Source organism: Pseudomonas sp. CFII64, assembly GCF_000416235.1.
Taxonomy (GTDB): Bacteria; Pseudomonadota; Gammaproteobacteria; order Pseudomonadales; family Pseudomonadaceae; genus Aquipseudomonas.
This window is the reverse complement of the sequence record NZ_ATLO01000039.1, coordinates 1-113,417: the sequence shown is the minus strand read 5'-3', so window position 1 is coordinate 113,417 and position 113,417 is coordinate 1. Positions and strand designations below refer to the sequence as shown.

General features: G+C 58.2%; 110 protein-coding genes, 1 tRNA gene and 4 pseudogenes (1 of these 115 running past the window's edge). 55 read left to right on the top strand and 60 right to left on the bottom strand.

Features of this window, described 5'->3' with window-relative positions; translation table 11 throughout:
* The 8 genes from hscA to trmJ all read right to left on the bottom strand — a co-directional run.
* On the bottom strand, positions 1–714 hold the 5' end (the start) of the coding sequence (gene hscA, locus CFII64_RS17745) for a Fe-S protein assembly chaperone HscA (protein ID WP_020292195.1). 1,149 nt of this gene lie to the left of the window's left edge; the window shows 714 of its 1,863 coding nt (coding positions 1–714); its start codon is at positions 712–714; its stop codon lies off the left edge, out of view.
* Between the two features lie 46 nt (positions 715–760).
* The gene (hscB, locus tag CFII64_RS17740; protein ID WP_020292194.1) at positions 761–1,282 is read right to left on the bottom strand and encodes a co-chaperone HscB; all 522 of its coding nucleotides are present in this window, start codon (positions 1,280–1,282) and stop codon (positions 761–763) included.
* Between the two features lie 8 nt (positions 1,283–1,290).
* Positions 1,291–1,614, bottom strand: coding sequence for an iron-sulfur cluster assembly protein IscA (gene iscA, locus CFII64_RS17735; RefSeq protein ID WP_020292193.1), 324 nt, complete (start codon positions 1,612–1,614; stop codon positions 1,291–1,293).
* Positions 1,615–1,674: 60 nt separating this feature from the next.
* Positions 1,675–2,061: a Fe-S cluster assembly scaffold IscU gene (gene iscU, locus CFII64_RS17730; protein WP_020292192.1), complete on the bottom strand. Its 387-nt coding sequence runs from the start codon at positions 2,059–2,061 to the stop codon at positions 1,675–1,677.
* 85 nt (positions 2,062–2,146) lie between these two features.
* The gene (locus CFII64_RS17725) at positions 2,147–3,361 is read right to left on the bottom strand and encodes an IscS subfamily cysteine desulfurase (RefSeq protein WP_020292191.1); all 1,215 of its coding nucleotides are present in this window, start codon (positions 3,359–3,361) and stop codon (positions 2,147–2,149) included.
* Positions 3,362–3,405: 44 nt separating this feature from the next.
* Positions 3,406–3,897, bottom strand: coding sequence for a Fe-S cluster assembly transcriptional regulator IscR (iscR, locus tag CFII64_RS17720; protein WP_020292190.1), 492 nt, complete (start codon positions 3,895–3,897; stop codon positions 3,406–3,408).
* A 156-nt stretch (positions 3,898–4,053) separates the two neighbouring features.
* On the bottom strand, positions 4,054–4,830 hold the full coding sequence (gene cysE, locus CFII64_RS17715) for a serine O-acetyltransferase (protein WP_020292189.1): 777 nt from the start codon (positions 4,828–4,830) through the stop codon (positions 4,054–4,056).
* Complete coding sequence (gene trmJ, locus CFII64_RS17710; RefSeq protein WP_020292188.1) at positions 4,830–5,603, bottom strand: tRNA (cytosine(32)/uridine(32)-2'-O)-methyltransferase TrmJ; 774 nt, start codon at positions 5,601–5,603, stop codon at positions 4,830–4,832. The genes cysE and trmJ overlap by 1 nt, the downstream gene beginning before the upstream one ends.
* Before the next feature lie 166 nt (positions 5,604–5,769).
* Between trmJ and suhB the strand changes: the two genes are divergently transcribed.
* Positions 5,770–6,585 carry an inositol-phosphate phosphatase gene (gene suhB / locus CFII64_RS17705; protein ID WP_020292187.1) on the top strand — a complete coding sequence of 272 codons (816 nt, stop codon included), beginning with the start codon at positions 5,770–5,772 and terminating at the stop codon, positions 6,583–6,585.
* Between the two features lie 54 nt (positions 6,586–6,639).
* Here suhB and CFII64_RS17700 read toward each other — a convergent pair whose 3' ends face one another.
* The 6 genes from CFII64_RS17700 to queA all read right to left on the bottom strand — a co-directional run bounded on the left by CFII64_RS17700 (position 6,640) and on the right by queA (position 12,706).
* Positions 6,640–7,176 carry a glycine zipper 2TM domain-containing protein gene (locus CFII64_RS17700; RefSeq protein WP_020292186.1) on the bottom strand — a complete coding sequence of 179 codons (537 nt, stop codon included), beginning with the start codon at positions 7,174–7,176 and terminating at the stop codon, positions 6,640–6,642.
* A 95-nt stretch (positions 7,177–7,271) separates the two neighbouring features.
* Positions 7,272–8,183 (bottom strand): protein translocase subunit SecF, encoded by a 912-nt coding sequence (gene secF / locus CFII64_RS17695; protein ID WP_020292185.1) that lies wholly within the window; start codon positions 8,181–8,183, stop codon positions 7,272–7,274.
* 9 nt (positions 8,184–8,192) lie between these two features.
* Entirely contained in the window at positions 8,193–10,061 is a 1,869-nt protein-coding gene (gene secD, locus CFII64_RS17690; RefSeq protein WP_020292184.1) for a protein translocase subunit SecD, read from the bottom strand.
* 62 nt (positions 10,062–10,123) lie between these two features.
* Positions 10,124–10,459: a preprotein translocase subunit YajC gene (gene yajC / locus CFII64_RS17685; RefSeq protein ID WP_020292183.1), complete on the bottom strand. Its 336-nt coding sequence runs from the start codon at positions 10,457–10,459 to the stop codon at positions 10,124–10,126.
* 52 nt (positions 10,460–10,511) lie between these two features.
* A complete protein-coding gene (tgt, locus tag CFII64_RS17680; RefSeq protein WP_154232475.1) occupies positions 10,512–11,627 on the bottom strand; it encodes a tRNA guanosine(34) transglycosylase Tgt in 1,116 nt (371 codons plus the stop codon).
* Positions 11,628–11,641: 14 nt separating this feature from the next.
* Positions 11,642–12,706 (bottom strand): tRNA preQ1(34) S-adenosylmethionine ribosyltransferase-isomerase QueA, encoded by a 1,065-nt coding sequence (gene queA, locus CFII64_RS17675; RefSeq protein WP_020292181.1) that lies wholly within the window; start codon positions 12,704–12,706, stop codon positions 11,642–11,644.
* A gap of 108 nt (positions 12,707–12,814) precedes the next feature.
* On the opposite strand from queA, the gene CFII64_RS17670 reads away from it, so the two are divergent.
* Together CFII64_RS17670 and CFII64_RS17665 are read left to right on the top strand one after the other, a co-directional pair.
* Positions 12,815–12,899 (top strand) — tRNA-Leu (locus CFII64_RS17670).
* An 18-nt stretch (positions 12,900–12,917) separates the two neighbouring features.
* Positions 12,918–13,862 (top strand): hypothetical protein, encoded by a 945-nt coding sequence (locus CFII64_RS17665; protein WP_020292180.1) that lies wholly within the window; start codon positions 12,918–12,920, stop codon positions 13,860–13,862.
* Positions 13,863–14,981: 1,119 nt separating this feature from the next.
* Here the strand turns inward: CFII64_RS17665 and CFII64_RS17660 are convergent.
* The 4 genes from CFII64_RS17660 to CFII64_RS17650 form a co-directional block, all read right to left on the bottom strand.
* A complete protein-coding gene (locus CFII64_RS17660; RefSeq protein WP_256208111.1) occupies positions 14,982–18,191 on the bottom strand; it encodes an SIR2 family protein in 3,210 nt (1,069 codons plus the stop codon).
* A complete protein-coding gene (locus CFII64_RS29840) occupies positions 18,169–18,720 on the bottom strand; it encodes a hypothetical protein (protein WP_156883220.1) in 552 nt (183 codons plus the stop codon). The genes CFII64_RS17660 and CFII64_RS29840 overlap by 23 nt, the downstream gene beginning before the upstream one ends.
* A gap of 217 nt (positions 18,721–18,937) precedes the next feature.
* Positions 18,938–19,909, bottom strand: coding sequence for a hypothetical protein (locus CFII64_RS17655; RefSeq protein WP_020292178.1), 972 nt, complete (start codon positions 19,907–19,909; stop codon positions 18,938–18,940).
* Complete coding sequence (locus CFII64_RS17650) at positions 19,882–20,538, bottom strand: hypothetical protein (protein WP_020292177.1); 657 nt, start codon at positions 20,536–20,538, stop codon at positions 19,882–19,884. Before CFII64_RS17650 ends, CFII64_RS17655 begins: the two co-directional genes overlap by 28 nt.
* A gap of 186 nt (positions 20,539–20,724) precedes the next feature.
* Between CFII64_RS17650 and CFII64_RS17645 the strand changes: the two genes are divergently transcribed.
* From CFII64_RS17645 to CFII64_RS17625, 5 genes and pseudogenes are all read left to right on the top strand, one after another.
* On the top strand, positions 20,725–21,117 hold the full coding sequence (locus CFII64_RS17645) for a VOC family protein (RefSeq protein WP_020292176.1): 393 nt from the start codon (positions 20,725–20,727) through the stop codon (positions 21,115–21,117).
* Between the two features lie 172 nt (positions 21,118–21,289).
* A complete protein-coding gene (locus tag CFII64_RS17640) occupies positions 21,290–21,850 on the top strand; it encodes a hypothetical protein (protein WP_020292175.1) in 561 nt (186 codons plus the stop codon).
* A 12-nt stretch (positions 21,851–21,862) separates the two neighbouring features.
* Positions 21,863–23,431: a GMC family oxidoreductase gene (locus CFII64_RS17635; RefSeq protein ID WP_020292174.1), complete on the top strand. Its 1,569-nt coding sequence runs from the start codon at positions 21,863–21,865 to the stop codon at positions 23,429–23,431.
* Positions 23,428–23,601: pseudogene (locus CFII64_RS30290) on the top strand (hydroxyacylglutathione hydrolase); the annotation flags it as partial. The gene CFII64_RS17635 and the pseudogene CFII64_RS30290, both read left to right, overlap by 4 nt.
* A 97-nt stretch (positions 23,602–23,698) precedes the next feature.
* Entirely contained in the window at positions 23,699–23,998 is a 300-nt protein-coding gene (locus CFII64_RS17625) for a ribbon-helix-helix domain-containing protein (RefSeq protein ID WP_020292172.1), read from the top strand.
* 56 nt (positions 23,999–24,054) lie between these two features.
* On the opposite strand, the gene CFII64_RS17620 is transcribed toward CFII64_RS17625, so the two are convergent.
* Positions 24,055–24,330 (bottom strand): DUF1652 domain-containing protein, encoded by a 276-nt coding sequence (locus CFII64_RS17620; RefSeq protein ID WP_020292171.1) that lies wholly within the window; start codon positions 24,328–24,330, stop codon positions 24,055–24,057.
* 167 nt (positions 24,331–24,497) lie between these two features.
* On the opposite strand from CFII64_RS17620, the gene CFII64_RS17615 reads away from it, so the two are divergent.
* From CFII64_RS17615 to CFII64_RS17585, 7 genes are all read left to right on the top strand, one after another.
* Positions 24,498–24,755 carry a PLD nuclease N-terminal domain-containing protein gene (locus CFII64_RS17615; RefSeq protein ID WP_020292170.1) on the top strand — a complete coding sequence of 86 codons (258 nt, stop codon included), beginning with the start codon at positions 24,498–24,500 and terminating at the stop codon, positions 24,753–24,755.
* A gap of 186 nt (positions 24,756–24,941) precedes the next feature.
* Positions 24,942–25,181 carry a hypothetical protein gene (locus CFII64_RS17610; RefSeq protein ID WP_020292169.1) on the top strand — a complete coding sequence of 80 codons (240 nt, stop codon included), beginning with the start codon at positions 24,942–24,944 and terminating at the stop codon, positions 25,179–25,181.
* A 159-nt stretch (positions 25,182–25,340) separates the two neighbouring features.
* Positions 25,341–25,691, top strand: coding sequence for a DUF6152 family protein (locus CFII64_RS17605; RefSeq protein ID WP_020292168.1), 351 nt, complete (start codon positions 25,341–25,343; stop codon positions 25,689–25,691).
* Complete coding sequence (locus CFII64_RS17600) at positions 25,691–26,197, top strand: DUF6644 family protein (protein WP_020292167.1); 507 nt, start codon at positions 25,691–25,693, stop codon at positions 26,195–26,197. Before CFII64_RS17605 ends, CFII64_RS17600 begins: the two co-directional genes overlap by 1 nt.
* A gap of 62 nt (positions 26,198–26,259) precedes the next feature.
* Positions 26,260–27,249 carry a class I SAM-dependent methyltransferase gene (locus tag CFII64_RS17595; RefSeq protein ID WP_020292166.1) on the top strand — a complete coding sequence of 330 codons (990 nt, stop codon included), beginning with the start codon at positions 26,260–26,262 and terminating at the stop codon, positions 27,247–27,249.
* A 265-nt stretch (positions 27,250–27,514) separates the two neighbouring features.
* A complete protein-coding gene (locus CFII64_RS17590) occupies positions 27,515–28,399 on the top strand; it encodes a manganese catalase family protein (protein WP_020292165.1) in 885 nt (294 codons plus the stop codon).
* A 50-nt stretch (positions 28,400–28,449) separates the two neighbouring features.
* Positions 28,450–28,704 (top strand): hypothetical protein, encoded by a 255-nt coding sequence (locus CFII64_RS17585; RefSeq protein WP_020292164.1) that lies wholly within the window; start codon positions 28,450–28,452, stop codon positions 28,702–28,704.
* A gap of 65 nt (positions 28,705–28,769) precedes the next feature.
* Here the strand turns inward: CFII64_RS17585 and CFII64_RS17580 are convergent.
* A pseudogene (locus tag CFII64_RS17580) lies at positions 28,770–29,780 on the bottom strand (NAD(P)-dependent alcohol dehydrogenase).
* 187 nt (positions 29,781–29,967) lie between these two features.
* Entirely contained in the window at positions 29,968–30,264 is a 297-nt protein-coding gene (locus CFII64_RS17575) for a helix-turn-helix transcriptional regulator (protein WP_020292163.1), read from the bottom strand.
* 132 nt (positions 30,265–30,396) lie between these two features.
* Between CFII64_RS17575 and CFII64_RS17570 the strand changes: the two genes are divergently transcribed.
* Both CFII64_RS17570 and CFII64_RS17565 read left to right on the top strand, forming a co-directional pair.
* On the top strand, positions 30,397–30,738 hold the full coding sequence (locus CFII64_RS17570; RefSeq protein WP_020292162.1) for a YceK/YidQ family lipoprotein: 342 nt from the start codon (positions 30,397–30,399) through the stop codon (positions 30,736–30,738).
* A 56-nt stretch (positions 30,739–30,794) separates the two neighbouring features.
* Entirely contained in the window at positions 30,795–31,586 is a 792-nt protein-coding gene (locus CFII64_RS17565) for a transporter substrate-binding domain-containing protein (protein ID WP_020292161.1), read from the top strand.
* 226 nt (positions 31,587–31,812) lie between these two features.
* Here the strand turns inward: CFII64_RS17565 and CFII64_RS17560 are convergent, their stop codons facing one another.
* Both CFII64_RS17560 and CFII64_RS17555 read right to left on the bottom strand, forming a co-directional pair.
* Positions 31,813–32,832, bottom strand: a complete 1,020-nt coding sequence (locus CFII64_RS17560) for a branched-chain amino acid aminotransferase (RefSeq protein ID WP_020292160.1) — start codon at positions 32,830–32,832, stop codon at positions 31,813–31,815.
* A gap of 107 nt (positions 32,833–32,939) precedes the next feature.
* Positions 32,940–33,836 (bottom strand): LysR family transcriptional regulator, encoded by an 897-nt coding sequence (locus CFII64_RS17555; RefSeq protein ID WP_020292159.1) that lies wholly within the window; start codon positions 33,834–33,836, stop codon positions 32,940–32,942.
* Positions 33,837–33,945: 109 nt separating this feature from the next.
* Between CFII64_RS17555 and CFII64_RS17550 the strand changes: the two genes are divergently transcribed.
* The gene (locus tag CFII64_RS17550) at positions 33,946–34,371 is read left to right on the top strand and encodes a VOC family protein (RefSeq protein WP_020292158.1); all 426 of its coding nucleotides are present in this window, start codon (positions 33,946–33,948) and stop codon (positions 34,369–34,371) included.
* A 77-nt stretch (positions 34,372–34,448) separates the two neighbouring features.
* On the opposite strand, the gene CFII64_RS17545 is transcribed toward CFII64_RS17550, so the two are convergent.
* Complete coding sequence (locus CFII64_RS17545) at positions 34,449–35,072, bottom strand: CatB-related O-acetyltransferase (protein ID WP_020292157.1); 624 nt, start codon at positions 35,070–35,072, stop codon at positions 34,449–34,451.
* Between the two features lie 44 nt (positions 35,073–35,116).
* Positions 35,117–35,983 carry a glycosyltransferase family 2 protein gene (locus tag CFII64_RS17540; RefSeq protein WP_020292156.1) on the bottom strand — a complete coding sequence of 289 codons (867 nt, stop codon included), beginning with the start codon at positions 35,981–35,983 and terminating at the stop codon, positions 35,117–35,119.
* Between the two features lie 274 nt (positions 35,984–36,257).
* On the opposite strand from CFII64_RS17540, the gene CFII64_RS17535 reads away from it, so the two are divergent.
* Positions 36,258–36,512, top strand: coding sequence for a type II toxin-antitoxin system prevent-host-death family antitoxin (locus CFII64_RS17535; RefSeq protein WP_020292155.1), 255 nt, complete (start codon positions 36,258–36,260; stop codon positions 36,510–36,512).
* Complete coding sequence (locus CFII64_RS17530) at positions 36,509–36,763, top strand: Txe/YoeB family addiction module toxin (protein WP_020292154.1); 255 nt, start codon at positions 36,509–36,511, stop codon at positions 36,761–36,763. The genes CFII64_RS17535 and CFII64_RS17530 overlap by 4 nt, the downstream gene beginning before the upstream one ends.
* Positions 36,764–36,849: 86 nt before the next feature.
* Here the strand turns inward: CFII64_RS17530 and cyoE are convergent, their stop codons facing one another.
* The 7 genes from cyoE to hmpA all read right to left on the bottom strand — a co-directional run bounded on the left by cyoE (position 36,850) and on the right by hmpA (position 44,210).
* The gene (gene cyoE / locus CFII64_RS17525; protein ID WP_020292153.1) at positions 36,850–37,737 is read right to left on the bottom strand and encodes a heme o synthase; all 888 of its coding nucleotides are present in this window, start codon (positions 37,735–37,737) and stop codon (positions 36,850–36,852) included.
* A 10-nt stretch (positions 37,738–37,747) separates the two neighbouring features.
* Positions 37,748–38,080 (bottom strand): cytochrome o ubiquinol oxidase subunit IV, encoded by a 333-nt coding sequence (cyoD, locus tag CFII64_RS17520; RefSeq protein WP_020292152.1) that lies wholly within the window; start codon positions 38,078–38,080, stop codon positions 37,748–37,750.
* A complete protein-coding gene (locus CFII64_RS17515) occupies positions 38,080–38,700 on the bottom strand; it encodes a cytochrome o ubiquinol oxidase subunit III (RefSeq protein WP_044901468.1) in 621 nt (206 codons plus the stop codon). Before CFII64_RS17515 ends, cyoD begins: the two co-directional genes overlap by 1 nt.
* A gap of 2 nt (positions 38,701–38,702) precedes the next feature.
* Positions 38,703–40,715, bottom strand: coding sequence for a cytochrome o ubiquinol oxidase subunit I (gene cyoB / locus CFII64_RS17510; protein WP_020292150.1), 2,013 nt, complete (start codon positions 40,713–40,715; stop codon positions 38,703–38,705).
* A gap of 3 nt (positions 40,716–40,718) precedes the next feature.
* Positions 40,719–41,678 (bottom strand): ubiquinol oxidase subunit II, encoded by a 960-nt coding sequence (gene cyoA / locus CFII64_RS17505; protein WP_020292149.1) that lies wholly within the window; start codon positions 41,676–41,678, stop codon positions 40,719–40,721.
* Positions 41,679–42,130: 452 nt separating this feature from the next.
* Positions 42,131–42,655 carry a disulfide bond formation protein B gene (locus CFII64_RS17500; protein WP_020292148.1) on the bottom strand — a complete coding sequence of 175 codons (525 nt, stop codon included), beginning with the start codon at positions 42,653–42,655 and terminating at the stop codon, positions 42,131–42,133.
* Positions 42,656–43,028: 373 nt separating this feature from the next.
* Positions 43,029–44,210, bottom strand: a complete 1,182-nt coding sequence (gene hmpA / locus CFII64_RS17495; protein WP_020292147.1) for an NO-inducible flavohemoprotein — start codon at positions 44,208–44,210, stop codon at positions 43,029–43,031.
* Positions 44,211–44,502: 292 nt separating this feature from the next.
* On the opposite strand from hmpA, the gene CFII64_RS17490 reads away from it, so the two are divergent.
* From CFII64_RS17490 to CFII64_RS17470, 4 genes are all read left to right on the top strand, one after another.
* Positions 44,503–45,402, top strand: coding sequence for a chemotaxis protein (locus tag CFII64_RS17490; RefSeq protein WP_020292146.1), 900 nt, complete (start codon positions 44,503–44,505; stop codon positions 45,400–45,402).
* Positions 45,357–45,941 (top strand): N-acetyltransferase, encoded by a 585-nt coding sequence (locus CFII64_RS17485; protein WP_020292145.1) that lies wholly within the window; start codon positions 45,357–45,359, stop codon positions 45,939–45,941. The genes CFII64_RS17490 and CFII64_RS17485 overlap by 46 nt, the downstream gene beginning before the upstream one ends.
* A gap of 42 nt (positions 45,942–45,983) precedes the next feature.
* On the top strand, positions 45,984–46,304 hold the full coding sequence (locus tag CFII64_RS17480; protein ID WP_020292144.1) for a hypothetical protein: 321 nt from the start codon (positions 45,984–45,986) through the stop codon (positions 46,302–46,304).
* Between the two features lie 221 nt (positions 46,305–46,525).
* Positions 46,526–47,275, top strand: coding sequence for a YkgJ family cysteine cluster protein (locus CFII64_RS17470; protein WP_020292142.1), 750 nt, complete (start codon positions 46,526–46,528; stop codon positions 47,273–47,275).
* A gap of 210 nt (positions 47,276–47,485) precedes the next feature.
* On the opposite strand, the gene CFII64_RS17465 is transcribed toward CFII64_RS17470, so the two are convergent.
* The 7 genes from CFII64_RS17465 to CFII64_RS29835 all read right to left on the bottom strand — a co-directional run bounded on the left by CFII64_RS17465 (position 47,486) and on the right by CFII64_RS29835 (position 54,308).
* A complete protein-coding gene (locus tag CFII64_RS17465; protein WP_044901480.1) occupies positions 47,486–47,707 on the bottom strand; it encodes a hypothetical protein in 222 nt (73 codons plus the stop codon).
* A 102-nt stretch (positions 47,708–47,809) separates the two neighbouring features.
* Complete coding sequence (locus tag CFII64_RS17460) at positions 47,810–48,808, bottom strand: fimbrial protein (protein WP_020292140.1); 999 nt, start codon at positions 48,806–48,808, stop codon at positions 47,810–47,812.
* A gap of 2 nt (positions 48,809–48,810) precedes the next feature.
* On the bottom strand, positions 48,811–49,590 hold the full coding sequence (locus CFII64_RS17455; RefSeq protein ID WP_020292139.1) for a molecular chaperone: 780 nt from the start codon (positions 49,588–49,590) through the stop codon (positions 48,811–48,813).
* A complete protein-coding gene (locus CFII64_RS17450; protein ID WP_044901479.1) occupies positions 49,587–52,037 on the bottom strand; it encodes a fimbria/pilus outer membrane usher protein in 2,451 nt (816 codons plus the stop codon). The genes CFII64_RS17455 and CFII64_RS17450 overlap by 4 nt, the downstream gene beginning before the upstream one ends.
* Positions 52,038–52,201: 164 nt before the next feature.
* Positions 52,202–52,939, bottom strand: a complete 738-nt coding sequence (locus CFII64_RS17445) for a molecular chaperone (RefSeq protein WP_020292137.1) — start codon at positions 52,937–52,939, stop codon at positions 52,202–52,204.
* Positions 52,940–53,001: 62 nt separating this feature from the next.
* Positions 53,002–53,586: a fimbrial protein gene (locus CFII64_RS17440; RefSeq protein ID WP_020292136.1), complete on the bottom strand. Its 585-nt coding sequence runs from the start codon at positions 53,584–53,586 to the stop codon at positions 53,002–53,004.
* Between the two features lie 329 nt (positions 53,587–53,915).
* Positions 53,916–54,308 (bottom strand): hypothetical protein, encoded by a 393-nt coding sequence (locus CFII64_RS29835; RefSeq protein ID WP_154232594.1) that lies wholly within the window; start codon positions 54,306–54,308, stop codon positions 53,916–53,918.
* 303 nt (positions 54,309–54,611) lie between these two features.
* On the opposite strand from CFII64_RS29835, the gene CFII64_RS17430 reads away from it, so the two are divergent.
* The 5 genes from CFII64_RS17430 to CFII64_RS17410 all read left to right on the top strand — a co-directional run bounded on the left by CFII64_RS17430 (position 54,612) and on the right by CFII64_RS17410 (position 62,647).
* Positions 54,612–55,772 (top strand): efflux RND transporter periplasmic adaptor subunit, encoded by a 1,161-nt coding sequence (locus CFII64_RS17430; RefSeq protein WP_020292134.1) that lies wholly within the window; start codon positions 54,612–54,614, stop codon positions 55,770–55,772.
* Entirely contained in the window at positions 55,769–58,882 is a 3,114-nt protein-coding gene (locus tag CFII64_RS17425) for a multidrug efflux RND transporter permease subunit (RefSeq protein ID WP_020292133.1), read from the top strand. Before CFII64_RS17430 ends, CFII64_RS17425 begins: the two co-directional genes overlap by 4 nt.
* A 64-nt stretch (positions 58,883–58,946) precedes the next feature.
* A complete protein-coding gene (locus CFII64_RS17420; RefSeq protein WP_020292132.1) occupies positions 58,947–59,624 on the top strand; it encodes a heavy metal response regulator transcription factor in 678 nt (225 codons plus the stop codon).
* A complete protein-coding gene (locus CFII64_RS17415) occupies positions 59,614–60,990 on the top strand; it encodes a heavy metal sensor histidine kinase (RefSeq protein ID WP_020292131.1) in 1,377 nt (458 codons plus the stop codon). Before CFII64_RS17420 ends, CFII64_RS17415 begins: the two co-directional genes overlap by 11 nt.
* Positions 60,991–61,144: 154 nt before the next feature.
* Positions 61,145–62,647 carry a sensor domain-containing diguanylate cyclase gene (locus tag CFII64_RS17410; protein ID WP_052026636.1) on the top strand — a complete coding sequence of 501 codons (1,503 nt, stop codon included), beginning with the start codon at positions 61,145–61,147 and terminating at the stop codon, positions 62,645–62,647.
* A gap of 218 nt (positions 62,648–62,865) precedes the next feature.
* On the opposite strand, the gene CFII64_RS17405 is transcribed toward CFII64_RS17410, so the two are convergent.
* Positions 62,866–63,336, bottom strand: a complete 471-nt coding sequence (locus CFII64_RS17405) for a PA2169 family four-helix-bundle protein (RefSeq protein ID WP_020292129.1) — start codon at positions 63,334–63,336, stop codon at positions 62,866–62,868.
* 220 nt (positions 63,337–63,556) lie between these two features.
* On the opposite strand from CFII64_RS17405, the gene CFII64_RS17400 reads away from it, so the two are divergent.
* Together CFII64_RS17400 and CFII64_RS17395 are read left to right on the top strand one after the other, a co-directional pair.
* Complete coding sequence (locus CFII64_RS17400) at positions 63,557–63,790, top strand: DUF3820 family protein (RefSeq protein WP_020292128.1); 234 nt, start codon at positions 63,557–63,559, stop codon at positions 63,788–63,790.
* 17 nt (positions 63,791–63,807) lie between these two features.
* Positions 63,808–65,007, top strand: a complete 1,200-nt coding sequence (locus tag CFII64_RS17395) for an aminotransferase class V-fold PLP-dependent enzyme (protein ID WP_020292127.1) — start codon at positions 63,808–63,810, stop codon at positions 65,005–65,007.
* A gap of 177 nt (positions 65,008–65,184) precedes the next feature.
* On the opposite strand, the gene CFII64_RS17390 is transcribed toward CFII64_RS17395, so the two are convergent.
* The 3 genes from CFII64_RS17390 to zwf are packed head-to-tail and all read right to left on the bottom strand — an operon-like array spanning position 65,185 to position 68,046.
* Positions 65,185–65,859: a bifunctional 4-hydroxy-2-oxoglutarate aldolase/2-dehydro-3-deoxy-phosphogluconate aldolase gene (locus CFII64_RS17390; protein WP_020292126.1), complete on the bottom strand. Its 675-nt coding sequence runs from the start codon at positions 65,857–65,859 to the stop codon at positions 65,185–65,187.
* A gap of 17 nt (positions 65,860–65,876) precedes the next feature.
* Positions 65,877–66,590, bottom strand: a complete 714-nt coding sequence (pgl, locus tag CFII64_RS17385; protein WP_020292125.1) for a 6-phosphogluconolactonase — start codon at positions 66,588–66,590, stop codon at positions 65,877–65,879.
* A complete protein-coding gene (gene zwf, locus CFII64_RS17380; RefSeq protein ID WP_020292124.1) occupies positions 66,577–68,046 on the bottom strand; it encodes a glucose-6-phosphate dehydrogenase in 1,470 nt (489 codons plus the stop codon). Before zwf ends, pgl begins: the two co-directional genes overlap by 14 nt.
* A gap of 218 nt (positions 68,047–68,264) precedes the next feature.
* Here zwf and CFII64_RS17375 point away from each other — a divergent pair, with 218 nt between their 5' ends.
* Positions 68,265–69,131 (top strand): MurR/RpiR family transcriptional regulator, encoded by an 867-nt coding sequence (locus CFII64_RS17375; protein ID WP_044901466.1) that lies wholly within the window; start codon positions 68,265–68,267, stop codon positions 69,129–69,131.
* 87 nt (positions 69,132–69,218) lie between these two features.
* On the opposite strand, the gene CFII64_RS17370 is transcribed toward CFII64_RS17375, so the two are convergent.
* The 10 genes from CFII64_RS17370 to edd form a co-directional block, all read right to left on the bottom strand.
* On the bottom strand, positions 69,219–70,073 hold the full coding sequence (locus CFII64_RS17370; RefSeq protein ID WP_020292122.1) for a D-hexose-6-phosphate mutarotase: 855 nt from the start codon (positions 70,071–70,073) through the stop codon (positions 69,219–69,221).
* 186 nt (positions 70,074–70,259) lie between these two features.
* Positions 70,260–71,615 carry a carbohydrate porin gene (locus tag CFII64_RS17365; RefSeq protein WP_020292121.1) on the bottom strand — a complete coding sequence of 452 codons (1,356 nt, stop codon included), beginning with the start codon at positions 71,613–71,615 and terminating at the stop codon, positions 70,260–70,262.
* Positions 71,616–71,731: 116 nt separating this feature from the next.
* Positions 71,732–72,892: an ABC transporter ATP-binding protein gene (locus tag CFII64_RS17360; RefSeq protein ID WP_020292120.1), complete on the bottom strand. Its 1,161-nt coding sequence runs from the start codon at positions 72,890–72,892 to the stop codon at positions 71,732–71,734.
* A gap of 2 nt (positions 72,893–72,894) precedes the next feature.
* A complete protein-coding gene (locus CFII64_RS17355; protein WP_020292119.1) occupies positions 72,895–73,740 on the bottom strand; it encodes a carbohydrate ABC transporter permease in 846 nt (281 codons plus the stop codon).
* The gene (locus tag CFII64_RS17350; RefSeq protein ID WP_020292118.1) at positions 73,733–74,641 is read right to left on the bottom strand and encodes a carbohydrate ABC transporter permease; all 909 of its coding nucleotides are present in this window, start codon (positions 74,639–74,641) and stop codon (positions 73,733–73,735) included. Before CFII64_RS17350 ends, CFII64_RS17355 begins: the two co-directional genes overlap by 8 nt.
* Before the next feature lie 125 nt (positions 74,642–74,766).
* Positions 74,767–76,059: an ABC transporter substrate-binding protein gene (locus CFII64_RS17345; RefSeq protein ID WP_020292117.1), complete on the bottom strand. Its 1,293-nt coding sequence runs from the start codon at positions 76,057–76,059 to the stop codon at positions 74,767–74,769.
* Positions 76,060–76,348: 289 nt separating this feature from the next.
* Positions 76,349–77,755 (bottom strand): HAMP domain-containing sensor histidine kinase, encoded by a 1,407-nt coding sequence (locus CFII64_RS17340; RefSeq protein WP_044901476.1) that lies wholly within the window; start codon positions 77,753–77,755, stop codon positions 76,349–76,351.
* Between the two features lie 60 nt (positions 77,756–77,815).
* Positions 77,816–78,553, bottom strand: a complete 738-nt coding sequence (locus CFII64_RS17335) for a response regulator (RefSeq protein ID WP_020292115.1) — start codon at positions 78,551–78,553, stop codon at positions 77,816–77,818.
* Positions 78,554–78,615: 62 nt separating this feature from the next.
* The gene (locus CFII64_RS17330) at positions 78,616–79,596 is read right to left on the bottom strand and encodes a glucokinase (protein ID WP_020292114.1); all 981 of its coding nucleotides are present in this window, start codon (positions 79,594–79,596) and stop codon (positions 78,616–78,618) included.
* Positions 79,593–81,419, bottom strand: coding sequence for a phosphogluconate dehydratase (gene edd, locus CFII64_RS17325; protein ID WP_020292113.1), 1,827 nt, complete (start codon positions 81,417–81,419; stop codon positions 79,593–79,595). Before edd ends, CFII64_RS17330 begins: the two co-directional genes overlap by 4 nt.
* A 219-nt stretch (positions 81,420–81,638) precedes the next feature.
* Between edd and gap the strand changes: the two genes are divergently transcribed.
* The 13 genes and pseudogenes from gap to CFII64_RS17260 all read left to right on the top strand — a co-directional run bounded on the left by gap (position 81,639) and on the right by CFII64_RS17260 (position 96,792).
* Positions 81,639–82,640 (top strand): type I glyceraldehyde-3-phosphate dehydrogenase, encoded by a 1,002-nt coding sequence (gap, locus tag CFII64_RS17320; RefSeq protein WP_020292111.1) that lies wholly within the window; start codon positions 81,639–81,641, stop codon positions 82,638–82,640.
* A 98-nt stretch (positions 82,641–82,738) separates the two neighbouring features.
* Positions 82,739–83,257 (top strand): RNA polymerase sigma factor, encoded by a 519-nt coding sequence (locus tag CFII64_RS17315; protein WP_020292110.1) that lies wholly within the window; start codon positions 82,739–82,741, stop codon positions 83,255–83,257.
* Positions 83,258–83,314: 57 nt separating this feature from the next.
* A complete protein-coding gene (locus CFII64_RS17310) occupies positions 83,315–84,283 on the top strand; it encodes a FecR domain-containing protein (RefSeq protein WP_044901475.1) in 969 nt (322 codons plus the stop codon).
* Positions 84,284–84,599: 316 nt separating this feature from the next.
* A complete protein-coding gene (locus CFII64_RS17305; RefSeq protein ID WP_020292108.1) occupies positions 84,600–87,209 on the top strand; it encodes a TonB-dependent receptor in 2,610 nt (869 codons plus the stop codon).
* A 253-nt stretch (positions 87,210–87,462) separates the two neighbouring features.
* The gene (locus CFII64_RS17300) at positions 87,463–88,077 is read left to right on the top strand and encodes a biliverdin-producing heme oxygenase (protein WP_020292107.1); all 615 of its coding nucleotides are present in this window, start codon (positions 87,463–87,465) and stop codon (positions 88,075–88,077) included.
* Positions 88,078–88,090: 13 nt separating this feature from the next.
* Positions 88,091–88,548, top strand: a pseudogene (locus CFII64_RS17295) (YbaN family protein).
* A gap of 137 nt (positions 88,549–88,685) precedes the next feature.
* Positions 88,686–89,042, top strand: coding sequence for a DUF5064 family protein (locus tag CFII64_RS17290; RefSeq protein ID WP_020292105.1), 357 nt, complete (start codon positions 88,686–88,688; stop codon positions 89,040–89,042).
* Between the two features lie 143 nt (positions 89,043–89,185).
* Positions 89,186–90,694, top strand: a complete 1,509-nt coding sequence (locus CFII64_RS17285; RefSeq protein ID WP_020292104.1) for a sigma-54-dependent transcriptional regulator — start codon at positions 89,186–89,188, stop codon at positions 90,692–90,694.
* A 398-nt stretch (positions 90,695–91,092) separates the two neighbouring features.
* Positions 91,093–91,476, top strand: a complete 384-nt coding sequence (gene gcvH / locus CFII64_RS17280; RefSeq protein WP_020292103.1) for a glycine cleavage system protein GcvH — start codon at positions 91,093–91,095, stop codon at positions 91,474–91,476.
* A 14-nt stretch (positions 91,477–91,490) separates the two neighbouring features.
* Positions 91,491–94,355, top strand: a complete 2,865-nt coding sequence (gcvP, locus tag CFII64_RS17275; RefSeq protein WP_020292102.1) for an aminomethyl-transferring glycine dehydrogenase — start codon at positions 91,491–91,493, stop codon at positions 94,353–94,355.
* 121 nt (positions 94,356–94,476) lie between these two features.
* The gene (gene gcvT / locus CFII64_RS17270; protein ID WP_020292101.1) at positions 94,477–95,601 is read left to right on the top strand and encodes a glycine cleavage system aminomethyltransferase GcvT; all 1,125 of its coding nucleotides are present in this window, start codon (positions 94,477–94,479) and stop codon (positions 95,599–95,601) included.
* Positions 95,602–95,994: 393 nt separating this feature from the next.
* Positions 95,995–96,207 (top strand): cold-shock protein, encoded by a 213-nt coding sequence (locus tag CFII64_RS17265; RefSeq protein WP_020292100.1) that lies wholly within the window; start codon positions 95,995–95,997, stop codon positions 96,205–96,207.
* Positions 96,208–96,306: 99 nt separating this feature from the next.
* On the top strand, positions 96,307–96,792 hold the full coding sequence (locus tag CFII64_RS17260; RefSeq protein WP_020292098.1) for an RDD family protein: 486 nt from the start codon (positions 96,307–96,309) through the stop codon (positions 96,790–96,792).
* A gap of 64 nt (positions 96,793–96,856) precedes the next feature.
* Here the strand turns inward: CFII64_RS17260 and lptG are convergent, their stop codons facing one another.
* Both lptG and lptF read right to left on the bottom strand, forming a co-directional pair.
* Positions 96,857–97,918, bottom strand: coding sequence for an LPS export ABC transporter permease LptG (gene lptG, locus CFII64_RS17255; protein ID WP_020292097.1), 1,062 nt, complete (start codon positions 97,916–97,918; stop codon positions 96,857–96,859).
* Complete coding sequence (gene lptF / locus CFII64_RS17250) at positions 97,911–99,032, bottom strand: LPS export ABC transporter permease LptF (protein WP_020292096.1); 1,122 nt, start codon at positions 99,030–99,032, stop codon at positions 97,911–97,913. Before lptF ends, lptG begins: the two co-directional genes overlap by 8 nt.
* A gap of 330 nt (positions 99,033–99,362) precedes the next feature.
* Here lptF and CFII64_RS17245 point away from each other — a divergent pair, with 330 nt between their 5' ends.
* The 5 genes from CFII64_RS17245 to rlmF all read left to right on the top strand — a co-directional run bounded on the left by CFII64_RS17245 (position 99,363) and on the right by rlmF (position 106,072).
* Complete coding sequence (locus CFII64_RS17245) at positions 99,363–100,853, top strand: leucyl aminopeptidase (RefSeq protein ID WP_020292095.1); 1,491 nt, start codon at positions 99,363–99,365, stop codon at positions 100,851–100,853.
* Positions 100,854–100,926: 73 nt separating this feature from the next.
* Positions 100,927–101,355 (top strand): DNA polymerase III subunit chi, encoded by a 429-nt coding sequence (locus CFII64_RS17240; protein ID WP_020292094.1) that lies wholly within the window; start codon positions 100,927–100,929, stop codon positions 101,353–101,355.
* A gap of 7 nt (positions 101,356–101,362) precedes the next feature.
* Complete coding sequence (locus tag CFII64_RS17235) at positions 101,363–101,806, top strand: hypothetical protein (RefSeq protein ID WP_020292093.1); 444 nt, start codon at positions 101,363–101,365, stop codon at positions 101,804–101,806.
* A 203-nt stretch (positions 101,807–102,009) separates the two neighbouring features.
* Entirely contained in the window at positions 102,010–104,856 is a 2,847-nt protein-coding gene (locus CFII64_RS17230) for a valine--tRNA ligase (RefSeq protein ID WP_020292092.1), read from the top strand.
* A gap of 190 nt (positions 104,857–105,046) precedes the next feature.
* A complete protein-coding gene (gene rlmF / locus CFII64_RS17225) occupies positions 105,047–106,072 on the top strand; it encodes a 23S rRNA (adenine(1618)-N(6))-methyltransferase RlmF (RefSeq protein ID WP_044901474.1) in 1,026 nt (341 codons plus the stop codon).
* Between the two features lie 328 nt (positions 106,073–106,400).
* On the opposite strand, the gene CFII64_RS17220 is transcribed toward rlmF, so the two are convergent.
* On the bottom strand, positions 106,401–106,682 hold the full coding sequence (locus CFII64_RS17220; RefSeq protein WP_020292090.1) for an HU family DNA-binding protein: 282 nt from the start codon (positions 106,680–106,682) through the stop codon (positions 106,401–106,403).
* A 397-nt stretch (positions 106,683–107,079) separates the two neighbouring features.
* Here CFII64_RS17220 and yejK point away from each other — a divergent pair, with 397 nt between their 5' ends.
* Together yejK and CFII64_RS17210 are read left to right on the top strand one after the other, a co-directional pair.
* The gene (yejK, locus tag CFII64_RS17215; protein ID WP_020292089.1) at positions 107,080–108,081 is read left to right on the top strand and encodes a nucleoid-associated protein YejK; all 1,002 of its coding nucleotides are present in this window, start codon (positions 107,080–107,082) and stop codon (positions 108,079–108,081) included.
* Positions 108,082–108,093: 12 nt separating this feature from the next.
* On the top strand, positions 108,094–108,444 hold the full coding sequence (locus tag CFII64_RS17210) for a glutaredoxin family protein (RefSeq protein ID WP_020292088.1): 351 nt from the start codon (positions 108,094–108,096) through the stop codon (positions 108,442–108,444).
* Between the two features lie 149 nt (positions 108,445–108,593).
* On the opposite strand, the gene CFII64_RS17205 is transcribed toward CFII64_RS17210, so the two are convergent.
* The 4 genes from CFII64_RS17205 to CFII64_RS17190 form a co-directional block, all read right to left on the bottom strand.
* Positions 108,594–109,526: a glutathione S-transferase family protein gene (locus tag CFII64_RS17205; protein WP_020292087.1), complete on the bottom strand. Its 933-nt coding sequence runs from the start codon at positions 109,524–109,526 to the stop codon at positions 108,594–108,596.
* A gap of 84 nt (positions 109,527–109,610) precedes the next feature.
* Complete coding sequence (locus CFII64_RS17200) at positions 109,611–109,928, bottom strand: GIY-YIG nuclease family protein (RefSeq protein WP_020292086.1); 318 nt, start codon at positions 109,926–109,928, stop codon at positions 109,611–109,613.
* 43 nt (positions 109,929–109,971) lie between these two features.
* Entirely contained in the window at positions 109,972–110,457 is a 486-nt protein-coding gene (locus CFII64_RS17195) for a nuclear transport factor 2 family protein (protein WP_044901473.1), read from the bottom strand.
* Between the two features lie 90 nt (positions 110,458–110,547).
* Positions 110,548–111,834, bottom strand: a complete 1,287-nt coding sequence (locus CFII64_RS17190) for a CynX/NimT family MFS transporter (protein WP_044901472.1) — start codon at positions 111,832–111,834, stop codon at positions 110,548–110,550.
* A 430-nt stretch (positions 111,835–112,264) separates the two neighbouring features.
* On the opposite strand from CFII64_RS17190, the gene CFII64_RS17185 reads away from it, so the two are divergent.
* The 3 genes and pseudogenes from CFII64_RS17185 to CFII64_RS30155 form a co-directional block, all read left to right on the top strand.
* A complete protein-coding gene (locus CFII64_RS17185) occupies positions 112,265–112,474 on the top strand; it encodes a DUF6124 family protein (RefSeq protein WP_020292083.1) in 210 nt (69 codons plus the stop codon).
* 219 nt (positions 112,475–112,693) lie between these two features.
* A complete protein-coding gene (locus tag CFII64_RS17180) occupies positions 112,694–113,188 on the top strand; it encodes an Hcp family type VI secretion system effector (protein WP_020292082.1) in 495 nt (164 codons plus the stop codon).
* Positions 113,176–113,417: pseudogene (locus CFII64_RS30155) on the top strand (hypothetical protein); the annotation flags it as partial. The gene CFII64_RS17180 and the pseudogene CFII64_RS30155, both read left to right, overlap by 13 nt.

Here is a 113,417-nt window from a genome sequence, read left to right as displayed (position 1 = left end):
ACCACCCAGCGCGGTGTCGCCGCCGGTAGCCAGGACTTCAAAAACGCCGCCTGTCAGACGCAGAATCGAAATATCAAAGGTGCCGCCGCCCAGATCGTAAATCGCCACCACGCCTTCGGCGTTCTGATCCAGACCATAAGCGACCGCTGCCGCAGTTGGCTCGTTGAGCAGGCGCAGCACATTGAGACCGGCCAGTTTGGCGGCGTCTTTGGTGGCCTGGCGCTGAGCGTCATCGAAATAAGCCGGAACGGTAATCACCGCGCCCACCAGTTCGCCACCCAATGCCAGCTCGGCGCGCTCACGCAAGACTTTGAGGATGTCAGCGGAGACTTCGACCGGGCTTTTCGGACCTTGAATGGTTTCGATGAACGGCATGTGCGACTCGCCGCCGACGAAGCGGTAAGGCAATTGCTCGCCCAGCTGCTTGACGTCCGCCAGACCGCGCCCCATCAGGCGCTTGACCGAGAGCACGGTATTGAACGGGTCGGCAGCAGCGGCGGCCTTGGCAGCCTGACCGACTTCGACGCGGTCGGCGTGATAGCGCACGGCGGACGGCAGGATGACCTGCCCTTGCGCGTCAGCCAGCGGTTCGGAAAGACCGCTGCGCAATGCAGCGACCAGCGAATTGGTGGTGCCCAGGTCGATACCCACAGCCAGACGACGCTGGTGCGGTTGAGGACTTTGGCCGGGTTCGGCGATCTGCAGTAAGGCCATGCTTTATCTGAATAATCACAGGCGTGCGGCCAGGAGCAGCACGGGGTTAATCGTCGAGGCGCTCTTCAAGCTGGCGCACTTCGTAAGAAAGCTTGTCGAGGAACTGCATGCGCCGCATCAGCCGTTCGGCTTCATCGCGTTGCGCAGCGTCGTCCCAACAGGCAGCGAAGCTTTCGTTCAGTTCTTCCTGCGCCACCTTGAGGCGTCGCTTGAAGACTGCAACTCCCGCCAGGTCAGCTTCGTCCTGCAGATCCTCAAGCTCTTCGCGCCATTGCATCTGCTGCAGAAGAAACTCGGGATCGTGCACGGTCACTTCCAGCGGAACCTCATCGCCACGCATCGCCAAGAGATAACGCGCCCGTTTCGGGGCGTTCTTGAGCGTCTGGTAGGCTTCGTTGAGGCTGGCGGAATGTTCCAGCGCAAGACGCTGCTCACGCTCGGAGGCGTCAGCAAAGCGGTCTGGATGCACGGCTCTGGCCAGCTCACGATAGCGCGTGGCCAGTTGATCGAGATCCAGGCGAAAGCTCGGCTTGAGCTCGAACAAGGCGTAATGACAAGGAGTACCCACGATAAGCCTCAGATGTTGAAGCTTTCGCCGCAGCCACATTCACCGCGCGAGTTGGGGTTGTTGAACTTGAAGCCTTCGTTCAACCCTTCCTTGACGAAATCGAGTTCGGTGCCATCCAGGTAGACCAGGCTTTTCGGGTCAATGATCACCTTGACGCCGTGCAGTTCGTACACGGTATCTTCAGTGTTCGCCTCGTCGACGAACTCGAGCACATAGGCGAGACCGGAACAACCTGTGGTGCGAACACCCAGACGAACGCCATCACCTTTGCCGCGCCCGTCGAGGGAGCGTCGTACGTGTTTAGCGGCGGCTTCTGTCATGCTGATAGTCATCGGGACTCCTTATTGCAACGCCGTTGCTTGTCGCAAGCTTCTTTAGAAAAGGACCGCTGCTTACAGCAGGCCTTTCTTCTGCCGGTAGTCGCGGACGGCGGCCTTGATGGCGTCTTCAGCGAGTACGGAGCAGTGGATTTTCACCGGCGGCAAGGCCAGTTCTTCAGCCAGTTGAGTGTTCTTGATGGTCTCTGCTTCATCCAGAGTCTTGCCCTTCATCCACTCGGTCGCCAGAGAGCTGGAAGCAATCGCCGAACCGCAGCCGTAGGTCTTGAACTTGGCATCTTCGATGATGCCTTGATCGTTGACCTTGATTTGCAGGCGCATTACGTCGCCGCAAGCCGGAGCGCCGACCATGCCGGTGCCAACATCAGGATCTTCCGCGTTCATCTTGCCGACGTTGCGCGGGTTCTCGTAGTGGTCGATGACCTTTTCGCTGTAAGCCATGGTGCTATTCCTCTCATCAGGGAGTCGCTCTGCATGCCATGCGCACGGTTAGTGGCGCATGGCTCGCTTGGGAGGCGACTTTAAATTAATGCGCCGCCCACTCGATCTTGGAGATGTCGACACCGTCTTTGTACATGTCCCAGAGCGGCGAAAGTGCGCGCAGCTTGGTGACAGCTTCGCAGACTTTCTGCGCCGCATAATCGATTTCTTCTTCGGTGGTGAAACGACCGAAGGTGAAGCGTATCGAGCTATGGGCCAGTTCGTCATTACGACCAAGGGCGCGCAGCACGTACGACGGCTCAAGCGACGCCGAGGTACAGGCCGAACCGGACGAAACCGCCAGATCCTTGAGCGCCATGATCAGCGACTCGCCTTCGACATAGTTGAAGCTCAGGTTCAGGTTGTGCGGTACACGGGAGATCATGCTGCCGTTGATGTACAGCTCTTCCAGATGTTCAACCTGCTTGTAGAAACGTTCGCTCAAGGCTTTGACGTGAGCGTATTCGGCAGCCATGTCCTGCTTGGCAACGTGGAACGCTTCACCCATGCCAACGATCTGGTGGGTGGCCAGCGTGCCGGAACGCATGCCGCGCTCGTGACCGCCGCCGTGCATGGCCGCTTCCAGGCGAACGCGCGGTTTGCGGCTCACGTAGAGGGCGCCGATGCCTTTGGGGCCGTAGGTCTTGTGCGCCGAGAACGACATCAGGTCAACCTTGAGGTTGGCCAGGTCGATTTCGATTTTGCCGGTGGACTGCGCCGCATCAACGTGGAACAGCACGCCGCGCGAACGGGTCAGTTCGCCGATGGCTGCGATATCGTTGATGGTGCCGATTTCGTTGTTCACGTGCATGATCGAAACCAGGATGGTGTCGTCGCGCAGAGCCGCTTCAACCATTGCCGGTGTCACCAGGCCGTCTTCGCCGGGCTCGATGTAGGTGACTTCAAAACCTTCACGCTCAAGTTGACGCGTCGTATCGAGCACAGCTTTGTGCTCGATCTTGTTGGTGATGATGTGCTTGCCCTTGCTGGCGTAGAAATGCGCCACGCCCTTGATCGCCAGGTTGTCGGACTCGGTTGCACCGGAGGTCCAGACAATTTCACGTGGATCGGCGTTAACCAGATCAGCGACCTGACGACGCGCATTTTCCACCGCTTCTTCGGCCTTCCAGCCAAACACGTGGGAACGCGAAGCCGGGTTGCCGAAGTTGCCTTCGACGGTCAGGCATTCGATCATTTTCTGCGCGACACGCGGATCGACCGGGGTCGTCGCGGAGTAATCAAGGTAAATCGGCAATTTCATTGAAGCTCTCCTATCAGGCAGGCGCACCGCTCATTCATCTGCGTTCATTCAACGGCGGACGTTTCAATCTTATCCAGGTACTGCGTCTTGGTATTGGAGCGACGCAGATCCTGGCGCTGGGCGACTTCTTGCACCTCACGGCGAGTCACAAGGTCGGCCAGGCTGATACCGCTTAGAAATTCGTGAATCTGCTGGCTGAGATCGCACCACAAATGGTGGGTCAGGCAGGTATCGCCGGCATGGCAATCGCCCAGTCCCTGGCAGCGCGTTGCGTCAACGGACTCGTTGACGGCATCGATCACCTGAGAGACCTGGATGCTCTGCATGCTGCGGGAAAGCTGATAACCACCGCCCGGACCCCGCACGCTCGACACCAGACTGCTGCGACGCAGCTTGGCGAAAAGTTGCTCAAGGTAGGACAGCGAAATGCCTTGTCGCTCAGAGATATCGGCCAGTGACACTGGCCCGTGCTGCGCATGTAATGCCAGATCGAGCATGGCAGTTACTGCGTATCGGCCTTTCGTAGTCAGTCGCATGGCGTGTACCGCGGAGGTTCTGGATAAATCGAGTATGCTATTCCCGACTGTTTAAGTCAACTATAAGACCAAGCAATTTAGTCGGGAATACCCGCAAAACTGCGGCCGCATCATAGCAAACGCTAGGGCGTATGGCACGCCCAGCGTCATACAGGATCAGCCGACCTTGCTTTCGCTCTTGTCCTTGACGCAGTCGAAGACCTCGTCATGCAGCTCGGGAAGCTCCTTGGCGCAATAATCGCTGCCCAGGCCCTTGAGCGCATCGCACATGCCTTCCAGGCGAACATCCACGGCCTGCAGGTGATCAAGCAACTGGCCAATGGCCCGCGCAACCGGATCGGGCATGTCCTCGCTGACGCCATAGGCATCGAAACCCAGCTTCTCGGCGATTGCCTTGCGCTTGGCCTGCACGTCATCGTCGGATTTGATGATGATGCGACCCGGAATACCCACCGCCGTGGCGCCAGCCGGCACCGCCTTGGTCACCACCGCATTGGAACCGATCTTCGCCCCCGCGCCGACCGTGAACGGCCCCAGCACCTTGGCGCCGGCACCGACCACGACCCCATCTTCCAGAGTTGGATGGCGTTTGCCGGCATTCCAACTGGTGCCGCCGAGCGTCACGCCCTGGTACAGCGTAACGTCATTGCCGATCTCGGCGGTCTCGCCAATCACGATACCCATGCCGTGATCGATGAAAAACCGACGGCCAACCTTGGCACCGGGATGGATTTCGATACCGGTCATCCAGCGACCGAAGTTCGACACCACTCGCGCCGGCCACTTCAGGCCCTGCAACCACAGAATATGCGCCAAACGATGCAGCCAGATGGCGTGCATGCCGGGATAGCAGGTCAGCACTTCAAAGGCATTGCGGGCCGCAGGATCACGATGGAACACACTTTGAATATCTTCTCGCAGACGCTCGAACATCATTGATCCTTCCGCTTATAGGGTTCACCACGGGCTGATTTCTGGGTCTCCGTAAGGATCCCGCGCAAAATGCTCAGCTCCGAGCGATTCACATCGCTGCGACCGTACAAGCGGCGCAGTCGAGCCATCAAATGCCGTGGCTTTTCCGGATCCATAAAGCCAATCGCTACCAGCGTAGCTTCAAGGTGTCCGTAAAATCCTTCCATTTCGTCCATGGTTGCCAGATCAGCACTGCGCACCGAGGTCACTTCGACTTTTTCGGTCTTGGTCGGCTGCCCTTGAGCCGCCAGCCAGGACATGCGCACCTCGTAACTCAGCACCTGAACGGCCGCCGCCAGGTTCAGCGAGCTGAACTCAGGATCGGACGGGATATGCACGTGATAGTGACATCGCTGCAGCTCCTCATTGGTCAGGCCGGCGTATTCACGACCGAACACCAGCGCCACCTCGGCGCCCTGCCCGGCCTGCTCGGCGGCCATCACGCCAGACTCGCGGGGATCGAGCAGCGGCCACGGAATGCGCCGATCACGGGCGCTGGTGCCCAGGACCAGATTGCAGCCCACCAAGGCGTCTTCAAGGCTCGCAACCACTTGGGCGTTTTCGAGGATGTCGCTCGCACCGGAAGCCCGGGCGTCGGCTTCGTGATTGGGAAAGACCAGCGGATCCACAAGCACCAGGCGCGAAAGCCCCATGTTTTTCATGGCGCGAGCAGCTCCTCCGATATTGCCGGGATGACTGGTACCGACCAGGACAACACGAATGTTTTGCAGCAAGGCAAGCGCTCACAGACAGAAGAATGGGGAGCAAATATTACAGAAGCCCTTGGGTTAACGCTATGAAGGCTTGCGGCATTGAGTCTAGCGACAACACGACGCTGGAAATATTTCTTCTTACGCCATAGAATGTTCGGCTTTCTTTAACGACCCAGGTGAAACGTCCATGCAGCCCATGCTGAATATCGCGCTGCGCGCCGCCCGCAGCGCCAGCGAATTGATTTTCCGCTCCATCGAGCGCCTGGATACCATCAAGGTCGATGAAAAAGGTGCGAAAGATTACGTCACCGAAATCGATCGTGCTGCCGAGCAACTGATCGTCACCGCCCTGCGCAAGGCTTATCCGACTCACGGCATCCTTGGCGAAGAAAGCGGCCTGCATGAAGGCAGCGGCGAAGGCGCCGACTACCTGTGGATCATCGATCCACTGGACGGCACCACCAACTTCATTCGCGGCGTACCGCACTTCGCCGTCAGCATCGCCTGCAAACACAAGGGCCGTCTGGCTCACGCCGTGGTTCTGGATCCGGTTCGCCAGGAAGAGTTCACCGCAAGTGCCGGCGGCGGCGCACAACTCAACGGTCGTCGCATGCGCGTCAGTCCGCGCACCAGCCTTGAAGGCGCCCTGCTCGGCACGGGCTTCCCGTTCCGCGACAACCAGATGGATAACCTGGAAAACTACCTGGGCATGTTCCGCAGCCTGGTAGGCCAGACCGCCGGCATTCGTCGTGCTGGCGCTGCAAGCCTGGACCTGGCCTACGTGGCCGCCGGCCGTTTCGATGCGTTCTGGGAATCGGGCCTGTCCGAATGGGACATGGCTGCAGGCGCCCTGCTGATTCAGGAAGCCGGCGGTCTGGTCAGCGACTTCACAGGCGGTCACGACTTCCTGGAAAAAGGCCACATCGTTGCTGGTAACACCAAATGCTTCAAGGCCGTGCTGACGTCCATCGCACCGCACTTGCCCGCATCGCTGAAACGCTGAGTTTTGGCGCAATAAAAAACCGGCCTTGGCCGGTTTTTTTACGTCTGGGAAAAGCTATTGCTGACCCAGAACCAATTGACCTTCCTTGTTGACCGGAATCTGGTTGCCCGGATCACGCTCCATACGCACCTGACCGACCTTGTCATTGAGCTTGTACTTCACGTCATAACCCACAACCTTGTCACTGATGTCATTGACCGTGTTGCAGCGAGTCTGCGTCGTGGTGTAGGTGTCGCGGTTCTGCATACCTTCCTGAACCTTGTTACCGGCGTAGCCGCCACCGACCGCGCCAGCGACAGTCGCAATTTTCTTGCCGTTACCGCCGCCGATCTGATTACCCAGCAAACCGCCGGCAACCGCACCGATAACGCTACCGACGATCTGGTGCTGGTCCTTGACCGGCGCCTGACGTGTCACGGCTACATCCTTGCAGACTTCACGCGGCGTCTTGATTTGCTGTTTGACAGGTTCGACTGCCAAGACCTCAGCATATTCAGGGCCGCTTTTAACGAGGCTGTAGGTGGCAACAGCGCCGCCGGCAGTAACGACGGCGGCACCCAGCACAGCACCAACAAGCAACGATTTGTTCACGTGAACCTCCTGACCTTCTGAAGCGTAGTTTCCTACGCAATACCCAGCCTTGTCAAAACTCGCGCCTTTCAGGTCATTGGGGTGAACGCGTCGGGTTAAGGACGGTCGTCCACCTTCTCGGCGACCACTGGAGGAATCAGATCCTCGGAGGACAGGTTCAGCCAGATCAACACTACGTTGGCAATGTAGATAGACGAGTAAGTACCCGCCAATACGCCAATGAACAGCGCCACCGAGAAACCGTGCAGGCTGTCGCCACCGAATACCCACAGCGCGACGATCGCCAACAAGGTCGAAACCGAGGTCGCAATCGTACGCAGCAAGGTTTGCGTGGTGGAGATGTTGATGTTTTCGATCAACGAAGCCTTACGCAACAGGCGGAAGTTTTCCCGGACCCGGTCGAATACCACGATGGTGTCGTTCAGCGAGTAACCGATGATCGCCAAAACCGCCGCCAACACCGTGAGGTCGAAGGTGATCTGGAAGAACGACAGGATACCCATGGTCACGACCACGTCGTGGATCAGCGAGATGATTGCACCGACGGCGAACTTCCACTGGAAGCGGAACGCCAGGTAGATCAACACACCGCCCAGCGCCATGAGCATGCCGAGGCCGCCCTGGTCGCGCAGCTCTTCACCCACCTGCGGGCCGACGAATTCGACACGCTTGACGGTCGCCGGATTATCGGCGCCCGACTTGCGCAGCGCGTCAGCTACCTGAGTGCCCAGTTGTGGATCTTCGCCTGGCATACGCACCAGCAGATCGGTGGTCGCGCCAAAACTCTGCACGACTGCATCGTGATAACCGGCCGTTGCCAGCTCTTCACGTACTTTGCCCAGATCCGCAGGACGCTCGTAGGTCAGCTCGATGAGCGTACCGCCGGTGAAGTCCAGACCATAGTTCAGCCCTTTGGTGGCCCAGCTGAACAACGCCAGGACGGTAAGGAGCATGGTGACGGCGAACGCAATATTGCGCACGCCCATGAAGTTAATGGTACGTAACATGTCAGCCCCTTAAATCCACAACTTCTTGAAGTCACGCCCGCCATAGATCAGGTTGACCATTGCGCGGGTCACCATGATGGCAGTGAACATCGAGGTAAAGATCCCGAGCGACATGGTCACGGCAAAGCCTTTGATCGGGCCGGTGCCCATCGCAAAGAGAATGCCGCCGACCAGCAGCGTGGTCAGGTTAGCGTCGAGAATCGCCGTATAGGCGCGATCGAAACCTTCGTTGATCGCCCGTTGCACGGTCATGCCGCCGGCGATCTCTTCACGAATACGCGAGAAGATCAGTACGTTGGCGTCCACCGCCATACCCATGGTCAGCACGATACCGGCGATACCCGGCAGGGTCAGCGTCGCACCCAGCAAGGACATCAAGGCCAGCAGCATGACCATGTTCAGCGCCAGGGCAACCGTGGCGATCAGACCGAAGAAGCGGTAGATGGCCATGATGAACAGCGAGACGAACAGCATGCCCCACAGCGAAGCGTCGATACCCTTGGTGATGTTGTCAGCACCCAGGCTCGGGCCGATGGTGCGTTCTTCAGCGAAGTACATCGGTGCCGCCAGACCACCGGCACGCAACAGCAGCGCCAGTTCGGAAGCTTCACCCTGGCCGTTCAGACCGGTGATCCGGAACGAACTGCCCAGCGGCGACTGAATGGTCGCCAGGCTGATGATCTTCTTCTCTTCCTTGAAGGTCTGAACCGGCACGTCTTTCTCGACGCCGTTGACCGTTTGTTTGGTGTAGGTAGTGGTCGGCTTCTGCTCGATGAAGATCACCGCCATGCTGCGACCCACATTGCTGCGCGTCGAGCGGCTCATCAGATCGCCACCATGGCCATCCAGGGTGATGTTCACTTGCGGACGACCGTGCTCGTCGAAGCCAGCCTTGGCGTCGGTCACCTGGTCACCGGTGATGATCAGGCCACGCTCAACCGGAGCTGCTGGACGACCGCCTTCGCGGAACTCGAACATCTCGGTGGTGGCTTTGGAATCATCAGGGCCTGCGCCCAGACGGAACTCAAGGTTGGCGGTCTTGCCCAGAATACGCTTGGCTTCAGCGGTGTCCTGCACGCCCGGCAGCTCAACCACGATGCGGTTGGCGCCCTGACGCTGGACCAGAGGCTCGGCAACACCCAGCTCGTTGACCCGGTTACGCACGGTGGTCAAGTTCTGCTTGATCGAGTATTCGCGAATCTCGGCAACCTTGGCCGGAGTCATCGCCAGGCGCAGCACGGGAATCCCGTTCAGGTCGGCCGGGACGATATCGAAATCGGTGAAGTTCTTGCGGATCAGCGTACGTGCTTCGTCGCGGGCAGCTTCATCGCTGAAACCCAGCTGAATAGCGCCATTGAGTTGCGGCAGGCTGCGATAGCGCGATTTTTCCTTGCGCAGCAGGCTTTTCACTTCGCCTTCATACACTTTCATGCGCGCGTCGAGCGCCTTGTCCATGTCGACTTCCAGCAGGAAGTGCACACCACCGGACAAGTCCAGACCCATCTTCATCGGGCTGGCACCCAGATGACGCAGCCATGTCGGCGTGGTGCGGGCCAGGTTCAGTGCGACGACATAGTCATCACCCAACGCCTTGCGCGCGACATCCTTGGCCGGCAACTGGTCTTCTTGCTTGCTCAGACGCAACAAACCGCCTTTGCCATTCTCAGCCAGGGAGGAAGCCTTGACCGCGATACCTGCATCGGTAAGCGCCTTGCCGACACGATCGAGATCAGCCTGATTGACCTGCAACGCCGTGCTCGCGCCGGTGATCTGGATCGCCGCATCATCAGGATAGAGATTGGGTGCGGAATAAATAAAACCGACCACCAGCACCGCCAGGATCAGTACGTATTTCCACAGAGGGTATTTGTTCAGCATCACGCCGCCCGTATAACGCGGGGCGCCTTGCGCGCCCCGTCGATTGGTAAAAGACTGAAACCTTAGATCGCTTTCAGGGTGCCCTTTGGCAGGGTGGCGGCAATAGCGCCTTTCTGAATTTTCAGCTCAACAGTGTCGGACACTTCGATAACCACGAAGTCATCGGTCACTTTGTTGATCTTGCCAGCGATACCGCCGGAGGTGACAACTTCGTCGCCCTTCTGCAAGTTGCCGAGCAGGTTCTTCTGCTCTTTGGCGCGCTTGGCCTGTGGACGCCAGATCATCAGATAGAAGATGACCAGGAAACCGACCAGGAAAATCCATTCAAAGCCACCGCCCATAGGGCCTGCGGCCGGTGCAGCAGCATCCGCGAAAGCGGAAGAGATGAAAAAGCTCATTTAGCACTCCAGTTGCAAAATTAATAAGAAAAGCTGACAAAACTCAGTTCAATCAATCCAAAGGCGGCACGGGAAGGCCGCGTTTAGCGTAGAAGGCATCGACAAAGGCGGCCAATGTACCCTGTTGAATAGCCTCGCGCAAACCAGCCATAAGCAGCTGGTAATGCCGCAAATTATGGATCGTATTGAGCATGCTCCCCAGCATTTCGCCGCACTTGTCCAGATGATGCAGATAAGCGCGGGAGAAGTTCTTGCAGGTGTAGCAATCGCACGTCGGATCCAGCGCCGAATCATCATGACGATGGAACGCGTTACGGATCTTCAGCACACCTGTATCAATGAACAAATGACCGTTGCGGGCATTGCGGGTCGGCATCACGCAATCGAACATGTCGATTCCGCGGCGCACACCCTCCACCAGATCTTCCGGCTTGCCTACACCCATAAGGTAACGAGGTTTGTCAGGCGGCATCTGGCCCGGCAGATAATCCAGCACTTTGATCATCTCGTGCTTGGGTTCGCCCACTGACAGACCGCCAATGGCCAGGCCATCGAAGCCGATCTGATCCAGGCCTTCGAGGGAGCGCATACGCAGGTTTTCATGCATGCCGCCCTGCACGATACCGAACAGCGCCGCCGTGCTTTCGCCGTGCGCGATCTTCGAGCGCTTGGCCCAGCGCAGGGACAATTCCATGGAAACCCGCGCGACATCTTCGTCGGCCGGATAAGGCGTGCATTCGTCGAAGATCATCACGATGTCCGAGCCCAGGTCACGCTGGACCTGCATCGACTCTTCCGGCCCCATGAACACCTTGGCGCCATCGACCGGGGAAGCAAAGGTCACGCCCTCCTCCTTGATCTTGCGCATGGCACCGAGGCTGAACACCTGGAAGCCGCCGGAGTCGGTCAGAATCGGGCCGTTCCACTGCATGAAATCGTGCAGGTCGCCGTGCGCCTTGATGACTTCGGTGCCCGGACGCAGCCACAAGTGAAAGGTGTTGCCGAGGATCATCTGCGCGCCGGTGGCTTCGATGTCCCGTGGCAGCATGCCCTTGACCGTACCGTAAGTGCCCACTGGCATGAACGCCGGGGTTTCGACCACGCCGCGCGGAAAGGTCAGACGACCACGACGCGCCTTGCCGTCAGTGGCCAACAACTCGAAAGACATACGACTGGTGCGGGTCATGCGTGATCCTCTGGGTCCGATGCCGCAGGAGCGGTCGGCGCGGGATTGCGGGTGATGAACATCGCATCACCGTAACTGAAGAAGCGGTAGCCATGCTCGACCGCTGCGGCATAGGCCGCCATGGTCTCGGGGTAACCGGCGAACGCCGAAACCAGCATCAGCAGCGTGGATTCAGGCAAATGAAAGTTGGTCACCAGGGCATCGACCACATGAAACGGACGCCCCGGGAAAATAAAGATATCGGTGTCGCCGCTGAACGGCTTCAACACGCCATCGCGGGCCGCGCTTTCCAGCGAACGCACGCTGGTGGTGCCGACGGCAATCACCCGCCCGCCCCGCTCACGACAAGCCGCCACCGCATCGACGACTTCCTGGCTGACTTCCAGCCATTCGTTGTGCATGTGGTGATCTTCCAGACGCTCGACGCGCACCGGCTGAAACGTCCCCGCGCCAACGTGCAGCGTCACGAACGCCAGCTCGACGCCTTTGGCGACAATCGCATCCAGCAGCGGCTGATCAAAATGCAGGCCCGCCGTCGGCGCAGCCACCGCCCCGGCACGCTCGGCATAGACCGTCTGATAACGCTCGCGGTCGGCGCTGTCGTCCGGGCGGTCTATATAAGGAGGCAGCGGCATATGCCCGACGCGTTCGAGCAGCGGCAAGACCGGTTCGGCGAAACGCAGTTCGAACAGCGTGTCATGGCGCACCACCATCTCGGCCTCGCCACCGCCATCGATCAGGATCGTCGAGCCCGGCTTGGGCGACTTGCTCGACCGCACGTGGGCCAGCACGCGATAGGTGTCCAGCACCCGCTCAACCAGAATCTCCAGCTTGCCGCCGGACGCTTTCTGGCCGAACAAACGGGCCGGAATCACACGGGTATTGTTGAACACCATCAAATCGCCGGGGCGCACATGCTCCAGCAAATCAGAGAAATGACGATGTGCCAGCGCGCCGCTAACCCCGTCAAGGGTCAACAAACGACTGCTGCGGCGCTCGGCCAAAGGATGGCGAGCGATCAGGGAATCAGGGAGTTCGAAGGTAAAGTCAGCAACGCGCATGATGGGGTTCGTCTAGCAGGGCCGTGAAGTTTAGCGGAAGAAGACAAAATTGACCATGAAAGGTGATTGACCAACGGTAATACCGTCTGTAGACTTCGCCGCCATTGAGCCCTGATGGCGGAATCGGTAGACGCGGCGGATTCAAAATCCGTTTTCGAAAGGAGTGGGAGTTCGAGTCTCCCTCGGGGCACCAAGCAATGAAAGAAAGGCCTTGATTATCAAGGCCTTTTTTTTCGTCTGGCGTAAACCTGGCGTAATCAGTGAGCATTTCACAAGGACGGATATGAACCTCAAGAACATTGATTGGAAATGGCTCATCGCCTTAGCTGTTAGCTTCCTGGGCGTTGTCGTTTCCTTATATCTGTCAACAGCCGGAGCTCCCGCTCAAGGGCTGACGATGAGGCTAATCTCCTCCTATGCACTTCAACCAGCGGCTAATTCGCATATCCGCGACCTCCAGGTAGTGCTGAACGGAACAAGGATTGACAACCCCTATGTTTCAACACTGACTCTTACGAACACCGGATCTAAACCAGTCGCAAGCATGGATTTCGAAACACCAATTTTCATTTCAGTCACTAGCGAAGCCACCTTAGTAACGGCCCAGATCATCGACACAACTCCGAAAGGAATTCCTGTCGAAATAGAACTCGACGCCGGCAAAGTAAAGATCCCCAAATTCCTATCAAACCCTAACGATGAGATCACATTCTCGCTGGTCACGTCCGGGAAGCCCCAGTTTGATCCGGACGGCAGGATTGCTGGAGTCAGCAAGATAGAGTACGAGGACTTAACACAACCGAGAGCTAGACCCTTAGCTGCGGTTCTCGCTGGCCTCGTTGCTGCCGCAAGTTTCTGCCTCTACACCTTCTATTTACTGATTGGGCGACGAGTGTTCGATCGCGTAATGATCGGCCCTTGGGCACGCATTCCCGCGATCTTTTGCTTCACGATGCTTGGTATCCAATCTCTGCAACTCGTGGGAACGCAGTTACCAGCCAACCTCGCACTAGGCGTGGCCATCATGGGGGTGTCATGTGTACTGGGCATAGGGATCGCGCTCGCTAGTCTGCGGGTAGCCAAGAAAGCAGCGAATAATTCGAGCGCGCGATTAGCCACAAGTACCGATGACAAGGGTTCGATCCTCCCCCCCTGACACTGCACTCACGGCCTAACTGGTACCGCATCCCGGGAGGCGTACTGGGATTTCTGCCAGTGATGACGGTTGCAGCTGTCCGAACAACCTCATCACACCCCGCCTTAGGACTCAGTTTCTAAAATACGTGGGGGCGCGCAAAAATAGTAATATTGGTAATACCGTCCTCCCAGAATCGCCACAGCCCATACAGGTCAAGGCTCTCAGCCGTTTTGAGAAAAGGCGATATCGAAGCGATACATTAGCGATATTATTACCTTATTAAATAGCTATATTCTGATTCTTTAAAACCCAATGAATACAGGGGTTTGAGGAAAATATTACGTTTCATATCGCTTGATATTACTTCGCCATGTAATACCGAAGAGCCCTACAAACCGGGGCTTGCAGGACTGTTGGTTGGGCCGTCTAGCTAATATCGCTATATTTAGAATTACCCCCTCTCCTTGAGAAGCGCTCTCATCAAAACCCATTGTCCAACTCACACAAATGACACCTACATGCATGCCAAAATGCGCAACCCCGTGAAACGCCTTAATCCTCAAAAACTCAGCTGTAAGCCACGGCCAGACTGACCCGCATCGTTTTGATGCCTTGCTCTGATTAATAGCCCACAGACAGTTCTTTAAGAGCGATCCCGATTTTGAAAACACCCCAGATCTCCCGTTTTCCAATTTTTCGCCCAATGAAACCGGGGGTGTCAGTTTTCGGCCGCTTACACCTGGTCATCGCATCGCCGTGCAACCGCACTTCGTTTCTTTGCAAAACCTTTCACTAAATGAAAAAGCCGATAGCCTGCAGAGGCCCAACAGCAGCGCGGCCTGCAGTCGTGTTTGCACTACTCAGCGAATTGCACACAAAAACCACGCAAAGCCCGTCGGCGGGAGGGGGATAAGTGCATTTTCGGCATTATTATTTCTGTTAGGTGATAATTTGACGTCGGTTCCGCGAAATGGAGGACGTTTCGATGAAGGGCGGTCGTAATCTCCCACTTGCCATCGTCAACGGCCGGTAACATCAGAGGAGGCGGACTAGAGAAGATAGCTCTTGGCGTAACGATGACTGCCGTTGGAATTGTGGGACACCAAGGTACAGCGACCGCGCGCTTCTACGCAGCGCTTAAAGATTTTCAGCCGTGCTGTCCAACTCCGCATCCGCGTCTAAGTTTGGGATTTTTAGTTCGCCGTCCAAGCGTTCTGTATGCCGGACTTCTGGGAGTGGATCAACAGCCGCGATTTCCGCCCACGCCTTAACGGCCATGTCATCTAACCCAAGCGTAGCCATGGATGCCGCTAGCTTTGCACACCTACTTCTCAGAAGGGGTTTTAAAAGCTTGTCCTCTTCAGAGCCTTGAGCCTCATAACTGAGTTCTCTCGACATCAAATTTAGGCCGTATATGCAGTTCGTTTCTATCTGACGCGAGTAAACGCTGTCCCCGGAATCGTAGATGTATGTCGCTATGCGGAGCGCATCCGCGAGGGATACTCTCCGCCTTGCTGCAATAATGATAGAAAGCTCCCGAAAGAGTTCATCTGGCGGCGCCGGTACGTCTTCGAAGACTGCGGCTAATCGGATCCACGTTTGCAGGGCATCCATAGCGCCCTTTATCACCAGCGGATTGTTTCCTGCCATCCCGGTTACGAGTATGTTTTTTATATCGTCATAGAAGTTCGGTAAACTCTTGAGTAATCCTGGAAGCAAGGGGTACAACGGCGGCGAGCCGCTAGTCTCGGCGACAGAAATCAAATATATCCGATGGACGTCCATACCTAAAGTTAGTTCTGGAATAACTGATCGAATCGGTATTAAATCTTCGTAGTCGAGTCTAGAGTGCTGCGCCCTGCCTTGGATCCAAGCCGAAATACACTTTACTAGATATTCCCTGTCTTCATTCGTCAATACAAATGCTTTATCAAAACGGGTGAGGCCTTCAATGGCACGGCCGACGTTAATTAACACGGCTACTGCGCCGGCCTCACTGATCGTCGCAGAAGGACAAAGCCATTTGTCTCTAAAAGCTCTCTCTGCTTTTCCTTCATCAGATTCGGGCAAAACTAATAGTACCCAGTCGTACAGCCCATCCAGTGACGGATAGTTATTATCATCAGTGATAGACCACAACGCGTCGGAAATTGTTTTCGTTAGATCGGCTGGGCAAGTATCCTTGTCAATTAGACTGGCCAATCGCATTAGCGCACCGCGCCGTGCTAATTCGCCAGACTTTAATCCAGTGATAATTATGTCGTAAACTTTACTCCAGTTATCGTCGTTATCCTGCCCCCTGTCAGGGATAGCTAGTTTTGTATCATCCACCAGCAACTCGCCCACATCAATAATATTAAATATAGTCGAGGTGTGATACTCGGAAATTCTTAACGGCCCAGTCATCATTTCGAAGAAATATTTTTTTCTAGCTTGTGCCGGCATAGCCTCCCATGATCTCATGATCAGATTGTTAAGAGGGACAATCAGTTCGCGAACGTCATCTCTAGATGTTTTCTTGTAAATCATTACTGCTTTATTGAAAGCTTCTTCTGCACGTTCCGGTGCCAGTCTTAGATTTATTCGAGAAAGGGCTTCATAAAAAACGCCCATTCTCATGGGCCAAAGCTGATCTTTTTGGCTGGTATTCTTTTCGCTCATATACAAAATAGCGGCTTCGATCGATTTTGCCAACGAGTCAACGTCAGCTTGCTTGAGTGACGCTAAGTTGTGTCTAGACCAAATCCTTTGAAATGTCTTATCTTCGAAGTTCCAAGCTGAGCGCAATGTCAATTTTGCGGCTCTGCAGTAGTCTTTTTCACAGAGCGCTTCTGCTGCAGTATTGAATAAGTCTGCGCCCACAACATATCTTTTTATGTAGGGCGGTAAGGCGCATATTTCAGAAAGTCGAAGAGCTACCTTGGCGTTGTCGATACTAAACGCACTAATACTAGTAACCGCCGGGGCGCTCTCAAACACGTCTACATCGAATGACGGTGGCGATGCCTGCCGGCGGTCGAAGCTTATCGCTTTTACAACGTTTTCTTTCTCCAGGCGAGTGTCGCAGTAGGTTTTGGACAGCTCATCTAGGCGTTTCGATGCTATTTTTGGCATTCTGTCATCTATCGATGCTTCATGAACTAAAGCTTGCCATAGTATCCACGCCTCACGCGACTCGCTCGCGTAATCCGTATTTGGGCCGGTTGTGCTCCGTATTAGCGCAAGAGCATTGCTTATCAACGAACTGGATTCGCCAGTTCGATGTAGCTCTGCCAAAATAGATGCTTTTCGAGCTAGCCAGATTGGGTCGTATTCATCTACATCCCATAAATCCAATGTCTCCTCAAGCTTCTTGTAATCTAATTCGCCAAGGCTCACTAGGCACATCTCGTAAGAGATATATTGAGCCGTGTTTTGCCTATCATTTTTATAAGGCAGGATTATTTGCAATAGCTCCTCATGTTGCTCTGCAGCTTCTCTAAATCGAGATTCGGTCAATAAGGCGAGTGCGACTTGAGTCCACTGCGCTCGTATGTCAGTCCAGTTTAAGTTTGGCTTTGGCTCGCCTTTTATTGTGCGCAAGTTGCTGTTTATTTCGAGAAGCGTTTTTTTGCATGTATTGAAAAGATCGTCGCTTAACGGTTTCAAGGCAATACTATATCGCCAGATAACTTGACTTAACCACATCAGTCTTTCTTCGGGATTTAATGTGCGGGAGAGCCCAATAATTCTCGGCGTCCAGGTTTTGCTAGTACTTATAATGTTATTTCTGATCTTGCTTTCTGGAATTAGCCACCCCGGATATAAGTTTCTATTATGTGTCCAGGTTTCGATAACCATCCTAACCTCTTTGTCGTCATCTTCTTTGTTGCTAGCACTGGAAAACATGTTTTCCTTTTGCGGTGTTTTGAAGTTTGGCGACTCTACAGGCTGTAAGTAAGTAGGTGTGATTTCTCGATCGTTAGGTGAGGACTCCGGCCAATCAGTTTCTTGATATGGACGCCCAGCCTCTAACGTTTGTATAATCCAAGCTGTTGAGTATTCATGTCTCAAATGGTCTGGCCACTCACTAGCTTTTGAATGCTTTGCAAGATCGATTGGAACAACGTTTCTGTCCTCGAGCATCCTTCGTCTATGCGGTGAAAGATTTAGCCATCCGGCGAGGTATATTTTCGGTGTGCTTTCCCCAAAGTTATCTCTCACCCAACCTGTCCAATGTAAAAAATTTGGGTCGTCTCCAGAGAATCCGATCAACAGAAATACTGACTCCATCATGGACTGTTGTACGGTATTCACGAATGCCGCATTTGTGGCTGGGTATTTTCTATAGTCTTCTTCTGTGAATATGATGTCGCTGCTTGATTTTAAAGATCCGTGGAGTTTTATTATTCTGGGTTGGGGGGGCGGATATAAGTTGTTCAGGCCTTATGATTGTTGAGTAATTTCTGTCCGCAGCGAAGATGCTACTTTTTTCTATCAAGGTATCCCAGTTTGTAGTAAATATATCGCACCATGGAAGCCTAACCATTCTTTTATGGAGGTCTCCGGGCATATAGTCATCATCCGGTATAGTTTCATCTATCAGCGTGTCTAACGCATCACGACCAAATGCGACTTTATATTCTTGCGCTAGCTTTAAAAAACCGCTTGTACCGGCAGCCTGACTAAGTGCGTGCTTCAAATCGCTACTATCTGGGTAGAGTAGCTCGCAAAGTTTTGTTGTTATGTCATGCCATAGAGGAAAGTCTTTTCTACTGACACTCTTTTTATTGGCATTTCGGCTGAACCCCGCACCTAGCATGACGGTGGCTCTTCCGCCTTTAGATACCCAAAGTGCGTCTCTAACTCGGTTTATATGACTTTGATCTGGTAGCATAACTTTTCCCTGTTATAGATTTGCCTCGAAGCATAGCAAGGCAACTGATTGTTTGATAGCTATAGGCGGTCCTTGTATGTCTTACATCACGGATATTAAGACGGGTAGGTATCCTCCGGGCTATCTCCTCGAGACTTATAGACCGAGATAGGGAGCGCTGAAGTGAATCCCGGCGTGGGCCAGGGAGGAGGCTACGGCATCGCTCGCTCGAATTTTGTTAGAGGGTTACCGCCTTTAGCTCACTGAACAGTAATGCTGCCTTGGAACTGTCCGCTAAGAAAGCGTCTGCCTGCGTTGGCACCGGCGACGGGCCATGGGTATGCGAGGCGATCTGGCCGGCTAGCTGCTGGATCAGGTCCAACGTGTCGCACAGCACCTGAAATATATTCACCCCTTCGGATCCGACATGATTTTTCGGTGCAACTAAGTGCTGACTTGCACCGGCTACACTTCTGCGCAGGCCTGCGATCCGCTCCCGCATGTCGCCACCCACAGCGGCGTTGTGCGTTTTGCCTACCACCAGGTTCAAGTCGCGGCCGGTGGCCTGGTGCATGTCGTCCAGCGCGGCGAGCGTGGCAGTGCCGGCGGAATTCAGCTTGAGCGCGCCCAGGGCGTTGATCCGCTTGATGCCGCCCACTTCTTCGGTGGAATGGTTTTCCACCTCGCGGGTGTGGCTCTGGTACTTCTCGCTGTTGCCTAGGGCTTCCACTTCCCGCTCCAACGAATGGTCGCGGATCTTGCCGTCAGTCAGGCGTAGCCAGTTGCCGTCTGCGTCGACGCGCTGTTGCACGGCGTCGCTGTGCTGCCACACCTGGTCACCCTTGGGCACCTTAGGCAGGCTCAGGCCATGCGGCAGGATCGTCTGGATGTAGGGTTTGTTCGGCAGGCCATAGGCGAAGCACACCACCACCTGGGTGCCTTCTTGGGGAAACGCAAACATGCCCATTTCTTCACCGCCAGAAGGCAGCGGCAGCGGTACGCCTGGCAGCGGCGGCATGGCCGGATCGACTTCGCCATCTGGCCCGAGTACTTCGAGGTCGACGGCGTAGCGCGGGCGGAAGTCGTCGCACATAGATGCGCCGGCGGGCGCGTCAGCGACGCCCACCACGCGGGCAAAGCGCGGCAAGTGATAACCGCCGGTGAGTTCAGGGAATTGGCGTTCTACGCTGCGCTTGATTGCGTCGTCCATCGGATGGCCATCTGTGTGTCGGCAAGCGTGATACTGGTGATCCGTTCGCCGTGGTTGATAGTTGCACCTGGTCGTAGCCCGGGAAGAGCCGCGACCATCGCGCTTTGATTGCCCTGGTAATCGTTGAACAGTTGCGCCGGCAGCTGCAGCGTCGATCGAGCGCCAAAGAAGCTGTCCGCCCAGGAACCCACGAACACTTCCCCGTCACCCTGCTGTTGCCACATGAAGTCCGGAATGCCGAACACCTTGGCCAGGCTGTCCATCGCTTGATAACCCGCAGCCAGGCTGTAGAAAAACGGGGCTTTGACCTTGGTATAGGGCTGGTCAGGTACCCGAAAGCGCAGCCCGGTTTTGCTACTGATATCGGTCAGCACGGCGCGCAGATCCACATGGCGCAGGTTCATGGGCAGCGGCTGGGCCAGAATTGCCGCCAGTTCGCGGCACAACACCACCTGCTGCACGCCTTTAGACGCGGTGCTTCGCTCGACGTAGCCAATGAAGTGGCGCTGCAGCGTGGCCGCGTTGTAGCCGACCCCGCCTGATTTTTTGTCCACCGCCATGTTCGTAGCAAGCACATCTGCCGCCCTTGCTAGCGCATCGTCTGCGTCGACATTGCGTTCGAAGCTCATCCCCAAACTTACATCAGCCACATTTCTCAGCTCCACTCGTGATCCTTCACGAAGGAAGCAAAAATTCTGTACCTCTGTACAAACGTAGTAGCCCTCTATTACCCACCTGAGTCACGTCCGGCTCATCATGAAATCGAAGGTGTTTGACCAAAAATCCAGGAATCACGAAAACCGCAGGTAGATGGAATGGCAAAATTTATTCATACCATGATCCGCGTGGGCAACCTTGACCAGTCAATGAAGTTCTACCAGGACGTGTTTGGGCTCAGAGAAACTCATCGCCTGGAGTTCGACGATTTCTCGCTGGTCTACCTGCGGGATTTCGAGAGCGGCGCAGAAATCGAGCTAACCTGGAACAAGGGGCAGAGCGAGTACACCCATGGCAGTGGCTACGGTCATGCGGCCTTTGTCGTCGAGGATCTTGACCAGCATTTCAACCGCCTGGTGGCTCTGAAGTTATCACCGGCCCCCATCAAGGAATTTAAAAGAAATGGGGTTTTGCTCGCTCGATTCTTTTTTATTCAGGATCCCGACGGTTACAAAATCGAAGTGTTACAGCGTGGTGGCCACTATCAATGAACAGGTGAGTTTTCAGTTACCGTCGGACTGAGCACCTGCCAGCCTGGAACCAAAAACCTCAGACAGTGTTATCCATTTGATCTCCACCAGGAGTGATTTTTTCCTTCAAACCGCACTCCATGATTCGACCGTGACCTTGTCACTCCTAATAAAAATAAAAAGGAGACATTTCATGCAAGACGTAACTCTCAATCGCCGCCGTTTTCTTCAAGGAAGCGGTGGGTTGCTGTTGGGCACGCTCATATTCGGCTCCGGCCCCATCGCCCTGCTGGCTCCCAGCCGATCATGGGCCATGGAAATGAACACGCTTAGTAGCGATGTAGCGGCGAAACTGCTGCTGGTGATTCGCCGCGTTTACCCTCATGACCGCATGGAAGATGCTGTCTACGCCTTCGCCGTAAAAGCGCTCGACGAGCGTGCATCCACTAACCCCTCGGTACTCCCACTGCTTGATAAAGGTCTTTCCGACCTGGATCGACTGGCGGGCGGCAATTGGACAAGTCTCGATGAAACCAGGCAGGTCGCCCTGCTTGAAGAAATCCAGCATTCCGACTTTTTCATTTTGCTCAGAAGCACGTCAGTCAACTCGCTATACAGCAATGAATTGGCTTACCAGCATTTCGGTTACGAAGGCGCCTCCTTTTCTAAGGGCGGATATCTGATGCGTGGCTTCAACGATCTGAAGTGGCTGCCTGCCGCTCCAGCGGAAGCCAGTCCCAGCGCCTTTTCTTGAGGAGTAGCCAGCATGACAACCTACAGTTTTGACGATGCTTCCGTAGTAGTGATCATAGGTTCCGGTGCGGGTGGCGGGACACTCGCCAACGAGTTGTGCCAAAAGGGCATACCGGTGGTTCTTCTCGAAGCAGGTGAGCGTCAGTCCTCAGCAACCTTCATCAATGATGAATGGCCTTCGTTTCAACAGCTTTCCTGGGGCGATACACGCACGACGTCGGGCACCTGGCAGATCGCCAGGGACTTTCCCAATCTACCCGCCTGGATCTGCAAAACGGTGGGTGGCACCACCACTCATTGGGCCGGAGCAAGCATCCGCTTACAAGACCACGAGTTTCGCGCACGCCAGACCTACGGTGACGTAAAAGGAGCGAGCCTGCTGGACTGGCCATTGACGTTGGCGGAACTGGAGCCCTATTACGCCCGTGCCGAGGACAAGATGGGTGTCACTCGCACCAACGACATTCCCGGCCTGCCCGGCAACAACAACTTCCAAGTGATGTACAACGGTGCAATGAAGCTTGGCTATAAACACTGCTCGACTGGACGCATGGCCATCAACAGCCGCGCCCGTGCAGGACGCGCGCAATGCATGCAGCTTGGGTTCTGCTTTCAAGGCTGCAAAATGGGGGCGAAGTGGTCAACGCTCTACACTGAAATTCCAGCCGCCGAAGCGACCGGCAAGCTTGAGTTGCGAACGCAAGCCCACGCGGTTCGCATCGAACATGATGCCAAGGGTCGTGCCAGCGCCGTTGTCTACGCTGACGCAAAGGGTGAGTTGCACTGGCAGAAAGGCCGCATCATCGCGATAGCCGGTAATGCAATCGAAACCCCCAGACTGCTCTTGAGTTCCTCCAGTACCTTATTTCCCCACGGGCTGGCCAACGGATCAGGCATGGTCGGCAAGCACTACATGCGCCACACCACCGGCTCGGTTTTCGCCGAATTCAGCGATCCCGTGCACTTCTACCGAGGCACGATCATGGCGGGCCTGATCAGTGACGAGGTGCATTTCAATCCTGATCGCGGCTTTGTCGGCGGCTACGAAATGGAGACCGTCTCTCTTGGGCCATCGTTCATGGCGGCATTTTTCAATCCTGGTGCCTGGGGCAAGGATTTTACCCGGGTCATGGACAATTACACTCACCTTGCCGGCATGTGGATAGTGGGCGAAGACATGCCTCGTGAGAGCAATCGCATCACATTGAGCAATGACACCAAGGACCGTTTGGGGATACCCGTGGCCAATGTTCACTACGACGATCATCCAAACGACATTGCCATGCGTGAACACGCTTTCAAACAAGGCAGCGCGGTATACGAAGCGGTTGGCGCGCTCAAGACCCACCGGGTTCCGCCTTATCCTTCCACCCATAACCTGGGCACGTGTCGCATGAGTCTCAAAGAGGCGGATGGTGTCTGCAACAAACATGGACAGTGCCATGAGGTGCCTAACCTGTTTATCTCGGACGGGAGTCAATTCACCACGAGTGGCGCGGAGAATCCGACCCTGACAATCGTCAGCCTGGCCATTCGACAAGCTGACTACATTGCCGAATCGCTCAAGACCAAGGCAGCATGACAGCGCAAGATCCAGGAGGCCTGGAGGTCCGGGAGTCGAGGGCTTTCACCGACAATTACATTGGGTTGCTGCTCTGCCTGGAGGAGAAACGCTGTGCAGTCGTTGATCCAGGCGATGCGCAACCTGTCATTGCCGGGTTACACGCGCACCCGAAATGGACGCTTGGCGACTGCAACCTCTGCAGGAGTATGCAGGTGTAGTATCTGACTATTACCCCCTCTTGTATAAAGAGGACAATGATTATGATTTTTCCGGGAGGATCTTAAAATGTGCGAACTGTATATTAAAGCCGATCCAATTCTGTATGAGTCTCGGTCACGCTCATTGCGCATACATGGCGTGATCACGACGTTGCGGCTGGAAAACCAGTTTTGGGACATCCTCACAGAGATGGCCGCCGGGGAAGGTGTAACCACCAACCAATTGATCACCAATCTCTACGAAGAGATCACCAAAGCTCGCGACGAAGTGCTGAATTTTTCCTCGTTCCTGCGCGTTTGTTGCACTCGATACCTGGCTCAACAGCGCGGTGCTGCGACTCTTAAGCTGGTTAACCGCACTGCATGATCAGAAACCGGCCATTGGAGCCGGTTTTTTTGTCCATAGAACCGGCTGAGGTCGATTTAATTGCGCAGCCGCTTACCCCCGTCGCCCTGCCGCTGCTCCGGCTGCAAATGCCAAAGCCGTATTTCCTCTCTCAACCCGAGCACCAGATTGGCAATGGCGCGGCCGGCGGTCAGGGTGGTGGCATCGATGCCGGCGAAGGTCAGCTCTTCCTTGTCGGTGTTCTGATTGAAGATCTGGATGGTCATCGAGCCGGTCGGGTCGATGGTGCAGGCGCACCTTTTGGGCAAGAACGCCATTTCGACAATGTGGGTTAACTCCTGACTGGAGATCATGCCAATCCTCCTTGATAGCGGGTCGGGACCATTCCGGACCTGTCGGCGCAGGTGAGTGTAGCCAACATTGTCGAAGGCGCGGGCCGCGAAGGATTTGTCCCGGCAGACAACCACTGAACCCTTTGCGCATCACCCTGCCTAAACAGTTACAACCAAGGGGGAGATGTATGGAACTCAAGCAAATCTGGGACGTGCTGGCGAACATCATGGATGCTCCACTGGTGTGGATATCCGTTGTGACGTTGCTTATTGTTGCCGTGCTGTGGGCGGTGACGCGCGTCATGAAGAGCGATGGCCAACGTGAAAGCAAGGCGCTGTGGATAATTGTGCTGGTGTTTGTTCCGGTTCTCGGGCTGCTGGCCTGGGCGGTTGCGGGCCCGAAGGCCAAAACGGCAGGTTCGGATCCGCTTCAGCAACGGAACTGAGCCTGATGCGGGCACAAGCGTGCGATTCACCAAACCGGCCGTTGTGCCGGTTTTTTTGTGCCAGGCATTTCGTGTTACGAGACAGACGAGATAGATATCCTTAAATCAGTAGCCTGGCTTTGCTATATTTCACCGCATCAAATCGCCATGTCGTCTGGCGCAGCACTGACCTGGAAGGGAATCAGCATGGGTCTCACTAAAGAAAACCAGCAACTTCAGAATGCTCTGGTCTCGGCCGCTCACCTGTTGAGATGGTCGTTGGCCAACCTGCTCAAGGAAGCCAACAGCCTTGCTGCCAGCGGCCAGCATGCTCAAGCCCAGGCACTGATTGAGCTTTCGGCCAATTATCAAGAATCCGAATCCAGCCTGCTGAACTACGCATCCGAAGTTCGCGATGGCCTGATCAGCAAAACCGGCGCGGCCTGACAAGCGGCGTTCACCGTGCTCAAGCCTTGTTCCTGCGGGCTTCGGGCCTGGCAGCGCAACACTCCTCAGTTCTGTCTTCGCTGACCTGCACTGAACACGACGCCAGTCCCGTCTACGCTTTTGCTCTGCACAGAAGAAAGACAACAAGAGGACCGCGTCATGAAAGGCATGCTCAAGTGCATTGGATTGTCGTCACTACTGGTTACCACTGCAGCATTCGCCCATCACGGCTGGAGCGAGTACGACTCCAGCAAGGCATTGCAGCTGCAAGGCACGATCGAAGCGTCCGGATATTCCCATCCTCACGGCTTCGTGCGCCTCAAAACCGCTGATAAAACCTGGAATGTGGTCCTGGCGCCGCCCTCTCGCATGGAAAATCGTGGCCTGACCCAGGACATGCTCAAGGTCGGCAATCAAGCCAGCGTGGTCGGTTATCAGAATCGCAGCAAACCCGAAGAGTTACGCGCCGAACGCATCACCGTTGGCGACAAGACCACCGAGTTGCGCTGATGAACACCGCCCCGACTAGCTCGGGCGAAAACACCTGGCTGGACTGGCTGGACGCATCGCCCGTGGGTTCGGCCATGCGCAGCGATCTATGGCTTTATCCGCTGGTCGAGGTGGTGCACATCATCGGTTTTGCCGTGCTGGTCGGCTCGGTGATCATGTTCGACCTGCGGGTGCTCGGGCTATCGCGAGAGATTGCCGTCACAGCGCTGGCGCGGCACTTGCTGCGCTTTGCCGTCGCCGCCCTGCTGTTGATTGTTCCTGCGGGCTTGATGATGTTTTCGGCACATCCCCATGACTTCATCAGTAACAACGTTTTCCTCTTGAAACTGAGCCTGATTGCCATCGCAGGCATCAATGCAGCGCTGTTCCACATCGGCGTATATCGCTCGGTCACCCGCTGGAATACGGGCGTTGCTGCACCCGCAATCGCCAGGATCCAGGCAGTGTTATCAATCGGATTATGGCTTTGCGTGGTGTTGTGCGGACGACTTTTGGCTTATACCTGAACTTCAACGAGCCCGATTTCAACTACGCTTGATGAACGCCGATCAAACCCGAGAATATGCCCATGCAAGCTAACTCTTTTAGCCCGGATACTGCCGCAAGTGAGTTTTCCGGCCCGTACTGTATTGACCGCTTTACAGTGTTCCAAGGTGTTCTAAGAGTAAGCGGCTGGCTATATAGCCCCGATAAAACAATCCGCGATATAGCTCTGCAAGTATCGGGGGGCAAGTTGTATCCGCTGCACTTCGGCAAAATGAGTCCTGATCTGATTTCCCATTTTGGCCCGCGTGCGTCCGAGTCGCGGTTTGACGAACTGATCAGCTTTTCAGAGGACCGTGCAGCCATCCTCAATAGCCGACTGGTTGTGCATTTCGTTGACGGGACATCCGCTTCTATCCACCGACTGGGTAGCCCCCGAGACGGCCTCAACAGTGTCTTTGTCCAGATGATGAACAACCTGCCTGCAGCACGGCAGGAAAACCCGCGACGCATGCTGGAGATTGGATCCCGAGCCCGTTCGGGCGTGGTCAGAAGGGGATTTGCACCGGCCGACTGGGAATACAGTGGCTTCGATGTACTTGCCGGGCCAAATGTGAATGTCGTGGGTGACGCCCACCAGTTAAGTCAGTCCTACCCTGCCAACCATTTTGATGGAGTGACGGCATTTTCTGTATTCGAACATTTGATGATGCCCTGGAAAGTCATGATTGAAATCAATCGAATCATGAAACCAGGCGGTATCGGGCTTTTTACTACCCATCAAACCTGGCCAATGCACGATCAACCTTGGGATTTCTGGCGTTTCTCCGACGAGTCGTGGAAGGCGCTGATCAATAAGCCTCTGGGTTTCGAAATCATCGAGACGCGACTGGATGAACCTGCCTATACCGTCGCCGCGCGCTGCCACGCTGTAACAGCATTTGCCGAGGAACCGGACGGCTTTCTTTCCTCTTCGGTCATTTTTCGAAAAATCAGCGAAACGAACCTGGACTGGCCTGTTGAACTTAAAGAAATATCCGACACCTCCTATCCTTGCGCCACTACGACACTTTAATCATTCGCGATATAGCGAAACGTGAGCGGCGCGATGATCGCGCCTCTTGGCGCACTTGAAACTCGTGCACGGCAGCTATCACTCAAAACGACAAATTTTGCCAGCTAGAAACACCCAAATGGATCCATCCATTCCACGATCCGGTTTTTTCACGACCATTCGTCAACTTGGCTGAACAGCTTTCCCGGCTCGGCGCTCCCTTTACTGTGGCCAATCACATGTCCACTGACGGCCGTTTTGGCTCAATAAGATGAGGAACCGAACCATGTTCATTCATAACAAGCGTTTGCAGTACACCGTGCGTGTCGCTCGACCTGATCCCGGTCTGGCCAATCTTCTTCTGGAGCAGTTCGGTGGTGCTCAAGGTGAACTTGCAGCAGCAGCGCGCTACTTCACTCAAGCGTTGGCAGAAGAGGACGCAGGTCGTAAAGACTTGCTGATGGACATCGCCACCGAAGAACTTAGCCATCTGGAAATCATCGGTTCGATTATTTGCATGCTCAACCGTGGCGGCAAAGGTCAGTTGGCCGAAGGCGTACAGCAAGAAGGTGAGTTGTATCGTGCAATCAATGGTGCGGGTAATGACTCGCATATCACTTCTTTGCTCTACGGCTGCGGTGCGCCACTGACCAACTCGGCCGGTGTGCCATGGACAGCGGCTTATGTCGACACTATCGGCGAACCGACTGCGGACTTCCGTTCCAATATCGCGGCAGAAGCACGGGCGAAGATTGTTTATGAGCGCCTGATGAACGTGACTGATGATCCAGGTATTAAAGAAGCGCTGGGCTTTTTGATGACTCGGGAAATCGCCCACCAGAAGTCGTTCGAAAAAGCGCTGCATTCGATCCAGCCGAACTTCCCACAAGGCAAACTGCCTGGCATGCCTGAGTTCGCCAACGTGTACTTCAACATGTCCGCTGGTGAGCCAAACCTGCGTGGCCCATGGAATGAAGGCGACGAGTGGGAATATGTGGAATCGCCCGAGCCCGCCGTGGATGGCGGTGACGGAACGGCATCGGTCGAGTTGTCCACAGATGACGAAGCCGTGTTGTTGACGATGAAGGAACGTACCATGTCCGATCCGGATGCCAACCCGATTACCGGTGCGGATCTGGGTTCAGGTTATGTGCAAGGTAAAGACCTGTAAGACCCGTAATATGTAACTGACCGGCCAAAACTTTAGAGAGGAGGTGGACAATGCATTTGTCTGAGGATGACACTCGCCTTGTAAATGATGAAGAGTTGAATTCGTTGCTGGCGAATCCTGCGACGTTTGATGCAACCGTTAAAAGCTTTGAAGTTCAGGCGCGGGAAATCAAACGTGGTTTTCAGGTAAACCAGGTTATCAACTCATTGAGAGCTCCAGGCAGTTTCGATCACTCGGCTCCGCCGGATTCGAATCGCAGGAATGCTTCGGTGACTTACACGTCAAGCAAGTCGAAACAACCGTGACGCCTAAATGTGCATAGCAAAAGATAGAGCAAGCCTGCGCGCAGGCTTGCTCGCTGCGCCTGAAGTTAAATATCCAGACAGATCTTGCCAAAGTGTTGATTGGTTTCCTGATAACGGAACGCTTCAACTATTTCGCTCAGTGGAAAGTGCCGATCAATAACCGGGCGCATTCCGTTGGCATTGATCGCGCGAATCATATCCTGCTGTTGCGTGCGGCTACCCACCAGCACGCCTTGTAGACGCAATTGCTTGACCAGTGCTGGCACAAATGAAAGCTGCCCGGCAACTCCCGTCAAAATACCAATCACCGAGATATGCCCGCCGACCCGCGCCGCAATCATCGATTGTTCCAGCGTCGATGGTCCGCCTACTTCTATCACGTGGTCCACACCCCGGCCGCCAGTCAATGCCCGTGCGGTCTCACCCCAATTAGTGTCCGAGCGGTAGTTGATCAGGTGATCTGCGCCCATGGCTTTCAGACGGCTGAGTTTTTCGTCGCTCGAAGACGTCGCAATGACCGTCGCGCCAGCCATTTTCGCGAACTGCAGGGCGAAGATGGAAACGCCGCCGGTGCCCTGAATCAGCACGGTGTCGCCAGGCTTGAGCGAATCGTCGGCCATCAGCGCACGCCAGGCAGTCAAACCGGCGGTGGTCAGCGTAGCCGCCTCGGCGTGACTGTAACCGGTTGGTGCCAGAGTGAATGAAGTGGCGCGCGCCGTTACCTGCTCACGCGCTTAGCCGTCAATGCCGTCGCCGGGCACGCTGACAAAACCTTCAACCAACGGCGTACCGTCGATCCAGTCCGGGAAAAAAGTACTGACGACCGAGTCGCCGACCTTGAACTCGCTGACACCCTCGCCCACCGCGATGACTTCACCGGCGCCATCGGCCATGGGAATGCGCGCTTCGCTCGGGCCCCACATGCCGCTGACGACGGCAAAGTCGTGGTAGTTCAGGGAATTGGCGCGTAACCGTACGCTGATCTCGCCAACTTGCGGCGCACGGACTTGGCTGTCGCCGATGATGACGTTGTCGTAACCGCCGCCTGCTTGCACGTAAATGGTTGTGTTGCTCATGGGGGAAGCTCCTTTTGGCTTTGAATGTAGTCGTTGGCGAGGCTTGCCCGCGAAGAGGCTCGTACATCCGCTCATTTTCTGAACATCTGGCATGGCCTTCGCGGGCAAGCCTCGCTCCAACAGAATGCGTTAACGTCCGGATTATCGATTCATCATTACGCATAATGACGAAACGTATGATCAAAAATCAGAGTTCGTGTTTCAGTCGGGCGGCGAACTGGTCGATGGCCTGCTCGTCGCGTCGGAAGTAAGTCCATTTGCCGATTCTCGTTGCCTGGAGCAGCCCTGCCCGTTGCAAAATCGCCAGGTGCGCCGACGCCGAGGACGGTGACAGGCTGGCCTTGCGCTGAATGTGCGACATGCACACGCCAATCGCCGGATCGCCATGGTCCTGGGGAGGAAAGTGAGTTTGCGGGTCTTTGAGCCACTCCATGATAGTCATGCGAGTGTCATTACCGACCGCTTTGAGCTGTTCGAGAATCATGGGGCAAACATTACGCCTTTTAACGAAATGTTCAAGACTGAATTTCCGTTCACAACCAGGAAAACTGGAAAAAAATCACCAAAAATGCGTTGGCGCCGCTATCCTCAGGCGTTTTCAGCAAGGACGCAGGCCATGAAATTGATCGCCTTATTGACCCTTGGCTTGGTGTTGAGCGGATGCGGAAGCATCAATACGGTGTTGCGCGGCGATGAAGTCACCAGCCGCGAATTGATCGAACAAAAGTCGTACTGCGCCACAGTGCCTCGGGTCTACAGCGGGGTGTATTACGATTTCTGTCTGCTCAATGCACCTCCTGAACATGCCGGTCGCAGCGGGTACGCCATGCCGGGATTGTTGATCGACGCCGCTGTGTGCGCGGTGCTGGACACCGTCGCCCTGCCCTACACGGTTTATCGGCAAAGCCAGGACGGCAGCATCGACATCAGCCCCAGGACCTGGAAACGGGAAAGTTAAGAAGCTGACACTCATCCCCCCTCACAACAACAATCACTAGAAGTGAGCATCACTGCATGAAGAACCTCAAGTACAGCGCAATCGCCACCTTGCTGTGTGGGCTTTCCAACATGGCTATCGCCGACGAGCCGGCCGCGTCCCATCTGGACAAGGTTCTGCAGAGCGGGCAGCTGGCGGTATGCACCACCGGCGACTACAAACCGTACACGTTCCTGCGTGAAGACGGCGAGTACGAAGGTATTGATATCGAAATGGCCCGCTCGCTGGCGAAAAGCCTGGGGGCGAACATCCAATGGGTGCCGACCACCTGGAAAACCCTGATGCCGGACATGATCGCTGGCAAGTGCGACATCACTATGGGCGGTGTATCCGTAACGCTTGAGCGCCAGAAAAAAGCCTCCTTCAGCAACATGCTGGACATCGACGGCAAGATTCCGCTGACCCGCTGTGAAGACCACGCGCTGTATCAGACCATCGAGCAAATCAACCAGCCGTCGGTACGCTTGATCGAGCCTGCCGGGGGCACTAATGAAGCGTTTGTACGCGCTTACCTGCCCAAGGCGCAGTTGGCATTTCACGACAACAAGACCATCTTCCAGCAGTTGCTGGACAAAAAAGCTGACGTGATGATTACCGATGCATCGGAAGCGCTGTACCAGCAAAAACGCATGCCAGGGCTCTGCGCGATCAATCCTGCGCAGTACATGCAATATGGCGAGAAGGCGTATCTATTGCCGCGCGATGACGTGACGTGGAAAGGCTTTGTTGATCAATGGCTGCATCTGAGCAAGGCCACCGGCGCGTATCAGACCGTGGTCGGACATTGGTTGGCGGTGCCGGGGCAGTAAGTTGTGCAGGTTCGGTAGGACCGGACTCGTCCGGGAAGGCGTCGGGCCTGCGCAGGAACATCTTCAGCGCTTGCACTGGCGTCTTCGGGGACAAGTCCCCTCCTACCGGGTTGTGCAGGTTCGGTAGGACCGGACTCGTCCGGGAAGGCGTCGGGCCTGCTGACGAAAATCTTCAGCGCTTGCACTGGCGTCTTCGGGGGCAAGTCCTTTCCTACCTTCGTCCTGCCTAAACCTTGACGATCCAGCCCTGTGGCGCTTCAACGTCGCCGGACTGTACACCGGTCAGTTCCGCGTACAGCTTGCGGGTCACCGGGCCGACGTCGGTTTCGCTGTAGAACACATGCAGCTTGTCCTTGTAGGAAATCCCGCCGATTGGCGTGATGACCGCAGCGGTACCGCACGCGCCGGCTTCCTTGAAGTCGGCGATCTGGTCGATGAACACGTCACCTTCCACCACTTTCAGGCCCAGACGGCTTTGCGCCAGTTCAATCAGCGACAGGCGGGTAATGCCCGGCAGCACTGACGGCGACTTCGGCGTAACGAATACGTCGTCGTGGGTGATGGCGAAGAAGTTGGCCGAGCCGACTTCTTCGATCTTCGAATGGGTTTGCGGGTCCAGGTAGATGCAGTCGGCGAAGTGGTTTTTCTTGGCTTCGGAACCTGGCATCAGGCTGGCGGCGTAGTTGCCGCCGACTTTGGCTGCGCCAGTGCCGTTCGGGGCCGCGCGGTCGTAACCGGAGATCACGAAATTGTTTGGCTTCAGGCCGCCCTTGAAGTAGGCGCCGACCGGAATGCAGAAGATCGAGAAAATGAATTCGGGCGCGGTACGCACACCGATGTTGTCACCCACGCCGATCACGAACGGACGCAGATACAGCGCGCCACCTGAACCGTAAGGCGGGATGAAGCGTTCGTTGGCCTTGACCACTTGTTTGCACGCTTCGATGAACACATCGGTCGGCACATGGGGCATCAGCAGACGCGAGCAGCTGCGCTGCATGCGCTGGGCGTTCTGGTCAGGACGGAACAGATTGATCGAACCATCCTTGCAACGATAGGCCTTGAGGCCTTCAAAACATTGCTGGCCGTAATGCAGCGCGGTGGAGCCTTCACTGATGTGCAGGACGTTGTCTTCGGTCAGCGCGCCGTCGTCCCAGGCACCATCGCGCCAGTGAGAGAGGTAGCGCATATCAGTTTTGATGTAGTCGAAACCCAGTTTGTCCCAGTTGATACTTTCGTGACTCATAACGCCCTCTGTCATTAGCAGCTGCCTGGACGAATCAGGCCAAGCCCGTATTCTGCCAGATCATCCGCACCCTGAGGCTTCAAATCCACATAAACCTCACATGAGGTTCAACTGCGGGACAGGCAAAGGATTTCGTCGGCCGGATCGGCTTTTGACAGGCAGCGGGCGAATAGCCGGTGCAGGGGCAGATCACGCTGGCTACGCCGCATGAGCAATACCACTTCGCGATGGAAGGTCAGGCTGCCCAGCGGGATGACCCGCAGGTTGACGTCGCGCTCCAGCCAGAGCCCGGCCTGGGGAATCAGCGAAACGCCCAGGCCGTTTTCGACAAACTTGACGATAGCGTCCAGCTCATCGAGTTCCAGGGCCACGCGGACCTCGATTCGCTGCTCGCGCAGAAACCGGGTGACCTGACGGCCGCCGAAGGAAGAGCGGTCGTAACGCACGTGTGGCTGCTCAAGCAAGATGGTCAGCGGGTCGTCACCCTTGATGTCCGTTGGCACGATCAGCACAAAGGGTTCGGTCTCCAGCGCTTGAACATGCAGTTCTTTGGGCAGCTCGAACGGCGGCTTGATCAGGATCGCGACGTCCAGCTCGCCGGCGTCCACCTGGCTGAGCAGATCCAGCGACACGCCCGGCACCAGCTTGGCCTCCACTGCCGGCGCAGCACGCCGCAGCCGCAGCAGGGCCTGGGGCAGGAAACCGGTCTGCGCGCTGGCAATCGCGCCAATTTTCATTTCGCCGTGGTACTCGTCGGGGTTTTGCGGAATCGACATCTGACTGAACAGCTCGAACATTTCCCGAGCCAGAGGCAACGCGCGCATGCCGGCGGCATTGAGTATTGCCTGACGCCCGGTGCGGTCGAAGAGTCGCACCCCGAGGGCCTGCTCCAGGTTCTTGATCTGCGAGCTGACGGCCGACTGGGTCAAGCCGATGTGCATGCCGGCGGCGGCGAAGGTGCCATGCCGTGCCACGGCCATAAAGGTTTTCAGTTCACGCAACATGAGCGTCTCGATTGATCGAAATTATTTGAGCTGAGCAGCAAATATATCCGCTTTGTATAAATTTCTTTCTATCTAAAATGAACCGTTCCCATAAAAACAGGACTATCCCGTGAGCCTTACTCCCTTTCACCTGGCAATTCCGGTTTATGACCTTGCAGCCGCACGGCATTTCTACAGCACCGTTTTCGGATTTGCTGAAGGGCGCTCCAGCGACCACTGGGTGGATTACGATTTCTACGGGCACCAACTGGTGATCCACGAACACCCGAAAACCGCCTCCCAGGAATCCGCCCACACCAATGCCGTCGATGGCCATGACGTGCCCGTGCCGCATTTCGGGGTGGTATTAAGCTGGGAGGATTGGGAAGTTCTGGCAGAACGCCTGCGTTCGCAGGGCATTCAGTTCGTGATCGAACCTTATGTGCGCTTCCAGGGCCAGGTGGGCGAACAGGCGACAATGTTTCTGTTCGATCCGTGCGGCAATGCCCTGGAATTCAAGGCGTTCAAGGATATCGGCCAGTTGTTTGCGAAGTGACGTTCCTGCAGTAGCCAAGGTGTTGGCGAGGCATTGATCCGACCTTCGGCACAGTCGCCTCGCCAACAACCTCGCGACTACGGGTTCACTCGCCCGCGGATATAACTCAAAAACGCATCCATGTCCGAGCTGCTCAACATCCGCGCCACGGATTTGACCTCTTCCATTGGCCAGTCCCACCACGCTGCCTGCAACAGCAAGTCGCGTACGTCCTCATCGAAGCGCCAGCGGATGAATTTGCACGGGTTGCCGCCCACGACCGAGAACGGCGCGACATCGCGGGTCACGATGGCACCGGCGGCGACGATGGAGCCATGGCCAATGGTGACGCCCGACAGAATCATCGCATCGGCGCAGATCCAGCAATCACTGCCAATCACTACATCGCCTTTGCTGGGCGCGTAATCCTTAATGTCGTCCAGGCCACTCATCATCGCCGGGAACGGATAGGTGGTCAGCCAGTCGGTACGATGCTCGCCGCCCAGGAGAATTCGCACGCCGCCGGCAATGGACGTGTAGGAGCCCACCCGCAGGATGGTGTCATCGCCAAATTCAATAACTTCAGGGATGCCGTAAGTGCCGACCCCGACGGTATAACGCGGATATTGGAGCCTGATTTTTTCCGGCGCGCGTTCCAGCTTGTCCATACGACGCAGGCGTTTTCGGGTGTTGCGCTTTTTCAACAGGTCGAGGAGATTCATGGCAATCCGCAAACAAGAATGACGAAGTGTCTGGCAAGTGCCGCTTAACTGCTGTGGCGATGCAGCAGCAAGCGCTTGAAGCGACGGAAGGTCGTCATGTTCAGATGCCGAAAAGGGATCGAGCGCAACAGGCTCCAGGCGTGTTTTTTATCGGTGACCACCGCGTATTTGAGCGCCTTGTTGAGGATCGCGGTGCGACCACTCTGGTACGCGGGGTGCGCGGTGTAAGGCGCAATGGTCTGCAGATCGGCATCGAGCAGCACTTTGTACCTGCGCGACAGGTTATTGGGATGGCGCCGATAACGGGTCACGCTGACCGGCAGGACATCGATGCCATAACCCTGATGCGCGATCTTCAGGGTCATCTGGAAATCCTGGACCTTGATGTCCGGATTGTAGAATCCCGCCGCCTTGAGGGCGTCCATCCGATATAACGACACCGGCGCGCCGACGACGATGGCATCACTGAGTATTTCATCAAAGTTGAGGTGTTTAACTTCGTTCAACTTCTGGAACTTGGTGTTGTTGCCTTCGCTGTCCATGTAAATGATCAGCGCGCCGACACAACCAACATGGGGATGTTTGTCCAGATACTCGGCACGAATACGTACCGAGCCCGGCAACATGATGTCGTCCAGGTCTGGCGTGGAAACGTAGACGCCTTTGGCGTATTGCAACCCGTGATTGAGCGTGGCGCTGACGCCCTGATTCGCCTGCTGATAAAGCTGGAACGGATACCGCGACTGAAGTGCCTCAAGCATCGCGTAGCTGTTATCGGTCGAACCATCGTCGACAATGATGACTTCGAAATTCGCGTAATCCTGCGCGAAGATGCTGGCAATCGCCTCTTCCAGAAACTTTTCGGCGTTGTAGCAAGGGGCAACGATTGATACGAGCGGCGGCGTATCCATTGCCTGATGTGGTCCAGAGATGTTTTCGTCAGTCATAAAGTCAGTTTCGAAGCCTTTCGAGGGCGCGGTCCTACAGACCAGTTACCTATTACCTACAAACCGGATACATCATGCTGCAAACAGCCCCCGTTTGTCATGGTTTGAATCCTTTTGCGCGGCTGAAAGTGCTGTCGCGACACGGTAAGTTTTCAAGGCTCCGGCAGAATCAGGACGAACGGCCTGTTGCAGACCTGTACCTATTTCTGTACGTTAGCGTTTCGACAGAGGTATTCACATGCAGACCATTAATTACACGACAGCACGGGCTCATTTGTCAGAAACAATGGACCGGGTAAACGAAGACCGAGCGCCGCTACTGATCACTCGCCAAAAGGGCGAACCGGTGGTCATGATGTCCCTGGCAGATTTCAATGCCCTGGAAGAAACCGCCTACCTGCTGCGCTCGCCGGCCAATGCCGAGCGTCTGGTGAAGTCCTTGAACAGCCTGCGTAGCGGCAAGGCACAGGCCAGGAAGCTGATTGAAGAATGAATGTGCTGTTCACTCCGGAAGCCTGGGACGATTACCTCTGGTTTCAACAAAACGACAAGACCAGCCTCAAGCGCATCAACCTCATCATCAAAGCGATTCAGCGCGACCCCTTCGAAGGTATCGGCAAGCCTGAACCGCTCAAGCACAACCTCAGCGGTTTCTGGTCCCGCCGGATTACCCATGAGCAGCGGCTGGTCTACGCAGTCGAGGGCAGCGAGCTGCAGATCCTGCAGTGCCGCTACCATTACTGAGCGTTGAGCCGACCACAAACCTGAGCCATAAAAAAACCCCGTTGCTCAATCGAGCAACGGGGTTTCCTGTTTCAGGCAGCGTGGAATCAGAAGGCGTACGTCACCAACAACTCTTTGGTTACCTGAAAGTCCAGCGACATCATCACGCTCAAGGCGCTGATGGTGAAGATGGAAAAGACGAACAGCTTGCGTGCCCAGACAATGTCATCCACTGCCTTGTAGCCTTTCCAGGCCATGTACAGCCAGTACATGCCCATGGCTGCAGCGACTGCCATGTAGTTGAGGCCGGCGTAACCGCCAACGGTCAACATCAGGGTAGCCACCAGGAACGCCAGGATGTACATCAGGATATGACGCTTGGCGACCAGGATACCGCGCTCGACCGGCAAAACCGGGATCTTCGCGGCCAGATAGTCGTTGAAACGGAAGATCGCAATGGCATACGAATGCGGCATCTGCCACAGGCTGAACATCACCAGTAGCGTCAGCGCAGCAAAGTCGAAGCTGTTGCTCACCGCAACGTAGCCAATCACCGGGGGCATGGCCCCGGACAGACTGCCCACCAGGGTGCCGTGCACCGATTTGCGTTTCAGGTACAGGCTGTAGAAGCCGACATAAATCACAAAACCGATGACCGCGAACAGCGCTGCCAGCGGGTTGGCCTTGGTGTACAGCAGGCCAACACCGACCACACCCAGAATCGTTGCGTAGAGCAGCGCCAGTTTCAATGAAACCAGGCCCTGCACCAGCACGCGGTTCTTGGTGCGTTCCATCTTCACGTCAATGTCACGGTCGATGCAGTTGTTGAACACGCAACCGGACGCAACAACCAGCGAGGTGCCGATGACCGCGGCCAGAAAAAGGCCGAAGTCGATCTGCCCTTTGGACGCCAGAAAAAAGCCACCTGCCACCGAAAGCACGTTACCGAAAATGATCCCCGGCTTGGTGATTTGGATAAAGTGCTTAAGGGACATTCAGGTTTCCTCAGTGCGCCATCATGACGGTGTGGATGCTGAACATGATCCACAACGAGAGACCAACCAACAGGACGATGACCAGCGCCGCAAACGCGAAGGAAATCACGTTATTGCGTTGCCCAGGCGAACGGTCGAAGTGCAGGAAGTACACCAGGTGAACCATTACCTGAACGATTGCAAAGATCAGAATCGTCCAAAGTGTCGCCGTCTTGGACATGATTGGATCCATGACCAGCCAGAACGGGATCGCGGTCAGGATGACCGACAACACGAAACCGATGACGTACGACCTGACGCTGCCGTGGCTTGTTTCTTCAGCGTGGATATGTGCGTTAGCCATTACAGGACTCCCATCAGATAAACAACGGTGAAGACGCAGATCCAGACCACGTCCAGGAAGTGCCAGAACAGGCTCAGGCAGCTCAGGCGCGTGGTGTTGGTCGCCGTCAGGCCACGAGTCTGGACCTGGTACATCATGATGCCCATCCAGATCAGGCCGCTGGTCACGTGCAGGCCGTGCATGCCTACCAGGGCGAAGAAGCCCGACAGGAAGCCGCTGCGGCTAGGACCGAAGCCCTCGGAGATCAGCTTGTGAAACTCGAAGATCTCCATGCCGATGAACGCAGCACCGAACAGGAAGGTCAGGGCCAGCCAGCCCAGAACCTGCGACTTGTTACCCTTGTGCACCGCCAGCATGGCGAAGCCGTAGGTGATGGAGCTGAACAGCAGGCAAGCGGTTTCGACCAGCACGAACGGCAGTTCGAAGATATCGTGGCCCGAAGGCCCGCCAGCCACGTTGCCGGACAACACTGCGTAGGCCGCGAATACAGACGCGAACAACACACAGTCAGTCATCAGGTAGAGCCAGAAACCGTAGACGGTCATGGCTCCTGCGTCGTGGTGATCATGCCCGTGGTCGTGACCGTGGGCATCTCCTGGATTCAATACTAAGTTCGACATGTTTAAACCTGCTCCAGCGTGGAATTGACAGGAGTGTATGCGCCGTTAGCCACGAGGACCTTGTGCTGCTCACCTTCGATACGCGCTACGTCTGCGGCCGGAACCATGTAGCCCTGGTCGTCACGTGCTGCGTGGATCACGAAGGCAACGACCGTTCCTACCAGGCTGGCGATCGCCAGCCACCAGATGTGCCAGATCATGGCAAATCCGAATACCGTCAACAGCAGGCCCATCACCACGCCAGTGGCGGTGTTGTTAGGCATGTGAATGTCGGAGTAGTGAGCCGGAACGTTGTAAGCCGTGCCCGCACGCTTGTTAGCGGTGAACGCATCGATTTCGTCAGCTTTTGGCAGTTCTGCAAAGTTGTAGAACGGCGGCGGCGAAGAAGTCGACCACTCGAGCGTGTGGCCATTCCATGGGTCGCCAGTGACGTCCATGTTGTCTTTGCGATCGCGGATACTGACGTAGATCTGGATCAACTGGCAGGCGATACCGCAAGCGATCAGCATCGCGCCCCAGAAGGCGATGTGCAGATACAGGTTCCACTCAGGGTTATCGGTGCTGTTCAGACGACGGGTCATACCCAGGAAGCCCAGGAAGTACAGCGGCATGAACGCCACGAAGAAACCGGTGAACCAGAAGCCGAACGCAGCCTTGCCCCAGTTTTCGTTGAGCTTGAAGCCGAACGCTTTAGGGAACCAGAACGCGAAGCCAGCGATGTAACCGAAGACCGCACCGCCGATGATGACGTTGTGGAAGTGAGCGATGACGAACAGGCTGTTGTGCAGCACGAAGTCAGCACCTGGAATCGCCAACAGAACGCCGGTCATGCCGCCGATCGAGAAGGTGATGATGAAGCCCAGGGTCCAGAGAACCGGTGCAGTGAAGCGCAGACGGCCCTGGTAGATCGTGAACAGCCAGTTGAACAGCTTCACACCCGTCGGGATCGCAATGAGCATCGTCGCCAGCCCGAAGAAGGCGTTGACGTTGGCACCCGAACCCATGGTGAAGAAGTGGTGCAGCCAGACCATGAAGCCCAGCACGGTGATCCCGCCGCTGGCGAAGATCATCGACTTGTGACCGAACAGACGTTTACCGGAGAACGTGGAGATGACCTCGGAGAAGACCCCGAATGCCGGAAGCACCAGGATGTAAACCTCAGGGTGACCCCATGCCCAGAACAGGTTCACGTACATCATCGGGTTACCACCCAACTCGTTCGTGAAAATGTGGAAGTCCATGTAGCGGTCAAGCGTCAACAGGCCCAGCGTCGCCGTCAGGATCGGGAACGAAGCCACGATCAGAACGTTGGCGAAGGTGCAGGTCCAGGTGAAGATCGGCATTTCCATCAACTTCATGCCAGGCGTACGCATTTTCAGCACGGTAACCAGGAAGTTGACACCCGTGAGTGTCGTCCCGAGTCCCGATAGCTGTAGCGCCCAGATGTAGTAATCGACCCCCACGCCCGGGCTGTAGCCCAGTTCGGAAAGAGGTGGATAGGCAACCCAACCGGTACGTGCGAACTCGCCGACGCCCAGGGACAGGTTGACCAGGATCACGCCGGATACCAGCAGCCAGAAGCTCAGGGAGTTCAGGAACGGGAAGGCAACGTCACGGGCGCCGATCTGCAGCGGCACGACGATGTTCATCAGGCCGGTGAAGAATGGCATCGCCATGAAGATGATCATGATCACACCGTGAGCGGTGAAGATCTGGTCATAGTGCTCGGGTGGCAGGTAGCCTTCCGAGCCATTGGTGGCGACAGCCAACTGGGTACGCATCATCACGGCGTCGGCAAAGCCACGCAACAGCATGACCATGGCAACCACGATGTACATCACACCGATTTTCTTATGGTCGACCGAAGTCAGCCATTCGGTCCACAGATAGGTCCACTTCTTGAAGTACGTGATCGCCGCGAACAACGCGATGCCACCCAGCGCGATCATCGCCAGGGTGATCATGACGATCGGTTCGTGGAACGGTATCGCGTCCAGACTTAATTTACCAAACATCGTTTACTCCTCTGCCCCAGCAGCTGAATGCTTACCCATGTCCATCCCTGCCATACCGGCATGTTCTGCCTCGTGAGCGTTGCCTTCCTGCTCGTGAGGATTCGCCTTGCCCGGTTTCATGCCTTCATATTTGTCGATGACGGCCTGGAACAGGTTTGGAGTGACCTTGGAGTAGAGCTCGACGGGATTACGCTCGCTTGGCTTGAGCAAGGCTGCGTATTCGGACGTTTCAAGCTTTTTCGGTGAATTCTTGACTTCAGTGACCCAGGCGTCGAAGTCAGCCTGAGACGTCGAGATCGCCTTGAATTTCATGCCGGTGAAGCCCGCGCCGCTGTAGTTGGCGGAGATACCGTTGAATTCGTGGTTCTCGTTGGCGATCAAGTGCAGCTTGGTCAGCATGCCCGCCATGGCGTACACCTGGCCGCCCAGACCTGGAATGAAGAACGAGTTCATTACCGAGTCAGAGGTGATTTTGAAATTGACCGGTGTGTTGGCCGGGAACACGATTTTGTTGACCGTGGCGATGCCCTGTTCCGGGTAGATGAATACCCATTTCCAGTCCATCGAGATCACTTCGATCGTCACCGGCTTGACGTCGGAGTCGATAGGGCGGTACGGATCGAGAGCGTGAGTAGACACGTAGGTGATGTAGCCCAGGACGATCAACAGGGCGAGTGGAATGCCCCATACAGCGATTTCGATCTTCGTGGAGTGCGACCAGTCAGGCGTGTACGTCGCTTTCGTGTTCGATGCGCGATATTTCCAGGCGAAGATAATGGTCATGAAAATGACCGGAATCACGACAATCAACATCAGCAGCGTCGCGGTAATAATCAGGTTTCGCTCGTCAATCCCTACTTGTCCTTTCGGATCGAGCAGAGGCACACCCTCGCAACCACTGAGCAAAAGCATGCTGAAAAGGGCCAAGAAGCCAAAAAACCTGGGGTACCTTTTTTTACTCATCTCACGACCTCTAAAAGCAAAAGCAGCTTGCGCAGTGCAATTGGTTTTCGACCGCCAACACTAAAGCCTGCCGGTGCTGGCATATTTTTGGATTGAACAGGGCCCTGTCAGGACGCATGCAAGCGTAACGACAAATCCGACGTTATCTTTAGTTCTTATTTGATTGGTGGCATTGGGCCTGTTTTGCAGGCCAATTCCCTTTGGCGCGGACATTCCGAGTGCTAACAAAGGCCGCAAAAACACTCTACACAAGGTGTAAAAGGACGCTTTTGGACCCTGAAAACGGCTTATCACTCGGTGGACCGGAGCGGTAAGTGCGGCGATTGTAGATATGTAAGATTTTTATGACTATGGTTTATTTAGCAACAGTTTGTTTCCGAATACGTAACGATCACGAAACGACGACGGAATTTTCACAAGAAAAACGCCCCGTCTTTCCGGGGCGCCAAACCTTACAAGCCTTGTAAACCGTGACGCTTGCGGCGGTTACGCAGGATTCCGACTGGAACCAGCACGACAGTCAGAACGAAGGCCACCAACGCCCATTGCGCCAGAGAAAGACCGAGGACTGGCGGATAAGGGGTCGTGCAAAAGCCGTCGACCTGAAAACCCAGGGGAAAGATCAATGCCAATGGCAAACCGTCGACGATCGGTTGCAGCACATCGATGCCGCAGCTCTCGCTGGGATGGGAAAGGATGTAGACGTGACGGCCGGCAGCGAAGATTCCGCCGATTGCACTCAAGGTGACCAGCACCTCGCACACGGTGATACTGCGGCTGCCCGGCATCGCGGCGCCGATGAAGGCGAAGATGGCGATGAACAACAGCGCATAACGTTGCAGGATACACAGCGGGCATGGCGCCTCGCCCAGCACCACTTGCATGTACAACGCGCCGCCGATCAAGGCCAGGCAAATCACGCCCAGCAAGACCAGGAAGCGTTTCTCGCGTTTCAGGTACAACATGTTGTCGCTCATTCACATACCTTTTGTCAGGGTGTCCATATGGATCGTCGATCCATGCCTGGGCCCATTGAAGCCAGCCGTGGGTTCTCAACCACGAGAGTGTAAATGCACAACGGCCCGATCGCTCGGGATAATCACGGGGCGGGCCGGACAACTCAAGACCTGACCCGCTGTACGGATACATTTGGCCACCGGATGGCACCACCTCGCCTTGACCTGCGTCATGGGCAAGCAAAAATCCGCCATGCACGATCACCGCCAGCATCCGGCACAAAGCACCGCCAGAAACGCAAAAAAGCCGAATCCTTCTTATATATAGAAGGATGCGGCTTTTTGTCGCAGTGAGCCCTTCTATATATAGAAGAGTGCGGCGCTTTGTCGCAGCTTACTCAAGGGCAGAAGCCGGGCCGAAGAATTCAAAACGGCTTTGCTTCTCAGGAACCCCGGCAATTTTCAACTGGCGCTTGATCGCAGCCATGAACCCCTTGGGACCGAGGAAGTAGGCATCCAGGTCGCGATCCTCCGGCAACCATTGCTCCAGCTGCGCCTGATTCAGCAAGCCCACCGCATCGGCTGCCGGGCTGACGCCGTCATTTTCGGCGTAGCAATAGAAACGCTTGAGCTGCGGATGGCGAGCTGCCAGATCATCGACCCATTTGCGAAACGCATGGACGCCGCCATTGCGCGCGCAGTGGATGAAGTGGATCGGACGGGAAGTCTCCAGCGCGGCTTCAAGCATGGCCAGAGTTGGCGTGATCCCTACCCCGCCACTGATCAACACCAGCGGTTTGTCACTCTTGGCCAGGGTGAACTCCCCGGACGGCGTGAAGACCTGAAGGCTGTCGCCGACCTGCACCTGATCGTGCAGATAGTTCGACACCTTGCCGTGCGGCTCACGCTTGACGCTGATCCGGTACTGGCCGCCGCCAGGAACCGCCGACAGCGAGTAGTTGCGACGCATCTCGATGCCGTTGATGTGCAGTTGTAAACCCAGGTATTGGCCGGCGGCAAAATCCAGCACCGGACCTGCGTCCGCAGGCTTGAGGTAGAACGAGGTGATCTCGTTACTTTCCACGACCTTGTCCATCAGCTTGAATTCACGAGTCCCGCGCCAGCCGCCTTGAGCCTCGGCCTTTTCGTCGTAGATCACCGCTTCGGCGCCGATCAGGATGTCCGCCAGTTGCTGATAGGCGTTGGCCCAGGCATTGATCACTTCCTCGGTGGCGATTTCCTCGCCCAGCACTTCGATAATGGCGGCCAACAGGCAGCTGCCGACAATCGGGTAGTGCTCGGGAAGAATTTGCAGCGCGACGTGTTTGTTGATGATCTTGGCGAGCAGATCACCCAGTTGCTCCAGCTCATCGATATGCCGGGCGTACATCAGCAAACCGTTGGCCAGGGCTTTGGGCTGAGCACCGCTCGCCTGGTGGGCCGGATTGAACAAGGGCTGCACTTGCGGGTATTCCGAAAGCATTTTTTTATAGAAATGAGTGGTCAGTGCTTCGCCACCGCTTTCGAGCAGTGGCACAGTGGATTTGACGATGGCACGATCTGAGGCATTCAACATGAGGTACTCCTGGCACGCGGGACTTTACAAGATCTACCCTGCATGTATCAGTAATCGTGCCAGTATTTTTATTCAATATAATCAACCACCTAAAGACACAAGGTCAAAATGACAACAGACGAAAACGGGTCGTTTTGACAGCGAGAAGTCTTTTTGACTCGCCTGTCGGTAGCAGAATTTTGCACATCGGTTACACAAAAAACCTCAAGCACGCGACGCGCAGGTCGATAACCCTCCAAAGAAAGCTGTCTGCTGCTCGTTGCAGCGAGACACCTAAGGCCAGAAGGTTTATATGTCCTCCAAGAACGTCCGCGCAGATTCCCTCTCGCTGCTGCTGTTCACATTGCGCAGCGGCAAGCTGATGGCGATCAATCTACTCAAGGTCAGCGAAATCATCCCCTGCCCTGCCCTGACCCGGCTGCCCGAATCCCATCCCCACGTCAAAGGCGTCGCCACCTTGCGCGGTGCGGCGTTGTCGGTGATCGACCTCAGTCGCGCCATTGGCGAGCGTCCACTGGTGGACCCGGACGGTGGCTGCCTGATCGTCACCGACGTCAGCCGCTCCAAACAGGGTCTGCATGTGCAAGCCGTGAGCAAGATTGTTCATTGCCTGACCACCGACATTCGCCCGCCGCCCTACGGCGCAGGCAGCAAGTCATTCATTACCGGGGTCACCCAGGTCGATGGCGTGCTGGTGCAGGTGCTGGATATCGAGAAGGTCATCCATGCCATCGCACCTGCGCAAATCGTCGTCGAGCCTAACGCTCTGACGGCGGAAGAAGTCGAACTGCTGGCCGCCGCGCGAATTCTGGTGGTCGATGACAGTCAGGTGGCCTTGCAGCAATCGCTGATTACCCTGCGCAACCTCGGCCTCGATTGCCACACGGCCCGCAGCGCCAAGGAAGCCATCGACGTGTTGCTGGAGCTGCAAGGCTCACCGGCGCAGATCAACGTGGTGGTTTCGGATATCGAAATGTCCGAAATGGATGGTTATGCATTCACGCGCACCTTGCGCGAGACCCCGGACTTCAACGATCTTTATGTCCTGCTGCATACATCGCTGGACAGCGCGATGAACAGCGAAAAAGCCCAGGCGGCAGGTGCCAATGCCGTACTGACCAAGTTCTCGTCCCCTGAGTTGACCAAATGTTTAATCACGGCGGCACGTGCGGTGCAAGCCAGCCATCACTGATCTGGCAAAACCAGCCAACCCGACCTGCTGCCGATCCCCTCGGCAGCTCGGACCGGCATTGCTGGCTGATGCGTCGGGATCTGCAGGGCGTCCACCCGATCAACGCCGCTGCCGGTCAACCGATTCGGCAGGGATTTGCGCCCGAAGACGCGATGCAGATTCATCAGTTGCTGATCCTGGGCTATCAAAACGGCGGCGGCAGCGTGACGGATTTTCCAACCTGGCTGCGCAGCTTGCACGCTGATCCTGAATTCGACCCGGCCCTGTGTTTCAGCGCCTGGGACGAATCAGACCTGGTGGGCGTCATGCACTGCTGGACCAGCGCGTTCATCAAGGATCTGGTCGTTCATCCTCGCGCCCGGCGTCAGGGCACCGCACTTGCACTGCTCACGCATGGCTTCCACGCGTTCGGCTTGCGCGGCGAAGGCTGGGTGGACCTCAAGGTCATGGAAAACAACTTCGATGCCCGGCGGCTGTATGAAAAAGCCGGGATGCGCTACGTGCAGCGCTCGGCAATGACCGAGCTCGATCTGGCCTGATCTGGCATAATCGCCACCCCATCAAGCCCAATGGAAATGGACATGAAATCAGCCTCCGCGTTACTGCTTGCCCTGATCGCCATCGCCGGTCAGGCCCAGGCTTCAAGCACCGATGCCTGGAAAGCGCTGGACAAGGCAGTGGTCGACAGCTGCATCAAGGCCAGCCAGCTCAAAAGCGTCAAACCCTCCGGTAAAGCGGGCTTCGACGACAGCGTCGGCTACGAAGCGCTGATGCTCGAAGGCCGTTATCCGCAACCACACATGAAAAATCAGCCTGGCGCCGAGCTGTGCCTGTACAACCGCCACAGCAAAAAGGCGACAGTGACCGAGTGGAACGCGCTCAAGCCAACGCCGAAGCAGTAAATGCCCGCAATGACCCATCAGCGAGATTCCGTGTCGCTCAAAAGTCTTTCCCGGACAAGTCCGGTCCTACCTGACCTGTGCAAAACCGGTAGGAGGGGACTTGTCCCCGAATGGCCATCTCGGTGCGCTGGCGCATAACTTGCTTCGACTTCTGACTTTGCCGTGTGCGCAGCCAGTTCTTGCCGCACTGTTCCGCGCCTGTCATGACGGATCGCTTGCCCATGAACACCCAGTTTTCCTGCGTCGGTTGTGGCAGTTGCTGCACCGATCACCACGTTCCCCTGACACTCACCGAAGCCATGCACTGGGCGGCCGACGGCGGCACAGTGATCGTTCTGACCGAGGCGTTTCTGGCCGATGGTTATGGCGTTGATCACACCCAGCTGAACCACGCTTTGCGCCGCTCGACAGTGGTTGCCAGCGGTACAGCCGAGGTCCATGTGGCCATCACCTTCGCCGCTTACAACGTCGGCCCTTGTCGGAATCTTGACGCGGAAAATCTCTGCCGCATCTACGAGCGTCGGCCGCTGGTGTGCCGTATCTATCCGATGGAAATCAATCCGCATATCCCCCTGCGACCAGAATCCAAGGGCTGTCCGCCGCAATCCTGGGAACAAGGTCCGGACCTGATCGTCGGCGGCCAACTGGTCGATACGCAACTGATGGGGCTGATCGAACAGTCGCGCCAGGCCGACCGGGATGACATCGCCGCCAAGCAAGCCATCTGTCAGCAACTGGGGATCCGCACCACGGCGCTCAAGGGCAATGGCTTCGTGGCGTATTTGCCGGACATGAGCGCTTTTGCCGGAGCGGTGGTGCACGTGCTTGAAGGCGGTGATCGTCCCGCCGAGCACGAGGGCTGGAGCTTTCACGTCGCGGGGCAAGCGGTGATCGACAGGCTACAAGTGGCGGGCGCCAATGTGCTGAGCAGCGAGCCGCAGGGGTATCTGTTCATTCCGTTGCAGGCCTGACACAGTCCGTTGGAGCGAGGCTTGCTCGCGAAGGGTTTTCAGACGCCACGGATGTGTTGCCAGTGCCGACGCCCTCCCGGATGAATCCGGTCCTACGGGCATCAAGGCGTTCCGTTGGAGGCTTGCCCGCGAATCAGGCGCCGCGGTGAGTCAGATCGTTCTTCGCGAGCAAGCTCGCTCCCACACAGCCTGCACGGAATCGCGACTGGCTCAGCGCTTACCCATCGTCTTGCGCGTGCCGTGTGGCGCGACGCCCGGGGTTTTGTGGTGGCCGGATTTGTTCGATTGCTGATACCAGGGTTGATCGTTCTTGTTCTGCGCGAAATCGGCAGGCTTGAACGGGAAGCTGAACGCTGGAATCGCGGTTTGCTTGTCTGTGGCCGCATCATCGACGACGGTTTCAGGAGCAGGTGTTTGGTCAGCAGAAGTCATGGAAGGCTCCAGAAAATGGAATGGGGTCGTCGAACGGCCGCGCAGCATACCTCAATCCCTCGCAACCCGCCTGCACCGCCCTTCACCTCCCATCGGCTAACGCTATTTGTAAAACAGATCCACCATGACCTCGGCCTCGAATGGCCCGGCCTTGGGTCGCGTCGTCTGCCAGACCAACTCGGCATTGAAGTCCGCACTCGCGGATGAAACATCGTCGAGCATGTCCGCCAGATGAAATGGCTCGTTGTACCGCAGGATCGCGTCGTCGCGGCCATTGACGATACGGATGCCCACCGATCTGTTGGCTGCCGGAATCAGGAAATCCCCCGCCAGCGTCCCCGTGACGGGTTTGAAACGCGCACCGAGGCTGAACGGCGAATCGCAGGTTCTGCGCGTGACCAGGGAAAACGGTCGGCGATCGATGACTTTCCCCACGGCCACCTGCTGAATCCCGATGGGGCCGAATTCGACAGTCTCGGGCACGATCTGCAACTCGGCATCGCAGGCCACAAAACGTAAGCCGTTCAGGTTATTGATCAGGTAACTGAGGTTCTGCCCAGGCAACGGATTGGGGCCGCTGCCACCGTCAAGCTGGAACAGCCGATAATCCAGCAGGTCACTGGCGACGCCGGAGGGCGGAGTGGGTCCGAATTTCTGGATGAACATCGAGAAGCCAAGATTGAACGTCACTTTTGGGCAGGCCGCGATATTGGACGGGCTCTCGTGACACACCGGCAGGAACTGACCGGTCGCGATCCGCCCGCCGCTTTGCAGGTGATCGATGCCCGCCAACGCCAGGCCGGAGCGAATACCCTGGCCGATCTGCTGGTTATCCGGATTGAGGTAGACGAAGATTTCTTCCCGCACTTGCGGCATGGCGTCCTTGGCGCATTCGACCTGAATGTCGTGTCGCGGCGAACGCCAGACGATGTCGCCATCGGGCAGCGTGGCGGGGATCGCCACGCTGCTGTCCAGATCATCGCGAATCAGCGTCTGACCCGAGCCCTGGGTTTTGCAGATCAGCGCGAAACAGCTGGCCGGGCTCAACAACAGAGCCACGAACAGCAGCTGGCACCAGCGCGGGTGATGGGGACGATTCATGCTCAGCATTCCTTTTGCTGTGGAAAAACGGGGTCGTGCAAGCGAGCGCTGACAGGCTCGCGGCCGTCGATTGGGGCGCAATAGGCGCGGGCTGCGCCGTAGTCCGTGAGTGCGCTGAACGACAGGCGTTGTGGTCCCGCATTTGACGCCGGCAAGGCAAACTCATGGTTCGCCCCCGGCGCCAGCAACAGGTAATCACTGAGTTCAACGCCGCCCACCTGCACGTTTTGCAGCGCGACGTGAAACGCCGTGGGATTGCTGATCCGCAACGGTCCGTTTGCAGGCAACGTCCAGCGCAACAGGCTCGGGGTTTCAGCGGGATCGCCGGGCAACCCCGCAGGCCGATAAAACACATTGATGCGTTGGCGGATGGCGATGCTCAGCTGATTTTGCCCCTCGACGCGGCGGGGAATTTCCAGCACATACAGGTGCAGCAGCGATTCCTTGTCCTGGGCAATGCCGCTGCCTTGATACATCAGGCGCAAGACCTGTTTGCCCTGCCCGTCCAGTTGCGACAGAGGCGGCGTCAACACAAACGGCAACTCGCCGCCGACCTTGCCGGGATCGCCATCATCGTCGCGGGCATCGGTCAGCCAGGCTTGAATCAATACCGGTTGGTCGCTGCGGTTGGTCAGCGCAATGCTGGCTTCAGCAAAGCGCCCATCGAAAATCAAGCGCGTGCCCGTCAGGGAAACCGCGCCAAAGGCTTTCAGGCCCGGCACCGAGATCAGCAGCGTCAAGAGCAGATAAACCACGACGATCCACACCACCGGCCGCTTCATTGGCAGATCACCTGGACGCGCTCGTAGGCGTGTTTCGGGTCTTTTTCAGGCAGGGCAAACGGCGCCCGACACTGGTTGCCGGCCCATTTCACCTGCAGCTCGCCACGGTCCTGATCACTGAGTACCAAAGCGCGCCCGGTTGGATCAACCACCGCCAACGCCTTGCCATCGGCATTTTCCACACTGGCGCCCAGCGGCACTTTGCTGCCATCGGCGCGGACCAGTTCGAATTGCACCCGACGCCCCACCGACGCCTTGAAGCGCACCACCGGTATCGCGCCACGACGCGGCACAATCTGGCTGACGGCGTTATCCAGATCGACATCCGCGCCCAGCTGCCGCGTATCGAGGCTGACCCAATTGCTGCGATACGGCTGCGCGTAAGGCAGCACTGCGTAACCGTTCGCGGCGGTCTCCACGTTGTTGAAGCTGGTAAGTCTCGCGCCACTGACGTCAGGGACTTCGATAAGGGCAAACGTCTCGCCCAGCGACTGGCCAAAATTGACCCCGCCCGCATGGGCCACCAAGGATCCGGCAGCGCTCAGGCTGAACGCGTCGTAATCCCGGCCCTGGCTGTAACCGGCCTCGAAACGACCGAAGGGTGCGGTGGTGCTGACTTTGCCGGAGCCAAAGCTGCCGGAGCGATTGTCCTGACCGACCTGCACCGAATAAAACGTACTGCGCTGATCCAGCACCTGACCGTTGAGTCCAGCCTGCGCGTTGTAATCCCCCGAACTGTCACGCACGCCATTGAACGAAAGCCGCGACGAACCGGGGCTGGAACCCAGTGGCAGGGTCACGCTCAGGCCAATCCGCTGATCGCTGTCGCCCGCCAGCGCACTGCCCACCTCGCGGTTGCTTTCCAGCGAAAGGTTGTAGCTGAGGCTGCGCCACGTAGCGTTCCACGCCAGATAAAACTGGCGGGTCTTGCCGGGCAGGTTCCAGTAACGCTGCTCCGAGGCCGTCAGACTCAGGCTGCCGGAAGGATCGACAAACGCCTGAGTGACCGTCAGCTCGAAGCGGTCCTTGGCGCGACCTGTCGCAAGCCGCCGGACAACGTTGCCAAGCTCGTCGACGTGCTCATTGAGCGTCCGGTATTTTTCAGTGGAATAGCGATAACCGGCTATCGCCAGCGTGGTGTTGGTGACGTCCAGCGTGTTGGCGTAACGCAGGCGCAGGCTTTGCCCGACACGACTCGCCTTGCGCACTTCACTGATCGATTGCGTGACATCGGCAGACAGCGCGCCCAACCCGGTATTGACCCCCACGCCGAGGTTACTGGCCTGATAATCTTCGGCCACTTGCAAGCCACCAAAGCCGGTGATCCGCTCCGACAACCCGTAGATCAAGGCGGCGCTGGCAAAGGTCGGCGACTCGGGATTATTGCCGTTGTCGTCCAGTTGTCCGGCAGCCAGGCTGAAACGCAACGCGCCTGGCGGCACCATGATCGGCAGCGCCGCGTACGCCTGGGTAAACGAGCGCCGACGGCCGTCGGCCTCGATGATCGTGACTTGCAGATCGCCATTGGAACCGCTGGGATAGATGTCGGTGATTTCAAAGGGGCCGGGTGAAACATTGCCGCTGTACAGCAGGAAGTCGTTCTGCCGGACTTCCACGGCGGCGTTGGTCTCGGCGACGCCGCGAATCACCGGGGCAAAGATGCGCTCGCTGTCGGGCAGCATGCCGTCGTCGGAACTGAGCGCGGCGCCCTTGAAACGCACGCTGTCGAAGACCTGGGAATCGGTGAACGTCTCGCCCAGAGTCAACTGGCTCTTGAGTGCGCTGATATCGCGTTGCACAAAGGTGCGATTGCTGCGAAAGCGATAGGGTTGGTCGCTGCCGTACGTCAGGGACGATTCGTTACGCAAACGCCATGCGCCCAGATTCATGCCGTTGCGCAGGCCCAGGTAATAGCTGTCGGCATCGCGCTGACGATTGCGGCGTCGGCTGGTACTGAAGCTGTAATTGACGAAGCCCACCGACTCGCCCTCGTCCCACAGATCAGGCGAGACAAAGCCTCTGGAACTGCGGGTCATCAAGGCTTGCGGCACGCTGATGTCCAGGCGCAGGGCATTGGGCTGGTAATCGACACGGGCGAACTCGACCTGGGCCAGATCGACACAGCTTTGTCGCAGCGCTGGCAGCCGCTCTACATCGAGCCCGAAGGACTGCAACATCGGCAGCGTCAGACACGGTTCGACACGGCCGGAAACCGTGTTCTTGCTGAAGCTGATGTCGCGCCGCCCGCTCAATGCCCGATTGACGTAAATGTCCACCCGATAGGTGCCGGGCAATACGCTGTTGGCCCGCAGAAACTCGGTGAGTTCCGGGGGCCGGTCGCTGCCCTGGATGAACGCGGTATTGAATTTCACGGTCGACGCATCGCCGTTGTCGGCTGCCGAAGACAACGGCGCAAACAACATCAGGCTCACCAGCCCGCCCGCCATGAAGGGTCGCGGGGAGAACTCCCTGGTATTCAGATAAAGCCATTCCATTAGCAGTTTTCACTCGATTCAGGCATTCAGCGCGCAGCGCAATCCCTTCACGCAGACGCATGACGACAGAGCCAGCGCAAAACGCGGCCCCTAAACGGTTCAATCAGTGGGTGCGGCTAACGCGGTTCGGCCACTTCGGCCTGAACGGTCTGGCCGGATTTCAAAGCGGCGCGATACGGCTCCTGTCCACCGAAGTCATTGATGCTGATGAAACTCAGCTTGATTGGCGCAAGCGTTGGCGGATGCTTCAAAGGCAGCTGAATGCTCTGGCCCGGCGCGATCATCTGGCCGTCCAGGCTCAGCAGCATGTCGCCGTCCTGGCGCACTTCAAGCCTGACCATGGACACGTGATAAACCCCGGGATTGTCCACCTGCAAACCCGCCGGCTCGATTCGCCACCGCAATCCCTGCGGTGCTTGCGCGGCTTCGCCCGGCAAACTTTCGGGGCGGAAAAACACTTTGATTCGCTGCCGTATCGCCACCTGCAACGAGTTCTCGGCAACGGCCTGGGGAATTTCCTGCACGTTGAGCCACAGCACCGACTCACGATCCCGAGGCATATCAGTGCCCGCGTAAATAATCCGCAGCAGCTGTTTGCCGTCGCCCTGCACGCGGGCCAGCGCCGGGGTCACGACAAAAGGGAGGCTGCCCGGTTCCGGATTTGTCACATTGGGTTCAAGCCAGCTCTGCAAGAGAATTTCCGCGCTGCCGGTGTTATGCACACCGAAGCTGACTTCCTTGTCTTTGGCCGGATAAATCACGCGCGTGGTATTGAGCACGATGCCCGCCTGGCCATCGACGGCCAGCAAGACACCGGCGAATAATGCCAGGCAGCGAAAATGAGGAAAGATCATGAAGATTGTCGCCTTGGGTTCAGATTGAGGCGGAACGAGTCAGACTCGCCCCGCCTGTTGGATTACTCGTAATCCAGAACGAAAGGCATGAAGCCATCGGCATTGCCGGGATTGGTGGTTGTGCCGTTGAGCACATAGACCGCGCCGAAGTTGAGTTCGGCGGTTGCGCCGCCCACGCCGTCTTTGATCAACGGTTTGTCGATGGTTTCGGTGCCGCCAAGGTCCATGATCTGGTTCGCGGCGTTGAGCAGACCGATGCCGACACCATCCGCAGCGCCGGTTGTACGCAGCAGCTTGGCGTCGTTGTTGTCCAGGCCGCTGCCGGAACGCGCCGAGAAGCGCATTTTCACCAGGTTGTATTGATCAACGCCGGCACTGCAGTTGACCAGCAACTGAATGGGTGTCGCTGTGGCCAGTTCGCTTTGCGATGAAGTGCCGATGTCGGAAAAGGATACGTTACCCAGATCGACCGCGATTTCACCCGGATTGACACCCGGCGCACTGCCCGCACCCGCTGAGACGTCACAGGAGATATTGGTCAGCGTACCGTTGAAGATCAGTTTCCCGTTGTTCGCCGCATTCGCCGTCCCCGCCAAACCCAGCGTCAATGCGCCTGCTGCCATAAAACCAAAAGTAAGTTTTTTCATGCTAACAACGTTCCTTGTGTTATTCCGTGTATGCCCTGAATCGGACGCCACGCACTATAGGGTTGGATCTTTTTGATCGCTGTCAGCATCGTTACTTTAAGCAGGGGGATTTTCCAACAAGACGCGCAAGAACTTTCCGTAGGAGAAAACGGCATTCATGAATGAACCAATTAATACTAGGCATCGGGCCAATACCCGACCAAAAAGATCAAGCAAACCCTCACACCTCATACGACTGCCTATCTTTTATCGACACCTTCAATCGGAGCGACAGGTCACTCTTCCATAGAGTGACATCGTCGCGCAAAAACCAAAGAGGCTTGTCGTAATTATTGATAGGTCAGCGTGATGATACCAACGGCAGGCTCTAATCCGGTCATTTCAGCGATTACTGACGATAAATACTTTTCCGGCAGCGGCTGGTAACTGACCGAAAACGGTTTGATCTCACCGCCACATACATCGCGTAACTTATCGACCTGGAGGGTGAACGCATCTGTAACTTTTATAACGCGCACGCTGTGGCTGTCTATTGAACTCCTGGAAAACTGTACTGAACAGGCCGGATTGATCACTTGCCCGTGAAACCGGATGGCACCATTACTGGCAGATACGGCGGCGGGTGATAATAACAAAGGCACTGCAATAAGCAGCACAGATATATTTCGTAAAGACGAAGCAACTTTTAAAAACCGTTCCACGCAGGGCGTTTCATTTTTCATTGCAATGACTCCGCTATTCCATCAGCAAAAAAATAATGAGATCGGTGCAAGATACGTCCGTAAGAAATACCCCCGGAAATGTGTAGGATAGTTCTGAAAGACAAGTTGTGCTTTTCATATCAAGCACCTCTCATTCCGAGATATCGTCCGTGCGGATGATTTCTTGATGCTGGCCAGATGGCTTTTTGCCGCTTTGCTGACAATTCTGACAGGTTGCAGTCATTCTCATGACCGGATTGGCAGGCTATAAAGGAGGCGCTGTTTCCGACTTCCTCAGTTTCCCCACCTTCCGGCGCCACTCGCATGCGTAGACAGACCAAAACCGTCATTGCCGTTATTGTCATCGCAGGCTTGATCGGAATCGCCAGCTGGACCCTGACCCGCCCCGCTACGGCCAAGGTCAGCGCGCCCGCTGCGGTGCCGGTCAAAGTGGTGACCGTGGTCAAAGAGGATGTGCCGCGTTACGTGACGGGTATCGGTTCGGTGCTTTCGCTGCACAGTGTGATTATTCGGCCGCAGGTGGACGGCATTCTCACCAAAGTGCTGGTCAAGGAGGGTCAGGCGGTAAAAGCCGGTGATCTGCTGGCGACCATTGATGACCGGGCGATCCGCGCCACGCTGGACCAGGCCAAGGCCCAGCTCGCGCAAAGCCAGGCGCAGCTGGACGTGGCGCAACTGGATCTCAAGCGCTACAAGTTGCTCAGTGACGACAACGGCATTTCCAGACAGACCTTCGACCAGCAGCAGGCCTTGGTCCATCAGCTCAAGGCCACGGCAATGGGCAATCAGGCCGCCATCAGCGCTTCACAGGTGCAGCTTTCCTACACGCAGATTCGCTCGCCGGTGACGGGCCGCGTCGGCATTCGCAATGTCGACGAAGGCAATTTCCTGCGGGTCAGCGATGCGCAAGGGCTGTTTTCGGTCACGCAGATCGATCCGGTTTCCGTGGAGTTTTCCCTGCCCCAACAGATGCTGCCGACCTTGCACAGCCTGACCGTCTCCAGCACCCCCGCTGCGGTGAAGGCGTTTCTGGGTGATGGCGACAGCGGCAGCTTGCTGGGTGAAGGCAAGTTGACGCTGATCGATAACCAGGTTTCCGCCACCACCGGCACCATTCGCGCCAAGGCCGAGTTCAGCAACCCCAAGCAATTGCTCTGGCCAGGTCAATTGGTAACGGTGAAGATCCAGACCGGCATCGAGCGCGATGCCTTGAAAGTCCCGCCGCAAGTGGTTCAGCGCGGCATGGAGCAGCACTTCGCTTATCGGGTCAATGGCGACAAGGTCGAAGTGGTGCCGGTGCAAGTGCTGTATCAGGACAGCGACTTGACCTTGATCACCGGTCCGCGCGCCGGGGATGTGCTGGTCAGTGATGGCCAGTCCCGGCTCAAGGCCGGTTCGCGTATTGAAGTGATGAGTGATGCCGCGCCGCAAACCACGGCAGGCAATCTGGAGACTGCGCGATGAAAGGCCGCGGATCCATTTCCGCGTGGTGCGTGGACCATCCGGTCGCCACCCTGCTCTTGACCTTTGCCCTGGTGCTGCTCGGCGCCATCGCGTTCCCGCGCCTGCCTATCGCGCCGCTGCCGGAAGCGGAATTCCCGACCATTCAAGTGTCGGCACAATTGCCCGGCGCCAGTCCGGAAACCATGGCGTCTTCGGTGGCGACGCCGCTGGAAGTGCAATTCAGCGCGATCCCCGGCATGACGCAGATGACGTCAAGCAGCGCCCTGGGCTCAACCAACCTGACCCTGCAATTCACCCTCAATAAAAGCATCGACACCGCCGCCCAGGAAGTTCAAGCCGCGATCAATACCGCCGCTGGCCGCCTGCCCGCCGACATGCCGAACCTGCCCACCTGGCGCAAGGTCAACCCGGCGGACAGCCCGGTGCTGATCCTCAGCGTCAGCTCCACGCTGATGCCTGGCACCGAGCTGAGTGACGTCACTGAATCCCTGCTCTCGCGTCAGTTAAGCCAGATTGACGGCGTCGGTCAGGTGTACATCACCGGTCAGCAGCGCCCGGCCATTCGTGTACAGGCGGCGCCGGAAAAACTCGCGGCATTGGGCCTGACCCTCGCCGACATTCGCCAGGCCGTGCAACAGACCAGCCTGAACCTGGCCAAGGGCGCCATTTACGGCAAAGACAGCGTGTCGACGATTGCGTCCAACGACCAACTGTTTCGGCCCCAGGATTATGCCCAGTTGATCGTTTCCTACAAAGACGGCGCGCCGGTGCATCTGCGCGATGTGGCGCGGGTGGTCAACGGCTCGGAAAACGCCTACGTGCGTGCCTGGTCCGGCGAGCAGCAAGGCGTCAACGTGGCGATCTTCCGCCAGCCCGGCGCCAACATCGTCGACACCGTGGATCGCATTCAGCGCGAACTGCCACGCTTGCAGGAAATGCTGCCAGCCTCGGTGGAAGTCACCGTGCTCAATGACCGGACCCGGACCATTCGCGCCTCCCTGCATGAAGTGGAAATCACCCTGCTGATCGCAGTGTTGCTGGTGGTGGCGGTCATGGCGCTGTTTCTGCGTCAGCTGTCGGCCACCTTGATTGTCAGCGCCGTGCTGGGCGTCTCGCTGATTGCCAGCTTCGCCATGATGTATCTATTCGGATTCAGCCTGAACAACCTGACGCTGGTGGCCATCGTGGTGGCCGTCGGCTTCGTGGTGGACGACGCCATTGTCGTGGTGGAAAACATCCACCGTCACCTGGAAGCCGGCGAGGGCATGCGCGAGGCCGCGATCAAAGGTGCCGGGGAAATCGGCTTCACCGTGGTGTCCATCAGCTTCTCGCTGGTGGCCGCCTTCATCCCGTTGCTGTTCATGGGCGGCGTGGTCGGGCGGCTGTTCAAGGAGTTTGCATTGACCGCCACCGCGACCATTCTGATTTCCGTGGTGGTTTCGTTGACGCTGGCGCCGACACTCGCGGCATTGTTCATGCGCGCGCCTAAGCACGACCCTCACGCCAAACCCGGCTTCGGCGAACGCTTGCTGGACTTCTATGAGCGCGGGCTGCGCAAGGCACTGGCCCATCAACGGGTGATGCTGGGAATTTTCGGCCTGACGCTGGTTCTGGCGGTCGTCGGCTACGTGATCATTCCCAAGGGTTTCTTCCCGGTGCAGGACACCGCATTCGTCCTCGGCACCACTGAGGCCGCCGCTGATATCTCTTACCCGGACATGGTTGAAAAACATAAGGCACTGGCGAAAATCGTCGGTGAAGACCCCGCCGTCCTGGCCTTTTCCCATTCCGTCGGCGTGACCGGCAGCAACCAAACCATCGCCAACGGGCGCTTCTGGATTTCCTTGAAACCGCGCAGCGACCGGGATGTGTCGGTCAGCGATTTCATCGACCGGCTACGACCGAAACTGGCGAAGATTCCCGGCATCGTGCTGTACCTGCGCGCTGGCCAGGACATCAACCTCAGTTCCGGCCCAAGCCGCAGTCAGTACCAATATGTGCTCAAGAGCAACGACGGGCCGCTGCTCAATACCTGGACTGAACGCCTCACCGAAAAACTGCGCGCCAACCCGGCATTCCGCGACCTGTCCAACGACCTGCAACTGGGCGGCAGCGTCACCCATATCGACATCGACCGCAGCGCCGCCGCACGTTTCGGCCTGACCACCGCCGATGTCGATCAGGCTTTATACGACGCATTCGGACAGCGCCAGATCAGCGAATTCCAGACCGAGATCAACCAGTACAAGGTGATTCTCGAACTGGACGCCAAGCAGCGCGGCAAGGCCGAAAGCCTGGCGTATTTCTATCTGCGCTCGCCACTGACCGGCGAGATGGTGCCGCTCTCGGCGCTGGCCAAAGTCGCGGCGCCGACCATGGGGCCGCTGTCCATCAGCCACGACGGCATGTTCCCGGCAGCCAACCTGTCTTTCAACCTGTCCAAAGGTGTCGCGCTGGGCGACGCGGTGCGCATGCTGGATCAGGCCAAGACCGAAATCGGCATGCCGGCTTCGATCATCGGCAACTTCCAGGGCGCGGCGCAGGCGTTCCAGAGTTCCCTGGCCAACCAACCCTGGTTGATCCTCGCGGCGCTGGTGGCGGTGTACATCATTCTCGGTGTGCTGTACGAAAGCTTCGTGCATCCGCTGACGATCATTTCCACCTTGCCCTCGGCGGGGATCGGCGCGCTGTTGATGCTGTGGCTGATGGGCCAGGACTTTTCGATCATGGCCTTGATCGGCGTGGTGCTGCTGATCGGTATCGTCAAGAAGAACGGCATCCTGCTGGTGGACTTTGCCCTTGAAGCGCAACGCGAACGCGGGCTCACCCCCGAGGCCGCCATCTACGAAGCCTGCCTGACGCGATTCCGCCCGATCATCATGACCACCCTCGCCGCCTTGCTCGGCGCGTTGCCGCTGATGCTCGGCTACGGCGTCGGCGCCGAACTGCGCCAACCGCTGGGTATCGCCGTGGTCGGTGGCTTGCTGGTCAGCCAGGCGCTGACGCTGTTCACCACCCCGGTGATCTACCTGCAGCTTGAACGTGTATTCCATCGGCGCAAGCCGGAACCCGTCACGCAACCCAAGCGCGCACTGGCGATGTCCGAATGAAGACTTTTCAGAGCACCCGGATGCTGGAACCTGTAGGAAACCTGCGTTCAGTGAGGTGCTGCCCATGCGCGTCCTGATTATCGAAGACGAAGAAAAGACCGCCGACTACCTGCATCGCGGCCTGACCGAACAGGGTTACACCGTCGATCTGGCCCGGGAAGGCATCGAAGGTTTGCACATGAGCCTGGAGAGCGATTACGACGTGATCATTCTCGACGTCATGCTGCCCGGTCTGGACGGTTTCGGTGTGCTGCGGGCTCTGCGCGCGCGCAAGCAAACTCCGGTGATCATGCTCACCGCGCGGGAACAGGTGGACGACCGGATTCGCGGCCTGCGCGAAGGCGCTGACGATTACCTGGGCAAACCCTTTTCCTTTCTGGAACTGGTCGCCCGCCTGCAAGCCCTGACCCGCCGCACCAGTGCCCATGAGCCTGTGCAAATCAGCATCGCCGATCTGTGGATTGATCTGATCAGCCGCAAGGCAACCCGCGCCGGCACGCGTCTGGATCTGACTGCCAAGGAGTTTTCGTTGCTCAGCGTGCTGGCGCGGCGGCATGGGGAAATCCTCTCCAAGACGTCGATTGCCGAGATGGTCTGGGACATCAATTTCGACAGTGACGCCAATGTCGTCGAAGTCGCGATCAAACGTCTGCGGGCCAAGCTGGACGGGCCGTTCGATCAAAAACTGCTGCACACCATTCGCGGCATGGGCTACGTACTGGAGAACCGCAGTGAAAGCTGACTCCATCGCACTGCGTCTGGGCGCCATGTTTGCGCTGGTCGCCTTGCTGGTCTTCACCCTGATCGGTTGGGCGTTGTATTTGCAAGTCGACAAAGGCCTGGGTTTGTTGCCCGAAGCGGAAGTCGATGCGCGCTACAGCGTGCTGGAATCAGCCGTCAACCGCTTCGGCACGCCGGAGCATTGGGTCAAGATCAACGCCAAGCTCAAATTGCTCAGCGAAGAAGACAAGCGTCTGCACTTCTGGGTGGTCAGCGATAACCCTGCTTATGAATTCGGCAATCCTGACGCGGAGATTCGCGCGTTCGCCAATGGCCCGCTGGGCATGCGCGATTTAAAGCTGAGCGGCCACGAGTTTCCGTTCAAGGTGCTGGTCAGTCAGTTTGCCGCCAAGGATCAACGCCCGCCGTTGCGTTTTCTCATCGCCATCGACACCGAGACCTTCTGGCAAACCCAGCACTCGCTGTTGATCGCCCTGATCAGCCTCGCGGCGGTCGGCATCGCGCTGGCTTCGCTGCTGGGTTATTGGGTGGCGCGCATTGGCCTGCGGCCCTTGACCAGCCTGTCGCTGGAGGCACAGAAACTCGCCCCGCCGCGCCTTTCCGGCCGCCTGCAACTGTCGCCGCTGCCACCGGAATTGAACCAGTTCGTCACCTCGTTCAATTCGACGCTGGAGCGCGTCGAGCAAGCCTATTCGCGCCTGGAGTCGTTCAATGCGGACGTGGCCCATGAACTGCGTTCGCCGTTGACCAACCTGATCGGCCAGACTCAGGTCGCACTCACGCGTGGCCGCTCGGCTGAACATTATTTCGAAGTCCTGCAATCCAATCTCGAGGAACTGGAACGCTTGCGCTCGATCATCAACGACATGCTGTTCCTGGCGAGCGCCGATCAGGGCAGCAAGGTCACCGAACTGACCTGCGCGTCCCTGGCGCAGGAGGTTGCGACCACGCTGGATTATCTGGACTTCATCCTCGAAGACGCTCAGGTGCAGGTGCAGGTCAATGGCGATGCCAGCGTGCCCATCGAAAAGGCCCATCTGCGCCGGGCCTTGATCAACCTGCTGCACAACGCCGTGCAGCACACCGGGCCCGGACAAGTGATCCAGGTCGATATCGTCGAACACCTGGAACACGTGAGCATTGAAGTGGCCAATCCGGGCAGTGAGATTTCCGAGGAACATTTACCCAAACTGTTCGAACGCTTCTATCGGGTGGACGCTTCGCGCAGCAACAGCGGCGCCAATCATGGCCTGGGCCTGGCCATCGTCAAGGCAATTGCCCTGATGCACGGCGGCACGGTATTTGTGCGCAGCCAGGCCGGCTTGAACACGTTCGGGATTAATTTGCCTCTGAGTTTGGGCACCTGAAGAACCGAGCCATCCGGCGGTTGGTGTTGCTTGCTATCCATATGAGGTTATAAATACCTGACCTGCTATCACCTTTAATGCCGATCATTTAAGAAATTACAGTCAATACAACAGCTTAAGTCTGATCAGCTTTCCATCGAGCGTTCGCCGTGCAATGACTGCTCCTTTGCCCAAGCTAAAATTACGAAAAAAATGGCGCCGACCGGAAATTATTTTGATCTGCGGAAGCGTCGTCGCGGTAGTGACGCTGTTGCTCATCATCATTTCGCTGCTGAGTCGAGAACACCGCGAGGCCAATGAGAACGCCGCACGCGCTGCTTCCAATATCGTGCGGCTGATTGACGCCGATGTGTTGCGCAATGCCGAGCTTTACGACACCTCGCTGCAGGGCATGATCAGCGCCTGGCAGCATCCCGGCCTGATGAATATTTCCCCGGAACTGCGCCATCTGGTGCTCTTCGATCGGTTTACCTCTGCGCGCTTCAAGGGTGATCTGCTGTTGCTGGACCAGGACGGTTATATCCTCGCCGACTCCACGTCCGTTGAGCCCCGAACTGAAAACGTGTCTGACCGACCGCACTTTCAGAACCATGCCAAAGACCCTTCACCTGACATGAAAGTTGATGGCCCCTTCAAAACCCGCTGGGGTTTCAAGGACTGGTGCATCAGCTTCAGCCGACGCATGTCGGCCCCCGATGGCACCTTCCTGGGCATCGCCAGCGGTGCCATGCGCCTGGTTTATTTCAAGCAGCTGTTTCTCACGCTGGACATCGGGCCGGACAGCAACATCAATCTGTTCAACACCAACGGTCTGCTGCTGGCGCGCCATCCCGAGCTGGATGGCCAGGATCTGATCGGCAAGGATTTGAGCCAGTCGCCCAACTTTCAGCGCATTCTCCGGGAAGGCAGTGGCAGTTTTATCAGCGTCTCATCCCTGGACAAAAAGCAGCGCCTGTATACGTTTTCCCATGTCGGCAACCTGCCGCTGATCGTCGTCGTCGGGCAGTCGGTCGATGAGGTGTATGCCATCTGGCGACGCAATGCGCTGCTGGTCGGGCTGGCGACAAGCGTGCTGTGCCTCGGGATTTTTGGCCTGGCCATGCTGCTGCGCCGGGAACTGGGCCTGCGTCGGCATGCGGAGACCGAACTCAAAATACGCGCCGAGACCGACGCGCTCACCGGACTGGCCAACCGGCGCAAGCTGGACGAGGTTTTCCGGGCCGAATGGCTGCGGGCCATGCGCTCAGGCAAACCGCTGGCGGTGCTGATGATCGATGTGGATAACTTCAAAGCCTTCAACGAACGTCATGGGCATCATGGCGGCGATGAGGTGTTGCGCAATGTTGCCCTGGCGATTGAGCGCAATCTGCGCAGACCCAGTGATTTCGTGGCACGTTACGGCGGCGAAGAGTTTGTCGTAGCGCTGCCTGAAACCGACATTGACGGGGCCAGACTCCTGGCCGAAAAAATCCGCCAGGGCGTCCAGGCCCTGCCCGCCTATGGCGGCGATACGCAGCCAGTCACCATCAGCATCGGCATCGCCTGCACGGTGGTGAGCAGCGAAGTGTTGCTGCGGGACTTGCTCGATGCGGCGGACAAGGCGCTGTATCAAGCCAAGGATCTGGGACGTAATCGGGTGGAGGCTGCGGGGCTGTAAGTCCCGCTGTAGGACCGGCTTTAGCCGGGAGGGCGATTGGCGCTCTCGCGACTAAAGTCGCTCCTACGGTCGCTCCTACGGACCTTCGCGGGCTAGCCTCGCTCTAACGATTCCCCATTCAACCCAAGAAATCCCGGGCAATAAAAAACGCCAGACTGGCTGGCGCTTTTTGTATTGAACCGGCCGCCCACTCGTCAGTGGGCAGGCGCAGCTCAATCTCAGCTGGCAGCGCGGGCGCTGTCACGCAGAGCTTTTACTTTATCGTGATTGGCCTGAACGCCAGTCAGTTGCTTCTGGATCAACGTCACAACGTTCGATGGCAGAGCCTTCTCGCGTGCTTTTTCCAGAGCTTCTTTGTAAGCCTTCAACGCTACGTCTTCGCCACGCTCAACTTCGTTGAGGATAGCGACGTCATCCTTGCCGGTCAGAGTCGACTTCAAGTCAACCCATGCGCGGTGCAGAGTGCCGCTGACGCTGGAAGAAGTTTCCGGGTCGCCGCCCAGCGCACGCACTTCAGCTTGCAGTTCACGTACGGCAGTCGCGATTTCAGCGGAACGGCTCAGGAAGAACGCCTTGACCGCAGGGTTCTTGATGTCTTCGGCGCTGGTCTGAAAACCTTTCTCGCCATCTTTGCTGGTTTCGATCAGGTCATTCAGGATGGAGATCGATTCTTTATTGATATCAGTCATTTGATATTTCCTTAATGGCAGGTTGATACGAAAGTGTCTTCTGCTTAGGTAATTGCAGTCAGCGTGCCAGCTTTTTAGTTCTTATTATTCCTATATTTATCAATGACTTATTGAAATCACCATACAGACGCGTCGTGATTTATGCATGAACTGTCCTTTGGCCTGCATGCAGAATGCACGTATCGTATTGGCTTGGACGCAATGACAAGGGGGCTCGGCCTTGAACCCGGAAAAACTCAAACTGTTGGTGACGCGCGAGATGCCGTTCGGCAAATACAAGGGTCGGCTGATTGCCGATCTGCCGGGGCAATACCTGAACTGGTTTGCCCGGGAAGGCTTCCCGAAAAGCGAACTCGGCGGTCTGCTGGCGTTGATGCAAGAGATTGATCATAACGGCCTGTCCGAGTTGCTCGACCCCCTGCGCACGAGACCGCGTCAATTCAAAGAAGGCTGACCACAAGCGAGACGGCAATGGACCATGCACCGGTAAACCCTGCGGTACTGCAACAGGCGCGCGATGAGGCTTTCTGGGCCGACATCGCTGGGCGCTATGACGTCGAGCCCGGCCCGATCAATCTGGAATACGGCTATTTCGGGCGCATGACCCGCGAGGTGCTGGAAGATTATCGGCGCAATATCGATTACGTGAACCGCAGCAACTCGGTGTACGTGCGTCGCCGGTTCGACGAAATCGACAGCCAGATCATTCACGGCCAGTTGGCGGATCTGGTGCAGGTGCGGCCGGAGGAAATCGCCATCACCCGCTGCGCCACCGAATCCCTGCAATCGCTGATTCGCAACTACAACCAGTTGCAGCCGGGCGATCAGGTGCTGATCAGCGATCTCGACTATATCAGCGTGCAAACGGCGATGCGCTGGCTGGCCAGGAACCGTGGCGTCGAGGTCATTGAAATCAATCATGTCCATCCGGCCAGCTACGAATCCCTGCTCAACAGCTACCAGACCGCCTTCGAGCGCTACCCGCGCCTCAAACTGATGGCGCTCACTCATGTGACTCATCGCACCGGCCTGGTAATGCCGGTGCAGGCGATTGCCGCGCTGGCCAAGGCTTGCGATATCGACGTGATTCTCGATGGCGCCCATGCCTTGGGCCAACTGGATTTCCGGCTCGATGACCTGGGCGTCGCGTTTGCCGGTTACAACTTGCAGAAATGGATGGGCGCGCCACTGAGCCTGGGCTTTATCTATGTCGCGCAGGAGCGGCTGGGATCGATTGATGCGGACATGGGCGATACCCGTTACGGCAAAGACAACATCCTTGGGCTGGTGCCTTATGGCACGCCGAATATTCCGGCGTGGATGACGTTACCCAAGGTTTTCGAGGAGCATCGGGCGATGGGTGGCTCGCTCGCCAAAGGCGCACGGCTGAGCTACCTGCGCGACCTTTGGGTCAAGCCGGCTCGGGAACTGGAAGGCGTGGAAATACTGACGCCGGACGATCCGCGGCTGTATTGCGGGATCACGTCTTTGCGCTTTACCCGACATGCAGATCAAGAGCGCATGGCGCAGCGTTTGCTCGACGAGCACAACCTGTTCAGCGTAGCGCGGGAAGGATCGGTCTGCGGACCCTGCATTCGCATCACGCCGGGGTTCAGCAGCCCTGCTGCGCATATGCAGCTGCTGACTGACGCGTTGCGCATACTGGCGTGAAAAAAACGGTGCGCCGGACCAGGGCGCACCGTAAAGCCAACAACAAACGATTAACCGATTTGACGCAAGCACCCGTAGGACCGGCTTCAGCCGGGAGGAGGTCGGTGCTTCAAACAGATATGCTCCAGAGCACCCTGCTCCCGGCTGAAGCCGGTCCTACAGTCGGACGTTCACGACTTAGTCAAACAACGCCATCGCCTGCGCCGTTGCTTCCTGGATGCGGTTCCAGTCGCCATTCTTGACCCACGCATTGTCAATCATCCACGTACCGCCAACGCACATGACGTTGGGTTGCGCCATGTAGCTCTTGAGGTTGTCCGCGTTGACGCCGCCGGTTGGGCAAAAGCGCACTTCCGTGAACGGACCGCCAAGGGCTTTGATGGCTGCGACGCCGCCGCTGATTTCCGCCGGGAACAATTTGAAACGGCGATAACCCATGGCGTAGCCGATCATGATTTCCGAGGCGCTGCTGATGCCGGGCAACAAGGGCAGCGGGCTGTCGAGGGCCGCTTCCAGCAAATCTTGCGTACTGCCTGGCGTGACGATGAATTGCGAACCGGCCGCTTCGGCGTCCGCCAGCATGTTGCGGTCCAGGATCGTACCGGCGCCGACACACAGCTCAGGACGCTGTTCGCGCAGGATACGAATGGCGCTCAGGCCAAAGGCCGAACGCAGGGTAACTTCCAGCGCTGTCATGCCGCCCGCTGCCAGCGCGTCCGCCAACGGCAGGACATCCTGATCACGCAGAATGGTGATCACCGGCAAAATCTTTGCCTTGGCGCAGAGTTCATCGATCTGGGAAATCTTGTTCGCCATGCTGTTGAGCGGCTGATTGTTTTCGACTGTTTTCATGGCGGCGGATCCTTTGCTTATGGGCACCAGTAAATCTCAAGGGAAGAGTCAAGGAAGGCGCGAACCGGCATTTCGGCGAGGTCATCACCGGCCAGGGCCGCGCGCAGGGTGTCGAGTTTGGCCTGGCCGGAAACCGACAGGATCGGCAAACGCGCCGAAGCCAGCAGACGGCGAGTCATGGTCAGGCGCTGATGCGGCACGGTCGGCGCCAGCATCGGCAAGCAACGACGTTCGCCATCCAGACGCAAGGCTTCATTCAGCTTCGGGCTTTTGGGAAACAACGACGCGGTATGCCCGTCATCACCCATACCCAGAATCAGTACGTCGATGGGCGGCAACTCGGCCAGGGCCTGATCGGCAGCATCAGCCGCTTCTTCAAGGCTTTGGGCGACGCTGTACAAACCGAGGAACTTCGCCTTGGCCGCCGGGCCTTGCAGCAGATAGCGCTGCAACAGGCCGGCGTTGCTGTCGGCATGCTCGACCGGCACCCAGCGCTCGTCAGCCAGGCTGACCACGACTCTGGACCAGTCCAGCGGCTGCTCGGCCAGGCTCTGGAAAAAAGCCACCGGGCTGCGACCACCGGAAACCACCAAGGTCGCGACGCCATTGCTGGCGATGGCCGTTTTCAGTTGCTCAGCCACGTTAGCTGCCAGCTCACTGGCCAGCAGCGCAGGATTATCGAACTCGCGAGCGACTAAGCCCGCTGGCAGTTCAAGGTCACATATCGCCATACCACGATCTCCCGTCACGAGTAATCAATGCAATGGAGCTCATCGGGCCCCACGATCCGGCGGCGTAAGGCTTGGGCGCATCGCCTGCCTTTTTCCAGCCGGCGATCAGCTGATCGCACCATTGCCATGCGTACTCAATTTCATCTTTGCGAACAAACAGGTTCTGATTGCCGCGCATTACTTCCAGCAACAACCGCTCATACGCATCGGGGACGCGCGCGCTGCGGTAGGTGTCGGAAAAATTCAGTTGCAGTGGGCCGCTGCGCAACTGCATGCCTTTATCCAGGCCTTGGTCCTTGGTCATCACTTGCAAGGAAATGCCTTCATCCGGCTGCAAACGAATGATCAGGCGATTGCTGATCTGCATGCGCTGCTCGGGGGCGAAGATGTAGTGCGGCGGCTCTTTGAAGTGGATCACGATCTGCGACAGCTTGGCCGGCATGCGCTTGCCGGTACGCAGGTAGAACGGCACACCGGACCAGCGCCAGTTGCGAATGTCGGCACGCAGGGCCACAAAGGTTTCCGTATCGCTCTGGGTATTGGAGTTTTCTTCCTCCAGATAACCGGGCACTGGCTTGCCTTCGCTGTAACCGGCGATGTATTGGCCGCGCACAACTTGAGTGGCCAGACGTTCCGGCGTGAACGGTGCCAGCGCCTTGAGCACCTTGACCTTCTCGTCACGGATACTGTCAGCGGACAGGTCGCTGGGCGGGTCCATGGCAATCAGGCACAGCAACTGCAGCAAGTGGTTCTGGATCATGTCGCGCAGTTGCCCGGCCTGATCGAAATAGCCCCAACGGCCTTCGATACCGACCTTTTCCGCGACAGTGATTTCCACGTGGGAAATGTGATTCTGGTTCCACTGGGTTTCGAACAGGCTGTTGGCGAAACGCAGGGCGATCAGGTTCTGGACGGTGTCCTTGCCCAGGTAATGGTCGATGCGATAGACGCGGGTTTCCGGCAGGAACTGCGCCACCGCATCGTTGACCCGCCGCGAGGACGCCAGGTCATGACCAATAGGCTTTTCCAGCACCGCGCGGGTGCGCTCGGTCAGGTTGACCGAGGCGAGGTTTTCGCAGATCGCGCCGTACACTGACGCCGGCGTGGCGAAGTAGGCGATCAGGACCTGCGCATCACCCACACGCTCGGCCAGCGCCACGTAATCCTCGGCCTTGAGGAAATCCACGTGCAGGTAACTCAGGCGAGCCTGAAAACGCTCCACGTTCTCAGGCTCAAGTTCAGCCTCCGGAACAAAGCGGCGCAGGGATTTATCGATGTATGCCAAATGCTGCTGTTCGTCGCCCGGTTCGCGCGCCAACGCGAGGATTCGCGTATCGGCATGCAGCAATCCAGCGCGGTCGAGTTGATAAAGGGCCGGGAACAGCTTGCGCACTGCCAGGTCGCCCAAGGCGCCAAACAAGGCAAAAGTGCACGGTTCAACCGTAATCGAGAGCATAATGTTGGTTCTTTTATCAAGTTAGGCTACAAATACCTTTTTTAAAGGCGTTACTCAAGGCCAAATGTAGTAATAACCACAACATTCCGTCTAAAACCATATTCCAGTGGTGATCAACACAGGCCCTCAGTACGATAGGCCACCTTTGCTACAGGCTAAAGGGCCTCGTGATAGCTCAAGCAAAAACCTGAGCAAAACAGCCGCGACAAGGACTTTGAATGGACCGCACAAGAAATCTTCTGGAGATGATCCAGAGCCGACTCGAAGAGCTGAACAAGGCTGAGCGCAAAGTCGCCGAAGCGATTCTGCTCAATCCGCAGCAAGCGACCCGTTTCAGCATTGCGGCGCTGGCCCAGGCCGCCAACGTCAGCGAGCCGACGGTCAATCGCTTTTGCCGCTCATTCAGCGTCAGTGGCTATCCGGAACTCAAGTTGCAGCTGGCGCAGAGCCTGGCCAGCGGTGCCGCGTACGTGAGCCGCGCGGTCGAGGCGGATGACGATACCGAGGCCTATACCCAGAAGATCTTCGGCAGCGCCATCGCCTCGCTGGACACCGCCTGCCAGCAACTGGACCCCGCGCTGATCAGCAAGTCCGTGGACATGCTGATTCAGGCCCGGCAGATTCACTTCTTCGGCCTCGGGGCGTCGGCGCCGGTCGCGCTGGACGCGCAGCACAAGTTCTTTCGCTTCAACCTGGCGGTCACCGCCCACGCGGATGTGTTGATGCAGCGCATGATTGCCTCAGTGGCGCACACCGGGGAACTGTTCGTGATCATTTCCTACACCGGCCGCACCCGGGAACTGGTCGAAGTGGCGCGCATTGCCCGCGCCAACGGCGCTTCGGTGCTGGGCCTGACGGCGGCGGGCTCGCCCTTGGCCAAGGCCAGCACCGTCAGCCTGAACATTCCGCTGCCGGAAGACACCGACATCTATATGCCGATGACCTCACGGATCATCCAGTTGACCGTGCTCGACGTGCTCGCCACCGGCATGACCCTGCGCCGAGGCGTCGACTTCCAGCCGCACCTGCGCAAGATCAAGGAAAGCCTGAACGACAGCCGCTATCCGGTTGAGGATCAGGGTTAGCAGCCGTAGGAGCCGTAGGAGCGACTTTAGTCGCGAGGGCGTCAATTCTCTCCCCGCTGAAGCCGGTCCTACAGGTTTTGCGCACCGTCAATGCACCAGATAAGCCTGCAAACTCAACTCGGCGCGCTCGCCTGGCGCCAGGCTCAGGCTTTCGCTGCCGCCTGACGCGGCCTCGACGCAAACGAATCCGCCCGCTTCGCTGCCCGCCACGCCCATCAACGGACGATTGCCGGGATGCCAGATCACCGTGTTGGCGCTGTCGCCCGTATCGATACCCAAGCGCCGTTGCCAGGCTTGATCCTGTAACTGCAACGGACCGGTATGATCGAACACCCGCTGACAGCCGCCCGCCACGCGCAAATCGCCTTCTTGCTGACATGCCTGTCGGCTGAGCTGATCGTAGCCCTGCGCGCCATCGAGGCCTTCCAGCGCGACTTCCTGCACATCGCTGATCCGCCAATAAGCGTGCAGCGCCTGGCTGAACTGGCAGGGTTCGCTGTCCTGATGCCGGGTAGTCAAACGCAATTCCATGCCCTGCCCCAACTCGGCGTGCAGGTCGGCTTGCCAGTCCCACAGTTGCAGCCGCCAATGCAGGCTCACGCCCGCGTCGCTTTCCCGGCTGTCGATCAGTTTCCAGTCCAGCAGCCGCGCCCAACCGTGCGCCGGCCATACGCCTTCGCTCGGATGACGGCCGTACCAGGGCCAGCAAACCGGAACGCCGCCGCGAATCGCACCCACTTGTGGCCAATGCGACGCACACCACAACCAGGGCTTCTGACCTCGCGGCTGAAAATGCAGCAACTGGCCACCCTGTCGACTGAACACTGCCTCACATTGCGGGTGATCGATGATCAGCACGTCGCGCAGCTGATAACGCTCCCACTCGAACGTCGGTCTGGATCGCCTGGATTTAAAGAATCGCTGCAACGGATGCTCCAGCATCCCCGCTTCCTTGATGGTCATTGCTGTCCCGAAAAAATGTTTTCTACGACCGTAGGACCGGCTTTAGCCGGGAGCGCGCGCTCCCGGCTAAAGCCGGTCCTACGGCATGAATTGAGTCCAGAAAGCCACCCAAAAAAAACGGGCAGCCAGGCCGCCCGTAAAGCACCACACGACCCTTGATCGTTGTTAAAACTTGGTCTGCAGTTTGATACCGGCCACCAGCGCGTTATCAACCTGATCGACACCGCCCGGAGACTTGATGTACTGCAGGTTGGGGCGAATGGTCAGCCAGTCAGTGACGTGCACGCCGTAGTAGATCTCGGAGTTGTACTCGCTTTTCTGGATCGGCAGATAGCCTGGGTTGTCGTAGTCGTCGATACCATTGACGGCGTTGATCTGCTTCGCACGGTCCCGCACGTCTTCGTTGACGTGAATGCGCGAAACACCGATGCCGATGTCATCCTTCGGACGCGCGGCGAACGGGCCTTTGAAGACCATACCGACCTGCAGGAAGTTGTCGACGAAGTTCGTGTCTTTGTCATGCACGGTTGCGTTGGCAAACAGGCTCAGGCCTCGGGACTGATCGCCGTCGAAGTTCATGATCTTTTGCTGCGCCACGACCCACCAGCCAGTCTTCTCGCTGCGCGACTTGAACTGGCCGCCGGTCAGGCCTTGTGGCTGGCCGTTACGATCCTCGTAGACATCGTCAGCGCTTGGGCTGCTGAAGTAGTAACCCAGACGGTATTCGCCCGGCAGCGAGTTGATGGTCGGTGACCACACCACTTCCACCGGCACCAGGGTGCCTTTGGCGCCGCTGCCGCTCAGCTTGAAGCCGTTGCCGGTTTCCAGGTACGAAGGGTTCTGTTCGTAGACGCCGATCTGGGCGAAGACTTCAGGCGTGATGTTGTACTTCACGCGCAAGGCCCACTGGCTGACTGGCCAGTTGTACCAGGTGTTCACATAGTTGGCGGCCTGAGTACCGCAGAAGGTCAGGTTCTGGAAGTCGCAAGGGAAGCTGCCGAAATCCTCGCCCTCGCCCATCCGGCCGGCCTTGATGTCGAGCTTGCCGTCGAAATAGGTCTGCTTGACCCACATTTGCGTCAGGCGCCAGGTCTGGCCGCGACCCCAGACTTCCTGCGAGGAACTGAGCGTGCCGACACGAGGATCGCCGAGTCGATCATTGGAAATATTGTTGCCGCTTCGCTCGGTGATGGCCAGTTTGAACTCCGCATTCTTCCAGCCAAGGACTTTCTCCAGATCCATCTGCACGCCGAGGGCGAACTGATCGCTGTAACGCGCCGTCTTGTCGTCGTTGTAGCCGCCATGCACGTTGGCGCCCATTTCCCCGACGTATTCCAGCGAGAAGTCATAGCCCTTGTCATACAGTTCCTGACGCAATCCACCCCAATCACCGGTCATGTGTTCATTGGCGTGGAACGGCTCGACAGCGCTGGCGCTTCCCGAAAACGCCAACGCACTCAAAACAGACAAACCACCGATAAGCTGGAACTGGTTAAGCGATTTATTGCGTAGCTTCTTCATCCCTTAATTCCTCGTTTTATTGTTATTAGCTTCTAACGGCATCGACATCGGTTGCTTCGTGTTTGCCGACGGGGCGACCTGTTACGGCAGCGGTTACCCGACCGGCTGTGCTCGGTTCAGTTGCGGTTGATCTGCGTGACATTGCCCACGCGGCCGGCAGGCTGCGGCTGACCCAGCACGCCAAGACGTTCGCCGGTGGCGGCGTCGAAGAGCATGACTTTGGCCGGATCGAATTGCAGGGTCAGGCTTTCCCCGACCTGAGGCGCGACGTCCGGCGCCAGACGGCAGCAGACCTTGCTCTGGTTAAGGTTGACGAACACCAGCGTGTCCGGCCCGGTCGGCTCGGTGACCTGGACTTCCGCACGGATGGTCGGCAGGCCGTTGGGTTCGCCGGGCGCCAGAACGATCTGCTCGGGACGCATGCCCAGGATGACTTCGCGATCTTCAAGGCCGGCATCCGACATGCCCAAGGGCAGCTCGCAACGCGCCTGACCGCTGTCGAGCAAGGCGAACAGGCGACCTTCCTTGCGTTGCAGGCGCAGGGGAATGAAGTTCATCGGCGGCGAACCGATGAAGCTGGCCACGAACAGGTTGGCCGGGTTGTTGTAGATCTCTTTCGGGGTGCCGAACTGCTGGATGATCCCGTCTTTCATCACCGCCACTTTGTCGCCCAGCGTCATGGCTTCGATCTGGTCGTGAGTGACGTATACCGTGGTGGTTTTGAGTCGCTGATGCATCAGCTTCATTTCGGTACGCATCTCGACCCGCAGCTTGGCGTCAAGGTTGGACAGCGGCTCATCGAACAGGTAAATCTTCGGCCGCCGCGCCAGTGCGCGCCCCATGGCCACACGCTGTTGCTGGCCGCCGGACAACTGGCCGGGCTTGCGATTGAGCAGGTGTTCGATCTGCAACAGCTTGGCGACCCGGGTCACTTCCTCGTCGATGGCGGCGGCGCTCATCTTGCGGATTTTCAGGCCGAACTCGATGTTCTGGCGCACGGTCATGGTCGGATACAGCGCATAGGACTGAAAGACCATGGCGATGTCACGGTCCTTGGGACTCATGCCGCTGACGTCGGCATCGTCGATCAGGATCGAGCCGTTGCTGATCGATTCCAGACCCGCGATGCAGTTCATCAGCGTCGATTTACCACAGCCGGAAGGCCCGACCAGAATCAGGAATTCCCCGTCCTTGATCTGCAGTTCGATGTTCTTCAGCGTGTCCGGAAGGCCAACGCCGTAGGTCTTGTTTACATTGCGTAATTCGAGCGTTGCCATGTTTACCCCTTGACCGCGCCGGCCGTGAGACCGCGCACGAAATACTTGCCTGCCACGATGTAGACCAGCAGTGTCGGCAGGCCGGCAATCATCGCCGCCGCCATATCAACGTTATATTCCTTGGCTCCGGTGCTGGTGTTGACCAGGTTATTCAGGGCCACGGTGATCGGTTGCGAGTCACCGCTGGAGAACACCACCCCGAACAGGAAGTCGTTCCAGATCTGCGTGGACTGCCAGATAAGGCAGACCATGATGATCGGCGTCGACATCGGCAGAATGATCTTCATGAAGATGGTGAAAAACCCGGCGCCATCCAGGCGCGCAGCCTTGACCAGCGCATCCGGAATGCTCACGTAGTAGTTACGGAAGAACAGCGTGGTGAACGCCAGGCCGTAGACCACATGCACAAACACCAACCCGGTGGTGGTGCTCGCCAGGCCCATCTTGCCCAGCGTGAAGGACGCTGGCAGCAGGACGGTCTGGAACGGCAGGAAGCAGCCGAACAGCAACAGGCCGAAGAACAGCTGCGAGCCCCGGAAACGCCAGAACGACAGCACGTAACCGTTGAGCGCGCCGATGGCGGTGGAGATCAACACCGCGGGCACGGTGATCTTGATCGAGTTCCAGAAATACCCGTCGACGGTCGCCCAGGCCTTGACCCAGCCAATGGTGCTCACCACGGTTGGCCAGCTCAGCAGGTTGCCGGTGCCGATATCTTCCGGAGTCTTGAAGCTGGTCAGCAACATCACTACCAGCGGCACCAGGTACAGCAGGCACGCGATGATCAGCACCGCGTGAATCGCGATCCGGCTGAGGCTGACGGCAGGTGTTCCGATCTGATTACTCATGACGCTTGTTCCTCAGCTCGGAATACAGGTAAGGCACGACAATGGCGAGAATCGCCCCGAGCATCAGGATTGCACTGGCCGAGCCCATGCCCATCTGGCCGCGACTGAAAGTGAAGGAATACATGAACATCGCCGGAAGGTCCGAGGAGTAGCCGGGGCCACCCGCCGTCATCGCTGCAACCAGGTCGAAGCTCTTGATGGCGATATGCGCAAGGATCATCACGGCGCTGAAAAACACCGGACGCAGGCTTGGCAGCACGACTTTCAGGTAAATGGTGGGCAGGCTCGCCCCGTCGATTTGCGCAGCACGGATGATCGACTGATCGACACCGCGCAGGCCGGCCAGGAACATCGCCATGATAAAACCCGACGCCTGCCAGACTGCGGCAATCACCAGGCAATAGACGACGCGATCAGGGTCGATCAGCCAGTCCAGCCGGAAGCCTTCCCAACCCCAGTCGCGCAACAATTTGTCCAGGCCCATGCCTGGGTTGAGCAGCCATTTCCAGGCGGTACCGGTGACGATCATCGAGAGCGCCATCGGGTACAGATAAATGGTGCGAATAAACCCTTCGCGGCGAATGCGCTGGTCGAGGAATACCGCCAGTATCACGCCGACCACCAGGCTGATACCGATGAACATGCCACCGAACACTGCGAGATTCTTGCTCGCTACCCACCAGCGGTCGTTATCGAACAGACGCTGGTATTGCGCCAGTCCGGCCCACTTGTAGGACGGCAGAAAGGTCGAGGTGGTGAACGACAATACGAACGTCCACAGGATATAGCCGTAAAAGCCCACCAATACGATGAACATGCTTGGCGCCAGCACCAGTTTGGGTAGCCAGCGCTGCAAGGCATCGAACGGCGAGGCTTTGCTGAACACAGCAATCGAACTCATTGGAAGCATCCACTCATGACGACTTGATCCAGGCCACAGCCGTGCGTGAAACCGGATGAGACGGTTTCATCAGCACGAACTGCGGCTGGGGTTAACGCGCGCACTTTGATCAGGGCGCGAAGCGATTACTTCGCAGCTTTGACCGACGCCCACAACTGCTTGGCGGTCTTGGCTGGATCGGCTTTCGGGTCGTTGATGAAGTTGGTGATCACATCAAAGAACGCGCCCTGGACTGCAAGAGTGGTCGCCATGTTGTGCGCCATGCTTGGTTGCAGGCCGCCGGTTTTGGCGTCAGCCAGGAAGTCCTTGGCAGCGGTTTGTGCGCAAGAATCAAAACCGTAGCTGTCCATCTTGTTCAGCATGTCGTTGCGAACCGGGATCGAGCCTTTGTTGATGCTGAAAACTTTCTGGAAGTTTTCACCCAGCACGACTTTGGCGATGTCCTGCTGTGCAGCAGCAGTGGTGTCCTTGTCCTTGCTCTGCTTGAACACGGCCAGGGAATCGATGTTGTAGGTGAACGCTTTTTCGGTGCCCGGGAAGGCTACGCATTCGTAGTCTTTGCCAGCGACTTTCTTGGCGGCGGTCCATTCGCTCTTGGCCCAGTCACCCATGATCTGCATGCCGGCCTTGCCGTTGATGACCTTGGCGGCTTCCAGGTTCCAGTCCTGGCCTTTGCCGTCGGCATCCATGTAGGTGGCGACTTTCTTCAGCTCGGTCAGCGACTTGACCATTTCCGGGCCGGTCAGGGCTTTTTCATCCAGGTCTACTAAGGCTTTCTTGTAACCGTCGGCACCCATTACCGACAGCACGACGGCTTCGAAAACAGTGCTGTCCTGCCAGGGTTGACCGCCATGGGCCAGCGGGATGAAGCCCGCAGCCTTGAGCTTGTCAGCGGCAGCGTAGAACTCTTCAAGCGTGGTTGGATTCTTGGTGATCCCGGCTTTCTTGAACACTTCCGGGTTGATCCACAGCCAGTTGACACGGTGAATGTTCACCGGGACCGCCACATAGTCGCCTTCATACTTCACCGTGTCGGAGACTTTCTTGTCCAGCAGGCTGTCCCACTTCTCTTCCTTGGAAACGTCTTTCAGCGCGTCGGTATCGAGCAGACCGGTAGACGCCCATTCCTGAATGTCCGGCCCCTTGATCTGGGCAACGCCAGGCGGGTTGCCGGCGACAGCGCGGCTTTTCAACACGGTCATGGCGGTCGAACCACCGCCACCGGCCACAGCGCCGTCTTTCCAGATGAAGCCGTCTTTTTCCACTTGGGCTTTCAACACATCGACAGCCGCTTTTTCGCCACCGGACGTCCACCAGTGGACCACTTCGACGGAGCCTTTGGACTCAGCAGCAACAGCGCTCAGCGGGAACAACGAGGCGAGAGAAATGACAGTAGCGAGACGGGAAATTGAATTCATCGATTTAACCTTTCTTGTTGTTATGCATGAGCAAGTCTGTGCTTGCGCTGCATGGAGTCTAACCAAGGGTTTGGAAAGAACGGTAACGAAGGGATGCGCGATTGTCACAGGGTGGTGACATTGGACAGGTGCCTGGCCGCACGCCACGTAAGACCGGCTCGCAAGACCGGCTCGTAGGACCGGCTTTAGCCGGGAGGTTGGCATTTCGGACGACATAGATGCGACGACCATGCGGGCCTGCTCCCGGCTAAAGCCGGTCCTACGGGTTGGTCCTACGGGTTGGTGAACATCAATCCGCTGTCCTCGGCAGGTACAGCGTCACCCGCAACCCGCCGCCGCGCAGGTTTTGCAGGCTGACTTCGCCGCCGTGACTGTGGGCGATGTTGCGGGCGATGCCCAGGCCCAGGCCGTAGCCTTGCTGCTGGCTGCCCGCGAGGCGGAAATGCGGTTCGAAGACTTGTTCGAGGCGTTGTTCAGGTACGCCGGGGCCTTCATCGTCGACGTGCAGCACAAATGCCGTGGCGTTGTCTTCGACCCGCAGATGCGCCTTGTGCCCGTACTTGATGGCATTATCGATCAGGTTGCCGATGCAGCGTTTGAGGGCCAGCGGTTTACCCGGATACGGCGCCTCGGCCTTGCCGTGCTGGGTCGCGCTGCCGTTGCCGTTGGGTGGCAGATAAGGCTCCACCAGACAATCGAGCACGTTGTTCAGATCCACCGGTTCGATGTTCTCGTGAATATCCGTGTCTTTCACGCATTGCAGAGCGCCTTTGACCAGCAACTCCAGCTCGTCCAGATCACGGCTGAATTTGCGCTGCTGGGTTTCATCTTCCAGCAACTCGACCCGCAGGCGCAGGCGCGTGATGGGCGTACGCAAATCGTGGGAAATGGCGCTGAACAACTGGCCGCGTTCGGTCAGGTAACGACTGATGCGCGTGCGCATGGCATTGAAAGCGCGGCTGACTTCCACCACTTCGCTGCCGCCGCCTTCCACCACCGACTCCACTTCCGCACCCAGCGACATGTCCCGCGCTGCGCGGGCCAGCCGTTTGAGCGGGCGACTTTGCCAATGCACCAACAAGCCAATGAACAACAACAGGAAACCACTGGTCAGGGCGATGAACCACACTTGCTGAAGGGGCAATTCCTGTTCTTCAAGGGTGGTGTAGGGCTCGGGCAGCAGCGAGGCGATGTACAGCCATTCGCCGTGCGCCAGCTCGATCTGGGTGACCAGGATCGGTGGATTGACCGGCTCCAGGCTCAGGGCGTAATGCGCCCAGGAGCGCGGCAGCTCATCGAGTTTCAGGCCGCTGTTGAAAATCCGCAGGTCTTCCGGGCGCACGAACCAGACAGAAATGTCCGGATCAGTCCCCAGATGCTGACGCAGCACTTCATCGACCACATCAAGCACAGCCTGCTTGCGTGGCGTCGCTTCGAGGGTTTGCATGTCCAGCGGACGATCATTGAGGGACACGACAAAGCGTGTGCCGCCCATGCTGCGCAACTGGTCCAGCACCAGCGGGCGATACGCCACCGGCAATGAGCGGAAATAACTGACGCTGGCCGCCATGGAATACGCCAGGCTGCGGGCGCTGGTGATCAACCCTTCCATTTGCGTCGCGCGCAGCTGCGACAGCCAGATGACGCTGGACAGCGCCTGAGCCAGCAATACCGCCAGCAAAGTCAGCAGCAACATGCGTCCCAGCAGCGAGCGCGGCATCGGGAACCGACGCTTCGGGGCGGCCTCGCTCAACACTCAGTAACCATTGCTGATTTGGGGTATGACATTGGCCGCCAGCAGATAACCACTGCCGCGCACTGTGCGGATCAAGCGCGGTGACTTGCCGGTATCGCGCAGGCGTTGACGCAGACGACTGACCGCCATGTCGACAATGCGCTCAAGGGGCATCAGCTCACGGCCACGGGTCGCGTTGCCGATCATGTCGCGATCCAGAATCTGCTGGGGATTGTCAAGGAACAGCTTGAGCAACGCGAAGTCGGCGCCGGACAGAATCACTTCCTCGCCATCGTTGTGAAACAGCCGATGACTGACCATGTCCAGCCGCCACTCATCAAACACCAGCACATCGCCGCCGACCCGCTCCTGACCAAATTGCGCCCGGCGCAACAGCGCCTTGATCCGCGCCAGCAGTTCACGGGGGCTGAATGGTTTGCCGAGATAATCGTCTGCACCCAACTCCAGACCGATCACCCGGTCGGTTTCGTCCGAGCTGGCAGTCAGCATGATGATCGGCACGTGGGGCTGGCGATTGTGCTGACGCACCCAGCGACACAGGCTGAAGCCGTCTTCGTCGGGAAGCATCACGTCGAGGATCAGCAGGTCACTGGGTTCATCGTTGAAGGCCTGACGGAAATCCGCACCATCCCCGACCGTCCGTACCTGAAAGCCCGAGCGGCTCAGGTAGGTTTGCAGCAATTCACGAATCTCCTGGTCATCATCAACCAGCAGGATCGATTTACTGACTGAGCTCACCTGGATCTTCCTTGTCGCAATGGATCGTTATTGTTTTGAGTAATCCTTAACGGTGTCGGCTCCTACTGCTCGACGCCATCGAGCACGTCACCAAACGCCTGCTGCAACGCGACACCCGCGCCCATCAGGCCCGGATACTCGGCCGTCACCAGCCACACCGGAACGCCTGCGAAATAATCGCTCATCACGCCCTTCTCGGCGAATGCGCGCTTGAAGCCGCTGATCATGAAAAAGTCGATAAAACGCGGCACCACGCCGCCGACGATGTATACACCGCCACGGCCGCCGACGGTCAAAACGTTGTTGCCGGCCACCCGGCCAAGAAACACGCAGAACTGGTCGAGCACCGCAGCCGCCACCGGATCCCCGGCCACCGCAGCCGAGGTAATCGCTGCCGGTGACTTGAGCGTCGGTTCGATATCGTCCAGGGCGCAGCTCACCTGATACAGCAACAACAAGCCAGCGCCGCTGAGGATGGTTTCGGCGCTGACGTGTTCGTGATCGGCCATCAACCGCATCCACAACAAGGCTTCGCGGGCATTACCGATGGGCAGATCCACATGGCCGCCTTCGCCGGGCAGCGCCATCCAGCGATTGACGCCGATGCCGAGCAGCGTGCCGACACCCAGACCGGTGCCCGGCCCGACCACGACACGTGGCCGATCCGGCTCGCTGATGCCATGGCAGACCGTCAGGTACTCGTCGTCTTTCAGGCAGGTCATGCCCAGGGCCATGGCCGTGAAATCGTTGACCAACAGCAGCTCATCGACTTTCAGGTCCGCGCAGAACGCCGACTTGCTCAGCCGCCAATGACTGTTGGTGAACTCGAACTCGTCGCCATCCACCGGCCCGGCAACGGCCAGGCAGACAAACCCGACATCGCCGCGCCGCAACTCCAGATCCTGAAGATAGACCTCGATGGCCTTCTCGGGACTGACGTAGTCGATGGTCGGGAATACCCGGATGGAATGCAGCTTTTCGTCTTCCCAAATGGCAAAACGTGCATTGGTACCGCCAATATCACCGACCAGGGCCAACTTCACTTAAGCGTCTCCAGACTAGAGGTAAAGGCGCTGGCGCCCTTCTCTGCCGAGCTGAAGGCCATGCGCATGAAATTGAACAGCTCGCGTCCAGTGCCGACACTGTTGTCGAGCTGGCCGACAGCGGGTTCTCTGGCCGCCAATTCTGCCGGTTCGACCAGAACTTGCAACGTCCCTTTTACGCCATCGACCCGCACGATGTCGCCATCGCGCAAAAGTGCCAAAGGGCCACCATCAAAGGCTTCCGGGCAGACGTGTATCGCCGCCGGGATCTTGCCCGATGCGCCGGACATCCGTCCATCCGTCACCAATGCGACTTTAAAACCCCGGTCCTGCAACACGCCGAGGAACGGCGTCATTTTGTGCAGTTCCGGCATGCCATTGGAGCGCGGGCCCTGGAAGCGCATCACGGCGACGAAATCACATTCCAGCTCGCCAGCCTTGAACGCATCGGCCAGATCCTGCTGGTCCTGGAAGACCTTGGCCGGCGCCTCGACGATCTGATGCTCAAGGGCCACGGCCGAGACTTTCATCACGCCACGGCCCAGGTTGCCTTCCATGACGCGCAAGCCGCCTTCGGGTGAAAACGGCCGCGCGACCGGGCGCAGAATATCTTCGTCCAGGCTTTCGATCGGGCCTTCGCGCCAGACCAGCTTGCCGTCTTCGAGGAAGGGTTCGCGGGTATAGCGACTCAGGCCGCGACCGACCACGGTGTTGACGTCTTCGTGCAGCAAACCGGCTTCCAGCAGCTCGCGGATCAGGAACGACATGCCGCCCGCTGCCTGGAAGTGATTGATGTCCGCCTTGCCGTTCGGGTAGACGTGAGTCAGGGTCGGCACCACTTCGGACAGATCGGCCATGTCCTGCCAGGTCAACTGAATGCCTGCCGCCTGGGCAATCGCCGGCATGTGCAACGTGTGGTTGGTGGAACCACCGGTGGCATGCAGCGCGACGATGGAATTGACCAGCGAACGCTCATCGACGATTTCGCCCAACGGCATGAAGTTGCCACTTTGCATGGTCATGCGCGTGATCTGGTGCGAAGCCTCCACCGTCAGCGCATCACGCAGCGGCGTGTACGGATTCACAAACGACGCGCCCGGCAAATGCAGGCCCATGACTTCCATCAGCAACTGGTTGGTGTTGGCCGTGCCGTAGAACGTGCAAGTGCCGGGACCGTGATAAGACTTCATCTCCGAATCCAGCAGTTCTTCGCGCGTGGCCTTGCCTTCCGCATAGCGCTGGCGCACGTCGGCTTTCTGCTTGTTGGATATCCCCGAGACCATCGGCCCGCCAGGAATGAACAGAATCGGCAAATGACCAAAACGCAGCGCGCCCATCATCAGGCCCGGCACAATCTTGTCGCAAATGCCCAGCATCAAGGCGGCGTCGAACATGTTGTGGGATAACGCAACGGCAGTGGACATGGCGATGACTTCACGGCTGGCGATGCCCAGCTCCATGCCCGGCTCGCCCTGAGTGACGCCGTCGCACATCGCCGGAACGCCACCGGCGAATTGGCCGACCGAACCAATGTCACGTAAAGCCTGTTTGATCTGATTCGGGAAGTGCTCGTACGGCTGATGCGCCGAGAGCATGTCGTTATAGGAAGAAACGATGGCCACGTTGGCGGCGTTCATCATGCGCAGGGTGTTTTTGTCTTCAGGACCGCAGGCCGCGACACCGTGGGCGAAGTTGGCGCACTGTAGCTTGCCACGCATCGGGCCATCGCTCGCAGCGCCGCGAATAAGTTGAAGATAGCGCTGCCGTGTGTCGTGACTACGGGCGATCAGCCGTTCGGTTACCTCAAGGACGCGGGGATGCATATGATGAACTCCAGGCTAACGTGTGTGGTCATCCGCTCGGACGGTTCCAGAAATCGAGGCGCGAGCCTTGTCTGTAAAAGCTTGATCTCGATCAACTGTATGGGTCTTACGGGCTTCTCGTTGTAGATAAAACAAAATATTGCCATTAAAAAGGCTTGTTTTCTATTTCTATGCGAATAATCTTGTAATTCCAACAACAAATTTACTGAGGACGGCTGTATGACTCTCCGTATTGCAATCAATGGTTTTGGCCGCATCGGCCGCAACGTCCTACGCGCACTCTATACCCAAGGCTATCGTCAGGACCTGCAAGTCGTCGCCATCAATGATTTGGGCGACAGCGAAATGAATGCGCACCTGCTGCGCTTCGACACGGTCCATGGGCCGTTCGGCGGCACCGTTGAATGCGACAGCGAAAGCCTGACGGTCAATGGTGACCGAATTGCAGTCAGCGCGATTCGCAACCCGGCCGAACTGCCGTGGAAAGCGCAGAACATCGACGTGGTGTTCGAATGCACCGGTTTGTTCACTGATCGCACCAAGGCCGCCGCGCACCTGACTGCCGGTGCGCGCAAAGTCATTATCTCGGCCCCCGCCAAAGGCGCGGACGCCACTATCGTGTATGGCGTCAACCACGACACCCTGCGTCAATCGCATCAAATCATTTCCAGCGCATCCTGCACCACCAACTGCCTGGCTCCGGTGGCGCAAGTCCTGCACCGTGAACTGGGTATCGAAAGTGGCCTGATGACCACCATCCACGCCTATACCAACGACCAGAACCTGATCGACGTCTACCACACCGACCCGTACCGCGCGCGCTCTGCCACCCAGTCGATGATCCCGAGCAAGACCGGCGCCGCCGAAGCGGTCGGCCTGGTGTTGCCGGAACTGGCAGGCAAGCTCACCGGCATGGCTGTGCGCGTGCCCGTGATCAACGTTTCGCTGGTCGACCTGACGTTACACCTGAATCGCGAAACCACGGCTGAAGAAGTCAACGCGATCATGAAAGAAGCCAGCCAGCACTCGAAAATCCTCGGCTACAACACCTTGCCGCTGGTTTCCCACGACTTCAATCACAACCCGCTGTCGTCGATTTTCGATGCCAACCACACCAAAGTCAGCGGCAAGCTGCTCAAGGTTCTGGCCTGGTACGACAACGAATGGGCATTCTCCAACCGCATGCTCGACAACTGCCTGGCGCTGCATAACGCGCAGTAATCCACTGCAGATCGTGTTCCAGCGGATACACAAACACTTGACCGAAGGTGTGGATGATAAGCATTATCATCCACTGCTTTTTCCGGTCGGGTAGTCCCGTGAGTCAGTCGCGCTTAAACGAAGTATTCCTCTCCCAACGTCCAGTCCTTTTGCGCACCTTGCAAAGGATGGTCAGCAACCGCAGTACCGCCGAAGACCTGCTGCAGGAGACCTACCTGCGCGTGACGCGGGCGTTGAGCAGTCGCGCCATCGATCACCTGGAACCTTTCGTCTATCAGACCGCGCGCAATCTGGCGCTGGATCATCTGCGCTCGCGCCGGGTTCTGGCCCGCACCGTCGCCGACAATACACCGCAGGCGGATATCGACAACGTTGTCGCCCAGGCCACGACTCTGGAAGATGCCACCCACGCCACGCGCATGCTCGAAGGCCTCAATGCGAGCCTGAGCAAACTGAGCCCGCGCCAACAGCAGATTTTCACCCTCAGCCGCCTCAACGGTTGCAGCTATCTGGAGATCGCCGAGCAGCTGGGCGTCTCCGCCAGCACGGTGCAAAAGGAACTGAAACTGATCATGGCGATTTGCGTCGCGGTGGCGGCTAGACTTGACCACGTTTAGGTGTTGCAGCAGGCTGCAAATCCGCAGCCGACCAACAAGAACTACCGGGAATCATCCGTGAAAGATCCTGACACCCTGCGCGCGCCTTCAGCCGCACAGGATGTACTCAACGACAGCGCGATGGATCAGGCCTTGAACTGGCTGATCGAGCTGGACAGCGACGACCCACAACAGCAGGCGCGTTTTCAGGCCTGGCTGGCGGCCGACCCTGCGCATCGCGACGCCTTTGATCGGGTGCACTCGGTCTGGCATTCCCAGCCGGTGGAGCACGCCGCCGCCGCCATGGAACCTGCCCGCCCGGCGGTCTGGCGGCGCCGCGCGCTGGCGTATTGGAAACCACTGGCCACAGCGGCGTTGCTACTGGTCGCGGTGTTTCATTTCAGCAATCTGGGTTTGCGCTTGCAGGCCGATCATCTGACCGTGGTCGGCGAGCGCCAGCGCTTGCAGCTCGAAGACGGCTCCCGAGTGCTGCTCAATACCAATTCGGCGTTCTCCAGCGACATCACCGACAAGACCCGCGTGGCGCACTTGCTCCAGGGTGAAGCGTTTTTTGAAGTGCCCGCCGCCAGTCAAAACCTGCCTCTGGAAGTACGGGCCGGAACGGTGAGCATGCGCACCAGCGGCAGCGCGTTCGCCGTGCGCTATCTGGATGGCGTGGCGCAGATCCACGTCGAACGCGGCGTCCTCGATGTGCGCACCCCGCAAAACACCGCGCAGACGGTCATCGCCGGGAACAGCATCAGCGTTAATTCGAACGGCACCAGCCATCGTCAGAAGATGGATCAGAACACCGACCTGGCGTGGGTTCAGGGCCGTCTGGTGTTCGATAACTGCCCGTTGAGCGAAGTGCTGGCCGAGTTGCGCCGCTACTACCCCGGCTGGATCGTCAACACCAACGACACGCTGGAACGCGTCGCCGTCACCGGCAATTATCGTCTCGACAACCCGCTTGAGGTGGTCCGTTCCCTCGCCCACATCACCTCCGCCAGCCTGCATGAGCTGCCGGCCCTGGTCATTCTGAACTGATCCGGATTAGCTCTTTAGCCAGCCAATCGCATTCGCGGAAAAGTTCCCTCCAGGTCTGCACAAATCAGGTAGGAGCGGACTTGTCCGGGAAGGCGTTGGCGCAGACACCGGATGGGTATCGGCAAAATGATGTCGGCCCATCCAGCGCCATCGGGGACAAGTCCCATCCTACCAAGAGGGGACTTGTCCCCGATGACGTCCGGATTATTTTTACGCGATAACCGCTCGTCGCTCGTCTAGTCATAGCCAATGCAATTGATTCGTATTAGCGAACCTTCTGCACACACTATTGCCAGCGAGCCAGGGAGCTTTATCGATGTCGTCCACGTTCACGCCCGCCACGGGTTTTGCCGCACCGGCCACTGCCGGACTGCAAACTTTCACGCTTTCGGTGTTGACCCTCGCTGTGCTCGCTGCAAGCCCGATGGCTTTCGCCGCGACCCCGAGCCAGACCAGCAGCGCCGCAACAGCCAGCCGCAGCAGCGGCACCTATGCCTTCGCCATCGAGCAACAACCCCTGGCTGCCGCGCTGAACGAATTCAGTCGCATTACCGGCTGGCAAGTCGGCCTGTCATCGGCGCTGGCCAACAACGTCACTTCACCCGGCGCGAACGGCAATCTGTCCGCCGGTAAAGCCCTGGAACGCTTGCTGGCGGGCACCAATCTGGGCTATCGCAACCTGGGCAACAACAACGTCGTGCTGGAAAAACGCACTGCTGGCGCCATCGCCCTGGAGCAGATCACGGTCAGCGCCACGCGCCAGGCTCAGGACGTCACGTCGGTGCCCAACAGCGTGACGGTTCAGGACCGCACGGATCTGGACCGCCACAACGTCAATAACATTCGCGATCTGGTGCGTTACGAACCGGGGGTTTCGGTGGGCGGCGCAGGTCAGCGCGCGGGCACCACCGGTTACAACATCCGAGGCATTGATGGCGACCGCATCCTGACCCAGGTCGATGGCGTCGAAGTCCCGGACAGTTTCTTTTCCGGCCCCTACGCCAACACCCATCGCAACTACGTCGACCCGGAAATCGTCAAGCGCGTGGAAATCCTGCGCGGCCCGGCGTCGGCGTTGTACGGCAGCAGCGCCATCGGCGGCGCGGTCAGCTATTACACGCTGGATGCCAGCGACATCATCAAGGACGGCAAGGACGTCGGCGCACGCCTCAAGACCGGCTACAGCTCTGCCGACGACAGCTGGCTGACCTCCGCCACCGTCGCCGGGCGCCAGGGCGACGTCGACGGCTTGCTGCACGTGAGCCAGCGCAATGGTCACGAGACCGAATCCTACGGCAGCACGGGCGGCACCGGGCTGCAACGCACCGAAGCCAATCCGGAAGACGCGCGGACCACCAACGTCCTGGCCAAGCTGGGCTGGAACTACAACGACGGCGCGCGCCTGGGCCTGACCTACGAAAAGTACAAGGATGACCGCGACACCAACCAGAAAAGCGCCGTGGGCGGGCCGTTCAACGCCGGCAGCGGTTTTGGCTTCTATCGGGCGCGGACCGGCAACGACACCATTACCCGCGAGCGCTTCGGCCTGGAGAACAGCTTCGCGCTGGACAGCCTGCTGGTCGATAACGTCAAGTTGAGCCTGAACTACCAGATCGCCAAGACCGATCAAAGCACCCTTGAGCGCTACGTGCCTGGCTCGCGGGATGTCTGGCGTTCCCGGGACACCTATTACAAAGAACGCCAGTGGATTCTCGACGCGCAACTGGACAAGGCATTCAGCATCGCCGACACCGAGCATGTGCTGACGTACGGCACCACCCTCAAGCAACAGAAAGTCACCGGTCAACGCAGCGGCAACGCGACCTGCGCAGCGGTCCTCGGTACTTGCCGGGTGATCGGCGCACGCAGCCCGACCGCATCGGACAGCCTCACGCCATCGAGTGACTTCCCGGACCCGACCATCAACACCTACAGCCTGTTCGCCCAGGATCAGATCCACTGGAAAGACTGGACCTTCCTGCCCGGCGTGCGTTACGACTACATCGACCTGAGCCCGCACATCACCCAGGAATTCCTCAATACGGTCAATCCAACCGGCGGCGGTCAGGTCAGTGACGAGAGCAAAACCTGGCATCGCCTGTCGCCCAAGTTCGGCGTGACCTACGCCCTCAGCGAGCAATACACCTGGTTCGGCCAATACGCCGAAGGGTTCCGCACACCAAGCGCCAAAGCCTTGTACGGACGCTTCGAAAACCTGCAAACCGGCTACATCGTCGAGCCCAACTCCAACCTCGAACCCGAGAAGAGCAAGAGCTACGAAACCGGCTTGCGCGGCCATTTCGATGCAGGATCGTTCGACGTCGCGGTGTTCTATAACAAGTACCGCGACTTCATCAACGAAGACGCGATCCAGCCGGCGACCGCCACCCAGGCGGTGTTCCAGTCCAACAACATCAAGCACGCCACCATCAAGGGCGTCGAGCTCAAGGGTCGCCTGAATCTGGATACCTTCGGTGCTGCAGACGGTCTGTACGCCTTGGGATCAGCGGCTTACCAACACGGCCGCAACGACGACACCGGAGAACCGATCAACAGCGTCAACCCGCTCAAGGGTGTATTGGGCCTGGGCTATGAGCAGGAAAACTATGGCGGCCTGCTCAGCTGGACCCTGGTCAAACGCAAGGATCGCGTGGACAACACCAACTTCCACGCCCCGGACGGGTCGTCCAGCCAGTTCAAGACACCCGGTTATGGCGTGCTCGACCTGGAAGGTTTCTACAAAGTCACCGACGACGTCACCCTCAATGCCGGCCTGTACAACCTGACCGACAAGAAATACTGGCAGTGGGACGACGTGCGCGGCTATGACGGTGTGGGCGAAGCAGGCGTTACCAGCCCGGCGTCACTGGATCGCCTGACCCAACCGGGACGCAATTTCGCCGTCAACGTGGTGTGGGATATCTGATTGTTGGCGAGGGGCCTTGGCAGGAGGGGACTTGTCCCCGATGGCGTCGGATTGGCCAGCATTGCGACTGACCCAATCCAGGGCCTGCGCCAACGCCTTCCCGGACAAGGTGGAGCGCCACCCCGGCCGTTCCTACCCGGTGGGACCGGACTCATGCGCAAGGGCCACGCTTTCTGCAAACGTCTGTTTTTACGTAAATCACGCCCCCCAATCGTCTTGTTAACAAGCCCTTCGTATTCACAAGGAAGACCCGATGCCTCCCGAACATCATTCCCCGGCTCTGCGTTCGCAACGTTTGAATCAGGTGACTCACGCGCCCCACGAGCAACTGGATAAAGCCGTCAAGGCCCATGCGCCGTTCGAAACCCTGGCCAGCTACGCGCGCTTCGTGGTTGCGCAGTATCTGTTTCAGGCGGAACTCAAGGCGCTGTACAGCGATCCTGAGCTGATCCGAATATTCCCCGACCTGGCGAGCCGCTGCCGCGCCGAGCAGGCGATGGCCGATCTCGGCGACCTGAACACCGACGTTCCCGCGCCGGTCAGCGGTGCGTTGCGCAATCCCGCCAAGGCCCAGGCGCTGGGCTGGCTGTTCGTCTCCGAAGGTTCGAAACTCGGCGCTGCGTTTCTGATCAAGCGCGCCGCTGCGTTGAACCTCAGCGACAGCTTCGGCGCCCGCCATCTCGGCGAGCCCACCGGTGGTCGCGCCGAAGGCTGGAAGACCTTCACACGCATCCTCGACAGCCAGACGCTCAGCGCAGAAGAGGAAGCGCAGGCCGAGCAAGGCGCCATCGAGGCGTTCGAGCGCTTCAACGTCCTGTTGCAACACGCCTACGCCACGGCCAAGCCAGAGGCAATGGCCGCCACCTGAAAACCGGCCCGGCCTGTTAAGCTGGTCGGGATTTCCATGACAGCCATGTCCCCATCGACCACTGACGAGACCATGACCAGTAAACCTCCAGGGTCCAGAATTTCCCGCTGTCTTTTTGGCCTGCTCGCTTACACCAGCCTGGGCATCGGCCTGATCGCGATTTTTGTTCCGGGCTTGCCCACCACCGAATTCATCCTGCTGGCTGCCTGGGCCGCGACCAAAAGCTCGCCGCGCCTGAGCGCCTGGCTGGAAAACCATCGTTTGTTCGGGCCGATCCTGAGTAATTGGCGCAATGGCAAGCTGGTCGCCCGGCAAGCCAAGATCAGCGCCACGGTCAGCATGCTGGTCTGCGCCATCCTCATGTTCAGCCTGATGCCCCACAGCTGGCCGCTGTATGCCGCCGTCGCGGGCATGAGCCTGGGCAATCTGTGGATCTGGTCGCGCCCGGAACCCTCGGCAACGCCTCAGTGATGGCGCAACAGTTTTGTCCCATGTCACGTCCGCGTCATTGAATATCGTTTATGGTTGGATCATTTCCTGCCGCTGAACGCTGGGTAGCCTGAACGGTCTACCCTTCTCTTTCATTTCGACTTTCCTGAGGCAATGACATGTTCGAGCCAGGCCATCTCCATATCTGCCGTACTGCGCTGCAAGCCTCGGATTTCAGCTACGACATCCATATTCGTTATGAAGTCCGCGAAGACCCTAAGGAAGGCACGTCCATGCACTTCGCCATGGAAGGCGATGTGGGCGGCAACACCTTTCAGGAAGAGTTTGAACTGCCGCGCGATCTGGCCTTCAACTTCGCCCATGACGCCAACGTCATAGCCAGGAAACACGGCCTGCCACATGCCGCAACCCTGCCCCTGGCGACGCACAAGGACTACGACCTGATGTTCGAGGACGTGCGCCATAAGCTGCACGCCGAATCGGGCGATCCGGTGAAGCAGGAACATTTGACGTAACAACATCTGGAATAGCCGTAGGACCGGCTTCAGCCGGGAGGGCATTCTCCCGGCTGAAGCCGGTCCTACGGAGTGACGTGGCTCGGCGCGCGCCATTTACTGGCATAATCGCCCCCCTCGCGGCCCAGAATCCATAGCCTGCCATGCGCATCCACGTCAGCTTCATCGACCGAGTCGGCATCACCCAGGAAGTCCTGGCCATTCTGGGTGGGCGCAATCTGAACCTCGATGCCGTGGAAATGGTGCCGCCCAACGTCTATATCGATGCGCCAACCCTGAGCCATGAGGTTCTGGAAGAACTCAAGGACCGCCTGTTCCGGGTGCGCGGCGTCGAAGCCATCACCGTGGTCGACATCCTCCCCGGCCAGCGCCGCCATCTGCAACTGGACGCCTTGCTCGCCGCCATGACCGATCCGGTCCTGGCCCTGGACAGCGCCGGCCATGTGCTGCTGGCCAACCCGGCATTGATTACCCTGATCGGCCGCGAACCCGCCGGTGAATCGGTGGCCGAGCTGTTCGCCGATCCCGGCCTGCAAAGCGCACTGCTGGAAAACGGTTTTCGCCTGCCGCTGCGTGAGGTCACCCTCAACGGCGAAGCCTTGCTGCTGGACGCCACGCCGATCACCGATGCCGGCGCGCTGCTGACCCTTTATCAACCGAGCAGGATCGGTGAGCGACTGTCCGCGCTGCACCATGATCACGCCGAGGGTTTCGATGCCTTGCTCGGCGAATCCCCGGCCATCCGCACCCTCAAGACCCGCGCACAACGGGTGGCGACCCTGGATGCGCCGCTGCTGATCCAGGGTGAAACCGGCACCGGCAAGGAGCTGGTCGCCCGCGCCTGCCACGCCACCAGCGCCCGGCACAGCGCGCCGTTCCTGGCCCTGAACTGCGCGGCACTCCCGGAAAACCTCGCCGAAAGCGAGCTGTTCGGCTACGCCCCCGGTGCCTTCACCGGCGCACAACGTGGCGGCAAGCCGGGGCTGATGGAGTTGGCCAACCACGGCACGGTGTTCCTCGATGAAATCGGTGAAATGTCGCTTTACCTGCAAGCCAAACTCCTGCGTTTTCTCAATGACGGCAGTTTTCGCCGGGTGGGCGGCGACCGGGAAGTGAAGGTCAACGTACGTATCCTCAGCGCCACCCATCGCAACCTGGAAAAAATGGTCAGCGAAGGCACGTTCCGCGAAGACCTGTTCTATCGCCTCAACGTACTCAATCTCGAAGTGCCACCGCTGCGTGACCGGGGCCAGGATATTCTGCTGCTGGCCAGATACTTCATGGAGCAGGCCTGCGCGCAGATCCAGCGTCCGGTGTGCCGCCTGGCGCCCGGCACCTATCCGGCGCTGCTCGGCAACCGCTGGCCGGGCAATGTGCGCCAATTGCAGAACGTGATTTTCCGCGCCGCCGCGATCAGCGAAAGCAATCTGGTGGACATCGGTGACCTGGACATCGCCGGCACTGCGGTCGCTGGCGTCAACGATGGTGAAGTCGGCAGCCTGGAACAGGCCGTCGAACAGTTCGAAAAATCGCTGCTGGAAAAGCTCTACAGCGAACACCCGTCTACGCGCCAGTTGGCAGCACGCTTGCAGACCTCACATACCGCGATCGCCCATCGGCTGCGCAAGTACGGGATTTCCGGAAAGGTTTAGCCATCAGGTGAGCCAACCCTGTGGGACCGGATTCATCCGGGAAGGCGTCGGTACAGGCACCTGACTTCTTTGGCGAATTCACCGACCCTTTCGGGAATAAATTCCCTCCTACACATTTATCCAACAACGGGCCACCAACCGTAGCGATTTCAATACATATGTAACGATATCGCTACGACCTCCGCATATCCATGCCCGCCCGGCCGTTGCGCGAACAACCGCGCCGCAGCGCTCTCCATCTGTAGCGATTTCGCTACACTCGAATTCCATCCGATCCGGCAGAAACCTGGGAAACCCCCTGTTTCCATTGCCCCAAACCACGTTGGCCGCAAACTTGCTAAGAACAATGCCATTACGCTCGCGCCTGGCACGAGCCTTTGTCCCCTTGAGGAGTTTTTATGAGCGAGTTGCGATTCACCGTTGACCACGAATGGCTGCGTGCCGAAGCCGATGGCAGTGTCACGGTTGGCATCACGCCTTATGCGCAAGAATCCCTGGGCGACGTGGTGTATGTGCAACTCCCGGAATTACAGGCTTATCGTCAACACGCCGAGGCTTCGGTCGTAGAATCGGTGAAGGCCGCCAGCAGCATCAACATGCCGCTTGATGGCGAAGTGGTCGAGGTCAACTCGGCGCTGGACAGCACCCCGGAACTGGTCAACGAAGACGCTTTGGGCGCAGGCTGGTTCTTCCGTTTTATCCCGCAAGACGCCAGCGCCATCGATGGCCTGCTGGATCAGGACGCCTACGACCGCCTGATCAAAGCCAACGCTGAAGCCTGAGGAGCACGACAGACATGACTGACCGTATCGAATTGAGCACCGCCAACGAATTCATCGCCCGTCACATCGGCCCCCGCGCCGCTGACGAACAGGCCATGCTCGCGACCCTGGGTTTCGACTCGCTGGAAGCCCTGAGCGCCAGCGTCATCCCGGAAAGCATCAAGGGCACCAGCGTGCTCGGCATGCAACCGGGCTTGAGCGAAGCCGATGCCCTGGCATCGATCAAAGCCATCGCCAGCAAGAACCAGCTGTTCAAGACCTACATCGGCCAGGGTTACTACAACACCCACACGCCCGCGCCGATCCTGCGCAACCTGCTGGAAAACCCGGCCTGGTACACGGCCTACACGCCGTATCAGCCGGAAATTTCCCAAGGCCGCCTGGAATCGCTGCTCAATTTCCAGACGCTGATCAGCGACCTCACCGGCCTGCCGATTGCCAATGCGTCGCTGCTCGATGAAGCCACCGCCGCCGCTGAAGCCATGACGTTCTGCAAGCGTCTGAGCAAGAACAAAAGCAGCCATCAGTTCTTCGCCTCCAGCCATTGCCATCCGCAAACCCTCGACGTGCTGCGCACCCGTGCCGAGCCGCTGGGCATCACGGTTGTGGTGGCGGACGAAGCCGAGCTGAGCGATGTCAGCGCGTTTTTCGGCGCCCTGCTGCAATACCCTGCCAGCAATGGCGACCTGTTCGATTACCGCGAACTGGTTGAACGCTTCCACGCGGCCAACGCCCTGGTCGCCGTGGCCGCTGACTTACTGGCCCTGACCTTGCTGACCCCGCCGGGTGAATTCGGCGCCGACGTCGCCATCGGCAGCGCCCAGCGTTTCGGCGTGCCATTGGGCTTCGGTGGCCCGCACGCCGCTTACTTCTCAACGCGCGATGCGTTCAAGCGCGACATGCCGGGCCGTCTGGTCGGCGTATCGGTGGATCGCCACGGCAAGCAAGCCTTGCGTCTGGCGATGCAGACCCGCGAGCAGCATATCCGTCGCGAGAAAGCCACGAGCAACATCTGCACCGCACAAGTTTTGCTGGCCAACATTGCCAGCATGTACGCCGTGTACCACGGTCCGCGCGGCCTGACGCAAATCGCCAATCGCGTGCATCAACTGACGGCGATCTTCGCCAAGGGCCTGACTGCGCTGGGCCTGAACGTCGAGCAGGAATTTTTCTTCGATAGCCTGACGCTGAACACCGGCGCTGATACCGCCGCGCTGCACGCCAAGGCGCGCGCCCGGCAGATCAACCTGCGGGAAATCGACGCCCAGCGCCTGGGCCTGTCGTTCGACGAAACCACCTCGCAAGCCGCCGTTGAAAGCCTGTGGGCAATCTTCGCGGGCGAAGGCCAGAGCCTGCCGGACTTCGCGGCGCTGGCTGCCAGCACCGAGTCCCGTCTGCCACAAGCCTTGCTGCGCCAATCGGCGATTCTCAGCCATCCGGTGTTCAACCGTTATCACTCCGAAACCGAGCTGATGCGCTACCTGCGCAAACTGGCCGACAAGGACCTGGCGCTGGATCGCACCATGATCCCGCTGGGTTCGTGCACCATGAAGCTCAACGCCGCCAGCGAAATGATCCCGGTAACCTGGGCCGAGTTCGGCAATCTGCACCCGTTCGCGCCTGCCGAGCAGAGCGCCGGTTATCAGCAATTGACCGACGAACTGGAAGCGATGCTCTGCGCCGCCACCGGCTACGACGCGATTTCCCTGCAACCCAACGCCGGTTCCCAGGGTGAATACGCCGGTTTGCTGGCAATCCGCGCCTATCACCAGAGCCGTGGCGATGAGCGCCGCGACATCTGCCTGATCCCGTCTTCCGCCCACGGCACCAACCCCGCTACCGCCAACATGGCCGGCATGCGCGTGGTCGTGACCGCCTGTGATGCACGGGGCAACGTCGATATCGAAGACCTGCGTGCCAAGGCCATCGAGCACCGCGATCATTTGGCGGCGCTGATGATCACTTACCCGTCAACCCACGGCGTGTTCGAAGAAGGCATCCGCGAAATCTGCGGCATCGTGCATGACAACGGCGGCCAGGTTTACATCGACGGCGCCAACATGAACGCCATGGTCGGCCTGTGCGCACCGGGCAAGTTCGGCGGCGACGTGTCCCACCTGAACCTGCACAAAACCTTCTGCATCCCCCACGGCGGTGGCGGCCCGGGCGTTGGCCCGATTGGCGTGAAGTCGCACCTGACGCCATTCCTGCCAGGCCACGGCACCATGGCGCGCAAGGAAGGCGCAGTGTGTGCGGCACCTTTCGGCAGCGCGAGCATTTTGCCGATCACCTGGATGTACATCAGCATGATGGGCGGCGAAGGCCTCAAGCGCGCGTCGCAATTGGCGATCCTCAATGCCAACTACATTTCCCGTCGCCTGGAAGAACACTATCCAGTGCTCTACACCGGCAGCAGCGGCCTGGTGGCCCACGAATGCATCCTGGATCTGCGTCCGCTCAAAGAAACCAGCGGCATCAGCGTCGATGACGTCGCCAAGCGCCTGATCGACTTCGGTTTCCACGCCCCGACCATGTCGTTCCCGGTGGCTGGCACCTTGATGATCGAGCCGACCGAAAGCGAATCCAGGGAAGAACTGGACCGCTTCTGCGACGCCATGATCAAGATCCGCGAAGAAATCCGTGCGGTGGAAAACGGCACTCTGGACAAGGAAGACAACCCGCTGAAAAACGCCCCGCACACCGCGGCGGAAATCGTTGGCGAGTGGACGCACCCGTACAGCCGTGAGCAGGCGGTGTATCCCGTTGAATCGCTGATCGATGGCAAATACTGGCCGCCGGTTGGCCGCGTCGACAACGTGTTCGGCGACCGCAACCTGATTTGCGCGTGCCCGTCCATCGAGAGCTATCAAGAGGCGTAATTTTCTGATCGGACCTGATCCGTAGGACCGGCTTCAGCCGGGAGAGCGTATCTCGCGGCTAAAGCCGCTCCTACGGATTCCCCGCGCCCTCGGCATCGCCCCCCTTCCAAGGAAATCGATCATGACCACCGAAGAACTGCTCACTACCCCGCTCCACGCCCTGCACCGCGAGCTCGGTGCCAAGATGGTGCCGTTTGCCGGCTACGACATGCCGGTGCAATACCCGGCGGGCGTGATGAAAGAACACCTGCACACCCGGGAAAAAGCCGGCCTGTTCGATGTGTCGCACATGGGCCAGATCCGCCTGACCGGCGCCGAAGCCGCCAAGGCGCTGGAAGCGCTGGTCCCGGTGGACATCATCGATCTGCCGGTGGGCATGCAGCGTTACGCGATGTTCACCAATGAAACCGGCGGCATTCTTGATGACCTGATGGTCGCCAACCTTGGCAATGATCAGCTGATGCTGGTGGTCAATGCCGCGTGCAAGAACGAAGACCTCGCCCACCTGCGCAAGCACCTGGCCGGCCACTGTGAAATCCAGCCGTTGTTCGACGAGCGCGCCTTGCTCGCTTTGCAGGGTCCACAAGCCGTGACGGTCCTGGCGCGCCTGGCGCCGCAAGTCGCAACGATGACCTTCATGCAATTCGCCAGCGTCACATTGCTGGGCGTCGAGTGCTACGTCAGCCGCTCCGGTTACACCGGTGAAGACGGTTACGAAATTTCGGTCCCGGCAGATCAGGCGGAGGCGCTCGCGCGTCGCTTGCTGGCTGAACCGGAAGTTGCCCCGATTGGCCTTGGCGCCAGGGATTCCCTGCGACTGGAAGCCGGTCTGTGCCTGTACGGCCACGACATGAACACCGACACCACGCCCATCGAAGCGGGACTGCTTTGGGCGATTTCCAAAGTGCGCCGCGCCGATGGCCCGCGTGCTGGCGGCTTCCCTGGCGCGGAACAGATTTTCGCCCAGCAACAATCGGCTCCGGCCCGCAAGCGCGTTGGCCTGCTGCCGCAAGAGCGCACCCCGGTCCGTGAAGGCACGGAAATCGTTGATGCCGACGGCAACGGCATCGGCACCGTTTGCAGCGGTGGGTTCGGGCCAAGCCTGGGCGGCCCATTGGCCATGGGTTATCTGGACAAGGATTTCACCGCACTGGAAACACCTGTCTGGGCAATCGTGCGCGGCAAGAAAGTACGCATGGTAGTGAGCAAAATGCCTTTCGTGGCGCAACGTTACTTCCGCGGCTAATTACCGCCGTCAAAAAAATGTGGTTGTATAACTATAGGCCGCTTAGTTATACAACTGCATTGCGTTGTTTAAGTCAGCACCGTTAGAGCACATCGCACGCACCCTAAAAGTGCGCATAAAAGTTAAAAACTATCGATCCTGCCTGTTTGGTTAATAATTTAAAACATGCCCTTTGAGCCCGCAAAACCGGGCTTTGGCGGGGGCTTGTTTTTGTTACAAGAGATAGCGTAGAGTTTCCTGACTGTGTTTGCATAGGTCGCTGGAATCGGGACCTGGGCAGTAGCTCTGAGTTTTGCTACATCCCGCTCTGCGTTTCTTACTTCCTGCAACCAGCCGAGTTCTTTCATACGAAAGAAGCTGTCATTTAAATTCAAGCTCCAGGGAAATAAGAAAATGGGCGATCGTCAGAGCGGTACCGTCAAGTGGTTTAACGACGAGAAAGGTTTTGGTTTTATCACTCCAGAAAGCGGGCCGGATCTGTTTGTGCACTTCCGCGCTATTCAGGGCAATGGCTTCAAAAGCCTTAAAGAAGGTCAGAAGGTGACTTTCATTGCAGTGCAGGGCCAGAAAGGCATGCAGGCGGATGAAGTTCAAGCGGAAGCTTAAATTTCTTCGTTAAAAAAGCCCCTGATGCTGACATCAGGGGCTTTTTTATGGGCGTAATTCCGTAAAATGTCGGTCCTCCCTATGCCCGAGAGCTTTGCCATGTCCAAACATCTGCTGCGACCGCAAGGTGAATTTCCGGCTGCGGGCCTTGGCCGGCGGCTTGCAGCGATCTGCTACGACGCCCTGCTGTGCTTCGCGCTACTGATGATGACCGCATTTATCTACAAGCTGGTGCTGATGGCTTTCGTTGGCGAAGCCAGATTGCGCGCATTGTCCGAATCAGGTTCCCTGGATGGGGATCCTTTGCTGTCGACTATTCTGTTCTTCGTCCTGTTCGGCTTCTTTGCCAAGTTCTGGACCCATTCCGGGCAGACCCTGGGCATGCAGGTCTGGGGCATCCGCGTGCAGAACGCTGATGGCACCGGGATCAGCCTGTGGCAGGCCTTGCTGCGCTTCGTGGTGTCCATCGCGTCGTGGCTGTGCGTCGGGCTGGGCTTCATCTGGTCGCTGTTCGACAAGCAAAAGCGTAGCTGGCATGACATGTATTCGAACAGCCAGCTGGTGCGGATTCCAAAGCAGAAGTGAAGGCTGCGCAGAAACAAAAAAGCCGACTCGAAGTCGGCTTTTTTGATCGCAATGTTCTGGACCGCTACCCAGCCCTGCGCAGCAGCAATATCCCCGCAATCGCACACACCGCCGCCGGCACCAGCACGGCAAACAGTGGCGAGAAGCCAAACACCAGGCTCGATGGGCCGAGCAGGTCCTGGGCGATGCGGAAGGTGAAGCCCACCAGCACCCCGGTGAACACCCGCTGCCCGAGCGTCACCGAACGCAGCGGCCCGAAGATGAAGGAAATCGCCATCAGCACCAGCGCCACGGTGACCAGCGGTTGCAGCACCTTGGTCCAGAACGCCAGCCAGTAACGGCCACTGTTCAGGCCCTGATCGGCGAGATAGTGCGCATAACCCCACAAACCGCTGATGGACAAGGAATCAGGTGGCAGGACGACAGTGCTCAGCAGTTGCGGGCTGAGGGCCACATCCCAACGCTCTTGCGGGGTATTGATCACCTCGGTGCTGCCGTCGCGGAAGAACGTGGTGGTGACGTCTTTCAACTCCCAGTAATCGGTCTTGAAATTGGCCTGCTTGGCGAAGCTGGACGTCAGCATATGGCGCTGATCGTCGAAGCGATAACGCGTCACGCCATACAGCAAGCCATTGGGCTGCACGGTGTTGATGTGGATGAACTCTTCGCCCTGTCGATGCCACAAGCCATGCCGTGCGCTTTGCGCGTCGCCGGTGCCTTGCGCCAGCGAGCGATTGGCCTGCGCCTGGTTTTCACTGACCGGCGCCACATACTCGCCAATCAATACGCCGGCGATCATCAGCACCAGCATTGGCTTCATGACGGCCCAGACGATACGCCCGATGGACACACCGGCAGCGCGCATGATGGTCAGTTCGCTGCTGCTGGCCAGACTGCCCAGGCCGATCAGACAGCCGATCAGCGCGGCCATCGGCAGCATTTCATAAAGCCGGCGCGGTGCGGTGAGCAGCACAAAGCTGCTGGCGTCGAGCAAGGTGTAGCTGTCGCTGACGTCGCCCATTTCGTCGATAAAGGCAAACAGCGAGGCCAGCCCGAGAATGATCCCGAGCACGGCGAGAATCGCGACAAATACACTTTTGCCGATGTAACGATCGAGCTTAACCATGGGTCACCTCCGGTACGCTGCGACGACTCGCCATTTTCAGGCGCAGCGGTTCCCAGTACAGAAGTCCCAGGCCAATCATCAAGAACAACGCGTGAACCCACCACAATCCCAGCGCCATGGGCAGCTTGCCTTTTTCAAGGGCGCCACGGGCGGCAATCAGGATGGTCAGGTACGCCATATAAAGCAGGATCGCCGGCAGCAACTTGAGGTAGCGGCCCTGGCGCGGGTTGACCCGGGCCAGCGGCACGGCCATCAAGGTCACGATAAACACCAGGATCGGCAGCGAAACGCGCCACTGCAATTCAGCCTTGTAGCGTGGCGTATCGTTGCCAAACAGTTCGCTGGTCGGGATCGCATCACGGTCGGTGATTTCGTCACTGATGTCCGGCTTGGGCAGCAAGGCGCCGTACGTGTCGTATTTGATGGCGCGGTAGTTGGCTTCGCCCGGATTGCCGTCGTAGCGATAGCCGTTTTCCAGAATCAGGAAGCGGCTGCCATCCGGCTTGATTTCCTGGTGGCCTTTTTCAGCGACCAGCACGGTAATGCCGCGATCCTTGGACTTGTCCTGAGACATGCGTTTTTCGGAGATGAACACCCCGCCGAGCTTCGAACGATCATCCGACAGGTCCTGGGTGTACGTCACCCGGCTGCCGTCACGCAGGGTCTGGAAGCGGCCCGGCACCAAGGTGTCGAATTCGGTCATCGCATCCTGTTTGTTGATCAACAGGGAAAACTGCGTAGCGCCCTGGGGCGCCAGGCTGAAGCTCAACCAGGCAACCAGCAACGAAACCAGCGCCGCCGGGGCCATGGTCATCCACAGCAAGCGTTGCTGGCTCATGCCGGTGGCGGCGAGCACGGTCATTTCGCTTTCCAGGTACAGCCGGCCGTAAGCCAGGAGAATCCCGAGGAATAGCCCCAAGGGCAGGATCAGCTGCAGGAAGCCCGGCAGACGAAAGCCCATGATCATGAACAACACGCCCGGATCCAGCGCACCGGAGGCCGCCTGGGCCAGGTATTTGATGAAGCGTCCGCTCATGATGATTACCAGCAGCACGGCGCTGACAGCGCTCAAGGTAAGCAGCACTTCTCGGGATAGATAACGGAAGACAATCAAACCAGACACTCCAGGGTTGCCAGGCGCAAGCGGCCGGACAAGAAAAAGGTATCAGCGGCGGTACGGCTTAGACCCGATAAACAGGGGAACCACCAAAAAAATATGCGGCATTATCCTGTGATTGAGGTGGTCTGTCACTGCGCACTCTGGATAGTTCGCACGCATGCGTCCTACACGCGGCCCTACCGGTGAGTTTTACGGGGTTGTCAGGGGTCGTGCGCGGGGGTCAAACTGCGGGCCTTGTCGCTGGCATCGTCATGCGAGACACCTCTGCCCTGCCGCGCACGTCATTCATTTCGCAAAGCTCATCGTTTATTCGGGGACCCCGACATGGAATTGGTTGTTAAAAGCGTAAGCCCAGAAACCTTGAAGACCGCCACGCTGGTGGTTGCCGTGGGCGAAGGTCGCGCGCTCAGCGACGCTGCAAAAGCCATCGACGTTCTCAGTGGCGGCGCCATCGCGGCAGTGCTCAAGCGCGGCGACCTGGCCGGCAAGGTCGGCCAGAGCCTGCTGCTGCACAACCTGCCCAACCTGAAAGCCGAACGCGTGCTGCTGGTTGGCACAGGTAAAGACGCAGAATTGTCCGACCGCCAATTCAAGAAAGTCATCAGCGGCGTGCTGTCGATTCTGAAGGGCCTGGGCGGCACCGACGCGGTCATCGCCGTCGACCAACTGGCCGTCAAGAACCGTGACACCTATGGCAAGACCCGCCTGCTGGTCGAAACCCTGGCCGATGGCGAATACGTCTTCGATCGCTTCAAGACCCAGAAAGCCGAACCCAAGGCGCTGAAAAAAGTCACCCTGCTGACCGACAAGCTCAGCGTTGCCGACGTCGAACGCGCTGCAGCTCACGCCCAGGCTATCGCTGCCGGCATGGCGTTCACTCGCGATCTGGGCAACATGCCGCCGAATCTGTGCCACCCGACTTACCTGGGTGAGCAGGCCAAGGCATTGGGCAAAGCCTACAAAAACCTCAAAGTCGAAGTGCATGACGAGAAAAAACTCGCGGAACTGGGCATGGGTTCGTTTCTGGCTGTCGCACAAGGCAGCGCCCAGCCGCCACGCCTGATCGTCATGAACTATTCGGGCGGCAAGAAAAGCGAGCAGCCGTTCGTGCTGGTCGGCAAAGGCATTACCTTCGACACCGGCGGCATCAGCATCAAGCCTGCGGCCGGCATGGACGAGATGAAGTTCGACATGTGCGGCGCCGCCAGCGTGTTCGGCACCCTGCGCGCCGTGCTTGAGCTGCAACTGCCGATCAACGTCGTGTGCGTCCTGGCCTGCGCCGAAAACATGCCGAGCGGCACCGCGACGCGCCCTGGCGATATCGTCACTACGATGAGCGGCCAGACAGTCGAAATCCTCAACACTGACGCCGAAGGCCGTCTGGTGCTGTGCGATGCCTTGACCTACGCCGAGCGCTTCAAGCCGCAGGCCGTGATCGATATCGCGACCCTGACCGGCGCTTGCGTCGTGGCCTTGGGCGGGCATACCTCCGGCCTGTTGGGCAATAACGATGCGCTGATCAATCAACTGCTGGATGCCGGCAAACTGGCTGACGACCGTGCCTGGCAGCTGCCGCTGTTCGACGAATACCAGGAACAGCTGGACAGCCCGTTCGCCGACATCGCCAACATTGGCGGTCCGAAAGGCGGCACCATCACTGCGGCCTGCTTCCTGTCGCGCTTCACCAAAGCGTACGAATGGGCGCACCTGGACATCGCCGGCACCGCCTGGCTGAGCGGCGGCAAGGACAAGGGCGCCACTGGCCGTCCGGTTCCGCTGCTGACTCAATACCTGCTCGACCGCGCTGGCGCATAACTGGCCTGCATGAATGTGCCTGCCATCGGGCAGGCACATTTTGCGTACCGGATTCCTATATGAACCAAGCCACATGACCCAAGTCGACTTCTATATTCTGCCCAGCGCCGAGCCTTCGGCTCGCCTGGACTTTGCCTGCAAACTGACCGAGAAAGCCTGGCGTCTCGGCCACCGCGTGTACCTGCATTGCAGCGATGCCGCGCAACGTGACGACCTCGACGCGCGACTCTGGCGCTTCAAGGGCGAAGTTTTCCTGCCCCACAGCACCGCCGAAGACGATCACGTCTCGCCCGTGGTTCTGGGTCTGGGGGATGATCCGGGGCAGCATCAGGATTTGCTGGTCAACCTTGATTTGCGCATCCCCGAGTTCTTCAAACGGTTCGCGCGCGTTGCGGAAATCGTCGTCGAAGACCCGGCAATTCGTCTGGCCGCACGAGAGAGTTTCCGTTTCTATCGTGAACACGGCTATCCTCTGCAAGATCACCGGCTACAGCGTCTTTGAGCATACGATGGATACTTTGAAACCCCTGAAAGACTCCGCCAACCTGCTGGATGACCTTGAGTCGATCCGGCAACTGCTCGGCGATGACTCACTGCAACCGCCGCTGCTGACCGACACGGTCAAAAGCGAACCACAGATTCCGTTGCTGTTCGATGTGGTGGGCGCCAAACCGGCGTTGAGCCATGAGCTGGACTTCGACACCGACGAAGCCGACATTCCGCTTCTGACACCGCAACCGCCTGCACATCAGGACGAGCCGGTTCAGGCCCAGGCGGCACCGAAACCGGCTGCCAATCCGGATGCCCTGCTGCATCTGGAAACCGAACTGCGCGCTGCCGCGCAACTGATCATGCAAGACGTCATCGACGACTTCGCCCCGCACATCGAAACCGAAATCAAACGTCGCCTTGAAGCGCGGATGGAGCGGCTGCTCAGTCAGCAGCAGAATTAACGGCACCGCCCCGTAGGACCGGCTTTAGCCGGGAGAGGCCCATGTGTCCGGAACACTTCGCTGCCCGGTCCCGGCACCCTCCCGGCTAAAGCCGGTCCTACGACAAATTGCCCCGTTTGATCGCCCCGCTCTACGCCCAGCCGTTCATCCCCGCTATACTTGTCGGCTTTCCTGAATTAATGCCAATTAGGTTCCCGCCGCGCATGGACAAGACCTACCAGCCGCACGCCATCGAAACTTCCTGGTACCAGACCTGGGAGTCCGAGAATTATTTCGCTCCGCAAGGTTCGGGTGATCCGTACACCATCATGATCCCGCCGCCGAACGTCACCGGCAGCCTGCACATGGGCCACGGTTTCAACAACGCGATCATGGATGCCCTGATCCGCTTCCGCCGCATGCAGGGTCGCAACACCCTGTGGCAGCCGGGCACCGACCACGCCGGTATCGCCACGCAAATGCTGGTGGAGCGTCAGATCGAGGCACAAGGCCTGAACCGTCACGACCTGGGCCGCGACAAGTTCCTGGAAAAAATCTGGGAGTGGAAGGATCAGTCCGGCGGCAACATCAGCCGTCAGATCCGTCGCCTCGGCTCGTCCGTAGACTGGAGCCGCGAGCGTTTCACCATGGACGATGGCCTGTCGGACGCTGTCAAGGAAGCGTTCGTGCGCCTGCATGAAGACGGCCTGATCTATCGCGGCAAGCGCCTGGTCAACTGGGACACCAAGCTGCACACGGCAATTTCCGACCTCGAAGTGGAAAACCACGACGAGAAAGGTTTTCTGTGGAACCTGCGTTATCCACTGGCTGACGGCGCGAAAACCGCTGACGGCCTGGATTACCTGATCGTCGCCACCACGCGCCCGGAAACCATGCTCGGTGACGCCGCTGTCGCCGTGAACCCGGAAGACGAGCGCTACAAGGCGCTGATCGGCAAGTTCGTCGAGCTGCCCTTAGTGGGCCGCCGCATCCCGATCATCGCTGACGATTACTGCGATCCTGAATTCGGCACCGGCTGCGTAAAAATCACCCCGGCCCACGATTTCAACGACTACGAAGTCGGCAAGCGCCACAACCTGCCGCTGCTGAACATCTTCGACAAGAACGCCAACGTGCTGCCTGTGGCGCAGGTGTTCAACATCGACGGCACCCTCAACGAAACCGTTGATGGCCGCCTGCCTGCCGCCTACGCAGGCCTGGACCGTTTCGAAGCCCGCAAGCAGATCGTCGCTGCATTCGACGCCGCCGGCCTGCTGGTCAGCGTAGACGATCACGCCCTGAAAGTGCCGAAAGGCGACCGCTCCGGCACCATCATCGAGCCGTGGCTGACCGACCAGTGGTACGTGTCCACCAAGCCTTTGGCTGAACCGGCCATTGCCGCAGTCGAAGACGGCCGCATCGCCTTCGTGCCTAAACAGTACGAAAACATGTACTTCTCGTGGATGCGTGACATCCAGGACTGGTGCATCAGCCGTCAACTCTGGTGGGGCCATCGCATCCCGGCCTGGTACGACGAATCCGGCAAGGTTTACGTCGGTCGCGACGAAGCCGAAGTGCGCGCCAAGAACAACCTGGGCCCGGACGTTGCGCTGCAACAGGACAACGACGTCCTCGACACCTGGTTCAGTTCGGGCCTGTGGACCTTCTCGACGCTGGGCTGGCCGGAAAAGACCAAGGCGCTTGAGACATTCCACTCCACCGATGTGCTGGTGACCGGTTTCGACATCATTTTCTTCTGGGTTGCCCGGATGATCATGCTCACCATGCATTTGGTGAAGGACGAAGACGGCACCCCGCAAGTGCCGTTCAAGACCGTGTATGTGCACGGTCTGGTGCGCGACGGCCAAGGCCAGAAGATGTCCAAGTCCAAGGGCAACGTCCTGGACCCGCTGGACATCATCGATGGTATCGAGCTGGAAGACCTGGTCGCCAAGCGCACCACCGGCCTGATGCAGCCCAAGCTGCTGAAGAAAATCGAAAAGCAGACCCGTGACGAGTTCGCCGACGGCATCGCCAGCTATGGCACCGACGCGTTGCGCTTCACGTTCTGCTCGCTGGCGTCCACCGGTCGCGACATCAAGTTCGACATGGGCCGCGTCGAAGGCTATCGCAACTTCTGCAACAAGATCTGGAATGCCGCCCGCTACGTGCTGGACAAAGGCGAAGACTGCGGCCAGAACGGCGAAGCGGTCGAGTTGTCCCTGGCTGATCGCTGGATCATCTCGCAGCTGCAACGCACCGAAGCCGAAGTGACTCGCCAGCTGGATCAGTTCCGTTTCGACCTCGCGGCGCAGGCCTTGTACGAGTTCATCTGGAACCAGTATTGCGACTGGTACCTGGAACTGTCCAAGCCGGTTCTGTGGGACGAAACAGCGCCCGTGGAACGCCAGCGCGGCACTCGCCGCACCCTGGTTCGCGTGCTGGAAGTCGCGCTGCGTCTGGCGCATCCGTTCATGCCGTTCATCACCGAAGAAATCTGGCAGCGCCTCGCGCCGCTGGCGGGCATCGAAGGCAAGACCATCATGCTGCAACCTTGGCCAGTGGCCAACGAAGCACGCATCGATCAGGCGGCCGAAGACGACATCGAATGGCTCAAAGGCCTGATGCTCGCCACTCGTAACATTCGTGGCGAAATGAACATCGGTCCGGGCAAGCCGTTGCAATTGTTCCTCAAGAACGTCAGCGCTGAAGACCAGCGCCGCCTGAAGGAGAACGATTACCTGCTGAAGAAACTCGCCAGGCTGGAATCCATCACCGTCCTGGCGCCGGGCGCGGAAGCGCCACTGTCCGCCACCGGTCTGGTCGGCGAAATGGAAGTGTTGGTGCCAATGGCGGGCCTGATCGACAAGGACGCCGAACTGGCGCGCCTGGACAAGGAAATCCAGCGTCTGCAAGGCGAAGTGCAACGAGTGGGCGGCAAGCTGTCCAACGCCGCATTCGTCGACAAGGCACCGCCAGAAGTCATCGCCAAGGAACGCGCCAAAATGGTCGAGGCTGAACAGGCCTTGGGCAAACTGGCGGAGCAGCATGCTCGGATAGCTTCTTTGTAACCCGACAACGCTGCGATAAGAGGGAAGCCCGAGGCGGCTTCCCTTTTTATTTGCTGACAGCTGCAAACGTCTTATGACGTCTTCGCGAGCAAGCTCGCATCCCACAGTGGGAGCGAGCTTGCTCGCGAAGACGTCCATTCAGGCGATCAATCAGCCCCTGAACCTGACTCTATTGATTTCGGACACTAAAATGACCACCCCAGAAAAACCCAAGGCACCGCGCAAGAAGCCCCAGACCGAACGTCAGGCCAAACCTGCCGAACCACGGGAAAAGGCCACGTTGCACCCGCGCAATCGCCATCAGGGCCGTTACGACTTTCCCAAGTTGATCAAAAGCAGTCCCGAGCTGGCTGAATTCGTGATCATCAATCCGTATGGCAAGGAAAGCATCGACTTTGCCAACCCATCCGCCGTGCGCGTGTTCAACCGGGCGCTGCTCAAGTCGTTCTATGGCGTGGCGCATTGGGACATTCCGGCGGATTACCTGTGCCCGCCGATTCCGGGCCGTGCGGACTATCTGCACTTCCTGGCCGACTTGCTGGCCGAGCGCAACGAAGGTGTGATCCCGCGTGGCGCATCGATCAAGGCGCTGGACATCGGCATGGGCGCCAACTGCGTTTACCCGTTGATCGGTCACAGCGATTACGGCTGGCAGTTCCTCGGTTCGGATATCGATCCGACCGCCATTGCAGCGGCCACCGCCATCGTCAAATCCAACAGCCTGAGCAAAGCCATCAGCCTGCGCCTGCAAGCCAATCGCAAGCAGATCCTGCTGGACTTGTTGAAGAGCGACGAACGCTTCGACGTCTGCATGTGTAACCCGCCGTTCCACTCGTCCATCGACGAAGCGCAACGCGGCAGCCAGCGCAAATGGCGCGCCCTGGGCAAAGCCGATCCCAAGCGCAAATTGCCGGTACTGAACTTTGGCGGGCAATCCCAGGAACTGTGGTGTGAAGGCGGCGAAATCGGCTTCGTGACCCAGATGATCAACGAAAGCACGCGCTTGCCCAGGCAAGTGTTCTGGTTCAGCACCCTGGTTTCCAAGGCCTCGAACCTGCCACTGATTCAAAGCACCCTGAAAAAAGCCGGCGTCGCCGAAAGCCGGGTCATCGAGATGGGCCAGGGGCAAAAACAAAGCCGCTTCGTGGCCTGGACCTTCCTCGACAAGGCACAGCAAGAGGCCTGGCGTCAGGAGCGTTGGGTTCTGGCTAAATAACCCCGAACCGTAGGACCGGCTTTAGCCGGGAGACTGTCGGATCACGCACAAATGTCCCGGCATCCCGATCTCCCGAGCGGTCGCCCTCCCGGCTGAAGCCGGTCCTACAGACGACGTGTCCAGTCCTGAAATAGGTTTACGCGTTGCTTTGGTGGGAGAGGACTCCTCCTCGAAGGGATTGGCAGGCAATGAAGCGCTGTCAGGCCGATTGAGGTTGGCCAGGCTGACTCATCGAGGACAAGTCCTCTCCCACAATGACGGGACGACGCCCATAAAAAAGCCGTGCCCGGTTGACCGGAGCACGGCTTTTTCAACAGCAAGCGTGGGCTTACTTGTTGATCGAGTCGCTCAGCACTTTAGCTGGTACGAACTTGATGACTTTCTTGGCAGCGATTTCGATGGCAGCGCCAGTCGAAGGGTTGCGGCCAGTGCGAGCTGGACGCTCTGCCACTTTCAGTTTGCCGATGCCCGGCAGCGTGATTTCAACGCCGTTTTCCAGTTGATCGGCAACAATTTGGCCCAATTGCTCAAGAGCATTACGCGCGGTGGTTTTTGGCGCGTCGATAGCTTCAGCGATATCGGCGATCAATTGGTCTTTAGTCAGAGCCATGGTGGTGTTCCTTCCCTATCAAATTCATTTGGATTGCAGGATGCGGTGTCGGCCTGGGGCCAGGCAATGAACCTGGCCCTCCAGTAGCAGCCACGATTAATCGCGAAATGTAGATACTGAAACCGGGCTTTGGTTCGGCTCAATCACACACAAACTGCTGTGCTTAGCGCGCTGTAGTGCGCAAGACCGCGCAAAACTAGCACAGAGCCGCGCAAATATCCGCACTAACCTACCCGTTTGGACAGGATTAAAGTGTTTCAACCCAAAAAAACGGGGCTTTGCGCCTGATCGGAGCTAAAACCAAGGGGTGCAGCGGCGTTTGACGTCTTGGGTGCGTTACACTGGCCGCCGTCAAATCGAGCCACCCCGCTCGAGCTCACACACAGCCGAGAAGCCCATGCCGATCCGTCATTGCATCGTCCATTTGATCGACAAAAAACCTGACGGTACGCCCGCAGTCCTCCACGCACGCGACTCTGAACTCGCTGAGTCCCAAGCCATCGAGAACATGCTGGCCGACCTCAACGAGAGCTATAACGCCAAACAAGGCAAGGCCTGGGGCTTCTTCCATGCCGAGTCCGGCGCGCATCCGTTCAGCGGCTGGCTCAAGGAATACTTCGACGGCGGCAAGGATTTCACGGCGTTCAGCCGTGTCGCGGTCGAGCATCTGCAAAAACTGATGGAAGAGTCGAACCTGTCGGTCGGCGGTCACGTGTTGTTCGCCCATTACCAGCAAGGCATGACCGATTACCTGGCCATCGCCCTGCTGCACCACAGCGAAGGCGTGGCGGTCAACGACGCGCTGGATGTCACCCCGTCGCGGCACCTGGATCTTGGCCAGCTGCACCTCGCGGCACGGGTCAACGTGTCCGAGTGGCAGAACAACAAGTCCTCCAAGCAGTACATTTCCTTCATCAAGGGCAAGAACGGCAAAAAGGTCTCGGAGTATTTCCGCGACTTCATCGGTTGCCAGGAAGGCGTTGACGGCCCAGGCGAAACCCGCACGCTGCTCAAGGCGTTCAGTGACTTCGTGGAAAGCGAAGACCTGCCGGAAGAATCCGCCCGGGAGAAAACAAAGACCCTGGTGGACTACGCCAGCAGCCAGAGCAAAATGGGCGAGCCCATGGGCCTGGAAGAATTGTCCGGGCTGATCGACGAAGAGCGCCCGCGCGCCTTCTACGAGCACATCCGCAACAAGGATTACGGCCTGTCGCCGGAGATCCCTGCGGATAAGCGCACCCTCAACCAGTTCCGGCGCTTCACGGGCCGCGCAGAGGGTTTGTCGATCAGCTTTGAAGCTCATCTGTTGGGCGACAAGATCGAATACGACGAAGAGGCCGGTACTTTGATCATCAAAGGCTTGCCGACCCAGCTCACCGATCAGCTCAAACGCCGCTGAGGCCCTGACCCGATGTTGATGCGCACCCTGAAGAAAGTCGCCCTGATCATGCTGTTCGTGGTGGTTTACCAGAACTGGGGCAAGATCGAGCACTTCTTCAATCCGTCCCCGGCAGTCGCGACCCAAAGCCAGGCACAGGCCCGCGTCGTGCTGTACGCCACCGACTGGTGCGGCTACTGCAAACAGACCCGACGCTTTCTCGACAGCAAAGGCATAGCCTTCAAGGAATACGACATCGAGAAATCGCCGGAAGGCCGCAAGGCTTACGAAGCCCTGGGCGGGCGCGGCATCCCGTTGATCGATGTGAATGGCACGATCATTCGGGGTTTCAGTGAAGAGGCGATATTGGCGGCGCTGGACTGACGATCAGTCCCTGCCTCGCCAGCCTCAATCAGCCTGACCCAGCTTCATTGCCTGCGCCAATGCCTGCGCCAATGCCTTCCCGGACAAGTCCGGTCCTACCTGATCTGCGCAGACCCGGCAGGAGGGGACTTGTCCTCGAAGAAGCCAGCTCAGCGCTTCTCCACCCGAAACCCAAACCGCGGAAAGTGCACATGCACCACGCCCGCGCGTTCGTCCTCACGACGCAAAATCAATTCCTCACGCCCGTTGAACACCAGTTCGCCTGCAACCGGATCAACCCCGTAATCGATGGCGGCAATCGCCACCTGATCGCCCGGTTGGAATCCGTTCGGATCGACGAACACTTCATCCGGCAGCGCGGCGGGCGTTGCTTTGGCAGCGATTTCCACGGCTTCGGCAGCGCTCAGCTCGCTTGAAGCGCCATGACCGAAGCCGAGTACGCGACCCAGCCAGGCCACGATTTCCGGGTATCCATCCACCAACGGCGCCGTGACCGGGGTTTGTTTGAGGAACCACAACGTGTGCGCGACGGAGAAATCCGCGATGGAAGGCTCGCCAAACAGGAAGTCGCCATTGCGCGAGAGTTGCAGTTCCAGACGTGACATCAGCGTCGGCCATTGATGCCTGGCCTGCTCTGCTGGCAAACGACTGGCATTGCCGCCAGTGAACAGCGCGCCTCGATCGGCAACGAACGCTTTGACCGCTTCCGGCGGCACCTTGGCAAAACGCACAGCGAGCGATTCAGGCTGAAAAACCAGGCTGACCGCATGCATGAACAGCACTGAATCGGCCCATGCAGCGAAACTGGCAACCGTAAACTCCTGCCCTTCAGGGAAAAACGCCGGCGAGGCTTTTTGCTGCTCCAGGCGTCGGGCCATCAGCGCGGTGTCGCAGTAGATGTCGGCGCCAATCTGCAATATCGGCGTCTTGCGGTAACCACCGGTGAGCGCGGTCAGGTCGGGTTTGGGCATGATCGACGGGATGATTACCGAGCGCCACGACAACCCTTTGAAGCCCAGCATCAAGCGGGCTTTTTCGGCAAAGAGTGAGGTGGGGTAATGATGCAGGATGAGCTCTGTCATGTTCGGTCGGTCCGGCAGTTGGAAAGCTGACAGCTTAGCTGGCTGTGAGCGTGCGGCCTACGCAGTGAACCTGAAGTCACGACATCACGCGGATGGATCGGCTGCCACCCCCTGAAAACTCGCCGCCAGACACTCCTTGGCACTCTTGCGCAATTTCTTGATCAGCCGTTCCTGGCGCAATGCCTCGCCCTTGTCAGGCCAGGCTTCGACATAGACCAGCGCCACTGCCGGGCTGGAGCTGAAATAGCGTGCGCCCTTGCCGCTCTGGTGCTTGGCGAAACGCCGCTGCGGATCGTCGCTGATGCCGCAGTACAACGAGCCATTGGCCGCGCGCACCAGATAGACAAACCACGGCTTGCTTGCCGCGGGTTCGGAAGGTTCGTTGATGACGGTTTCGGGCATGGCTGATGTCGAGCTACACGAAAAGCGTGATTCTAACAGAGGCTCAACGCCCGGCCTGAAACGCCTTCAAACCCTTTTGCGCCTGGGCGCGAATCGCGTTCTGCACCATCGGTGTCCAGCCCAGCAGCAGGCCCTTGAACCCCAGCGCCTGCCGCGACCAGCGCCACAGGTCGAAATGATCGTGGTGTTCGCAGATCTTGCCGTCGCGAAACACAAAGCGCGCCTGAATATCGTTGACCACAGTGTTGCCGGTCTGGCTGAACAGGTAAGTCGCCACCCAATGCGCGCCGCCAGTGCGTTCATCGGCGCGCACGCTGTCGAAGGTCAGGGAAAAATCCTTGGCGCGGGACGTCAGCATGCGCCACATGTCGCCGGCCTCGGCGCCGCGCAGCTCACCGAACACCGGATCGCTGAACAGCACGTCATCGCTGTAACAGGCGCTCATGGCTTCGGCGTCCAGTCGATTGAACGCCTCGTAGAAGCGGGTGATCAGGGCATTGTTGATCAGGCGTTTATCTTCGTCACTCATGCAGGCAGGTCCGTTGGAGCAAAAGGTCTTCGCACGATAAGCGGCCAACGGGCGATTTGCCATGCCCATTCGCATGGCAAATACCCCGACTCAGATTTTCTCGCTGGTGACCTGCACGTACAGCGACCGGCCAGCGCCCATTCCGGCAACGATGGCGGCGATGCCGATCACGCCGAAGATCCAGCCGATGGCGTCCCAGCCGCCCGTGACGTCATGCACGACGCCCACGGCAAAAGGTCCGATGGAGGCGATGGTGTAGCCGATGCCTTGGGCCATGCTCGACAGATTGGCCGCCACATGGGAATCCCGGGAGCGCAGCACAATCAGGGTCAGCGCCAGACTGAACGTCGCGCCCTGGCCCAATCCCAGCACGATGGCCCAACCCCATAGCCCATTCAGCGGCGCGTACAGGCAGCCGAACAACCCCGTGAGCGTCAGCGCCATCGCGAGCAGAATGCCGAGACGCTGATCCTTGCCACGCGTCGCCAGCCACGGCGCGGTCAAGGCGCTGACCAACTGCACGATGATCGACCCGGACAACAGCAGCCCGGCTTCAGTGGCGCTCATGCCGCGCCCGATCAACACCGAAGGCAGCCAGCCGAACACGATATAAGCCAGGGACGATTGCAGGCCCATGTACAAAGTGACCTGCCAGGCCAGCCGATCACGCAGTAAGCCTTTAACGCGATACGCCACATGATGCGCGCCATGTCCGTGGCGGGCTTGCGGCAGCCAGACGATGGCCGCCAGAACGGCGGGAATCATCCAGAAGCCCAGGCCGATGGCCCAGCTGTCATCGAAATGCTGGCTCAGCGGCACTGTCGAACCCGCCGCGATGGCCGCGCCCAGACACAAGGCCATGGTGTAGACGCCGGTCATCGCCCCGGCCTGTTTCGGGAAATCGCGCTTGACGATCCCCGGCAACAACACGCCGATGATGCCGATGCTCGCCCCTGCCACCAGGCTGCCAGCAAACAGCCCGACTTCGCCAAAGCAACTGCGCAAAATGATCCCCGCCGCCAGCATCAGCAAAATGCCGAACACCACCCGCTCAGCACCAAACCGCCGTGCCAGCCGCGGTGCCAATGGCGCGAACAAGCCGAGACACAACACCGGCAGCGTCGTCAGCAAACCCGCTTCGGCAGCCGATAACCCAAGGCTTTTGGACACACTATTAAGCAGCGGCGCGACACTGGATAACGCCGGACGCAAATTCAGCGCCACCAGCACCAGCCCCAACAGCAGCAGCCATGGGCGCTTGAGCAGCGGCTGGGCGGGCGTATCGTCAGCTTCGCAATCGATCAGTTGCGCATCGATGTCGTGAGGAAGGGAATGATTTATCGGGGTCGTGCTCGCCGATGGCGCCTTGGTCGTCATGGGATTCTCGTAAAGGGCAGTGTGTAACAGCGCATTGCGCAAAGCATGCATCCTGTTGGAGAACCCGAGCGAATACAAGTTTCACGGGGATTGGGTACAGGTTTGCGTGCATAGACTGCCTTTGGAGCGCCATCCGGTCGCTTCCACAGCGAAGCGTCTCTTTCCCTTGAGTGAAATTTCCTAGAAACTCCCAGCCGCTTGCGCCTGCCGATTCGGGTGTCTAGTCTGCGTCGGTCGCTGCACATCAGCGATCGGGTTTAGTAGCCTGGACCAATAGGCGCATATGATTTCACCTTTTATGGTGGCTGTGCGCAGGGCACTTTCGGGTGCGCCGGTTTCCTATTGGCCGGTCTACTAACCTGTGGCACGGCCACCACCCTTCGTTTAGTAGCGACGAGTGCTGGCTCCTTACTGCAATAGGAGTTTCAACATGCTCAAGATCACCCCCGTTCAACCGCTGCCCACTGTGGAAGACTCCCTGAACCACGCCGTCGAACTGCTGCGTTGCGCATCTGCGACGGCGTATGAAACGGGCGATCACTTGAACGGCAGCCAACGCGACCTGGCCTTTGCGGTCATGCACCTGATTGACCTGGCGCGCGGCGCAGTGGAGAAATCGCTGGATCGGTTGGAGGCTTAACAAGCCCGCGGATATCAAACCCTGAGGGAGCGAACTTGTTCGCGAAGGCGGCGGCACGGCCAATATCGTTATTGCCTGGCACGCCGCCTTCCCGGATGAATCCGGTCCTACAAAAAGCTGCAACTTCTCACACTTCCAACAAGCTTCTCGGAAACGCCCTACAGCCTCTCGACAGTCATCCGAATAAACTGATCGCTCTTTTTTTCAGGGAGATCAGCAATGGCCAGTCATAGCTACATGATTATCGAAGGTAAAAATCAAGGCCTGATTTCAGCAGGTTGTTCAAGTCTGCCGTCTATTGGCAATAAGTGTCAGGCCGGGCATGAAGATGAAATAATGGTGCTGTCCTTCGCTCACAACATGAACAACATTGGCAATATCAAACACGCCCATCACAACCCCGTAATTATTACCAAACTCCTCGACAAGTCATCCCCATTACTGGCGCAGGCATTGTCAGACCGTGAAGAACTCACCTGCACCATAAACTTCTACCGTCATTCAAATCTGGCGGGACAGGAAAAGTATTACTCGGTCAAAATCAAAGGCGCACAAATCGCCAGCCTTACCGTCGACGTACCTCACTCAGTACTCGAGAATGACGCAGATCCCAACGAAACCATCGCCATCCGCTATCGCGACATTATCTGGGAAAATCACGCAGCTAAAACCAGTGGCTACACGTCATGGGAAGGTGCCGAATGGGATCAGTAAATAAAAAAAAGATAGCCAGCACTGATGGATATTGGCAAGTCAGCCACGCCGCGAGCGTGCTGACATCCCAAGCCTGCACAATAAGCGCGCGGCATATTCAGGATGGAATGCTGCGCATTCAATTCAACCGCGAAGTGGCTTATTACGCCCGGGGGATTGTGCGGGATGTGGAGGGTGGGAGGAAGAGTGCTGAGGAGGGGTTGCAGGCGTTAAAGGATGAGCAGAAGAG

What these genes read in the sequence shown, in the direction of transcription:
- iscA (WP_020292193.1), bottom strand. Translation starts at nt 1,614, where the DNA reads ATGACTATCAGCATGACAGAAGCCGCCGCTAAACACGTACGACGCTCC.
- iscU (WP_020292192.1), bottom strand. Translation starts at nt 2,061, where the DNA reads ATGGCTTACAGCGAAAAGGTCATCGACCACTACGAGAACCCGCGCAAC.
- CFII64_RS17725 (WP_020292191.1), bottom strand. Translation starts at nt 3,361, where the DNA reads ATGAAATTGCCGATTTACCTTGATTACTCCGCGACGACCCCGGTCGAT.
- iscR (WP_020292190.1), bottom strand. Translation starts at nt 3,897, where the DNA reads ATGCGACTGACTACGAAAGGCCGATACGCAGTAACTGCCATGCTCGAT.
- cysE (WP_020292189.1), bottom strand. Translation starts at nt 4,830, where the DNA reads ATGTTCGAGCGTCTGCGAGAAGATATTCAAAGTGTGTTCCATCGTGAT.
- suhB (WP_020292187.1), top strand. Translation starts at nt 5,770, where the DNA reads ATGCAGCCCATGCTGAATATCGCGCTGCGCGCCGCCCGCAGCGCCAGC.
- secF (WP_020292185.1), bottom strand. Translation starts at nt 8,183, where the DNA reads ATGTTACGTACCATTAACTTCATGGGCGTGCGCAATATTGCGTTCGCC.
- secD (WP_020292184.1), bottom strand. Translation starts at nt 10,061, where the DNA reads ATGCTGAACAAATACCCTCTGTGGAAATACGTACTGATCCTGGCGGTG.
- yajC (WP_020292183.1), bottom strand. Translation starts at nt 10,459, where the DNA reads ATGAGCTTTTTCATCTCTTCCGCTTTCGCGGATGCTGCTGCACCGGCC.
- tgt (WP_154232475.1), bottom strand. Translation starts at nt 11,627, where the DNA reads ATGTCTTTCGAGTTGTTGGCCACTGACGGCAAGGCGCGTCGTGGTCGT.
- queA (WP_020292181.1), bottom strand. Translation starts at nt 12,706, where the DNA reads ATGCGCGTTGCTGACTTTACCTTCGAACTCCCTGATTCCCTGATCGCT.
- CFII64_RS29840 (WP_156883220.1), bottom strand. Translation starts at nt 18,720, where the DNA reads ATGCTACCAGATCAAAGTCATATAAACCGAGTTAGAGACGCACTTTGG.
- CFII64_RS17655 (WP_020292178.1), bottom strand. Translation starts at nt 19,909, where the DNA reads ATGGACGACGCAATCAAGCGCAGCGTAGAACGCCAATTCCCTGAACTC.
- CFII64_RS17650 (WP_020292177.1), bottom strand. Translation starts at nt 20,538, where the DNA reads ATGAGCTTCGAACGCAATGTCGACGCAGACGATGCGCTAGCAAGGGCG.
- CFII64_RS17645 (WP_020292176.1), top strand. Translation starts at nt 20,725, where the DNA reads ATGGCAAAATTTATTCATACCATGATCCGCGTGGGCAACCTTGACCAG.
- CFII64_RS17640 (WP_020292175.1), top strand. Translation starts at nt 21,290, where the DNA reads ATGCAAGACGTAACTCTCAATCGCCGCCGTTTTCTTCAAGGAAGCGGT.
- CFII64_RS17635 (WP_020292174.1), top strand. Translation starts at nt 21,863, where the DNA reads ATGACAACCTACAGTTTTGACGATGCTTCCGTAGTAGTGATCATAGGT.
- CFII64_RS17625 (WP_020292172.1), top strand. Translation starts at nt 23,699, where the DNA reads ATGTGCGAACTGTATATTAAAGCCGATCCAATTCTGTATGAGTCTCGG.
- CFII64_RS17620 (WP_020292171.1), bottom strand. Translation starts at nt 24,330, where the DNA reads ATGATCTCCAGTCAGGAGTTAACCCACATTGTCGAAATGGCGTTCTTG.
- CFII64_RS17615 (WP_020292170.1), top strand. Translation starts at nt 24,498, where the DNA reads ATGGAACTCAAGCAAATCTGGGACGTGCTGGCGAACATCATGGATGCT.
- CFII64_RS17610 (WP_020292169.1), top strand. Translation starts at nt 24,942, where the DNA reads ATGGGTCTCACTAAAGAAAACCAGCAACTTCAGAATGCTCTGGTCTCG.
- CFII64_RS17605 (WP_020292168.1), top strand. Translation starts at nt 25,341, where the DNA reads ATGAAAGGCATGCTCAAGTGCATTGGATTGTCGTCACTACTGGTTACC.
- CFII64_RS17600 (WP_020292167.1), top strand. Translation starts at nt 25,691, where the DNA reads ATGAACACCGCCCCGACTAGCTCGGGCGAAAACACCTGGCTGGACTGG.
- CFII64_RS17595 (WP_020292166.1), top strand. Translation starts at nt 26,260, where the DNA reads ATGCAAGCTAACTCTTTTAGCCCGGATACTGCCGCAAGTGAGTTTTCC.
- CFII64_RS17590 (WP_020292165.1), top strand. Translation starts at nt 27,515, where the DNA reads ATGTTCATTCATAACAAGCGTTTGCAGTACACCGTGCGTGTCGCTCGA.
- CFII64_RS17585 (WP_020292164.1), top strand. Translation starts at nt 28,450, where the DNA reads ATGCATTTGTCTGAGGATGACACTCGCCTTGTAAATGATGAAGAGTTG.
- CFII64_RS17575 (WP_020292163.1), bottom strand. Translation starts at nt 30,264, where the DNA reads ATGATTCTCGAACAGCTCAAAGCGGTCGGTAATGACACTCGCATGACT.
- CFII64_RS17570 (WP_020292162.1), top strand. Translation starts at nt 30,397, where the DNA reads ATGAAATTGATCGCCTTATTGACCCTTGGCTTGGTGTTGAGCGGATGC.
- CFII64_RS17565 (WP_020292161.1), top strand. Translation starts at nt 30,795, where the DNA reads ATGAAGAACCTCAAGTACAGCGCAATCGCCACCTTGCTGTGTGGGCTT.
- CFII64_RS17560 (WP_020292160.1), bottom strand. Translation starts at nt 32,832, where the DNA reads ATGAGTCACGAAAGTATCAACTGGGACAAACTGGGTTTCGACTACATC.
- CFII64_RS17555 (WP_020292159.1), bottom strand. Translation starts at nt 33,836, where the DNA reads ATGTTGCGTGAACTGAAAACCTTTATGGCCGTGGCACGGCATGGCACC.
- CFII64_RS17545 (WP_020292157.1), bottom strand. Translation starts at nt 35,072, where the DNA reads ATGAATCTCCTCGACCTGTTGAAAAAGCGCAACACCCGAAAACGCCTG.
- CFII64_RS17540 (WP_020292156.1), bottom strand. Translation starts at nt 35,983, where the DNA reads ATGGATACGCCGCCGCTCGTATCAATCGTTGCCCCTTGCTACAACGCC.
- CFII64_RS17535 (WP_020292155.1), top strand. Translation starts at nt 36,258, where the DNA reads ATGCAGACCATTAATTACACGACAGCACGGGCTCATTTGTCAGAAACA.
- CFII64_RS17530 (WP_020292154.1), top strand. Translation starts at nt 36,509, where the DNA reads ATGAATGTGCTGTTCACTCCGGAAGCCTGGGACGATTACCTCTGGTTT.
- cyoE (WP_020292153.1), bottom strand. Translation starts at nt 37,737, where the DNA reads ATGTCCCTTAAGCACTTTATCCAAATCACCAAGCCGGGGATCATTTTC.
- cyoD (WP_020292152.1), bottom strand. Translation starts at nt 38,080, where the DNA reads ATGGCTAACGCACATATCCACGCTGAAGAAACAAGCCACGGCAGCGTC.
- CFII64_RS17515 (WP_044901468.1), bottom strand. Translation starts at nt 38,700, where the DNA reads ATGTCGAACTTAGTATTGAATCCAGGAGATGCCCACGGTCACGACCAC.
- cyoB (WP_020292150.1), bottom strand. Translation starts at nt 40,715, where the DNA reads ATGTTTGGTAAATTAAGTCTGGACGCGATACCGTTCCACGAACCGATC.
- cyoA (WP_020292149.1), bottom strand. Translation starts at nt 41,678, where the DNA reads ATGAGTAAAAAAAGGTACCCCAGGTTTTTTGGCTTCTTGGCCCTTTTC.
- CFII64_RS17500 (WP_020292148.1), bottom strand. Translation starts at nt 42,655, where the DNA reads ATGAGCGACAACATGTTGTACCTGAAACGCGAGAAACGCTTCCTGGTC.
- hmpA (WP_020292147.1), bottom strand. Translation starts at nt 44,210, where the DNA reads ATGTTGAATGCCTCAGATCGTGCCATCGTCAAATCCACTGTGCCACTG.
- CFII64_RS17490 (WP_020292146.1), top strand. Translation starts at nt 44,503, where the DNA reads ATGTCCTCCAAGAACGTCCGCGCAGATTCCCTCTCGCTGCTGCTGTTC.
- CFII64_RS17485 (WP_020292145.1), top strand. Translation starts at nt 45,357, where the DNA reads ATGTTTAATCACGGCGGCACGTGCGGTGCAAGCCAGCCATCACTGATC.
- CFII64_RS17480 (WP_020292144.1), top strand. Translation starts at nt 45,984, where the DNA reads ATGAAATCAGCCTCCGCGTTACTGCTTGCCCTGATCGCCATCGCCGGT.
- CFII64_RS17470 (WP_020292142.1), top strand. Translation starts at nt 46,526, where the DNA reads ATGAACACCCAGTTTTCCTGCGTCGGTTGTGGCAGTTGCTGCACCGAT.
- CFII64_RS17465 (WP_044901480.1), bottom strand. Translation starts at nt 47,707, where the DNA reads ATGACTTCTGCTGACCAAACACCTGCTCCTGAAACCGTCGTCGATGAT.
- CFII64_RS17460 (WP_020292140.1), bottom strand. Translation starts at nt 48,808, where the DNA reads ATGAATCGTCCCCATCACCCGCGCTGGTGCCAGCTGCTGTTCGTGGCT.
- CFII64_RS17455 (WP_020292139.1), bottom strand. Translation starts at nt 49,590, where the DNA reads ATGAAGCGGCCGGTGGTGTGGATCGTCGTGGTTTATCTGCTCTTGACG.
- CFII64_RS17450 (WP_044901479.1), bottom strand. Translation starts at nt 52,037, where the DNA reads ATGGCGGGCGGGCTGGTGAGCCTGATGTTGTTTGCGCCGTTGTCTTCG.
- CFII64_RS17445 (WP_020292137.1), bottom strand. Translation starts at nt 52,939, where the DNA reads ATGATCTTTCCTCATTTTCGCTGCCTGGCATTATTCGCCGGTGTCTTG.
- CFII64_RS17440 (WP_020292136.1), bottom strand. Translation starts at nt 53,586, where the DNA reads ATGAAAAAACTTACTTTTGGTTTTATGGCAGCAGGCGCATTGACGCTG.
- CFII64_RS29835 (WP_154232594.1), bottom strand. Translation starts at nt 54,308, where the DNA reads ATGAAAAATGAAACGCCCTGCGTGGAACGGTTTTTAAAAGTTGCTTCG.
- CFII64_RS17430 (WP_020292134.1), top strand. Translation starts at nt 54,612, where the DNA reads ATGCGTAGACAGACCAAAACCGTCATTGCCGTTATTGTCATCGCAGGC.
- CFII64_RS17425 (WP_020292133.1), top strand. Translation starts at nt 55,769, where the DNA reads ATGAAAGGCCGCGGATCCATTTCCGCGTGGTGCGTGGACCATCCGGTC.
- CFII64_RS17420 (WP_020292132.1), top strand. Translation starts at nt 58,947, where the DNA reads ATGCGCGTCCTGATTATCGAAGACGAAGAAAAGACCGCCGACTACCTG.
- CFII64_RS17410 (WP_052026636.1), top strand. Translation starts at nt 61,145, where the DNA reads ATGACTGCTCCTTTGCCCAAGCTAAAATTACGAAAAAAATGGCGCCGA.
- CFII64_RS17405 (WP_020292129.1), bottom strand. Translation starts at nt 63,336, where the DNA reads ATGACTGATATCAATAAAGAATCGATCTCCATCCTGAATGACCTGATC.
- CFII64_RS17395 (WP_020292127.1), top strand. Translation starts at nt 63,808, where the DNA reads ATGGACCATGCACCGGTAAACCCTGCGGTACTGCAACAGGCGCGCGAT.
- CFII64_RS17390 (WP_020292126.1), bottom strand. Translation starts at nt 65,859, where the DNA reads ATGAAAACAGTCGAAAACAATCAGCCGCTCAACAGCATGGCGAACAAG.
- pgl (WP_020292125.1), bottom strand. Translation starts at nt 66,590, where the DNA reads ATGGCGATATGTGACCTTGAACTGCCAGCGGGCTTAGTCGCTCGCGAG.
- zwf (WP_020292124.1), bottom strand. Translation starts at nt 68,046, where the DNA reads ATGCTCTCGATTACGGTTGAACCGTGCACTTTTGCCTTGTTTGGCGCC.
- CFII64_RS17375 (WP_044901466.1), top strand. Translation starts at nt 68,265, where the DNA reads ATGGACCGCACAAGAAATCTTCTGGAGATGATCCAGAGCCGACTCGAA.
- CFII64_RS17370 (WP_020292122.1), bottom strand. Translation starts at nt 70,073, where the DNA reads ATGCTGGAGCATCCGTTGCAGCGATTCTTTAAATCCAGGCGATCCAGA.
- CFII64_RS17365 (WP_020292121.1), bottom strand. Translation starts at nt 71,615, where the DNA reads ATGAAGAAGCTACGCAATAAATCGCTTAACCAGTTCCAGCTTATCGGT.
- CFII64_RS17360 (WP_020292120.1), bottom strand. Translation starts at nt 72,892, where the DNA reads ATGGCAACGCTCGAATTACGCAATGTAAACAAGACCTACGGCGTTGGC.
- CFII64_RS17355 (WP_020292119.1), bottom strand. Translation starts at nt 73,740, where the DNA reads ATGAGTAATCAGATCGGAACACCTGCCGTCAGCCTCAGCCGGATCGCG.
- CFII64_RS17350 (WP_020292118.1), bottom strand. Translation starts at nt 74,641, where the DNA reads ATGAGTTCGATTGCTGTGTTCAGCAAAGCCTCGCCGTTCGATGCCTTG.
- CFII64_RS17345 (WP_020292117.1), bottom strand. Translation starts at nt 76,059, where the DNA reads ATGAATTCAATTTCCCGTCTCGCTACTGTCATTTCTCTCGCCTCGTTG.
- CFII64_RS17340 (WP_044901476.1), bottom strand. Translation starts at nt 77,755, where the DNA reads ATGTTGCTGCTGACTTTGCTGGCGGTATTGCTGGCTCAGGCGCTGTCC.
- edd (WP_020292113.1), bottom strand. Translation starts at nt 81,419, where the DNA reads ATGCATCCCCGCGTCCTTGAGGTAACCGAACGGCTGATCGCCCGTAGT.
- gap (WP_020292111.1), top strand. Translation starts at nt 81,639, where the DNA reads ATGACTCTCCGTATTGCAATCAATGGTTTTGGCCGCATCGGCCGCAAC.
- CFII64_RS17305 (WP_020292108.1), top strand. Translation starts at nt 84,600, where the DNA reads ATGTCGTCCACGTTCACGCCCGCCACGGGTTTTGCCGCACCGGCCACT.
- CFII64_RS17300 (WP_020292107.1), top strand. Translation starts at nt 87,463, where the DNA reads ATGCCTCCCGAACATCATTCCCCGGCTCTGCGTTCGCAACGTTTGAAT.
- CFII64_RS17290 (WP_020292105.1), top strand. Translation starts at nt 88,686, where the DNA reads ATGTTCGAGCCAGGCCATCTCCATATCTGCCGTACTGCGCTGCAAGCC.
- CFII64_RS17285 (WP_020292104.1), top strand. Translation starts at nt 89,186, where the DNA reads ATGCGCATCCACGTCAGCTTCATCGACCGAGTCGGCATCACCCAGGAA.
- gcvH (WP_020292103.1), top strand. Translation starts at nt 91,093, where the DNA reads ATGAGCGAGTTGCGATTCACCGTTGACCACGAATGGCTGCGTGCCGAA.
- gcvP (WP_020292102.1), top strand. Translation starts at nt 91,491, where the DNA reads ATGACTGACCGTATCGAATTGAGCACCGCCAACGAATTCATCGCCCGT.
- gcvT (WP_020292101.1), top strand. Translation starts at nt 94,477, where the DNA reads ATGACCACCGAAGAACTGCTCACTACCCCGCTCCACGCCCTGCACCGC.
- CFII64_RS17265 (WP_020292100.1), top strand. Translation starts at nt 95,995, where the DNA reads ATGGGCGATCGTCAGAGCGGTACCGTCAAGTGGTTTAACGACGAGAAA.
- CFII64_RS17260 (WP_020292098.1), top strand. Translation starts at nt 96,307, where the DNA reads ATGTCCAAACATCTGCTGCGACCGCAAGGTGAATTTCCGGCTGCGGGC.
- lptG (WP_020292097.1), bottom strand. Translation starts at nt 97,918, where the DNA reads ATGGTTAAGCTCGATCGTTACATCGGCAAAAGTGTATTTGTCGCGATT.
- CFII64_RS17245 (WP_020292095.1), top strand. Translation starts at nt 99,363, where the DNA reads ATGGAATTGGTTGTTAAAAGCGTAAGCCCAGAAACCTTGAAGACCGCC.
- CFII64_RS17240 (WP_020292094.1), top strand. Translation starts at nt 100,927, where the DNA reads ATGACCCAAGTCGACTTCTATATTCTGCCCAGCGCCGAGCCTTCGGCT.
- CFII64_RS17235 (WP_020292093.1), top strand. Translation starts at nt 101,363, where the DNA reads ATGGATACTTTGAAACCCCTGAAAGACTCCGCCAACCTGCTGGATGAC.
- CFII64_RS17230 (WP_020292092.1), top strand. Translation starts at nt 102,010, where the DNA reads ATGGACAAGACCTACCAGCCGCACGCCATCGAAACTTCCTGGTACCAG.
- rlmF (WP_044901474.1), top strand. Translation starts at nt 105,047, where the DNA reads ATGACCACCCCAGAAAAACCCAAGGCACCGCGCAAGAAGCCCCAGACC.
- CFII64_RS17220 (WP_020292090.1), bottom strand. Translation starts at nt 106,682, where the DNA reads ATGGCTCTGACTAAAGACCAATTGATCGCCGATATCGCTGAAGCTATC.
- yejK (WP_020292089.1), top strand. Translation starts at nt 107,080, where the DNA reads ATGCCGATCCGTCATTGCATCGTCCATTTGATCGACAAAAAACCTGAC.
- CFII64_RS17210 (WP_020292088.1), top strand. Translation starts at nt 108,094, where the DNA reads ATGTTGATGCGCACCCTGAAGAAAGTCGCCCTGATCATGCTGTTCGTG.
- CFII64_RS17205 (WP_020292087.1), bottom strand. Translation starts at nt 109,526, where the DNA reads ATGACAGAGCTCATCCTGCATCATTACCCCACCTCACTCTTTGCCGAA.
- CFII64_RS17200 (WP_020292086.1), bottom strand. Translation starts at nt 109,928, where the DNA reads ATGCCCGAAACCGTCATCAACGAACCTTCCGAACCCGCGGCAAGCAAG.
- CFII64_RS17195 (WP_044901473.1), bottom strand. Translation starts at nt 110,457, where the DNA reads ATGAGTGACGAAGATAAACGCCTGATCAACAATGCCCTGATCACCCGC.
- CFII64_RS17190 (WP_044901472.1), bottom strand. Translation starts at nt 111,834, where the DNA reads ATGACGACCAAGGCGCCATCGGCGAGCACGACCCCGATAAATCATTCC.
- CFII64_RS17185 (WP_020292083.1), top strand. Translation starts at nt 112,265, where the DNA reads ATGCTCAAGATCACCCCCGTTCAACCGCTGCCCACTGTGGAAGACTCC.
- CFII64_RS17180 (WP_020292082.1), top strand. Translation starts at nt 112,694, where the DNA reads ATGGCCAGTCATAGCTACATGATTATCGAAGGTAAAAATCAAGGCCTG.